The 115,343-nt window shown below is 36.8% G+C and carries 108 protein-coding genes, 1 tRNA gene and 1 riboswitch (2 of these 110 cut by a window edge); of the genes, 54 read left to right on the top strand and 55 right to left on the bottom strand.

Translation table 11 applies throughout. From position 1 onward, the window contains the following. A protein-coding gene (locus tag J0871_RS03275) for a S9 family peptidase (protein ID WP_208223393.1) crosses the window boundary here: on the bottom strand, nucleotides 1–735 show its 5' portion. 1,659 nt of this gene lie to the left of the window's left edge; the window shows 735 of its 2,394 coding nt (coding positions 1–735); its start codon is at nucleotides 733–735; its stop codon lies off the left edge, out of view. 142 nt (nucleotides 736–877) lie between these two features. On the opposite strand from J0871_RS03275, the gene J0871_RS03270 reads away from it, so the two are divergent. Then, a complete protein-coding gene (locus J0871_RS03270) occupies nucleotides 878–2,428 on the top strand; it encodes a M20/M25/M40 family metallo-hydrolase (protein ID WP_208223392.1) in 1,551 nt (516 codons plus the stop codon). Between the two features lie 227 nt (nucleotides 2,429–2,655). Here J0871_RS03270 and J0871_RS03265 read toward each other — a convergent pair whose 3' ends face one another. The 4 genes from J0871_RS03265 to J0871_RS03250 are packed head-to-tail and all read right to left on the bottom strand — an operon-like array spanning nucleotide 2,656 to nucleotide 5,160. After that, entirely contained in the window at nucleotides 2,656–3,030 is a 375-nt protein-coding gene (locus J0871_RS03265) for a hypothetical protein (protein WP_208223390.1), read from the bottom strand. A 43-nt stretch (nucleotides 3,031–3,073) separates the two neighbouring features. Then, nucleotides 3,074–4,063, bottom strand: a complete 990-nt coding sequence (locus J0871_RS03260) for a DUF1028 domain-containing protein (RefSeq protein WP_208223388.1) — start codon at nucleotides 4,061–4,063, stop codon at nucleotides 3,074–3,076. A gap of 50 nt (nucleotides 4,064–4,113) precedes the next feature. Further along, complete coding sequence (locus J0871_RS03255; protein ID WP_208223386.1) at nucleotides 4,114–4,809, bottom strand: DUF2490 domain-containing protein; 696 nt, start codon at nucleotides 4,807–4,809, stop codon at nucleotides 4,114–4,116. A gap of 51 nt (nucleotides 4,810–4,860) precedes the next feature. Next, complete coding sequence (locus J0871_RS03250; RefSeq protein ID WP_208223385.1) at nucleotides 4,861–5,160, bottom strand: hypothetical protein; 300 nt, start codon at nucleotides 5,158–5,160, stop codon at nucleotides 4,861–4,863. A gap of 120 nt (nucleotides 5,161–5,280) precedes the next feature. Here J0871_RS03250 and J0871_RS03245 point away from each other — a divergent pair. The 11 genes from J0871_RS03245 (at nucleotide 5,281) to J0871_RS03195 (ending at nucleotide 16,050) form a co-directional block, all read left to right on the top strand. Then, nucleotides 5,281–5,352: transfer RNA gene (locus J0871_RS03245), tRNA-Arg, on the top strand. A gap of 1 nt (nucleotide 5,353) precedes the next feature. Then, a riboswitch (TPP riboswitch) is annotated at nucleotides 5,354–5,556 on the top strand. A 55-nt stretch (nucleotides 5,557–5,611) separates the two neighbouring features. Then, nucleotides 5,612–6,217: a nicotinamide riboside transporter PnuC gene (gene pnuC, locus J0871_RS03240; RefSeq protein WP_208223383.1), complete on the top strand. Its 606-nt coding sequence runs from the start codon at nucleotides 5,612–5,614 to the stop codon at nucleotides 6,215–6,217. Beyond that, nucleotides 6,186–7,199: an acyl-CoA dehydrogenase gene (locus tag J0871_RS03235; protein WP_208223381.1), complete on the top strand. Its 1,014-nt coding sequence runs from the start codon at nucleotides 6,186–6,188 to the stop codon at nucleotides 7,197–7,199. Before pnuC ends, J0871_RS03235 begins: the two co-directional genes overlap by 32 nt. Before the next feature lie 108 nt (nucleotides 7,200–7,307). Continuing rightward, a complete protein-coding gene (locus tag J0871_RS03230) occupies nucleotides 7,308–7,970 on the top strand; it encodes a hypothetical protein (RefSeq protein ID WP_208223379.1) in 663 nt (220 codons plus the stop codon). 64 nt (nucleotides 7,971–8,034) lie between these two features. Beyond that, nucleotides 8,035–9,057, top strand: a complete 1,023-nt coding sequence (locus tag J0871_RS03225; protein ID WP_208223377.1) for a hypothetical protein — start codon at nucleotides 8,035–8,037, stop codon at nucleotides 9,055–9,057. A gap of 40 nt (nucleotides 9,058–9,097) precedes the next feature. Beyond that, nucleotides 9,098–10,189 carry a Gfo/Idh/MocA family oxidoreductase gene (locus J0871_RS03220; RefSeq protein WP_208223375.1) on the top strand — a complete coding sequence of 364 codons (1,092 nt, stop codon included), beginning with the start codon at nucleotides 9,098–9,100 and terminating at the stop codon, nucleotides 10,187–10,189. 269 nt (nucleotides 10,190–10,458) lie between these two features. After that, on the top strand, nucleotides 10,459–10,719 hold the full coding sequence (locus J0871_RS03215) for a hypothetical protein (protein WP_208223373.1): 261 nt from the start codon (nucleotides 10,459–10,461) through the stop codon (nucleotides 10,717–10,719). A gap of 93 nt (nucleotides 10,720–10,812) precedes the next feature. Further along, nucleotides 10,813–12,954: a glycoside hydrolase family 97 protein gene (locus tag J0871_RS03210; RefSeq protein ID WP_208223371.1), complete on the top strand. Its 2,142-nt coding sequence runs from the start codon at nucleotides 10,813–10,815 to the stop codon at nucleotides 12,952–12,954. Between the two features lie 232 nt (nucleotides 12,955–13,186). Continuing rightward, a complete protein-coding gene (locus J0871_RS03205; RefSeq protein WP_208223368.1) occupies nucleotides 13,187–14,065 on the top strand; it encodes a GIY-YIG nuclease family protein in 879 nt (292 codons plus the stop codon). A gap of 89 nt (nucleotides 14,066–14,154) precedes the next feature. After that, complete coding sequence (locus J0871_RS03200) at nucleotides 14,155–15,456, top strand: TIGR00366 family protein (protein WP_346014327.1); 1,302 nt, start codon at nucleotides 14,155–14,157, stop codon at nucleotides 15,454–15,456. Nucleotides 15,457–15,579: 123 nt separating this feature from the next. Then, nucleotides 15,580–16,050 carry a hemerythrin domain-containing protein gene (locus tag J0871_RS03195; protein ID WP_208223366.1) on the top strand — a complete coding sequence of 157 codons (471 nt, stop codon included), beginning with the start codon at nucleotides 15,580–15,582 and terminating at the stop codon, nucleotides 16,048–16,050. A 20-nt stretch (nucleotides 16,051–16,070) separates the two neighbouring features. Here the strand turns inward: J0871_RS03195 and J0871_RS17255 are convergent, their stop codons facing one another. The 4 genes from J0871_RS17255 to J0871_RS03180 all read right to left on the bottom strand — a co-directional run bounded on the left by J0871_RS17255 (nucleotide 16,071) and on the right by J0871_RS03180 (nucleotide 21,665). Continuing rightward, nucleotides 16,071–16,832 (bottom strand): hypothetical protein, encoded by a 762-nt coding sequence (locus J0871_RS17255; RefSeq protein ID WP_243870377.1) that lies wholly within the window; start codon nucleotides 16,830–16,832, stop codon nucleotides 16,071–16,073. After that, the gene (locus J0871_RS17250; RefSeq protein WP_243870376.1) at nucleotides 16,756–17,301 is read right to left on the bottom strand and encodes a hypothetical protein; all 546 of its coding nucleotides are present in this window, start codon (nucleotides 17,299–17,301) and stop codon (nucleotides 16,756–16,758) included. The genes J0871_RS17255 and J0871_RS17250 overlap by 77 nt, the downstream gene beginning before the upstream one ends. A gap of 201 nt (nucleotides 17,302–17,502) precedes the next feature. Continuing rightward, entirely contained in the window at nucleotides 17,503–21,126 is a 3,624-nt protein-coding gene (locus tag J0871_RS03185) for a metallophosphatase (protein ID WP_243870375.1), read from the bottom strand. A gap of 89 nt (nucleotides 21,127–21,215) precedes the next feature. Continuing rightward, on the bottom strand, nucleotides 21,216–21,665 hold the full coding sequence (locus J0871_RS03180) for a nucleoside deaminase (RefSeq protein ID WP_208223364.1): 450 nt from the start codon (nucleotides 21,663–21,665) through the stop codon (nucleotides 21,216–21,218). A gap of 97 nt (nucleotides 21,666–21,762) precedes the next feature. Here J0871_RS03180 and dxs point away from each other — a divergent pair, with 97 nt between their 5' ends. Together dxs and J0871_RS03170 are read left to right on the top strand one after the other, a co-directional pair. Continuing rightward, on the top strand, nucleotides 21,763–23,541 hold the full coding sequence (gene dxs / locus J0871_RS03175) for a 1-deoxy-D-xylulose-5-phosphate synthase (protein WP_208223362.1): 1,779 nt from the start codon (nucleotides 21,763–21,765) through the stop codon (nucleotides 23,539–23,541). 31 nt (nucleotides 23,542–23,572) lie between these two features. Further along, the gene (locus tag J0871_RS03170; protein WP_208223360.1) at nucleotides 23,573–24,595 is read left to right on the top strand and encodes a DUF3078 domain-containing protein; all 1,023 of its coding nucleotides are present in this window, start codon (nucleotides 23,573–23,575) and stop codon (nucleotides 24,593–24,595) included. Between the two features lie 29 nt (nucleotides 24,596–24,624). On the opposite strand, the gene J0871_RS03165 is transcribed toward J0871_RS03170, so the two are convergent. The 7 genes from J0871_RS03165 to J0871_RS03135 all read right to left on the bottom strand — a co-directional run bounded on the left by J0871_RS03165 (nucleotide 24,625) and on the right by J0871_RS03135 (nucleotide 30,983). Beyond that, the gene (locus tag J0871_RS03165; protein ID WP_208223919.1) at nucleotides 24,625–25,971 is read right to left on the bottom strand and encodes a deoxyguanosinetriphosphate triphosphohydrolase; all 1,347 of its coding nucleotides are present in this window, start codon (nucleotides 25,969–25,971) and stop codon (nucleotides 24,625–24,627) included. A gap of 222 nt (nucleotides 25,972–26,193) precedes the next feature. After that, nucleotides 26,194–27,126, bottom strand: coding sequence for a ribonucleotide-diphosphate reductase subunit beta (locus J0871_RS03160; RefSeq protein ID WP_208223358.1), 933 nt, complete (start codon nucleotides 27,124–27,126; stop codon nucleotides 26,194–26,196). Between the two features lie 249 nt (nucleotides 27,127–27,375). Then, complete coding sequence (locus J0871_RS03155) at nucleotides 27,376–28,113, bottom strand: hypothetical protein (protein WP_208223356.1); 738 nt, start codon at nucleotides 28,111–28,113, stop codon at nucleotides 27,376–27,378. Between the two features lie 3 nt (nucleotides 28,114–28,116). Beyond that, nucleotides 28,117–28,473: a hypothetical protein gene (locus J0871_RS03150; protein ID WP_208223354.1), complete on the bottom strand. Its 357-nt coding sequence runs from the start codon at nucleotides 28,471–28,473 to the stop codon at nucleotides 28,117–28,119. 11 nt (nucleotides 28,474–28,484) lie between these two features. Then, nucleotides 28,485–29,306: a DUF4412 domain-containing protein gene (locus J0871_RS03145; protein WP_208223352.1), complete on the bottom strand. Its 822-nt coding sequence runs from the start codon at nucleotides 29,304–29,306 to the stop codon at nucleotides 28,485–28,487. 302 nt (nucleotides 29,307–29,608) lie between these two features. Then, the gene (locus tag J0871_RS03140; RefSeq protein ID WP_075325235.1) at nucleotides 29,609–30,172 is read right to left on the bottom strand and encodes a DUF3109 family protein; all 564 of its coding nucleotides are present in this window, start codon (nucleotides 30,170–30,172) and stop codon (nucleotides 29,609–29,611) included. 154 nt (nucleotides 30,173–30,326) lie between these two features. Then, a complete protein-coding gene (locus J0871_RS03135) occupies nucleotides 30,327–30,983 on the bottom strand; it encodes a hypothetical protein (RefSeq protein WP_208223350.1) in 657 nt (218 codons plus the stop codon). Nucleotides 30,984–31,307: 324 nt separating this feature from the next. Here J0871_RS03135 and J0871_RS03130 point away from each other — a divergent pair, with 324 nt between their 5' ends. The 3 genes from J0871_RS03130 to J0871_RS03120 are packed head-to-tail and all read left to right on the top strand — an operon-like array spanning nucleotide 31,308 to nucleotide 32,690. Continuing rightward, nucleotides 31,308–31,889: a MarC family protein gene (locus tag J0871_RS03130; protein WP_075325233.1), complete on the top strand. Its 582-nt coding sequence runs from the start codon at nucleotides 31,308–31,310 to the stop codon at nucleotides 31,887–31,889. Then, the gene (locus tag J0871_RS03125) at nucleotides 31,886–32,083 is read left to right on the top strand and encodes a hypothetical protein (RefSeq protein ID WP_208223348.1); all 198 of its coding nucleotides are present in this window, start codon (nucleotides 31,886–31,888) and stop codon (nucleotides 32,081–32,083) included. The genes J0871_RS03130 and J0871_RS03125 overlap by 4 nt, the downstream gene beginning before the upstream one ends. A gap of 1 nt (nucleotide 32,084) precedes the next feature. Next, nucleotides 32,085–32,690, top strand: coding sequence for an FAD-dependent oxidoreductase (locus J0871_RS03120; protein WP_208223346.1), 606 nt, complete (start codon nucleotides 32,085–32,087; stop codon nucleotides 32,688–32,690). Here J0871_RS03120 and J0871_RS03115 read toward each other — a convergent pair. The 4 genes from J0871_RS03115 to J0871_RS03100 form a co-directional block, all read right to left on the bottom strand. Beyond that, nucleotides 32,685–32,987 carry a hypothetical protein gene (locus tag J0871_RS03115; protein WP_208223344.1) on the bottom strand — a complete coding sequence of 101 codons (303 nt, stop codon included), beginning with the start codon at nucleotides 32,985–32,987 and terminating at the stop codon, nucleotides 32,685–32,687. The two genes, J0871_RS03120 and J0871_RS03115, sit on opposite strands and share 6 nt — an antisense overlap. A gap of 12 nt (nucleotides 32,988–32,999) precedes the next feature. Continuing rightward, nucleotides 33,000–34,586, bottom strand: coding sequence for a S41 family peptidase (locus J0871_RS03110; protein WP_208223342.1), 1,587 nt, complete (start codon nucleotides 34,584–34,586; stop codon nucleotides 33,000–33,002). After that, nucleotides 34,583–35,014, bottom strand: coding sequence for a dCMP deaminase family protein (locus J0871_RS03105; protein WP_208223341.1), 432 nt, complete (start codon nucleotides 35,012–35,014; stop codon nucleotides 34,583–34,585). The genes J0871_RS03110 and J0871_RS03105 overlap by 4 nt, the downstream gene beginning before the upstream one ends. 64 nt (nucleotides 35,015–35,078) lie before the next feature. Beyond that, a complete protein-coding gene (locus tag J0871_RS03100; protein WP_075325227.1) occupies nucleotides 35,079–35,666 on the bottom strand; it encodes a HupE/UreJ family protein in 588 nt (195 codons plus the stop codon). A gap of 322 nt (nucleotides 35,667–35,988) precedes the next feature. Here J0871_RS03100 and J0871_RS03095 point away from each other — a divergent pair, with 322 nt between their 5' ends. Genes J0871_RS03095 through pncA form a run of 4 tightly spaced genes read left to right on the top strand, consistent with a single transcriptional unit; the run spans nucleotide 35,989 to nucleotide 39,162 of the window. Beyond that, the gene (locus J0871_RS03095; protein WP_208223340.1) at nucleotides 35,989–36,552 is read left to right on the top strand and encodes a PAS domain-containing protein; all 564 of its coding nucleotides are present in this window, start codon (nucleotides 35,989–35,991) and stop codon (nucleotides 36,550–36,552) included. Between the two features lie 52 nt (nucleotides 36,553–36,604). Further along, a complete protein-coding gene (locus tag J0871_RS03090) occupies nucleotides 36,605–37,132 on the top strand; it encodes a macro domain-containing protein (protein WP_208223339.1) in 528 nt (175 codons plus the stop codon). 12 nt (nucleotides 37,133–37,144) lie between these two features. Continuing rightward, on the top strand, nucleotides 37,145–38,548 hold the full coding sequence (locus J0871_RS03085; RefSeq protein ID WP_208223338.1) for a nicotinate phosphoribosyltransferase: 1,404 nt from the start codon (nucleotides 37,145–37,147) through the stop codon (nucleotides 38,546–38,548). A 2-nt stretch (nucleotides 38,549–38,550) separates the two neighbouring features. After that, nucleotides 38,551–39,162 (top strand): bifunctional nicotinamidase/pyrazinamidase, encoded by a 612-nt coding sequence (gene pncA / locus J0871_RS03080; protein ID WP_208223337.1) that lies wholly within the window; start codon nucleotides 38,551–38,553, stop codon nucleotides 39,160–39,162. Here pncA and J0871_RS03075 read toward each other — a convergent pair. Beyond that, a complete protein-coding gene (locus J0871_RS03075; RefSeq protein ID WP_075325223.1) occupies nucleotides 39,149–39,928 on the bottom strand; it encodes a glutamate dehydrogenase in 780 nt (259 codons plus the stop codon). The two genes, pncA and J0871_RS03075, sit on opposite strands and share 14 nt — an antisense overlap. A gap of 203 nt (nucleotides 39,929–40,131) precedes the next feature. Here J0871_RS03075 and gdhA point away from each other — a divergent pair, with 203 nt between their 5' ends. From gdhA to J0871_RS03045, 6 genes are all read left to right on the top strand, one after another. Then, on the top strand, nucleotides 40,132–41,475 hold the full coding sequence (gene gdhA / locus J0871_RS03070) for an NADP-specific glutamate dehydrogenase (RefSeq protein WP_075325222.1): 1,344 nt from the start codon (nucleotides 40,132–40,134) through the stop codon (nucleotides 41,473–41,475). Between the two features lie 83 nt (nucleotides 41,476–41,558). Then, on the top strand, nucleotides 41,559–42,278 hold the full coding sequence (gene recO, locus J0871_RS03065; RefSeq protein WP_208223336.1) for a DNA repair protein RecO: 720 nt from the start codon (nucleotides 41,559–41,561) through the stop codon (nucleotides 42,276–42,278). Next, the gene (locus J0871_RS03060; protein ID WP_208223335.1) at nucleotides 42,279–44,684 is read left to right on the top strand and encodes a TonB-dependent receptor; all 2,406 of its coding nucleotides are present in this window, start codon (nucleotides 42,279–42,281) and stop codon (nucleotides 44,682–44,684) included. Between the two features lie 145 nt (nucleotides 44,685–44,829). Beyond that, entirely contained in the window at nucleotides 44,830–48,231 is a 3,402-nt protein-coding gene (ileS, locus tag J0871_RS03055) for an isoleucine--tRNA ligase (RefSeq protein ID WP_208223334.1), read from the top strand. Between the two features lie 5 nt (nucleotides 48,232–48,236). Then, a complete protein-coding gene (locus J0871_RS03050; protein WP_075325218.1) occupies nucleotides 48,237–48,620 on the top strand; it encodes a TraR/DksA C4-type zinc finger protein in 384 nt (127 codons plus the stop codon). A gap of 170 nt (nucleotides 48,621–48,790) precedes the next feature. Continuing rightward, nucleotides 48,791–49,414, top strand: a complete 624-nt coding sequence (locus tag J0871_RS03045; RefSeq protein WP_208223333.1) for a lipoprotein signal peptidase — start codon at nucleotides 48,791–48,793, stop codon at nucleotides 49,412–49,414. Here the strand turns inward: J0871_RS03045 and J0871_RS03040 are convergent, their stop codons facing one another. The 6 genes from J0871_RS03040 to J0871_RS03015 are packed head-to-tail and all read right to left on the bottom strand — an operon-like array spanning nucleotide 49,415 to nucleotide 54,192. After that, nucleotides 49,415–49,837 carry a response regulator gene (locus J0871_RS03040; protein WP_208223331.1) on the bottom strand — a complete coding sequence of 141 codons (423 nt, stop codon included), beginning with the start codon at nucleotides 49,835–49,837 and terminating at the stop codon, nucleotides 49,415–49,417. It lies immediately after the preceding gene. 17 nt (nucleotides 49,838–49,854) lie between these two features. After that, entirely contained in the window at nucleotides 49,855–51,303 is a 1,449-nt protein-coding gene (locus tag J0871_RS03035; protein WP_208223329.1) for a PAS domain-containing sensor histidine kinase, read from the bottom strand. 48 nt (nucleotides 51,304–51,351) lie between these two features. Then, entirely contained in the window at nucleotides 51,352–51,921 is a 570-nt protein-coding gene (locus tag J0871_RS03030) for a 5-formyltetrahydrofolate cyclo-ligase (protein WP_208223327.1), read from the bottom strand. Continuing rightward, nucleotides 51,914–52,894: a succinylglutamate desuccinylase/aspartoacylase family protein gene (locus tag J0871_RS03025; RefSeq protein WP_208223325.1), complete on the bottom strand. Its 981-nt coding sequence runs from the start codon at nucleotides 52,892–52,894 to the stop codon at nucleotides 51,914–51,916. The genes J0871_RS03030 and J0871_RS03025 overlap by 8 nt, the downstream gene beginning before the upstream one ends. Before the next feature lie 3 nt (nucleotides 52,895–52,897). Next, nucleotides 52,898–53,770 carry a 30S ribosomal protein S6--L-glutamate ligase gene (rimK, locus tag J0871_RS03020; RefSeq protein ID WP_075325212.1) on the bottom strand — a complete coding sequence of 291 codons (873 nt, stop codon included), beginning with the start codon at nucleotides 53,768–53,770 and terminating at the stop codon, nucleotides 52,898–52,900. Then, complete coding sequence (locus tag J0871_RS03015) at nucleotides 53,767–54,192, bottom strand: RimK/LysX family protein (protein WP_208223918.1); 426 nt, start codon at nucleotides 54,190–54,192, stop codon at nucleotides 53,767–53,769. The genes rimK and J0871_RS03015 overlap by 4 nt, the downstream gene beginning before the upstream one ends. Before the next feature lie 178 nt (nucleotides 54,193–54,370). On the opposite strand from J0871_RS03015, the gene uvrC reads away from it, so the two are divergent. The 9 genes from uvrC to J0871_RS02970 all read left to right on the top strand — a co-directional run bounded on the left by uvrC (nucleotide 54,371) and on the right by J0871_RS02970 (nucleotide 68,976). Continuing rightward, nucleotides 54,371–56,167, top strand: a complete 1,797-nt coding sequence (uvrC, locus tag J0871_RS03010) for an excinuclease ABC subunit UvrC (RefSeq protein ID WP_208223323.1) — start codon at nucleotides 54,371–54,373, stop codon at nucleotides 56,165–56,167. 29 nt (nucleotides 56,168–56,196) lie between these two features. After that, nucleotides 56,197–58,425: a patatin-like phospholipase family protein gene (locus J0871_RS03005; RefSeq protein WP_075325209.1), complete on the top strand. Its 2,229-nt coding sequence runs from the start codon at nucleotides 56,197–56,199 to the stop codon at nucleotides 58,423–58,425. 220 nt (nucleotides 58,426–58,645) lie between these two features. After that, the gene (locus J0871_RS03000) at nucleotides 58,646–59,812 is read left to right on the top strand and encodes a homogentisate 1,2-dioxygenase (protein ID WP_208223321.1); all 1,167 of its coding nucleotides are present in this window, start codon (nucleotides 58,646–58,648) and stop codon (nucleotides 59,810–59,812) included. 39 nt (nucleotides 59,813–59,851) lie between these two features. Next, entirely contained in the window at nucleotides 59,852–60,994 is a 1,143-nt protein-coding gene (gene hppD, locus J0871_RS02995) for a 4-hydroxyphenylpyruvate dioxygenase (RefSeq protein WP_093304593.1), read from the top strand. 299 nt (nucleotides 60,995–61,293) lie between these two features. Continuing rightward, complete coding sequence (locus J0871_RS02990) at nucleotides 61,294–62,073, top strand: DUF3108 domain-containing protein (RefSeq protein WP_208223319.1); 780 nt, start codon at nucleotides 61,294–61,296, stop codon at nucleotides 62,071–62,073. Between the two features lie 3 nt (nucleotides 62,074–62,076). Further along, complete coding sequence (locus J0871_RS02985; RefSeq protein WP_208223317.1) at nucleotides 62,077–63,045, top strand: tryptophan 2,3-dioxygenase family protein; 969 nt, start codon at nucleotides 62,077–62,079, stop codon at nucleotides 63,043–63,045. A 4-nt stretch (nucleotides 63,046–63,049) separates the two neighbouring features. After that, complete coding sequence (locus J0871_RS02980) at nucleotides 63,050–64,294, top strand: peptidoglycan DD-metalloendopeptidase family protein (RefSeq protein ID WP_208223315.1); 1,245 nt, start codon at nucleotides 63,050–63,052, stop codon at nucleotides 64,292–64,294. Nucleotides 64,295–64,407: 113 nt separating this feature from the next. Beyond that, nucleotides 64,408–66,039: a glucose-6-phosphate isomerase gene (gene pgi, locus J0871_RS02975; protein WP_208223313.1), complete on the top strand. Its 1,632-nt coding sequence runs from the start codon at nucleotides 64,408–64,410 to the stop codon at nucleotides 66,037–66,039. A gap of 189 nt (nucleotides 66,040–66,228) precedes the next feature. Further along, nucleotides 66,229–68,976: a TonB-dependent receptor gene (locus tag J0871_RS02970; protein WP_208223311.1), complete on the top strand. Its 2,748-nt coding sequence runs from the start codon at nucleotides 66,229–66,231 to the stop codon at nucleotides 68,974–68,976. A gap of 72 nt (nucleotides 68,977–69,048) precedes the next feature. Here the strand turns inward: J0871_RS02970 and J0871_RS02965 are convergent, their stop codons facing one another. Together J0871_RS02965 and J0871_RS02960 are read right to left on the bottom strand one after the other, a co-directional pair. Beyond that, nucleotides 69,049–70,839, bottom strand: coding sequence for a VWA domain-containing protein (locus J0871_RS02965; protein WP_208223309.1), 1,791 nt, complete (start codon nucleotides 70,837–70,839; stop codon nucleotides 69,049–69,051). A 36-nt stretch (nucleotides 70,840–70,875) separates the two neighbouring features. Further along, a complete protein-coding gene (locus J0871_RS02960; protein ID WP_208223307.1) occupies nucleotides 70,876–71,592 on the bottom strand; it encodes an energy transducer TonB in 717 nt (238 codons plus the stop codon). A 207-nt stretch (nucleotides 71,593–71,799) separates the two neighbouring features. On the opposite strand from J0871_RS02960, the gene J0871_RS02955 reads away from it, so the two are divergent. Beyond that, complete coding sequence (locus tag J0871_RS02955) at nucleotides 71,800–72,237, top strand: hypothetical protein (protein WP_075325196.1); 438 nt, start codon at nucleotides 71,800–71,802, stop codon at nucleotides 72,235–72,237. 72 nt (nucleotides 72,238–72,309) lie between these two features. Here J0871_RS02955 and J0871_RS02950 read toward each other — a convergent pair whose 3' ends face one another. Then, on the bottom strand, nucleotides 72,310–73,398 hold the full coding sequence (locus J0871_RS02950; protein ID WP_208223305.1) for an endonuclease/exonuclease/phosphatase family protein: 1,089 nt from the start codon (nucleotides 73,396–73,398) through the stop codon (nucleotides 72,310–72,312). Nucleotides 73,399–73,497: 99 nt separating this feature from the next. Between J0871_RS02950 and J0871_RS02945 the strand changes: the two genes are divergently transcribed. From J0871_RS02945 to J0871_RS02935, 3 genes are read left to right on the top strand one after another with little or no spacing between them, the layout of a single operon-like run. After that, on the top strand, nucleotides 73,498–76,311 hold the full coding sequence (locus tag J0871_RS02945; RefSeq protein WP_208223303.1) for a TonB-dependent receptor: 2,814 nt from the start codon (nucleotides 73,498–73,500) through the stop codon (nucleotides 76,309–76,311). 10 nt (nucleotides 76,312–76,321) lie between these two features. Further along, nucleotides 76,322–77,701 carry a DUF5689 domain-containing protein gene (locus J0871_RS02940; protein ID WP_208223301.1) on the top strand — a complete coding sequence of 460 codons (1,380 nt, stop codon included), beginning with the start codon at nucleotides 76,322–76,324 and terminating at the stop codon, nucleotides 77,699–77,701. A gap of 30 nt (nucleotides 77,702–77,731) precedes the next feature. Then, nucleotides 77,732–78,139, top strand: coding sequence for a hypothetical protein (locus tag J0871_RS02935; RefSeq protein ID WP_208223299.1), 408 nt, complete (start codon nucleotides 77,732–77,734; stop codon nucleotides 78,137–78,139). A gap of 1 nt (nucleotide 78,140) precedes the next feature. Here the strand turns inward: J0871_RS02935 and J0871_RS02930 are convergent, their stop codons facing one another. The 13 genes from J0871_RS02930 to J0871_RS02870 form a co-directional block, all read right to left on the bottom strand. Continuing rightward, nucleotides 78,141–78,869, bottom strand: a complete 729-nt coding sequence (locus J0871_RS02930) for a hypothetical protein (protein WP_208223296.1) — start codon at nucleotides 78,867–78,869, stop codon at nucleotides 78,141–78,143. A 77-nt stretch (nucleotides 78,870–78,946) separates the two neighbouring features. Further along, nucleotides 78,947–80,167: a GTPase HflX gene (gene hflX / locus J0871_RS02925; protein WP_075325191.1), complete on the bottom strand. Its 1,221-nt coding sequence runs from the start codon at nucleotides 80,165–80,167 to the stop codon at nucleotides 78,947–78,949. Nucleotides 80,168–80,386: 219 nt separating this feature from the next. Then, entirely contained in the window at nucleotides 80,387–81,280 is an 894-nt protein-coding gene (locus J0871_RS02920; protein ID WP_208223294.1) for a DUF3078 domain-containing protein, read from the bottom strand. 100 nt (nucleotides 81,281–81,380) lie between these two features. After that, nucleotides 81,381–81,893 carry a DUF2480 family protein gene (locus J0871_RS02915; RefSeq protein WP_208223292.1) on the bottom strand — a complete coding sequence of 171 codons (513 nt, stop codon included), beginning with the start codon at nucleotides 81,891–81,893 and terminating at the stop codon, nucleotides 81,381–81,383. Nucleotides 81,894–81,974: 81 nt separating this feature from the next. After that, nucleotides 81,975–82,298, bottom strand: coding sequence for an iron-sulfur cluster assembly protein (locus tag J0871_RS02910; protein ID WP_075325188.1), 324 nt, complete (start codon nucleotides 82,296–82,298; stop codon nucleotides 81,975–81,977). A 1-nt stretch (nucleotide 82,299) separates the two neighbouring features. After that, nucleotides 82,300–82,677, bottom strand: coding sequence for a SufE family protein (locus J0871_RS02905; RefSeq protein WP_075327872.1), 378 nt, complete (start codon nucleotides 82,675–82,677; stop codon nucleotides 82,300–82,302). Nucleotides 82,678–82,720: 43 nt separating this feature from the next. Beyond that, nucleotides 82,721–83,149 carry an META domain-containing protein gene (locus J0871_RS02900; RefSeq protein ID WP_083634125.1) on the bottom strand — a complete coding sequence of 143 codons (429 nt, stop codon included), beginning with the start codon at nucleotides 83,147–83,149 and terminating at the stop codon, nucleotides 82,721–82,723. 9 nt (nucleotides 83,150–83,158) lie between these two features. Next, on the bottom strand, nucleotides 83,159–84,397 hold the full coding sequence (locus J0871_RS02895; RefSeq protein ID WP_208223290.1) for a cysteine desulfurase: 1,239 nt from the start codon (nucleotides 84,395–84,397) through the stop codon (nucleotides 83,159–83,161). 47 nt (nucleotides 84,398–84,444) lie between these two features. Next, nucleotides 84,445–85,761: a Fe-S cluster assembly protein SufD gene (gene sufD, locus J0871_RS02890; RefSeq protein WP_075325185.1), complete on the bottom strand. Its 1,317-nt coding sequence runs from the start codon at nucleotides 85,759–85,761 to the stop codon at nucleotides 84,445–84,447. 118 nt (nucleotides 85,762–85,879) lie between these two features. Further along, nucleotides 85,880–86,632, bottom strand: a complete 753-nt coding sequence (sufC, locus tag J0871_RS02885; RefSeq protein WP_075325184.1) for a Fe-S cluster assembly ATPase SufC — start codon at nucleotides 86,630–86,632, stop codon at nucleotides 85,880–85,882. A 42-nt stretch (nucleotides 86,633–86,674) separates the two neighbouring features. Continuing rightward, nucleotides 86,675–87,079 (bottom strand): hypothetical protein, encoded by a 405-nt coding sequence (locus J0871_RS02880; protein ID WP_208223288.1) that lies wholly within the window; start codon nucleotides 87,077–87,079, stop codon nucleotides 86,675–86,677. A 9-nt stretch (nucleotides 87,080–87,088) separates the two neighbouring features. Continuing rightward, nucleotides 87,089–88,534 carry a Fe-S cluster assembly protein SufB gene (gene sufB / locus J0871_RS02875; protein ID WP_208223286.1) on the bottom strand — a complete coding sequence of 482 codons (1,446 nt, stop codon included), beginning with the start codon at nucleotides 88,532–88,534 and terminating at the stop codon, nucleotides 87,089–87,091. Nucleotides 88,535–88,622: 88 nt separating this feature from the next. Continuing rightward, on the bottom strand, nucleotides 88,623–88,952 hold the full coding sequence (locus J0871_RS02870) for an iron-sulfur cluster assembly accessory protein (protein ID WP_075325182.1): 330 nt from the start codon (nucleotides 88,950–88,952) through the stop codon (nucleotides 88,623–88,625). 275 nt (nucleotides 88,953–89,227) lie between these two features. On the opposite strand from J0871_RS02870, the gene thiL reads away from it, so the two are divergent. Further along, the gene (gene thiL / locus J0871_RS02865) at nucleotides 89,228–90,301 is read left to right on the top strand and encodes a thiamine-phosphate kinase (protein ID WP_208223284.1); all 1,074 of its coding nucleotides are present in this window, start codon (nucleotides 89,228–89,230) and stop codon (nucleotides 90,299–90,301) included. A gap of 31 nt (nucleotides 90,302–90,332) precedes the next feature. On the opposite strand, the gene J0871_RS02860 is transcribed toward thiL, so the two are convergent. The 5 genes from J0871_RS02860 to J0871_RS02840 form a co-directional block, all read right to left on the bottom strand. Further along, nucleotides 90,333–90,584: a DUF1660 family phage protein gene (locus J0871_RS02860; protein WP_208223283.1), complete on the bottom strand. Its 252-nt coding sequence runs from the start codon at nucleotides 90,582–90,584 to the stop codon at nucleotides 90,333–90,335. A gap of 124 nt (nucleotides 90,585–90,708) precedes the next feature. Then, complete coding sequence (locus tag J0871_RS02855) at nucleotides 90,709–91,425, bottom strand: alpha/beta fold hydrolase (protein WP_243870374.1); 717 nt, start codon at nucleotides 91,423–91,425, stop codon at nucleotides 90,709–90,711. A 177-nt stretch (nucleotides 91,426–91,602) separates the two neighbouring features. Next, nucleotides 91,603–92,895, bottom strand: a complete 1,293-nt coding sequence (locus tag J0871_RS02850; RefSeq protein ID WP_208223281.1) for an aminopeptidase P family protein — start codon at nucleotides 92,893–92,895, stop codon at nucleotides 91,603–91,605. A gap of 200 nt (nucleotides 92,896–93,095) precedes the next feature. After that, a complete protein-coding gene (locus tag J0871_RS02845) occupies nucleotides 93,096–93,386 on the bottom strand; it encodes a chaperone modulator CbpM (protein ID WP_208223279.1) in 291 nt (96 codons plus the stop codon). Next, nucleotides 93,383–94,312: a J domain-containing protein gene (locus J0871_RS02840; RefSeq protein ID WP_208223277.1), complete on the bottom strand. Its 930-nt coding sequence runs from the start codon at nucleotides 94,310–94,312 to the stop codon at nucleotides 93,383–93,385. Before J0871_RS02840 ends, J0871_RS02845 begins: the two co-directional genes overlap by 4 nt. A gap of 438 nt (nucleotides 94,313–94,750) precedes the next feature. Between J0871_RS02840 and asnB the strand changes: the two genes are divergently transcribed. From asnB to J0871_RS02800, 8 genes are all read left to right on the top strand, one after another. After that, entirely contained in the window at nucleotides 94,751–96,412 is a 1,662-nt protein-coding gene (gene asnB / locus J0871_RS02835; protein WP_208223275.1) for an asparagine synthase B, read from the top strand. 473 nt (nucleotides 96,413–96,885) lie between these two features. After that, nucleotides 96,886–97,548, top strand: coding sequence for a succinate dehydrogenase cytochrome b subunit (locus tag J0871_RS02830; RefSeq protein ID WP_075325175.1), 663 nt, complete (start codon nucleotides 96,886–96,888; stop codon nucleotides 97,546–97,548). A 12-nt stretch (nucleotides 97,549–97,560) separates the two neighbouring features. Next, complete coding sequence (locus tag J0871_RS02825; protein ID WP_208223272.1) at nucleotides 97,561–99,564, top strand: fumarate reductase/succinate dehydrogenase flavoprotein subunit; 2,004 nt, start codon at nucleotides 97,561–97,563, stop codon at nucleotides 99,562–99,564. Nucleotides 99,565–99,589: 25 nt separating this feature from the next. Then, the gene (locus J0871_RS02820; RefSeq protein ID WP_208223270.1) at nucleotides 99,590–99,967 is read left to right on the top strand and encodes a four helix bundle protein; all 378 of its coding nucleotides are present in this window, start codon (nucleotides 99,590–99,592) and stop codon (nucleotides 99,965–99,967) included. Between the two features lie 25 nt (nucleotides 99,968–99,992). Then, complete coding sequence (locus J0871_RS02815) at nucleotides 99,993–100,739, top strand: succinate dehydrogenase/fumarate reductase iron-sulfur subunit (protein WP_208223268.1); 747 nt, start codon at nucleotides 99,993–99,995, stop codon at nucleotides 100,737–100,739. Between the two features lie 82 nt (nucleotides 100,740–100,821). Further along, nucleotides 100,822–101,976 (top strand): methionine aminotransferase, encoded by a 1,155-nt coding sequence (locus J0871_RS02810; RefSeq protein ID WP_208223266.1) that lies wholly within the window; start codon nucleotides 100,822–100,824, stop codon nucleotides 101,974–101,976. 199 nt (nucleotides 101,977–102,175) lie between these two features. Further along, nucleotides 102,176–102,811, top strand: coding sequence for a ligase-associated DNA damage response endonuclease PdeM (gene pdeM, locus J0871_RS02805; RefSeq protein WP_208223264.1), 636 nt, complete (start codon nucleotides 102,176–102,178; stop codon nucleotides 102,809–102,811). A 2-nt stretch (nucleotides 102,812–102,813) separates the two neighbouring features. Further along, entirely contained in the window at nucleotides 102,814–103,605 is a 792-nt protein-coding gene (locus J0871_RS02800) for a tryptophan-rich sensory protein (RefSeq protein WP_208223261.1), read from the top strand. Between the two features lie 20 nt (nucleotides 103,606–103,625). Here J0871_RS02800 and J0871_RS02795 read toward each other — a convergent pair whose 3' ends face one another. Beyond that, nucleotides 103,626–104,984, bottom strand: a complete 1,359-nt coding sequence (locus J0871_RS02795; protein WP_208223259.1) for an NAD(P)/FAD-dependent oxidoreductase — start codon at nucleotides 104,982–104,984, stop codon at nucleotides 103,626–103,628. Nucleotides 104,985–105,100: 116 nt separating this feature from the next. On the opposite strand from J0871_RS02795, the gene J0871_RS02790 reads away from it, so the two are divergent. From J0871_RS02790 to J0871_RS02775, 4 genes are all read left to right on the top strand, one after another. Then, nucleotides 105,101–105,337 (top strand): hypothetical protein, encoded by a 237-nt coding sequence (locus J0871_RS02790; RefSeq protein WP_075325168.1) that lies wholly within the window; start codon nucleotides 105,101–105,103, stop codon nucleotides 105,335–105,337. Beyond that, a complete protein-coding gene (locus J0871_RS02785; protein WP_075325167.1) occupies nucleotides 105,334–105,624 on the top strand; it encodes a type II toxin-antitoxin system RelE/ParE family toxin in 291 nt (96 codons plus the stop codon). The genes J0871_RS02790 and J0871_RS02785 overlap by 4 nt, the downstream gene beginning before the upstream one ends. A gap of 66 nt (nucleotides 105,625–105,690) precedes the next feature. Continuing rightward, on the top strand, nucleotides 105,691–109,077 hold the full coding sequence (mfd, locus tag J0871_RS02780; protein WP_208223257.1) for a transcription-repair coupling factor: 3,387 nt from the start codon (nucleotides 105,691–105,693) through the stop codon (nucleotides 109,075–109,077). Between the two features lie 261 nt (nucleotides 109,078–109,338). Beyond that, nucleotides 109,339–109,878, top strand: coding sequence for an outer membrane beta-barrel protein (locus J0871_RS02775; protein ID WP_208223255.1), 540 nt, complete (start codon nucleotides 109,339–109,341; stop codon nucleotides 109,876–109,878). A gap of 96 nt (nucleotides 109,879–109,974) precedes the next feature. Here the strand turns inward: J0871_RS02775 and J0871_RS02770 are convergent, their stop codons facing one another. Together J0871_RS02770 and J0871_RS02765 are read right to left on the bottom strand one after the other, a co-directional pair. Beyond that, on the bottom strand, nucleotides 109,975–110,775 hold the full coding sequence (locus tag J0871_RS02770; RefSeq protein WP_208223253.1) for an NAD(P)H-binding protein: 801 nt from the start codon (nucleotides 110,773–110,775) through the stop codon (nucleotides 109,975–109,977). Between the two features lie 177 nt (nucleotides 110,776–110,952). Further along, nucleotides 110,953–113,268, bottom strand: coding sequence for a M28 family peptidase (locus tag J0871_RS02765; RefSeq protein WP_208223251.1), 2,316 nt, complete (start codon nucleotides 113,266–113,268; stop codon nucleotides 110,953–110,955). A gap of 136 nt (nucleotides 113,269–113,404) precedes the next feature. Here J0871_RS02765 and J0871_RS02760 point away from each other — a divergent pair, with 136 nt between their 5' ends. After that, nucleotides 113,405–113,872: a CBS domain-containing protein gene (locus tag J0871_RS02760; protein ID WP_075325162.1), complete on the top strand. Its 468-nt coding sequence runs from the start codon at nucleotides 113,405–113,407 to the stop codon at nucleotides 113,870–113,872. Between the two features lie 18 nt (nucleotides 113,873–113,890). Here J0871_RS02760 and J0871_RS02755 read toward each other — a convergent pair whose 3' ends face one another. From J0871_RS02755 to J0871_RS02740, 4 genes are all read right to left on the bottom strand, one after another. After that, nucleotides 113,891–114,316, bottom strand: coding sequence for a putative quinol monooxygenase (locus J0871_RS02755; RefSeq protein WP_243870373.1), 426 nt, complete (start codon nucleotides 114,314–114,316; stop codon nucleotides 113,891–113,893). A gap of 54 nt (nucleotides 114,317–114,370) precedes the next feature. Continuing rightward, nucleotides 114,371–114,718 (bottom strand): hypothetical protein, encoded by a 348-nt coding sequence (locus J0871_RS02750; RefSeq protein ID WP_075325161.1) that lies wholly within the window; start codon nucleotides 114,716–114,718, stop codon nucleotides 114,371–114,373. Nucleotides 114,719–114,840: 122 nt separating this feature from the next. Then, the gene (locus J0871_RS02745; protein ID WP_208223248.1) at nucleotides 114,841–115,221 is read right to left on the bottom strand and encodes a DUF4174 domain-containing protein; all 381 of its coding nucleotides are present in this window, start codon (nucleotides 115,219–115,221) and stop codon (nucleotides 114,841–114,843) included. Nucleotides 115,222–115,288: 67 nt separating this feature from the next. Continuing rightward, a protein-coding gene (locus tag J0871_RS02740) for a DEAD/DEAH box helicase (RefSeq protein WP_208223247.1) crosses the window boundary here: on the bottom strand, nucleotides 115,289–115,343 show its 3' end. The gene runs 563 nt beyond the window's last position; only the last 55 of its 618 coding nucleotides appear in the window; the start codon falls outside the window, past its right edge; it ends in the stop codon at nucleotides 115,289–115,291.

Raw genomic sequence — 115,343 nt, 5'->3', positions numbered from 1 at the left:
AGAAACCTGTAAATTACTTAAATCGCGATCCTCCAGGTAAAAAGTATAATCTTCTTTTTCAGCAGTTGCCTCTTGATAAGCTTCCCTGCTTTCTTTTTTGGTTTTACGTTGATTTACAACTTCCAGGAGTTCCAGGTTTTCGTCTTTTACCCACGCATCTTTTTCTGAAGTTTTATCTTCTTTTTCTTCTTTGGCCTTACCTTCAGCAATATTGGTTAGTTGTTTTATGCTGCCTGCTTTCCTATCGTAAATAAAAGCATTGTCGCCGGCGTTGAAGGTGATTTTATTTTCGTCTGCTAAAAATTCAGCATTGTTAATAGCTTCTGAAAGATCTAATAATTGAGTGGACTTGCCAGATTTAACATCGTAAATAACCAGGTTGCCATCTTTGCTGAAAATCTTTTTGCTTCGGTCTTTATTGAAATCGCCGTAGGAGGTAATTATTCCTCGTTCTTCTTCTAAACTTACTTTGCTGATTTTTGAAGTATTGTTCAGTTCAATTTTATAAAGCGAATCTTCAGCATTTTTTTCAGGATTATAATCAAAATAAATGGTTTCGCTATCGGCACTCCATTTTACATTAGAAGGGAAAGTACCCATCCAATTAGGATCTTGCATAATTTTTTCTACAGAAAGTTCACTTGTTTGGGAAATTCCGGAAAAACTTAAACCTAAAAATATTAAAAAGAGAAACTGAAATTTAAAATTGAAGGGGTTTTGTAGCGTTTTTTTCATTGATTTAAGGAGTTGTGGGTTTATTTTTTAAAAACACTGCCAATATAGTTAAATAGATAATATCTGTAAAGAATCTGTAGGAAATGCCCCCCCGGATTTAATTAATATATTTACGCTTAAAATTTAAATTTAATAATTCAGGATGAAGAAAAATTTCCGCACACTTTTTAGTTTATTCCTTGTAGCCGGGGCATTGCAGGTACAGGCACAGGAAGAGATGGTTAACAAAATTGTAACCGAGGCCAATGAAAATTCAAAATTAGAAGAACTTGCCCACGAGCTTGTGGATGTGGTAGGACCACGTTTAGTAGGAACACCACAAATGAAAAATGCTCACGACTGGGCAGTAAAGAAATATGATAGCTGGGGAATTTCAGCTGAAAACGAAGAATATGGTACCTGGCGTGGCTGGGAGCGTGGCATTACCCATATTGACCTTGTAGAGCCAAGATTAAGAACGCTGCAAGGTAGGCAACTTGCCTGGAGCCCTTCAACCGGAAAAAAAGGGGTAACCGCTGAGGTTGTGCTATTGCCAAAAGCTTCAGATTCTACTGCATTTGCCAATATGCTTTCTTCGGTTAAGGGAAAATTTGTGATGATCTCGGTTAATGAACCTACCGGTAGACCTCCATACAACTGGGAAGAATGGGCTACTGAAAAGTCCTGGAAAATGATGCAGGGAAGTATAAAAGAAGCCGATTCTATTTGGAGGGACCGAATTAGCAAAACCGGGTATGGTTACAGAGAATTACCTAAAGCACTGGAAAACGCAGGGGCTGCCGGAATTATAACTTCTAACTGGTCTCACGGGTTTGGTGCAAATAAAGTATTTGGAGCTTATACCAATAAAATTCCAACTTTGGACCTTAACCTGGAAGATTACGGCTTGCTTTATCGTTTAGCTGAAAATGATAATACTCCCAAAATAAAAGTGGTTGCTCAGTCTAAAGATCTTGGTGAAGTACCTACGTTTAATACTATTGCAAGAATCGAAGGCAGCGAAAAACCTGAAGAATATGTTGTTCTTTCAGCACATTTTGATTCCTGGGACGGTGGAACCGGTGCTACAGATAACGGTACGGGAACTATTGTAATGATGGAAACAATGAGAATTCTTAAAAAACTTTATCCAAATCCTAAGCGAACAATTATTGCAGGACATTGGGGAAGTGAAGAACAAGGACTTAATGGTTCTCGAGCTTTTGTAAAAGATAATCCGGAGATTGTGGCTAATGTACAAGCCTTATTCAACCAAGATAATGGAACCGGAAGGGTTAAGAATATTAGCGGACAGGGTTTTCTACACGCTTACGATTATATAGGAAGATGGCTGGAGCCGGTTCCGCAGGAAATTAAGGGAGAAATTGAAACTTCTTTCCCGGGAACTCCATCAAGTGGAGGAACAGATCACGCTTCTTTTGTAGCAGCCGGTGCACCAGCATTTATGCTTAATTCTTTAAATTGGTCTTACTGGGATTATACCTGGCATACCAACTTAGATACTTATGATAAAATTGTTTTTGATGATGTGAGAAGCAACGTGATCTTAACCGCGATTATGACCTATATGGCGAGTGAAGATCCAGAAACTACTTCCAGGGAAAAAGCAGTATTGCCAATAAGCAGAAGATCGGGTGAACAAATGACCTGGCCTGAGCCAAGAGATGGAGAGCGAAAAGGGGGATTGGATTAAGGTCTAACTAATAAAAAGCTTGTTTGATTTTTTCTCTTTTCGTCAAGCTGAACTTGTTTCAGTTTCTAACTTGTTTCAGGATCTTAGATCCTGAAACAAGTTCAGGATGATGAATTTAAAAACGTCATTACGAAAGACGAAGCAATCTGTAGAATAATAACAGATCCCTGCACTCCGTTCGTAATGACGTTTTATTTTTTTATTTCAGTATTTATAAAACCTCAAAATTAACTTTGAAGATCCGCTCCTACAGGAATTGAGCAATCGTGATAAGGCTCACCGTGTGGAGGGTTTTTAGAAGGTTTTGAATCCTTCAACCTAATTGGTGAAGTAGTCATTTCAGAACCTGAACCTGCATTGGTGTTGTTACTTGCTCCGCTTAAAGAAGCACCAACGGGCATATCACAGCGGTGCCCGGGTTCACCATGAGGAGGGTTTACATCTGGGGTTTCTGCATTTCCAGATGTGTTTCCACTCATTTGGGTATTTGGAGCAGTTTGGGTTTCTTCAGCAGTTTTTTCTTCTGAGTCTTTACAAGAAGTAAATGCGGTAAGTGATACAACCGCAAGTCCAAGCATAACTTTATTAAGAGTAATTTTCATAACAGCATTATTTTAAGTTATAAATATACTAAATCTGTGAAGATTACTTAGTAAGCATCTTCATTTCCTCTTTGCTAACGTTTATGAGGCCGGCTTTGGGCAAACGCTTCAGCATTATTCTCCAGTTTTCGTCTTCATCAAAAATTCTATCAAAAATTTGTTTCGCTTCTTGTAAACGATCGCTGTTAGCAAGAGCCACAGCTTTCCAGAAACGCATTTCCAGGTTGTTGGGAAACATACTTTCTGCGGTGCCGTATTCTTCTAAAGCTTTTTCTACATTTCCTTCTTCCATGGCAAGATCACCGCGGTTCATAAATTCGTAGGCTCTTGCGGTTTTAAGCAAACGTTCTAATTCTTCAATAGGATTGTCGTGATCGTCTACCCTAAGATCTATTTTTTTGTCTTTCCAAACTTCGTCAACCTTATCTGGCCCCACCACAATTAAGGCGGCCGATTGTTTTCCGCGTATGTCTCCGCCAGCATCCTGGGCGGCTTTTAAAACCGCAACAACTCTTTCAGCCAGAGGTAAGTTTGCATTTTCAACGAAAGCTTCTGCCATTGCGGGAACAACTTTATCATTCAGCATCATATTAGCCTGGACTGAAAAATTATCTCCATTAAGATGTTCGGCTTCAGCTACACATTTTTCCCCGGTATATGCAGCATTATCGCCAGATTTTCCTAAAATGGCAAGCTGTCTAAATTCGCGACCTTCATCATTATTTATAAGACTTTCTACGGCTTCTTCAGGAGTATAACCTTCATCTAAAAGTTTGAGTCCCTGGGGGCCAAATGCGGGATTTACAAAAGATTGAGTAGCAACCACTCCAACCCCAGATTTCCCCCAGGCTACCAATGGACCCACCGAAAACCAGTGACTTTGAACGCCCACGGCCATTTCCCCGGTTTTTGCATCGCGCGCCACAATAGAATACGTGTGCGCGAAAGCGTCTCCGCTAATTTCAGAAGTTTGAGCTTTGGTATTTAAGGTTGAAATAAATATTAAAGCGAAAAAAAGTAAAAATTGCTTCATAATTCAGGTTTCTGATTAGAAGCTAAGATAACGAAACTCTGCTGAATTACTTAAAAAGTATGATGCAGGCTAAGCTGAATTTGTCCTTTGCTAACCGTATTAGTAGTTTGTGTCATATACCCTCCCTGGAGTTTAAGATTGTCTTTTAGGGCATAACCCAGGGCAGAATAGAACCGGTTACGGTCAAATAATTCTACACTTCTACCATCACCAATTTCGCGTTCACCGTTAATGAAGATCTCGTTATATAAGGCAAGATAAACAGCATTCTTGTTGAGGTTTTTCTGATTTAAAGGCACATTTAAAAATATATTATAGCGATAACGCGTTCTAAAATCCTGATTTTCTACCCAACGCTGTTCGTATCTAAAACGGTGCGTGAGGTAAAATCTATTGCTCAATTTATGCGGAAGTAAAGCCTCCTGATAAATCCTGCTTTCACCCGAAGTTTCGTTACCCTCGCCAAACTCACCGGAGGTAATATTTCCATATCCCAGGGTGAATTTTATATCGGTATTTTTTGGGGAATAGGTGAGTCCGCCACGAATAAGCAATTGTTCTAAATCACCGCCCAGATCCCAGTTTCTATATTGAATATCTCCCTGAAGTCCCCATTCACTTTCCCCAAAATTTGTATTCCAAAAATACATATACCAGGCGCCGGTTTGATCTTCATCAACTTGGGCATTGACAGAAAAAGACATAAATAAACTAAAAAGAACTGCGGAAAGGAGTGATTTTTTCATTTTTGCTTTTTCCGCAAATATAACATTCCGTAAGAAAAAAATAAGGATTTGCTATTCTTTCACTTCGGTAACCAGAATATAATCCGGACCACCATCTACAGGGTAACCTTCAATTTTTGCTCCTGAAATAGTAACTTCTTTCCCAACATATTCGTCTAAACTTACTTTTTCACTTTTTAGCGCATATAACTCGTCTTCAGTATTTAAAGTATGAGTGCCATATTGGTAGGAAGTTATACCCTGGCTTTCTATAGTTCCTTTAAGCTGCATATGTTCTTCAGAATTTTGCCTGTCACAATTTGTACTTAAAAAAATGAGCCCTGTAACCATGCTTAAAATAATAGCTTTCATAAAGATTGGGTTTAAAATATAAGTTTGATTAAAATTAATAAAAGCAAAGTAACCAGCTGAAGTTTTAAATTATAATATGATGAATTTCTGAAAACATTATTATTTTTGTCCCGCTTACAAGGCCTCATAGTTCAACGGATAGAATAAGAGTTTCCTAAACTTTAGATCCAGGTTCGATTCCTGGTGAGGCTACTTTATTGAAATGGGGTGCTTGCTATAAAGCGGGCTGAGATGATACCCAGGAGTTTACTCGATAATCGAGATTAAAACATTTAAAATGTTTTTTCTTGAATAAGAGATATTTTCCAAAAATGCCTTTTGGGGCTTGCCCCGAGGTTATTTACTCCAAACCTGATCCGGATAATGCCGGCGTAGGGATTTTCTAAGCATAGGTTGCATTACTGCAATTTTTAGCTATTTCATCACCTCATTTCATTGATAATTTAGAACAATGATAGAGGATTTCTTTACACAACTTACCTGGCAACAAGCCCTGGGAACCACTTTTGGAGTGGTGCAGGTGTTACTGGCACGAAAAAACAATATTCATAATTACTTATTCGGGATTGTTTCCATTCTTATTAGTCTGTTTGTAATGTACCGGTCTAAACTTTATGCCGATATAATTCTAAACCTTTATTATCTCGTAATGAGTATTTATGGTTGGTTTTACTGGAGATACGGAAAGAAAGAAGAAGAAACCCCCATTTCTTATTCCAGTAAATCTGAACACTTAAAAGCCCTGGGAATTGTATTGACCTGTTTTGCAATAATGAGTTACTGGCTTCGCTTCCATACAGATTCTGATGTTCCATTTTGGGATGCCGCGGTAAGCGGCTTTACCTGGGCGGGAATGTGGCTTATGGCTAAAAGAAAAATGGAGAACTGGATTTTTCTTAATATCAGCAATAGCATTGCTATTCCTTTACTTATTTATAAAGAATTATACATATATGCCGGCTTAACTATTTTCCTGTTTATTGTAGGAACTTCGGGGTATTTTAAATGGCGAAAAATTATAAAAAATGAAAAAAGAAAAGAGGCAGCAAGCGCTTAGAGAGCTATGTTTGGGCGTAGATATATTTCCTGAAGAAGTTTTAACCTGGATTGCCGTAGAAAATCTCTGGAATATTTGGGTGCCTAAGAAATATGGCGGACTGGAATTTACGCTTACCGAAGGGCTTTTAAAACTGCAGGAACTGGCCCGAATTGACGGTAGTCTTGGTTGGACGGTGACTTTATGCAGTGGCGCTAATTATTTTATAGGAAACCTGGAACCTGAAACTGCAGCACAGATTTTTAAAACTTCAAAACCTACTATTTTAGGAGGTAGTGGTGGCGTTTTTGGAACAGCTGAAAAAATTGGTGATGATTATAAAATTTCCGGAACCTGGCGTTATGCTACAGGCGCAAATTATTTAACCCATTTTACACTTAATGCTGAAATTTATGAAAATGGTAAAGCCTTATTAAATGAGGATGGCTCGCCTAAAATACGTTCGTTTATTTTACCTAAAAATGATGTGAAAATTGTTGAAGATTGGCACACGATGGGTTTAAAAGCTTCGGTTACGCATTCTTTTGAAGTAAAAAACGTTTTTGTTTCTAAACGCTTTAGTTTTATTTATAATGAATTTCACCAGCCGCAGGATATTTTTAAAATTCCGTTTTCAGTATTTGCCGATTTAACGCTTTGGGTTAATTATGTGGGAATGGCCCAGCATTTCCTGGAAGAAGCACGCAGTTTTATTTCTAAAAGTATTCTGGAAAACTTAGAAAAATGTATTGCTGTTTCTCAAGATGAAATTTCAGCATATTCTAAAACTATTGAAGATGAGATTGTAGCTGGAAATAAAATTTTAAATTCCTATTCAAAAGAAATTCATTCTTCGGCTTCAAATTCAGTAAAAAATCTTTCAAAAAATATTATTGAAATCTATCCTTTTTTAGGGGTAAAAGCCAGTAGAAACGGCCATCCTTTAAACCAGGTTTTTTGCGATTATTTTACCGCAACCCAGCATCATATTTTTACAAAATAGCGCTTCTAAAAAGAAATAAGATTTAAAGTGAATTCATCTATTTAGTGGTGAAAAATGATTATCATGATCAATGCGGTAATTTATTTAAAAACCGACTAAATACTTAAGATGAAATATAAAATAAACATAGAGAAAGTTCAAACACTTGATGAAATTAAGGAATACTGGACGAAAGAAGATTATATAGAATTGCTAAAAAGATTTGATTATCCAGAGGCCGAAGAGTCTGATCCTGAAACTTTAAGGGAATTGTTATTTATGGCTATTTCCGATTTTGAACCCGGGGAAGCGGCAAAATTGGTTTTAGATTACAAGCTGGGCGAGGAATTATCTGAAGGCCAAATTGAGCAAATCTCCAATGATATGTTGATAGATACGGTTTGTGAAGAATATCCTGAAATGGAATTACAATCCAGGTTATTCCATGTTAATCAACTGCTTTTTAAAGCTTACAACGGGAAATTTCCCAGCTCAAGCGCTACAATTATTCATTGTTCCATTACTTCCCCAGACGCTTCTTCACAACTGGATAAAGCTACAATACTAAGATTATTGAATGATGGACTTTCAGACAGGAATATTGTGAAAAGATTGTTTGAAGAACAAATGAATGCAAATGCCGAATTTCCGGAAGCAGAAAATATTATCTGGGATTTAGAGGTTTCAGAAAACGAGCATTATAAAATCACAACTTCTGGAAATCTTATTAAAAAAGATGAGATAATTGCTTCAGATTGGGAGAAAGAAATAGAAGAAAATTCAGAAAAATAAACTGAATAAGATTACTGTAGAGGGATAGAAATTTTATCTATTTTTATCTCTCTAAAATCTAATTATGAAAAAAACTTTCCTGCAGTTTCTTGCGTTAATTTTACTGCTTGTTTCCTGTTCTACCGATAATAATAATCCTGAAAGTTCAGAAAATCCTGAGACAGAAATTGAGGACACATTCAATTATCTGGCCCTTCGTGCTAACGGGAATTTATATGAAATTGGAAATAAAACGGGAGAAGTTTCGGCAGTGGGTTCAATTTCAGCAATGCGGGGTAATCTAAATATGATTCCCAGTACGGTAACTGCTTCTGCAGAGAAGATCTTTATTTACGAACATCTTTTTGATCCCTTTCACGGTCGGGTTTTGGTGATGGATAAAGAAACCAGATCTGTAGAAGTTTTTGTGCTTGATTTTCCGGTAGAAATATTTGGGGAAAATGCCGGCTTAAATAGTTTAGATTGGGATGCCGCGCAAGCTAATCTGGTAGGAATTGTAAAAGATGAGATGGAGTATAATAACAATAATACCAGCCGCGTAGTGAGAATAGATCCTGAAACTATGGCCCTTAGTTATGAGGGGATTTCTTTTGGTCATAATATTACGCTTTCAACAAGCCTGCTCGGTAATAAATTGTATGCACTAAGCTCTACTACCGGGGATTTGGAACATGCTGAACTGCTGGAAATTGATTTGTTTACCAAAACGCTTGAGCCTCTTGAAATTTCTGACACCGAACTTTTTATGGGAAACCTCGCCAACAATGGAAAGGATAATTTTCTTTTTGGTTTAATGCCGGTTAGAGGTAGTTCTTTGATGGGTGAAATGAAAGCCTATAAATTGAATCTTACTAATAACGAATTTGAAGCACTGCCGGAGATAGGAAGGTTCTCTGGCCGTCACATTGCCCGAAAGAGCTTCTACAACAAAGAATTTAAAGAATTTGCTGAACTAATTTACAAGGCCAATAAAAATCAGCTACTTCAATATAATCACCAGGAAAATGAATTAAGTGCCCTGGAATTAATAGGAGCCGGGGATTTTGACACTTCTGTTATAATTATAGATTATGTGAAAGTTCAGTAAAAATTCTATTATTTTTCCCGAACAATTGTAATCGAATATTATGAAAAAAGCCTGTACATTATTTCTCTTCAGCCTTATTATTACTCAAAGTTTTTCCCAGGAAAAAATAAAGGTAGCGGTGGCGGGCTTAACTCATGGTCATGTAGATTGGATTTTTAACCGGGAGGGAAAAAACGATATAGAAATTGTTGGTATTTATGAAACCAATAATGAACTCATTAAAAAATATTCAGACCACTATAACCTGGATAAAAATCTCTTTTACACTGATTTTGAAAAAATGCTGGATAAGGTAAAACCTGATGCGGTTTCGTCATTTGGGGCTACCAACGAACATATTAAGGTTGTGAGGGCCTGTGCACCAAGAAAAATTCACGTAATGGTGGAAAAGCCACTTGCAACAACTGTCCAGGACGCTAAAGAAATTGAAAAGCTGGCTAAACAACATTCAATTCACGTACTTACTAATTATGAGACATCCTGGTATGCCAGTAATCAATATATAAAAGATTTAGTTGAAAAGGGCGAACTTGGTGATATTAGAAAAGTAATGGTTAATTCTGGCCACCAGGGGCCTAAGGAAATTGGTGTGAGTAAAGAATTCCTGGAAATACTTGTTGATCCCGAGAAAAATGGAGGCGGGGCTTTATTCGATTTTGGCTGCTATGGGGCTAATTTAATGACCTGGCTAATGAAAGGTGAAAACCCACTTTCAGTTACCGCCGTAACCAATCAAAATAAACCTGAAGTTTATAAAGAAGTAGAAGACGAAGCTACTATTATTCTTCAATATGAAGAAGCACAATGTGTAATTCAGGCTTCATGGGATTGGACTTTTTCCCGAAAGGATATGGAAGTCTATGGTACCCAAGCTTACGCAATAGCCAGCGATGCTACCACCGTTAAAACACGTGGTGTGGAAACTGAAAGAGAACAAACCATCGAGTTAGATCCACGACAGTCGCCATACAACGATCCATTTTCTTACCTGGCGGCCGTTGTAAATAAATACATAGAAATAAATGATTCTGGATTGTACAGTCTTCCGTTAAATGTTACCGTGGTAGAAATTTTAGAGAAGGCCAAAGAATCGGCAAGGACTGGAGAAACAATATATTTTCAAGAAGATTGATTTCTAAAATTTTTTGCATAAAAAAGGGGATTGACTTTCATTTCAGAATTGCCCCCTTATTACTCCAATTATACACTTCAAAATTAAATCAGATAAAGCCTAATCAGGTTAAATCAAGTTCAAGTAAACTAAGCTTGTATTAATCCCATAGATTTGTTTTTCGGCTTAACATTCATTTAAAAATCAGGGCATAAGCCTTAATTTTTAAATAACCTTTCCAAAAATGTTTACATCTAATTTTGCTTAAAATAAAAGTAAAAAATCAAGTTATGGATTTAAGCGAAAAGAACAATTTAGCAATGGAGACTTTAAAATTTCCGGTTAGGTACGATAGCAGGCAGCAAACAATTTGGGATGCCAGGGGAATGATGGTATGCGACATTCGCGGCTGGGGGAAAATTCAATTTATGAATAAATCTGAAGCACGCCAGGATGCAATAGGCGAATTAATTGCTAATTTGCTCAATAAATTTCACCGCAACGAAAATTCTAAAATAGACGAAGAACTTTTTAGGATGTTGGCTTCTTAGGTTTAAAAATTCAAAAGTTTTCAGAAGGCTTTAATTTCCCAAAACTCCTTAAAACCGTACTTTTGTAGATTCACACATATTAAAGTAAAATTTATGAAAAGTCGATTAATATTAGGCCTCTTTTGCCTGGTTGTTTTTGGTAGTTTGCAAGCCCAAAAACTGGAATCTCCTAACGGAAACCTGGAGATGAATTTCTCTCTTCAGGAAGATGGTACTCCGGTTTATAACCTGGAGTTTGAAGGACAAACTATTATTGAAAAAAGTAAGCTTGGCTTAGAGTTAAAAGAAGGGCAGCCTCTTACCGCTAATTTTAGTATAGAAAACACCGAAAAATCTACTTTTAACGAAACCTGGACACCGGTTTGGGGTGAAGAAAGTGAGATTGAAAATCATTATAATGAACTTGTAGTTCATTTAGATCAGGAAGAGTCAGAGCGCAAATTGGTTTTACGCTTTCGTTTATTTAACGACGGACTCGGGTTTAGATATGAATTTCCGCAGGACTCCAAGCTTGGGCATTTCGTGATCTCAAATGAAAAAACCGAATTCGCTATGACCGGAGATCACACCGCTTTTTGGATCGCCGGCGACTATGATACCCAGGAATACGATTATACCGAAAGTAAACTTTCAGAAATAAGAGGCTTGATGACAGAGGCGGTAACCGCCAATGTTTCTCAAAAATCATTCTCTCCCACAGGAGTGCAAACTTCTTTGATGCTTAAAACCGAAGACGGCCTGTATATAAATTTACATGAAGCCGCTTTACTGGATTATCCTGCAATGCACTTAAACCTGGACGATGAAACTATGGTTTTTGAATCCTGGTTAACACCAGATGTAAATGGAGATAAAGCCTATATGATCGCTCCTGGAAAAACGCCATGGAGAACTATAATTGTAAGTGACGAAGCCAAGGATATTCTTTCTTCAAGAATCACTTATAACCTAAATGAACCCAGTAAGATTGAAGATCCCTCCTGGATTAAGCCAATGAAATATATGGGCGTTTGGTGGGAAATGATCACGGGAATGAGCTCGTGGGATTATACCGATGAATTTGCTGCAGTAAAACTCGGTGAAACCGATTTTGAAGCCGCTGAACCGAATAGTACTCACGCTGCAACTACTGAAAATGTAAAATACTATATAGATTTTGCATCAGAACACGGTTTTGACGGCTTATTGGTTGAAGGCTGGAATGTAGGCTGGGAAGATTGGTTTGGAAATTCTAAAGATTATGTCTTCGATTTCGTAACACCATATCCAGATTTTGATGTAGATGAAATTAGGGAATACGCCAAAAGTAAAGACGTTGAAATGATTATGCACCACGAAACTTCGTCTTCGATTAGAAACTATGAAAGGCATTTAGATACGGCTTACCAGTTTATGAAAGCCAATAATTACAATGCGGTAAAAACCGGTTATGTAGGTGATATTCTTCCAAGGGGTGAAAATCATTATAGCCAGTGGATTGTTAATCACTATCAATATGCGCTTGAAAAAGCTGCGGAATATGAGATTATGATCAACGCGCACGAAGCTGTTAGACCAACCGGAATTGCCAGAACCTGGCCAAACCTTATCGCTAACGAATCGGCTCGTGGAACTGAATATCAGGCCTTCGGTGGAAATAAACCAAATCACGTTACCGTTTTACCTTTTACGCGTTTAATTGGCGGGCCAATGGATTACACTCCCGGAATTTTTGAAATGGATATCAGTAAACTGAATCCAGACAATAATTCTCATGTAAACAGCACGCTAGCCAACCAATTGGCTTTGTATGTAACAATGTATTCGCCATTGCAGATGGCGGCCGATTTACCTAAGCATTACGAGCAGTTTATGGATGCATTTCAGTTTATAAAAGATGTAGCGATAGATTGGGAAAAAAGCGTTTACCTGGAAGCCGAGCCTGGAGATTATATCACGATTGCCCGAAAAGAAAAAGATGGAAATAACTGGTTTGTAGGTAATGTAAACGGACTTACTCCAAGAACTTCAGAAATTGAATTCGATTTCCTTGAAAAAGGAAAAACCTATATCGCTACTGCATATGCCGATGCTGAAGATGCGCACTATAAAGATAATCCGCAGGCTTATGAGATTAAAAAATATCGAGTAAATAGTAAGTCTGAGCTTTCACAAAAATCTGCTCCCGGTGGTGGTTATGCCATAAGCATAATGGAAGCCAGTAAAGATGAAGTAAAAGATTTGGAGAAACTGTAGGTCAAAAAATGTATAGTGTATAATGTAGATTGTATACTGCAAATGATTCAATAACAAGAAACCCTCGTCAATTTGGCGGGGGTTTTCTTTTGGGAGCTAATCAAAAGCTTTTCAATTAGAAACTGCATTTCATAAGAAATTAATAAATAATTTATAGTTTTAAGCAGTGTTAATAGATAATGCCCATCCAAACCCTACTTTGGGATGGGATTTTTTGGAATCCACATTTTATATGGGAAAGAAACTTACAATCTACATGATTGATGGGACAGAATACGGTCCTAGATTGGGCGAAATTGGGAATTGGGTAGGGAAAGCCTTATATGCTCAAAGAGCTTCACTCACGAAGATAATTAATCGCGAAGAATTCAATAATCCTGGAATTTATTGTCTAAAAGGTGATCCTTCTTCTGAGAGTTATGAAGAAAAAATTTATATAGGAGAAGCCGAAAATGTAGGGAATAGGATCAAGCAACATTTAGTTGATTCTAAAAAGGATTTTAAAGAGATAATTTTCTTCACCAGTAAAGATGAACTTCTTACTAAAACACAAATAAAATATCTGGAATCTCGATTGATTGTAATGGCTATCAAAGCTAAAACAGCAGAGATCGAAAATGGTAATTCACCTTCATTACCAAGGCTTCATGAAGCAGATATTTCTGATATGGAATATTTTCTTGAACAAATAAAACTTATACTTCCAGTAATGGGATTTCGTTTTCTAATCTCTTCTACTGCCGAAGATCGATCGGAATCAATTGAGAAATCGGATAAATTAATTAAAGATTCGTTTTTTATAAAATCCAGAAATTTTAATGCAGAAATGTATGAAGATAATCAAGGCTATATTGTAAAGAAAGGCTCCCAGGCAAAAAAAAATCTATCCAATTCAATAACCGAAACTTATAGAAAATTAAGAGAGAAACTTATAGATAAAGGTTTGCTTGTATTGAACGGAGATTTTTATATTTTTTCAGAAGACACAGTTTTTAATAGTACCAGTGCAGCTTCTAACATTATTTTAGGAAGACAATCAAACGGACTTGTAGAATGGGTCAATAAAAATGGGGTTACTTATAAAGACGTGGAGGAATTAATGAATAATTAATTCAACTAACATAACTAAACTCTGTAATTTGAACCTTAGCAATTTCATAGAAAACACTTTTAAAAAACTTATACCAGCACCCTTTAGCGGTGCTACTTACGTTAATCACACTTTTTGTCGCGTTCTTCTTTACGGGAGAAACCAATACTAATTCTGCAATTCAAATCCTCGATTTTTGGCAAACCGGGATGTGGGATCCCGCGCTTATTGTCTTTATGGTGCAAATGATGCTCATTTTAGTTTTGGGACACATCTTAGTATTAAGCAAACCTGTTTCCTGGCTAACAAGTCAGTTAACTAAAATAGTGACCGGAAACGCGAGCGCAGTAATTATCGTTTCGGTTTCAACAATGTTAGTCGCATTTTTTAACTGGGGACTGGGATTGATCTTTGGAGCAATAATGGCGAGAAAAGTTGCCGAAGCAGCTTCCAATAGAGGCTTCAAAATTAATTATCCTTTGATTGGGGCCGCCGGTTATGTTGGTTTAATGGTTTGGCACGGCGGGATGAGCGGAAGTGCGCCATTAAAAGCTGCGGAAGAAGGTCATTTAGCCAGTCTTTTTCCGGGAGCAAATGCAGAATTTCTTTCGTTATTACCGAATAATCTTCCTACTTCTATAACAATTTTTTCCACCTGGAATTTATTGATTTTCGGAACTTTATTAGTGTTAATTCCGCTTACACTGTATTTACTTTCCAGGATCAGTGGAACGAAAACGGTGAAAATTGAAGCTGATACAAAAACAAATCATATCGCAAAGATTACCGGTGCCGAAAAACTGGATCATTCAAAATCGTTAAGATTGATTTTTGGATTTCTTCTTCTTGCAGCTTTTTTCGCAAGTTATTCTGAAGAACTTTCCGCAGGAAACCTTACGCCTAATATGCTGAATTTTCTAATGCTTTGCTTGTGTATTTTGTTACACGAGTCTTTTGCTTCATTTTTAAAAGCTTTAGAAGAAGCCATTGGGGGAGCGGCGGCTATTTTAATCCAATTTCCGTTGTATTTTGGGATAATGGGCATAATGCGGGAAACGGGTTTGGTGAGCGATATTTCGGGGTTTTTTGTAAATATCGCAACCGATGTTAGTTTGCCGGTTTATAGCTTCTTTAGTGCAGGTTTGGAAAATATTTTTGTTCCCAGTGGCGGCGGCCAATGGGCGGTACAGGGCCCAATAATTTTAGAAAGTGCTTTAAAACTTGGAGTGCCACTTAACAAAGCAGTGATGGCTTTGGCCTATGGAGACCAGATAACGAATATGCTGCAGCCATTCTGGGCGTTACCATTACTTGCCATTACCAAGCTAAAAGCCCGGGAAATCCTTCCCTATACGCTGGGAATGATGTTGGTGGGGAGTCTTGTTTATATAATCGGATTGTTATTGGTTTGATTATTAGAATTGCAATAAAATACTTTTTGGAGATAATAATCGGCAAAAAGAGGAATTAATCTCGATTATCGAGTAAAACAGATTTAGATTTCTTATTTTATATAGGAATCAACAATTCTAATTATGGTACCGCCAAAGACTAATCCGATAAAAAGACATAAGGCTATTCAACCTTTGAGTAGAGAACATCACCAGGGGCTTTTGCTCTGCTGGAAAATTAGAAAAGGTTTTGAAACCGGCGTGGAACCGCAGCGCATAAAAAAATATACCGATTGGTTTTGGGAAAACCAGTTACGGCAACATTTTCAGATTGAAGAAAAATATGTTTTTCCGGTTTTAGGTGCTAAAGATGTACTGGTGAAACAAGCGCTGGAAGAACACGAGCATCTGGAATCATTATTCTGCCAAAATACTGATATCTCCCTTGCCTTAGAAATGATTAAAAACGACCTGGAAGGCCATATTAGGTTTGAGGAACGGGTGCTTTTTAATAAAATCCAGGAAGAAGCTTCAGCAGAAGAACTTCAGGAAATTCAACAACACCACGACAAAGAAATTACCTGCGGCGTGTGGGAAGATGAATTCTGGAAATAATTTCATCTAAATCACCAAAATTAAGCAGCTTTTTGCAAATGCTGCCTACCAGTCACTTCTTGTTTTAACCTAAAAACGGTGTCTTTTTCGTAAGCCAGAAAATAGTAGATCACAAAGAACAGGAAATACATAATCATTGATTTTTGCCTAAGAATTATACCAAGATTAGACATTACAAATGTCATTGCAAAAGACGTGGTGAAAAATAAGATCAGGCTTAGTTTTACATGGCCCGGTGCCGTTTTTAAAAAGCCGAAAAAACTCTTTTTAAACAATTTCCCGAACAATAATAAATAGATTAAATTCTCTATAGATACTATAACTCCAAGAATTCCGGGAGCATCAAAAAATAGTGGTCTAAACCAAAAAGTAAAGAATTTCTCTAGAAGTGAATAATCTGTCATTGGGACACCCGAAGTGGCATTATCCAGGCTATTGGAACGGTTTTCGGTAAAAGAAAGAAAATCGGCAATTAGGTTTTGAGAATTCCCAAGGTTTACCACACCCAAAATTTGTTTATGAAAAAGCAAGAGAATACCAGTTATAGCACCCACAAAAATTGCTTTTTGTTTTAAACTAATCTGATTTTTATTGATAAATATACTCAGCAGTCCTGCTCCTGCCAATAGTAAAAACATATGCGGCCTTATGGCAAAAACCAGCAAGGAGCCCAAACTTAAGCTATAAATTCTGTTTAGTGGTTTTCTAAGGGCATAAGCAAATAACATTAAGCCCAGAAAAATAGGTGCTCCTTTGCCCAAAGATGCTGTCCAGAAGTGCATATTTGGAAGGAAAAGAATTAAAACCAAAAAAATCTATTTTCTTAAAGATCTTAATATTTATAGCTATGTTTTCCTTAAAGAATAGGTAAGCATACACAAAGCCCATAAAACCAACCCAGCTAAAAAGTAACATCATCATTTCGTAGCTAAAGCCGAAGAAATTTATAAATGGATAAGATAGAAAATCTATAAAAGAGGTGCCTGTTTCTAAAAATCCGTTCCAGGTTTTACCTTCTTTTCCCGGCACACTGAAATAGCGCTTTGAATCTGAAGGATTAAAAAACGCATAGGTGTAATAGATACCGGCAAAGAATAGATGATAATAGAACAATTTATTCATCAGGTTTGCTGAGAAAAAATCGTGTTTTTCACTAATCTTTTTAAAAATATACTGGTTCACCAGGTGCAAAAACGGAATAAGCATTACCGCCTGCAATAGGTTATGAATTAGGTTTATATCTGGGGACATTTTTAAATCTATTTATCCCTATTAAACCAATTTTCTTACCTAAAATTTATAATTAGGATAGCCTTAAGTTTTAAGCTAATAATTAACTGAATTTAAGTCTTTTGTGGTAAAATGTTTTCAAGTTAACAATACTTTTAAATTTGAATACTGTGAACTTCTACAGTAATGTTTCCACAGGTGTGTGGATTTCAACACGGGAATTTAGAATTTAAATCCAAAAGTAAAGGTTAATCTTCCGCCATCGTCACCGTAATAATAGCCTGTGTTCGCTGTAAAAGCATTAAAGCCATTAATCCAGATTGAGCCGCCATAGTTGTTTCGCCATTTATCTGAAGTTGAATCTTCTGCCCATACCCGGCCGTAATCAAAGCCGGCACTTACTCCAATTTGCAGGGGAATAAAATTAGTTTTGAAGCGGCTTATTCCAACCCTAAGATCGGTAGAGTGGTAGAAAGATTGTTTCCCGTTGAAACGTTCCCAACGATAGGCCCTCAGATTTTCATTTCCACCAAGGATAGCACCATCATAATATTCATAATTATCACCAAAGATGGCTTTACCACCAACTTTGGTAGCTAAAACTGCAATTCCGCTTTCGTGCAACGGATAATCTATAGCCAGCCACGGACTTACATAAGCAAATTCGTTATTGTGACCGTCAATATTGGTTTTATAACCTGTGGTGATATCAGCTTCAAATCCGCGGGATGGATATGCAGGATTATCCCGGTTTTCATAATGATAATTTAATTCCCCACCTGCATAAAGTTGTTGGTCAAAAATATCATTTTCTTCAGAAAAGGCATCTGCTATAAATCGTTCTTCATCATAAGATACTTCCTTAGATTGGATCATTGGCTTTATATAAAAGCTTCCACCTGAATTTCCACGCCAAATTAGGGAAGGTGCAATTTCCCATTGCTCAATACGAACCCGGTTGTAATCTCTTCCAAAGGTATCACGTTGATTTTCGGAATTTATACCTTCTCCAAAATAATTTACAGCAAAATTAGGACTGGTATAGCGAGCTGAAATTCCCAGGTTCCAGTTATAGAATATATGTGCAAATTCTCCCTGATATCCTACTTCAAAACCGTTAGTGGCAAAATAATAAGCAGCATCAAAAGTATGTTGTGTATTAAAAGGATTATTGGTGAGCCCGTAAGTGGTGTAAGTATCTTTAATGCCTAAAGAAAGCCCTTCGTCGCCATTATAATCTACTTGCGGCATAATTTTATTCTCACTTCTTTTTCGTTTATCGGGGTTAAAAGTGTTTATCTCGTAATCGTCTACCAACCATTTTCTGGAAGCAGAATTGATGATCGTGTTTTCTTTGCTTTTATGATCGAATAATTTAATTTTTTTGGTATTCTGAAAATTGTAAATATCGTTTTCTTCCCCACCAACTACTTTAATTTCTACAAGATTATTCCCTTTTCCTAAAGTTTTAAAGGTATCGTCGCCATCAAATCCATAGATCCAAATTTCATCGGTAATTTCTGAATTATAAGTGTTTCTAAAGACTTCTTTTCCGTCTTCATTAATCATTATAATCTCGGTAAGACCATTGTCTTTTCTTTCAATGCTAAAAGTATCATCTTCTTCGGTTCCTGTGAGAATTTGAAACTCCTGCAAATAATTATAATAGCGTTTGGCGATATCATCTAAATTATCTCTTCTCGCTTTTAGGCTTCTTTTAATGTTTTCAATAGTTTCATCCTGAGCTTCTTCTGGTAAAGCTTTAAAAGCAGTCTCAATTTCATTATCGCTAAGTCGGGATTGAATAAACTCTACCTGTTTTTTCCAGTCTTCCCAGGTTAAGGTTTTTAATAAACGCTGGTCTAAAGGGTAACCCGATAAATTAAACCATTTTACATTATCTACATTGGCATCATAAGTTTCCATTTTTCTAACCAGTGGCAATCCTAATTTTACCAGATCTGGAATAAAGCCATCATAATTTGGAAAGGCAAAATCGCGGTCACGGGGTATAGGTTTGTAGAGTTTTGTGCTATCTTCCTGGGTGTGTAATGCCCATCGCCATTGATCGAAGTGCCTGTCCCAGTCGCCAATTAACATATCTACCAGCCTGTTTTTTATAAACTCTTTCTCATCTGTCCTGATGTTTTTAGATTTTCTCATTTCCTCAAGAAGATCACGAGTACTTATAATATCTTCGGGCGAACCAAATCTTTCAAATTCTTTATTTTCATCTCCTACGTGGGCTTCAAACATGTAAAGTTCATCGCCATATTCATCATTATTAAGTCCTAAGGCTTTTTGTTTAGGAATATAGAAGATTTCCGGTTTTCCTGCATAAATATCCAGTAAATCATTAATGTGTTTCAAAGAGTAACGGGCGTAAGGGTGTGCACTGGTAAAAAGATCCATCGCATAGCGTTGGGCCACGGTATTTTCAATATAATCTTTAATATAATGGTCTTTAATAGTGGTGGCCTGTAAAAACCTGGTAGCGCTTTTTCTTAATGCACGAATAGTAAATTCATTTTTATCATCGGCAATAAACCTAAGGGAGCGGGATTGCATACCACCGCCTTCTTTTAAAGGTTGCAGGTTCCCTTCCAGGGTGTCCAGGAACAGCACGGGGGCTTTTATTTTTTTACTATACACTTCTCTATAAAAATCACCAATTAGGCTTTTATAAAGGCCAGATTTATCGGTTTCTTCTTCGGTATATATAGAAGCGCTTACGGTGTCACCAATTTGTTCTTTGGTTTTAAAATCAATCTCGCTCCAGTTTGGTTCGTCGCTTTTAAGCGTTTTGCTAAAAATGGGCTGGTCTGAATTTTCAATGTTGAAAAATTCAATAAGCGTTTCATTATTTTTATAAGCTTTTATTTTAGCATAACCGCTTTTGTTGCTTCCAAAATGCTCATTTTCTTTTCTAATACTAAGTTTTTGGGGTTTTCCCGTGCTTCCGCTTATTATTTGCGGAATGCCGTCATCTTCTAAATACTGAAGATTTCTGTCCAGGCCTGAAAGAAAAATTACATTATCAAACTGGCTGGCAAGGGTCTCCAGGCGGCCTCTTAAATAACTTTGTTCTTTGCTTTGGTAATCCTGTGCTGAAAAACCTCCAATTTTTTCAAAGAAAGATCTTTTTGAATTACTCATTACCGGATGCTGTAGAGACACCAAAATGGTCTTACCATGGGCATCTTTTATATCATCCTTAAATTCAGCAAAAAAGCGTTCTCTTGTTTTTATATCGCATTTAGAGTTCATATTGGGATGGTCGTCCCAATCTTCTAAATACCACTGGGTATCTACGGTAATAAGAATTAGATCATCGGTAATATCTTCCTGTTCAATTGGGCAACCATCATCTGGCCAAACTTCTATGTTAGATTGGTTATCCTGAAGAAAAGACTCCAGATCATCTATTCTATTTTGTCCACCTTTGGTCCATTCGTTACGGCCTGGAGTAAATATCACTTTACCGTTAAATTCCTGAACCGCATCTAATAGGTTATTTTTTAAAAAATCCTGTTGATTCTCGCGTTCCCCTTCTTTTTCATATCCTTTCTGTGGAAGAAAATTTCCAGGAATTAATAAGGAAGCATTATCATCATTTTTTGAAGCCTCTACAATAGTATTTAAAATTCTAAGACCTTCACCTGTAAGATCATTTCCAATATTACCGGCAACATAAAAGGTGTGTTCCAGGGTTTTAGACTCCTCAGCACCTGGAGAAACCTGTGCGGTAGCCGAGATAACAGAAGCTATAAATAAAAAGACGAATTTATAAATGGTATTAATATTCCCCATAGATGCGTTAACAATTTTAATTTGATCAAGCTTCAAATTTTTGGAAAAAAAGCCACTTAACAATAGCTTTTAACGCATTATAACACTTGTCTTTAGCAAGTCTTTAACTTTGGTTAAGCAAGGAATTAATTCAAATTTCGTTTCTCAATAAAAAAACGCTTTAATAATGCGGAAGCTTCATCTGCAAGAATACCAGATTTTACCTGGGTTTTTGGATGTAGCTTTACCCCGGTTTTTCGGTAGCCACGTTGCTCATCTTTCGCAGCGAAAATAAGTTTTGAAATTTGGCTCCAATATAAAGCACCAGCACACATTTGGCAGGGTTCCAGGCTTACGTACATAGTGCAATCTTTTAAATATTTTCCGCCCAAAAAACTTGCAGCAGCGGTTATTGCCTGCATTTCGGCATGCGCGGTAACATCGTTGAGGGTTTCGGTTAAATTATGTCCGCGAGCTATAATTTGGTTATTTATTACAACTACAACCCCAACAGGAATTTCGCCCCTTTCAAAAGCTTTTTGGGCTTCTTCCAGGGCTTTTTTCATAAAATATTCATCGTTAAAAGGCTGCAACATGTAAATAATCTTTTCTGCGGAAAGATAAAAATTATAAAATTAGCTTATGATGAAATCCTTGTAAGAAATAACTTTTCATAGCTTAACTTTGCGTACTATGAATCTTAATATTTTAGAAGATATAAACTCCCCTGAAGACCTGCGGAAGCTCCCGGCTGAAAAGTTACAGGAAGTTTCAGCAGCGCTCAGGAAATTTATAATAGATATAGTTGCAACTAAAGAAGGCCACCTTGGTGCCAGCCTTGGCGTGGTAGAATTGACGATAGCTCTGCATTATGTGTTTAATACTCCTAAAGATTTATTGGTTTGGGATGTTGGTCACCAGGCTTACGGCCATAAAATTTTAACGGGTAGACGTGAGAATTTTCATACTAACAGAAGATTAAACGGTATTAGCGGATTCCCTAAAAGGGAAGAAAGCGAATATGATACTTTTGGGGTTGGGCATTCTTCTACCGCGATCTCTGCGGCCCTCGGAATGGCGATTGCTTCAAATTTAAAGGGAGAATTCAGTAAACATCATATTGCTGTGGTGGGAGATGCTTCTATTGCCAGCGGGATGGCTTTTGAAGGTTTAAATCATGCGGGAGTAACAAAAGCAAATTTACTGGTGGTGCTCAACGATAACGCTATTGGAATAGACCCCAGCGTTGGAGCTTTAAAACAATACTTAACAAAAGCGCGGGTAGGTTACAAACCTAAACAAAGTAATATTATTGAAGCGCTTAATTTTAAATATTTTGGGCCGGTAGATGGCCACGATATTGCTGGATTGCTTGAAGTTTTTAAACAAATGAAACAAATTGAAGGTCCCAAATTCCTTCACGTAATTACTACTAAGGGTAAAGGTTTAAAAAAGGCTGAAGAAGACCAGGTAAAATATCACGCACCCGGGAAATTTAGACCAGATACCGGGGAGCTTTTGCCATACGATACGGCAGGGCTTCCTTTAAAATACCAGGATGTTTTTGGTCTCACCTTGGTAGAATTAGCAAAAAAGAACGATAAAATTATAGGAATTACTCCTGCCATGCCTACAGGAAGTTCTTTAAAATTCATGATGCAGGCTTTTCCAGAAAGGGCCTTTGATGTTGGCATAGCTGAACAACACGCAGTAACACTCTCTGCAGGGATGGCTACCCAGGGTTTTAAAGTTTTTTGCGCTATTTACTCTACTTTTTTACAGCGCGCCTACGACCAGGTTATTCACGATGTGGCCATTCAGAAACTGCCGGTAGTTTTTTGCCTGGATAGGGCAGGACTGGTTGGGGAGGATGGGGCAACACATCACGGCGTTTTTGATATCGCTTATCTAAGATGTATTCCAAATATTATAATTGCCGCGCCCAGCGATGAAACAGAGCTTAGAAACCTGCTTTACACCGCCCAGCTAGATTTAAAACTTCCAATGGCCATAAGATACCCAAGAGGTAGGGGCGTTAAAACAAACTGGGAAACTCCTTTTGAGGAAATAACAATTGGAAAAGCCAAGAGCCTGAAAGAAGGTGATAAAATTGCGGTTTTAAGTATTGGAAATATGGCACAGAATGCAGCCAAAGCCATAGAAAGTATTAAAACAGAAAAAATTGGGCATTTTGATATGCGCTTTGTAAAACCGCTAGATGAAGAATTATTGCACGTTCTTTTTAGGAAATACGAAGCCTTTATTACTATTGAAGATGGAACTGTGGTAGGCGGCTTTGGTAGTGCGATTTTAGAATTTGCAGCAAAACACGATTATAAAGCTAAAATTAGGAATTTAGGTTTGCCAGATAATTTTATTGAGCAAGGAAATATAGACGAATTACAAGAAATTGCGAAAATTAGCGTTGAATATATTAGGGAAGAAGTAGTGTCTCTTCTTCAAAATCTTTAATTTTGCCATTCCGAAAAATCTAAATTAACTAATGAAAACCAAAGTCTTATGTCTTGTAGCTTGCTTCGTTTACTTAACCACCACCGCCAACAATTCAATTTCAGATTATTATTTTGACATTTATAACGATACTATAAAACCTTCAGATTCTATTAAAGTGGTACAGGATACCACCGAAGTAGATTCTGTAATAGTAACGTTTTGGACAGAAAAGAATGAAGTTGGGGTAAACTTAAGCGAGGTTGCTTTTATTAACTGGAATGCCGGTGGAAATAATTCCATTTCTGCTCTGGTTCACGGTAATTTAGAGCGCAATTATAAAAAAGATGATCTTAATTGGCGAAACCGGGCCACAGTGCGCTATGGTATAAACTCTCAAGAGGGCCAGAAACTTAGAAAAACAGAAGATGAGTTACGTTTAAATTCATCTTTTGGTTATAGAAAAGATTCGGTTTCCAATTGGTTCTATTCGGCAAAATTCAACTTTAATACTCAATTTACCAATGGATATAAATATCCTGATACCGATAGTCCTATTTCAAAATTTATGGCTCCCGGTTACTTGTTTTTGGGTATTGGTACAGAGTATTCAGATCCTGTAGAAGATCTTACGGTATATATTTCACCGGTAACGCAAAAATCTACTTTTGTTCTTGACCAAAGATTGGCTAACGAAGGGATGTTTGGTGTTACGGGGGCAGTTAGAGATACGCTGGGCAATATTGTTGAAAAAGGCGAAAATGTGAGAACTGAATTTGGTTTTCTGGTTACAAGTGATTTTTCTAAAGAAGTTTTTGAAAATGTTGAACTGGATAATCAATTAAGCCTGTATTCAGATTATCTCAATAAATTTGGGAATATTGATGTGGAGTGGCAGTTAAATGTGAATTTAAAAGTAAACGATTTTATAAAAGCCAATGTGGGTTCCCATTTACGCTACGATGACGATGTAAAATTTAAAGAAGATATTAATGGCGACGGGGAGCTTGAAACTACCGGGCCCAGGGTACAATTTAAGCAAATGCTGGGCGTGGGCCTTGTCTACGAATTTTAAAGATGCCGGCTGTCTAAGCCGGCATTTTCTTATAATTTAATTCCTTTATATTTCTCAAAAGAAGCAACGGTAAATCCATCAGTCAACGAAGCGGTATGTGAACAAATTTCCAATAAACGCCTATAAACCGAATTTTCATCCTGGAGATAAGCTAAATTTGGAACCGATTTTAAAACCAGTTTATTAAAATTAGAATTTTCTTCGGCCTTCTGCGGAAGTAAGGCTTCGGTATAAGTATCTAAAAGGTGGGAAAGCATTTTATATCCCGCAATTTCTTTACTTATTACCTCTTCACTCTGGTAGATTCTTTCAATACTAATTTTAATAATATCGTCTATTTGCGCTTCGTATTTACTCTTATCTAATAATCCCTGATGAAAATTTCCTGAAAGAATTGCATCTTCATTTTTTAAGAAGGTTTCTACCGCTTCAGTAATTAAGGTATTTATAGCCAGGGCTCTTAAGTAACTTAACCTATCTGCCGTATTTGTAAGACTGTTGTATTTGCCGGTATTTATATTGTCTTTTACTAGTTTTATAAGATATTCCAACGCATAATCTTCATCAATTAGACCAAGATTTATCCCGTCTTCAAAATCTATAATGGTATAGCAAATATCATCGGCTGCTTCCACCAGAAACGCGAGGGGATGGCGGTAGTAACTTATATCGCCGTCTTTTCCGGTTTTAATTAAGCCTAATTCGCTTGCAACCTCTTCAAAAATCTCTTTTTCTGTCTGGAAAAACCCAAATTTCTTGTCCGCTATATTTTGTGAGGGTTTATGCGGTAAAGATTCTTTAGGATATTTTATAAAAGCTCCCAAAGTAGCGTAAGAAAGTCGGAGACCACCAGAGATTCCCGGTTTATTTTGAGTAAGGATTTTAAAGCCGTTGGCGTTCCCTTCAAATTTTATAAGATCCTGGTATTCTTTTGGAGAAAGTTCATCTTTAAAACGTTTTCCATTACCGTGGCTAAAATATTCCCCAATAGCTTTTTCTCCTGAATGCCCAAAAGGGGGATTCCCAATATCGTGAGCCAGGGCAGCAGCGGCCACAATAGCACCAAAATCATTCATTTTGTAAGCATGGGTTTTTTCAAGTTGAGGATGTTTCTCCAGAATTTTTTGTCCTGCCAGTCTACCTAAAGATCGCCCCACTACAGAAACTTCTAAACTATGCGTAAGCCGGGTATGTACAAAGTCGGTTTTGGAAAGCGGAATTACCTGGGTTTTATCCTGCAAACTTCTAAAAGCCGAAGAAAAAATAATTCGGTCGTAATCTACCTCAAAACCAAGTCGGGTTTCGTTTTGCTCTTTACGTAAGCGTTTATTGGTATCTCCAAAGCGTTTTAAGGAAAGAAGTTGCTCCCAGTTCATCATAATTTAATGCTATAAAAAATTGAATTTGTAATGTAGGTTCAAAAATAGAAAAAGCTTAGGAATATTGGACGCATGAGCGTGGTTCTACTGAAAAGACTTACCAGAATAATTTAAATTCGGCATTAAAATCTAGAATTGAAGAAAAAATAAACCGGGGGGCGGTAGTTTAAAAAAACTGAAACAGCGTCATATTGGGGAGCATGGCGCCAGTTCCAGTTTTTACAAATCAGTTTTTTTACTGATTTTATTAAACTCTTTATCTGTTTTGTTAATTTGGGAGTAATCTTGTGCTCTCTTATTTACTAGATTTTCTTTAGCAATTTTTTCCTCTTTTAAGTTTTTATTCAGCATTAAATCGGTAAACAATCTTTTGCTTTCGTACTCAAGATATTCGGTTAAAGATTTAATTTTTAGGTCAATTAAATCTAAAGGAAGAAAGTCAGCAATAAACTCTTTTTCTATAGCCACTGCTTCACCAATAATTTGCTGTATTTTTTTGTCTGAAATTTCTTCTAAAAGGTGATCTCTAAAAAGTTGAACTGCAAAATCCCTGTGTAAGGCTTTATCGCGGTAAATAAGCTCATAGGTATAGCAAAGCCCCGGTATTAAACCGCAATTTTTTATCCAGAAAATAGTAGCAAAACTACTATAGGAAAAAATACTTTTTGCAGTAGCTAGAGCTACTAATTTTTCGGCAAAAGAGCTGCTATTAGACCATTTTTTTATCCATTCTTCCCTGGCTGATGTAGCAGGTATTTTTTGAATGTCTTTAAAAACATCTTCTTGTTGAGTTGTATTAAAAAAGGAATTTAAACACATACTATAGGCTTCGGTATGTGTATTTTCCATAACCAGTTGTAAATCCAGAAAGGATCTAGCCTCAGGAAGATTAATCTTATTGCTAATTTTTTTGGTTAAACTGCTTAGGTTTCTTTCGGCAGAAAGAATTAAACCAAGAACTTTATTAAGAAACAGGCGTTTCTCTCCATTTAATTCTTCCCAGGATAATAAATCTTTTTGAATATCTATTTGTCCCGCAGTCCAAAAATTAGCTTCAATAGCTTTATAGGCATCCCAAATATCGTTGTGTTTCACAGGAAATATTACAAATCTGTCTTTGTTATCCCGTAGCAAGGGCTCCTGTTTACTCATTTAAGTGGGGGTGTTACCGTTTATTTATTGGATTGGCAACAAATATTAGAAAAAATTCTCATTCTGCTAATATGCTTTGTTTAATATTTTTATAAAGTTTTCAACACAAAAAACTAATAATTAGTAGTTTGTATAGCCTGATATGGCTAATATCGTAAGAAATATGATTTATATATGTTGAAAAGTATGAAATAAAACAAACGTTAAAACCCCCATATAGATTACTATTGGGGGCGTAAATTTACAATCTTACTTTTCTGAAGAAAAATACCAGTTAATTTCTGAAGGGGTATTTTCAATTTGTTGTATCTCTGTAGTTTTAGGATAAATTTTTCCTGAAGAATCTTCAAAAACTTCAGTAATATGGTATTCAATAAGATTCCATCCTTTTTTTAGCTCTAAAGAATAATTTTCTGAAGCTTTAAAACTTTCATTTTGCGCCTGGGTGAATGTCGTATTAATGCAGGTGCCTTTTACAGTAGCCGGTTCGTCAAGATATGTCCATTCTAAGTACTTCCCGGTACCGCTATTTTCTTCACCGTAAGTAAAGAAATAATCGGCAATAGCTTTTTTGGAGGCGGGCATAAGTAAACCCAAAATTTCTTTCTTTGCTTTAAACACCACAAGCTGTTTTGGTAAACTACTTAAGTTGGTTTCTCCATTATTATATGATAAACCACCAGATAGGCATGAGAAAGTTCCGGAAACGGTTTTTAAAGATGCCTGCCAACCTTCTGGAGATTTTTCCTGTTCTTTCTCCATTTGTGTTTTCATTTTCTGAAGAAAATTTGGTTGCAATTCAATCGTTAGATTTCCATTTTTGTCTATAACACCAAATTCCTGGACGCTACCTGAAATAAAATCCAGCACTCCAATTTTGGCACTACCATATTCCCAGTTTTCTACCTTAGTTTCAATTAGATTTTGAGAAAGCGCATTAAAACTAAACAGAAAACAGACTATTAAGTTTATAATTAAAGTTTTCATTTTTTAAATATTAGCAAACCATTTCTCAAACTGATGCCCAAGTATTGGTACCGGTTTTGTTTTATGATTAATAGCATTTATAAGCCCCATTATCCATAAATACAACAGGAATATTGAACCGAGAAAACTAAGAATCCATCCCAATATTGGGATCATTCCAATAATAAAAAGCCCTAAACTAAGTATTACCAATCCCAGGGATTGTTTAATGTGGAATGCTGCAAATTCGTCTTTTTTATCGTTATTTAAAACAAAGGCTACCACCAGCCCAATAATGGTTAAATAGGCAATAATAGCTATGGTTTTAGGGTCAAAAGTACTTTTCGCTTCGTTGGATTGGTGTGTGTTTGAATTCTCCATAATCTTATATATTATTTAGATGCGCCCAGGGCAGCATAATTTTCTTTATTTATTGAAAAAGATTTTTTCTCAAGGCCGGTACAACGCATAGTGGTATTATGATCGCTATTATTTTTGTCTATCATTATCATTTCCATCATTAAAGCATCGCCATCTTCCAGCCAGTCTGCATTCCATCTTTTTGGAATATTGCTTTTTTCGTCACTATACATGTTGGCAAAACTAATAGGAGCTTCCCGGGTGAGGTAAAAAGTAAACTTGTGTTCTTCTGTTTCGGTTTCATAGCCCTGGCATTCATACCCCAGAATATTTTTTGTGCCAATTTTCTTTAATTCTGAATTTTCGTAAGGATTAGTTTCTTCTTCAGTATTGTTAAGGTTTATTTTACTGGCGGTAATAAAGTTAGTGTCATCTGAAGAGAGGTACATAACGGTAAGTTTCCTATCCATATCCAGCACCATAAACATACCTTCGGCTTGCGGCACCCGCATTCCAAAATAGGGTGCATCTTCTTTAAGAAGATAGGTCATATCTACATTGCCATCTTTAGTTTCCATATTTAACTGGTACTCCCAGTTAAAATCGTAAGATTGCGGAACTTCACTAACATCTACCCGGTTAGCACCCATTGGGATAGGGCTATTTTTAAGATCGGTTTCCCACATTTTGTTGAGAGACTTGTTAGCTTCATTTGCAGCTTTATTAGAAATATTTTCAGTAACTGCATGTTCAACTTTTTTTTCTACTTTTTCTTTTAATTTCTTTAAAAATTGGGCCTCTGTAGTAGAAACACATAATAAAAGAGAGCACCCTAATAGAATAAGTTTTTTCATAATATAAATTTTAGGTTATCAATAAATTGTAACTAAACTACCTTGAACCAGGCCCAAGGCATTCATTAAAACCATTGTTTAATTTTCGAGGCAGGCCTCGGAGCATTTAAATCTCGATTATCGAGTAAATGCTTAGGGTTAGGGGCGAAAATTTAAAAATGTAGGGGAATAACTAAATACCGGTTTAGAGGGTGAGCACCGGATAAATTAGGGGTGAAATTCAAAAATTGAATATACGAAATCTTTTAGAATATTTAAAATAATATCCTGCCAATCAAATGGATAAGAAGTAATTCCAGTATTTAAAGGTCTTTAGCAGCTGCTTCCAGTTGATTGTACCAATCTTCGCCAAATTTTCTAATAAGTGCGTCTTTGGTGAATTTATAAACCGGTACCTGAAGTTCGGCACCCAAACTGCAGGCATCATCACAAATTTGCCATTTATGATAATTTACCGCAGAAAATTCTGAGTATTCCTGGATCCTAATTGGGTATAAGTGGCAGGAAATAGGTTTTTTAAAATCAATATCCCCCTGGTTGTAGGCTTCTTCAATTCCGCAGAGTGCAATACCGTTATCATCAAAAGTAACGTAGGCACAATCGGCACCATCTATTAACGGAGTTTCAATTTCGTCAAGATCGGTGGTGATATAGGTACCTTGTTTTTCTATGGCATCTATCCCTTTTTGTCTCAAATAAGGTTTTACTTTAGGATAAATTTCGTCTAGAATTTGGCGTTCTTCTGGTGTTACCGGTGCCCCGGCATCGCCGTCTACACAGCAAGCACCTTTGCAGGCTGAAAGGTTACACACAAAATCTTTGGTTAAGATCTCTTCTGAAACTATGGTTTTTCCTATTTGAAACATAGCCGCAAATATAAATTTAACTTGTTTGATTTAGAAAGTTTTACCTAAAATTTCTATTATGATTTTTTCAACCTGAAATTTTTCAGCGATAATTTCAAAAAATAGATAGTCAAAATTAAAAAATTCGGTTTTATGAATGAAAAAGCCAAAATTTTTAAAAGGCAAAACCTATCCCTATGTTCGCTATGAGCCCAGAAAATAGTAAATTATAGGGTTTCACTTCAGAATCAAATTCAAAATTTATAGTTTCCCTGCTGCCATCGTTATACACCTTTGTGGCTTCTACATGGTCTGGTAAAGAGGAGAAAGAGTAACCTACTTCGGGTCTAAAATAGAATAAACCACCTAGTTTTGCACCCAACTTAATATTCATTGAACCGTGAGAAGCATCTAAAATATCCCTGGAATCTTCATAGTGAACAGTTCCTTTAATATTAATATTGCCATAGCTTAAGCCTCCATATAAACCTCTGCCGGGTTTAAAAAAATAATAATTTAATCCGCCTTCTATGTAGGTGTAATTAAGTTCGTCGTTATTAGATGCGTCCACTTGCTCTTCTCCAACGAGCCAATCAGACTTTATATTAGAATAATCTACACTAACCGCTAATTTTTCATTAAGAAGTGGCGTGACATATTCAAGGTTTCCACCAATAATAGTGGGAAAGCCAATTTTGGCGCCAATTCTTATTGGTCTAAGCTTTTTTTCTTTTGCTGAATTTTCATTTAAAGAAATAGCTTCCTGTGCGTGGAGATTTGCAAAACCGAACATAACTACACATACAATTAGAATATTTAAACTTCTTTTCATCTTTAAAATTCGTGGATTTAAAAATTTCACATAAAATACCTAAAAGAATATCTTCTTATTTCTTAAAAAAAAAAGTACTTGAATTAAGAAAATGGGGTGTGGGGAAGGGTAAAAATATTTTAATTTGAATATGCTTCAAATACCTGATTATGGGTATTTTTTGGCAAATATTATCGAAAATATTTAGCCCTTTAAGTTGAAATTAATCTAGGTTGAAATCACTATAAAAGTGTGCCTCAATTTTAATAAAAATTTTACCTGTTAATTCCTTGATGCTGTGTTTTTAAAAATTAATTTTGCGCAAAATTTTTCAAAAAGTGAGTTATGTGGAAATTACTCGATGCAAAACAAATTTTTACCGCCGGAATGATTCTTTTTGCGGTAATTGATATTATTGGAAGTATCCCTATTATTATAGACCTGAGAAGAAAAGTAGGCCATATTCAAAGTGAAAAAGCTTCGGTGGTCGCAGGTATTATTATGATTGTCTTCTTGTTTGTTGGAAAGGAGATTTTGAATTTAATTGGGATAGATGTAAACTCATTTGCCGTGGCAGGAGCGTTTATCTTGTTCTTCCTGGCTCTGGAAATGATTTTAGGAATTACACTTTATAAAGACGATGAACCCGAAACCGCTTCTGTAGTTCCGCTTGCGTTTCCCTTAATTGCTGGTGCAGGTACACTTACTACCCTGGTTTCGCTGCAAGCAGAATATGAAACGGTAAATATCATTGTAGCTATACTTATCAATATTATCTTTGTATACGTGGTACTAAAATCGTCTACCAAAATGGAGAAAGTTTTAGGTAGCCAGGGAATTAGTGTAATTAGAAAAGTATTCGGCGTAATTTTGCTGGCTATTGCCGTAAAATTATTCGCCACAAACATTCAGAGTTTATTTTCATGAAGTTATTTATTTATACCGTAATTTTTTTAGCTGTAGTCATAATTGGTTACAGCGCAACTGTTTTAAATTTTGATGATCTTTTAAAAGGCGATAGCGCAACCGCTGTACTGGTTATTGTTGGAAGCCTTTGCGTAATTATTCTTATGGGGATTTTATTAACCTCCAGAAGTATTGCGAAAAAGCATAATTTTTAATATGAAATTTGATGTTCTTATTATTGGCGGTGGCGCAGCAGGAATGTCTTGCGCACTTATCTTAGGATCTGCACTGCAAAATAATATTATTACCAATAAAAAGGTAGCCTTGCTTACACACCAAAAAGCTTCGCATTTAAATTCGGCGCTCTTAAATAATGTTTTGGGGGTTGTGCCGGGAACTTCAGGACAACAAATTCTAACAGAAGGAATTCTACATTTGGAAGAACAATATCCTGAAATTGAACAATTAGCGAAAGAAAAAGTAAAAGAGATTATTCATATAACTGAAGGTTTCAGTGTAATTACCAACAAAAATACATACGAAGCCGAAAATGTAGTGCTTGCAACAGGTTACACCAGTCCTTTTAGAATTAAAGGTTTGGAAGAGGAAGTTATTCCGCATAAAAAAGCTAAAGCTTCTAAAGATCGTATTCAGTTAAAAAATGAAGATCATTTAGTAAAACCGGGATTGTATGTAGCCGGTAGTCTAGCTGGTTGGCGCAGTCAATTTTCTATAGCCTGTGGTAGTGGTGCAAGTGTAGCTACAGATATTTTAAGTGTATGGAAAGGAGAGCATACTAAAGTACACGATAAGCTTTTATAGCATAAAATAGCCGGTAACCATTAAAGGAATAGAAAGTAGCATTAGAATTAAGCAGGTACGATGCAATCTTCTATAAAAAAGGGCAAGCCTTAATTTCTCTTTGAATTCTTTATCCTGAGTTTTTTTAATCTGATTTTTAATAGAAGTAACCGAAACGTTTGCAGAAGTAACCAGAATATCTTTTTGTAAAAAGAGAAGTGCGCTATTATCTAAAAGCCGGAAACTCACCGCAATTATGAAGAAAAATAGCGGGGAAACGGTTAAAAAAATTATAAAGTTTTCATGATTCGCACTCACGCATGCAAGCTATTAATTTTTTTGCGATAATTCAAGAATTTTCTCAATGGCAGGATCATTTTCGTTAATTAGTTTTTCAAAAGCCGTGGTGCCGTAGAGCTGTTGGGCAATTACCGCTTTTAGATACTGCTTTAATAAAGTGGTATGGTTATTTACATTAAGCCTAATATTTCCATTCCCAACAAATCTTACAAAATCCTGCACCATTTCGTTAGAGATTGTAACTTTTTCATCAAACTCTTCCCGCTTTACATTATTGTAAAAAGTACGGTTTTCTTCGAGGACATTAAATATAAACCGGCTCATATACCCGCCGTGTAAAAGAAGCTTTATATTGTTTCTTTCATTATCACTGTCTTGCGGAATAAACACATCGGGAATTATCCCTCCACCGCCATAAACCACTTTTCCTTTAGGTGTTTCATACCTAAGTGAATCATCTACATTTATGCTGTCGGCGCTATTGAGCTCCCCATTTTTATAGCGTCGCATATAATCTTTAAAATAACTCTCATTACCGTTATCATATGGCTTTTGTATAGAACGGCCCGTTGGGGTGTAATATCGTGCAATGGTTAATCTTACCGCGCTGCCATCGCCCAAATCCATTTCACGTTGCACAAGGCCTTTACCGTAAGACCTGCGACCTACAATGGTACCACGGTCGTTATCCTGTAGTGCGCCGGCCACAACTTCACTTGCCGAAGCTGAATTTTCATTAATAAGAACAAAAAGATCTCCATTCTCTAAAAGACCTTTTCTTCGGGAAAAAGTTTCTTCAACCGAGCCGCTTTTATTTTTGGTGTAAAGAATTAATTTATCGTCTTCCAGGAATTCATCTACAATCTTAATCGCTTCTGAAAGATAACCGCCAGGATTGTCTCTAAGGTCTAGGGCTATTTGATTAGCGCCTTCTTTCTTGAGCTTTTTCAAGGCGTTTTGAAATTCTTTATAGGTAGTTTCAGAAAATCTGTTCACTTTAATATAACCTAAATCTGGCGATAACATATAAGCAGCATCTACACTTTTTAAAGGTACGCGACCACGTTTCACTTTAAAGGTGAGTAAATCTTTGATTCCTTTTCTTTTAACTTTAAGTGTTACGCGAGAATCTTCTTCCCCTTTTAGGTGTTTTGTAAGCGAATCGTTAGTAATATCTTTATTAAAAAGGGGAGTGCCATCGGCATATAAAATACGGTCGCCACCGCGAATTCCTATTTTTTCACTGGGCCCGCCTTCCAGGGCCTGTATTACCACTACGGTATCGTTAACATTATAAAAACTAACTCCAATGCCTACAAAGTCGCCCTGCATATTTTCTATTACGCCGGCATATTCCTCTTTTGGAATATACACCGAATGCGGATCAAGATTTTCCAGGATTCTATTTACCGTAATATCTACAATACTATCAGTATTTACATCGTCTACATACTCATAGTCTATGTAGTCTATAAGTCGGTTGAGTTTTTGTTTTTTAGGGTTTGAAGAAAAAAGGGCATCAGAAGAAGAAAAATCCAGTTTTCCGCCCAGCAAAACGCCGGCGGCGCAAGCTGTAGCAAGAAGAATAGGAATTAATATTTTTTGCCTGGTATTCAACCTTCTAAATCGTTAATTTGTTCAAGGGTGACTCCTGCTTTTTCAAGAAAATCCAGTCCGGAATTATCTTTATAATCTATATGATAAACCAACCTGGTAATTCCTGCCTGGTGAATTAATTTACTGCATTCTTTACAGGGAGACATTGTGATATAAAGTGTTGCCCCATTACAGGATTGCGTAGATCCTGCAACTTTTAAAATAGCATTGGCTTCAGCGTGAAGCACGTACCATTTTGTGTAACCTTCGTCATCTTCACAATAATTTTCAAATCCTGTTGGAGTGCCGTTGTAACCATCAGAAATTATCATTCTATCTTTTACAATAACTGCGCCAACCTGCTTTCTTTTACAATGCGATAATTTACTCCATTCGCGGGCAATTCTCAAATATGCCTTATCGTACTTTAATTGTTTTTTCTTATCCATATTAGCGCTATAATCCGGCTTTTTTAGACGAAATATTTCGCCTTATTTTTAATTCACTAATTTATTAAATAGCCTGAAAATTTTCCTGGAGAATTGGTAAAATAATACCAATTACTATGGCTGAAGTTACTAAGATCCAGTCCCTTTTGGAAACCGAGAAGATATTTTGGGCAATAAAACCAAGAATTATTACAGCAATAACTACAATAACCTGCGCAGCTTCTATACCAAGTGCGAATTCTAAAAGTGGTAGAAATTTGCTTTCGGTATTTGAAGCTACCATTTTAAAATATGAAGAAAATCCAAGTCCATGAATTAAGCCGAAGAAAACCGTTGTAAAATATAACGGATTATGATTTTTATTACGTTCTTTTTTACTTGCTGTGATAATATTGTAGAGAGCTGTGAGAATAATTGTAATAGGAATTAACAATTCTACCCAGGCTGAATCTACTTTTACAATTTCGTAAACCGAAAGAAATAAAGCTAAAGTGTGGCCAATGGTAAATAGGGTTACCAGCCATAGAATTCGTTTCCAGCTGCTAAAGGTATAAGCGGCAACAAGTACAATAAGAAATAAAATATGGTCGTAAGCCTGCCAGTCAAGAACGTGTTCCAGACCTAATCTAAAGTACAGCCAGAATTGGGACATATCAAAAATATTAGAAAAACCCGAAAGTACAACTTATTCAGAATATTGCAAAAGCTTTTGCGGCTCTTAGTTTTAAGCCCAAATGCGTTATAAAATGGCATTACATGAGCCGTTTTTTGAGATGATTTTTTTAGAAAATTATCACTTCCTGTTTTTTTTATGAAATAAGGAAAATAGACGTTTGTTAATTGTTGAGGTATTTCTTCTAAAAACTCAACATTAACGTTGATTTAAAGAGTGTTGAATAAGATTTTAGGTAGTTTTGTTTGTTAAATAGATTGCGAAATAAAACCTGAATTTGTTCACAGCTAAAAAAAAGACTATGAAGAAGAATCTAATGAATATGCAGTGTCTTGATATTTATCTTTCCTCTTTAAGCCAGGAAGAATATGAAGAAATTGAAGACGAAATTACTGTTTCTGATATTAAGGTGATGCCTCTTCGCAGCTGGGATATTTATAACGAGCATTTTGCAGAACAACTATTGAATTTAAAACAGGAAAAAGCAATTAAGTCGTTTAAAAAATTAGCCAAAAAATTTGACTGGAAAAACAACTGGAAAGAAGTATTTCAAAACAAATCTTTTGATGCTTTGGTTTTAACAAATCAGGAAGCCAAAATCCAGTGGGTGAGTGAAGGTTTTACCGATATGACTGGTTATAGCAGCAAATTTGCGATAAATAAAACACCCCATTTTTTACAGGGAAAAGAAACCGATAGGGCTGTTTTAAACCGAATTAAACACAAATTATCACGAGATGAACCTTTTACTGAAGTTTTGGTAAACTATAAAAAAGATAAAACTCCTTATAAGTGCGAGATTAGCGTTATTCCCTTGATAAATGACAGAATCACTCATTATTTAGCCCTGGAGCGGCAGGCCTAAACCTTTCGTCTTTTATTAAATTTTTGTAATTTCTGAATAAGAAATCAGAGTTATGAAAAAAACCATCCAGAATATTGAAATTGAAGTTTTTCAAGGAGATATAGCTAATCTACCCAATGTGGAAGCTGTGGTAAATGCTGCCAATGCACAACTCACCACAGGAGGCGGCGTGGCAGGGGCAATTCATCGTGCTGCCGGCCCAAAACTTTATGAAGAATGCAAACCACTTGCACCTATCGCTCCCGGTGAAGCAGTAATTACCGGCGCTTATAATTTACCCAATAAGTATGTAATTCATTGTTTAGGGCCGGTTTACGGTAAAGATAAATCTGAAAATAAGCTGCTGGAAAACTGCTATAAAAATGTTTTAAAACGAGCAGAAGAGAAGAAAGTAAAGTCTGTTGCTTTTCCTGCAATTTCTACCGGCGCTTTTGGTTACCCTATAAAAGAAGCAACAAAGATCAGTTTTAATACAATTTTAGCCGAAATCCCTAAACTTAAACACTTGCAAAAGCTTAAATTTGTGCTATTCAGTGAAGCAGATCTCGAAATTTACGAAACTATGCTTGCTGAAATGTAAACCAACCAAGCTATGCTAGATTTCTCCGCTACTTATACCGATCAGTATCAACTGGCGATGTCACAGGTGTATTTTAAAAAGGGCCAAAAAGACCATACCGCAATTTTTGATTATTATTTCAGAAAACTTCCTTATAACGGTGGGTACGCGATTTTTGCCGGACTTCAGGATTTACTGAAGATCATTGAAAATTTAAAATTCAACGATAAAGACCTGGAGTACCTTAAAAAACAGGATTTTGATGATGATTTTCTGCAATATCTCAAAGATTTTAAATTCCACGGTAATATTTATTCAGTTCAGGAAGGGGACGTGGTTTTTCCCACACGGCCTATTTTGCAGGTAGAAGCCAATATTATTGAAGCGCAAATTATTGAAACCATCCTACTTAATTTACTCAATTTTCAAACTTTAATAGCTACTAAAGCCAGCCGAATTAAACTGGTTTCAGGAGAAAGAACTTTACTGGATTTTGGTTTAAGAAGAGCGCAGGGACCCGGGGGTTATTATGCCACTCGTGCCGCAATTATTGGCGGTTTTAACGGGACCAGTAATGTAATTGCAGGAAGAGATTTTAATATTCCGGTTTCGGGAACCATGGCGCATTCTTTTATTCAGAGTTATGATGATGAAATCACCGCATTTAGGGATTTTGCTGAGGGTAGACCAAAAGACTGTGTTCTGCTGGTAGATACTTACGATACGCTTAAAAGTGGTGTGCCTAACGCGATTACAGTCGCCAAGGAAATGGAAGATCGCGGCGAAAAATTGATGGCTATTAGGCTTGATAGTGGAGATTTAGCTTATCTCTCCAAACAAAGCAGAAAAATGCTGGACGAGGCCGGACTCGATTACGTGAAAATTGCAGCTTCCAATCAATTAGAAGAAAATGTGATAAAAAGTTTGCTGGAACAGGGCGCCAGGATAGATGTTTTTGGTGTGGGAACCAATCTTGTTATTGGAAGTCCAGATGCCGCTTTAGACGGAGTTTACAAACTGGCTTATTCCAACGGAAAACCAAGAATCAAAATTTCAGAAAGTATTGTAAAGGTTACGCTTCCGCATAAAAAACAGGTATATCGTTTAAGAGATACTGAAGGCAACTGCGTGGGTGGAGATTTGGTCACTCTTTTTGAAGAAGAAAATATTAAAAATATGATTCATCCTTTTGAGCCTTATAAACAAATGAAAGTTGATGGTTTAGAAAAAGAAGCATTGTTGAAACCGGTTATGGAAAACGGGAAGAATAAACTGGAAAAGAAATCGCTTCAGGAAATTGCAGAATATAGTAAAAACCGTCTGGCAGAACTTTCTATAGAGTATAAGCGTTTTAATAATCCGCATATATATAAAGTGGGAATTAGTGAAGCATTAAAAGCCGAACGTGATAAATTAATAGCATCTTTTAAAAATTAGTTATGAAAACTTTGATTATTATAGATCCTCAAAACGATTTTATGCCAGGTGGCTCCCTTGCTGTACCGAATGGTGATGAAATTATCCCGGTGATCAATAAAATTCAGGAAAATTTTGATTTGATAATTGCTTCCCAGGATTGGCATCCAAACGGCCACGCCAGTTTTGCCAGTAGCCACAAAGGAAAAAAAGAGTTTGAAACTATTGATCTTAACGGAATAGAACAGGTAATGTGGCCAGAGCATTGTGTGCAAAATACCGATGGCGCCGAATTTCATAAGGATTTAAAAACTTCAAAAATTGAAGCTATTTTTAGAAAAGGCACCAATCCAGAAATAGACAGCTACAGCGCTTTTTACGATAATCAGCATTTAAAATCCACTGGACTTTCGGGGTATTTAAAAGAAAAAAATGCAGAAGACCTTTATTTCTGCGGACTTGCTGCTGAAATTTGTGTGCATTTTACCGCTAAAGATGCAATTAAAGAAGGTTTTAAAGCGACCATAATAGAGGATGCTACACGCGCGTTAAACGTGGAAAATTTTGAAAAAGCTAAAGTAGAATTAAAAGAATTGGGTGGTAGAATTATTTCTTCAAATGCTATTGAAAGTTGATATAATAAACATAGCCAACATTTACCCAAAAAATATAATCGTTGAATTTATTTTGAGGCGCGTCAATATTTAATCCGTCAAGCCAGTCGCTTCCATAATATTGTCCGCGGGCTTCAATTAAAAGATCGTGCCTAAATCCAAGGCGGTAGCGTAAACCAAGTCCGCCAATTATAGAATAAGTGCTGCCACGGTCAAAATCCATTCCGCCAATAAAAGTTGGGAAAACATTTTTAGGATTTTGCAAAGAACCTAAATCTGAATAGGCATCAGCTTTATAAGAAACAAAATGGCCGCCCAGGCTTATATAAGGAGAAAACATATAACCCGAATGTGTAAAATCACGAATTCGAAAAGGGTGATATTCCAAATGAATTCCCCCTTCAATAATTTCACTTTCCCCGTGCATAGCGCGTAATAATTGTCCACCAAGCGTTGGTTTGCTGGCTACGGGGCCATAATGTTCTAATTTAGAGTAAAAATAATCCAGTTCATTTCTTATTCTAAAATGATTGGTGAAAAAAGAAGCCGCCTGTGAGTAGTGACAGTCGGTTTTATAGGCAAAGTTCATATAATGGGATATCCCAATGCCGTAGCCCGCATTATTAAGGTTGTTTCTAACATTCCACCGTTCCCCGTAATCGGTAAAAAATGAAGCTGGACCGGCCTTAACACCAATTTCGTGTGCAATACCAAACTGGGCATAACTCTTTCCCTGAAAGAATAATGTAAAAACTAAAAGAGCTATAAATATCTTGCAATTATGCATAGTACCGGCTTGGGGGGATGCAACAAATATATAAAAACTACTTTAACAAAAAATTAGATAAAATATTCGCTCTATAAAACGCTGAAAGTAAGACGTTAATTTTATATGAAAAGATAAAAATTTGAGGTCGTTTTTTATAGAACTCATATATTTGCAGTACAAAACACAGCTTTTTTTATAAACTATTTGAAGTATCACATAATATGGAACAAAATATTCAGGATTTCCTCGATAAAGTATCAAAAAGGAATCAAAATGAACCCGAATTCATGCAGGCCGTGCACGAAGTTGCTGAGACTATTATTCCCTTTATAGAAGAGAATAAAAAGTACCAGAATATGCAACTTTTAGAGCGTATGGTAGAGCCGGAACGTGTAATTATGTTTAGAGTTTCCTGGTTAGATGATGAAGGTAATATTCAGGTGAATCGTGGGTTTAGAATTCAAATGAATTCGGCCATTGGGCCTTACAAAGGTGGTTTGCGTTTTCACCCTTCCGTAAACCTTAGTATTCTTAAATTTCTTGCTTTTGAGCAGGTGTTTAAAAACAGCCTTACCACTTTACCAATGGGTGGTGGAAAAGGAGGATCTGATTTTGATCCCAAAGGAAAATCAGATAATGAAGTAATGAGTTTTTGCCAGAGTTTTATGACAGAACTTTATCGCCATATAGGTGCAAATACCGATGTTCCTGCGGGAGATATAGGCGTTGGCGCTCGTGAAGTTGGTTATATGTTTGGCCAGTATAAAAGATTACAAAACGAATTTACCGGCATTTTAACCGGGAAAGGACTCTCTTACGGTGGGTCTCTTATTCGTCCTGAAGCTACCGGTTACGGGAATGTATATTTTGCACAAAATATGCTTAAAACACGCAATGAATCTCTTGAAGGTAAAACGGTAGTGGTTTCAGGATCTGGAAATGTGGCGCAATATGCTGCAGAAAAAGCCCTGGAATTTAAAGCGAAGATTTTAACAATGAGTGATTCTGGAGGTTATATTTATGATGAAGCCGGAATTGATTCAGAAAAGCTTCAGTTTATCATGGATCTTAAAAATGTTAGACGTGGTAGAATAAGTGAATATGTAGATCAATATCCTTCAGCTAAATATTATGAAGGAGAAACCCCATGGAGTGTAAAATGTGATGTAGCGCTTCCTTGTGCTACGCAAAACGAACTCCAAAAAGCAGATGCCGAGAAGTTAATTGAAAATGGATGTATGTGCGTGGGAGAAGGTGCGAATATGCCGTGTACCCCAGATGCTGTAGAGGTGTTTAAAGAAGCAAGAATCTTATTCTCGCCTGGGAAAGCTTCTAATGCTGGTGGTGTTGCAACTTCTGGTTTAGAAATGAGCCAAAATTCTATGCGATATAACTGGACTTCGCAAGAAGTAGATCAAAAATTACACGCGATTATGAACGATATTCACGATCGATGTGTTGAGTTTGGAAAGGAAGAAGATGGTTATATAGATTACGTGAAAGGAGCAAATATTGCCGGTTTCGTGAAAGTTGCCGATGCCATGCTTGCGCAGGGAGTAGTTTAATTACTTTCTAAATAGAATAAAATTAAGGTCGCTTTTTGGGCGGCCTTTTTTAATTATCTTCGGAAAGAAATAATTGTTGAAGAATGCTTGTTACTACTCCGGCCATTGTAATTAGTGCTTTAAAATACGGCGAGGCCGATTTGATTGTGAAAGCTTATACTTATAGTGATGGCTTAAAAACCTATATGCTTAAGGGAGTGCTTAAATCTAAAAAGGGAAAGTTCAAAGCTTCCCAGTTTCAGTTGCTTACCCAGTTAGAAATTGTTGCAAACCACCGCAACCAGGGAAAAATGGAATACCTTAAAGATGCAAAGGTATTGCACACTTATACCAGCCTTCACACAAACATGGTAAAAGGCGCGATGCTTATGTTCCTGGCTGAAGTTTTAAAAAACGCTATTAGAGAAGAAGAAACCAATCCGCAGTTATTTAATTATCTGGAAAATTCACTAATGTGGTTAGATTTGCACGATAAAATCGCCAATTTTCATCTTTTATTTTTACTAAATTTAACGCGCTATTTGGGGTTTTATCCCGATTCGGCATCTAAAGAGCTTCCTTATTTTAATCTTTTAGATGGCGTTTTTGAAATGAGCAGTATTAATAATTATTGTATAGAAGGCCAAAATATCGCTATTTTACGCCAGTTGTTAGGCATAAATTTTGATGCTCTCAACGAAGTAAAGTTGAATCAGCAAAGTCGGTCTAATTTTTTAAATATGCTGCTTTTGTATTACGAGTTGCATATTGAAGGTTTTAAAAAACCAAAATCACTCGCCGTACTTAACGAAATCTTTAGCTAAATGCGAAGTCTAACAGGAGTAATACTCCTTTTTTTTATGGTTAATAGTATCTACGCCCAGCAGATACAGGTTTTGGATGCAGAAAGCCATGAGCCACTTGCCAGCGTGGCTATTTACAATGCGAATAAATCTAAAAGTGAGCTTACCAATTTTGATGGGGAAGCCGATATTGCAGTATTTGACGAAGAAGAAATTATACATTTTTCTCACGTAAACTATTCCAATAAAAGTTTAAAGAAATCCCAGATTATCCAAAACCAGAATACAGTTTATCTAAATGGGAATGATAACGAGTTGGAGCAGGTGGTGCTTTCAGTGGCAAAATTTGAAATGAATAAAGATGAAATTCCGCAGAAAATAGTCAGTTTTTCAGCTAAAGATATTATTATGGCGAGTCCGCAAACTTCAGCCGATCTTTTAGAAAGCAGCGGGCAGGTTTTTGTTCAAAAAAGCCAGTTAGGGGGCGGAAGCCCTATGATTCGTGGTTTTTCAACAAACAGATTGTTAATTACGGTAGATGGCGTGAGAATGAATACTGCGATTTTTAGAAGCGGAAATCTTCAAAATATCATCTCAATAGATCCCTTGGCGGTTGAAAATACTGAGGTAATTCTTGGTCCGGGATCGGTGGTTTATGGAAGTGATGCTGTAGGCGGGGTGATGAATTTCTATACTTTAAAGCCTAAATTTTCATTTACTAATGAAACTTCGGTTTCCGGGAGCGCTTATTCCCGTTACGCTTCTGCCAATAATGAAAAAACTGTACACGCCGATGTTAATATAGGCCTGGAGAACTGGGCATTTTTAAGCAGTGTTAGCTTTTCAGATTTCGATGATTTGAGAATGGGATCTCACGGACCTGATGAATATTTGCGAAACGAATATGCAGTGCGAAAAAATGGTGAAGATGTAGTGGTTGCAAATGATGATCCTCGAGTGCAAAAGCCAACCGGATATCAACAAATTAATTTACTGCAGAAAGTAAAGTTTATGCCACATAAAGATTGGGACCTAAATTTAGGACTTATCTATTCTACCACATCAGATTTTCCAAGATTTGACAGGCTTTACCGAAAGCGCGATGGTGATTTGCGTACAGCAGAATGGTATTATGGCCCTCAGGAATGGTTTATGGGGAATTTTAAGATCAATAAAAAAGGAAACGGAGCATTCTATGATAAAGCCCAGATGACAACTGCTTATCAATTTTTTGAAGAGAGCCGTCATAACCGGGATTTTGGTGAAGATTGGTTATACAACACCAAAGAAAATGTAGATGCTTATTCGGTTAATTTCGATTTTGAAAAGACCTTTGAAGAGAGCCGGTTGTTTTATGGAGCCGAATATGTTTTTAATAAAGTGAATTCTACGGGATTTGCAGAAAATATTTTAACGGAAGAAGAAAACATCACCGCTTCACGATATCCAGATGGTTCTACCTGGCAATCCATTGCGGCTTATACCACCTATCAATGGAAGATTCAGGAAGATCTTTCTTTTCAATCTGGACTTCGGTATAATCATATTTTGGTGGACGCTGAATTTGATGAGAATTTATATGATTTTCCATTTATTGAGGCCAAAATTAATACCGGAGCTTTAACCGGAAGTGCGGGAATTAACTGGCAACAAAACAGGTTTATCGGGTGGCGATTGAATCTTTCTACAGCTTTTAGAGCCCCCAATATAGATGATGTGGGCAAAATTTTCGATTCTGAACCCGGAGCAGTAGTAGTGCCAAATCCAGATTTAAAACCAGAATACGCTTACAGTAGTGAGCTTGGTTTTGACTGGAAGCCTGCCGAAAATATCAGTTTTATCGCGACCGCATTTTATACGTATTTAAATGATGCTATGGTGCGCAGGGATTTCAACTTAAATGGGGAAACCGAAATAGATTACCAGGGAGAGCCAAGCCGTGTGCAGGGGATTCAAAATACCGCGATAGCGCATGTTTATGGTTTTGAGAGTGGGATAGAAATTGATTTATCTGTCGCGCTAAGATTCAGTTCCCAAATAAGTATTACTGAAGGAAAAGAAGAACAGGAAGATGGTTCTACCGCGGCATTACGCCACGCAGCTCCTGTATTTGGGAATACACATTTAATATGGCACAAAAAAAGACTGAAGTTCGATCTTTTTGCTGAATATAATGGGCAATTCGACTATGAAGATCTAGCTCCTTCAGAACAGGGCAAAGCCTATTTATACGCCATAGACGATAATGGAAATCCATATTCACCTTCCTGGTATAGCCTAAATTTAACAGGACAATACGAGTTTAGTAAAAACTTGCTGGCAACCGCTTCCTTAGAAAATATCACCGACCAGCGTTACCGAACTTATTCTTCGGGAATCGCCGCTGCAGGTAGAAATTTAATTTTAGCGCTGCGGTATACTTTTTAATCCTTTTTCTTAATTCTCAAGGCTTTTAAAAATCTTTCTGGGTTTATTTAATATCAATTTCTTTTGGGTTAGCTTTTTCCGTTTTTCTATCGCACTCTTTTCTTAAATTTGATTATTTTCGCGACTCATTGGAAATTTTGAAAAAATGAGCAATAAGTTCCCTGAATATAAAGGACTTGACTTACCAAAAGTAGCTGAGGAAATCTTAAGTTACTGGAAGGAGAACGATATTTTTGAAAAAAGCGTTTCTACACGGGAAGGCAAAGAACCGTTTGTGTTTTTTGAAGGGCCACCTTCTGCGAACGGACTTCCGGGAATTCACCACGTAATGGCGCGAGCTATTAAGGATATTTTTTGTCGCTATAAAACCCAAAAAGGATACCAGGTAAAACGTAAAGCCGGTTGGGATACGCATGGTCTTCCGGTAGAACTTGGCGTTGAAAAAGAGCTTGGGATTACCAAAGAAGATATTGGGACCAAAATTTCCGTAGAAAAGTATAATGAAGCCTGTAAAAATGCGGTAATGCGTTACACCGATGTGTGGAACGACCTAACCGAAAAAATAGGCTATTGGGTAGATATGGAAGATCCATACGTTACCTATAAGTCAAAATATATGGAAACAGTTTGGTGGCTGCTTTCCGAAATTTATAAAAAAGACCTAATCTATAAGGGTTACACTATCCAGCCATATTCGCCAAAAGCAGGGACGGGACTAAGCTCTCACGAACTTAATCAACCTGGAACTTACCAGGATGTGACCGATACCACTGTTACGGCAATGTTTAAAATCACTGATGCTTCAGCAGCTTCGGTTGAAAAGGATCTGGAAGGCGCATTTTTAATCGCCTGGACCACGACTCCGTGGACTTTGCCTTCTAATACTGCATTAACAGTAGGGCCAAAAATCGAATATGTTTCAGTAAAAACTTATAATCAGTATACTTTTGAGCCAATCACTATCCTGGTTGCGAAGGCGCTGGCTAAGGCTCAATTCGATAAAAAGTTTACCGAAGTTGAAACCGAAGAGGAACTTAAAGCTTATACTGAAGGCGATAAAAAGATCCCATTTTTAATCGGGGAAACTTTCACAGGAAAAGATCTTGTTGGGATAAAATTTGAGCAATTGTTGCCTTATGCATTACCTGCAGAAAATCCTGAAAATGCTTTTCGCGTAATTGCCGGAGATTTTGTGACTACAGAAGATGGTACCGGAATTGTGCATACTTCGCCAACTTTTGGTGCAGACGATGCGTTGGTAGCGAAACAGGCTACACCTCAAGTTCCGCCATTATTGGTGAAAGATGAAAATGGAAACCTTGTTCCGTTGGTAGATCTTCAGGGGAAATTTAGACCAGAAATGGGCGAATTTGCCGGGAAGTATGTGAAGAACGAATATTATGACGAAGGGCAGGCGCCAGAGAAATCTGTAGACGTTGAACTTGCTATAAAACTAAAAGAAGAAAATCGTGCTTTTAAAGTAGAAAAATATGTTCACAGCTATCCAAATTGCTGGAGAACCGATAAACCTATTTTATATTATCCGTTGGATTCCTGGTTCATAAAAGTAACCGAATTCAAGGAGCGCATGCACGAATTGAATAAAGGCATTAACTGGAAACCAAAATCTACCGGTGAAGGCCGTTTTGGAAACTGGCTGGCCAATGCGAACGACTGGAATTTATCCAGAAGTCGTTATTGGGGAATTCCGTTGCCAATTTGGAGAACCGAAGAAGGGAAAGAGGAAAAGCTTATTGGTTCTATTGCAGAATTGAAAGAAGAAATGTCGAAGTCGGTTAAAGCCGGCTTTATGGATAAAGATATTTTTGAAGGTTTTGAACCCGGAAATATGAGTGAAGAAAACTACGACCTGGTAGATCTTCACAAGAACGTGGTAGATGAAATTACCCTGGTTTCAGATTCCGGTAAACCTATGAAACGCGAAGCAGATCTTATAGATGTTTGGTTCGATTCTGGTTCTATGCCTTACGCACAATGGCATTATCCTTTTGAAAATAAAGAAAAAGTTGAAGAAGGAGAACGCCAGGCCGATTTCATAGCCGAAGGCGTTGACCAAACCAGAGGCTGGTTTTATACCCTGCACGCTATAGCTACGATGATCTTTGATGATGTAGCTTATAAAAACGTAGTTTCTAACGGACTTGTTTTAGATAAAAACGGACAAAAAATGTCCAAACGTCTTGGGAACGCGGTAGACCCTTTTGAGACTTTGGCAGCTTTCGGCCCAGATGCCACGCGTTGGTATATGATCTCTAACGCCAATCCATGGGATAATTTAAAATTTGATATTGAAGGAATCGCTGAGGTTCGCCGTAAATTTTTCGGTACCCTTTACAACACGTATTCTTTCTTCACTTTATATGCGAATATTGATAATTTCACCTATAAAGAAGAGGATGTGCCTTTAGCAGAAAGACCCGAGATAGATCGTTGGATACTTTCAGAATTACATACTTTAATCGAGAAAGTAGATAAATTCTATGCAGATTATGAACCTACCAGGGCAACCCGTGCAATTTCAGAATTTGTTCAGGAAAACCTTAGTAACTGGTTTGTGCGTTTAAGTAGAAGAAGATTCTGGAAAGGCGATTACCAGCAAGATAAAATTTCAGCATATCAAACACTTTATACCTGTTTAGTTGAAGTAGCCAAACTGGGTGCACCGGTGGCGCCGTTCTTTATGGATAGGCTTTACAAAGACTTAAACAAGAGTACACAAAAAGAAAACTTTGAATCGGTACATTTGGCTGAATTTTCAAAGTATGATGATAAGTTTGTTGATAAATCTTTAGAGCGAAAAATGGAGAAGGCTCAAACCATTTCTTCATTGGTTTTATCGCTTAGAAAGAAGGAAATGATAAAAGTAAGACAACCGCTGCAAAGAGTAATGATTCCGGTGCTTGACGAGCAGCAACGTGAAGAAATTCAGGCGGTTGAAGACTTGATAAAGTCTGAAGTAAATGTAAAAGAACTTCAGCTTATAGATGATGCTTCAGGATTGCTTGTAAAGCAAATAAAACCAAATTTTAAGGTTCTTGGCCCAAGATTTGGAAAGGATATGAAGCTGGTAGTCAATGAGATAAATAAATTAACTCCTGAAGATATTTCAAAGATAGAGCGAGAAGGCAATATTGCGATAAATCTTAACGGAGAAATGGTTAAATTAGCTTCTGAAGAAGTAGAAATTATTTCCCAGGATATTGAAGGCTGGCTAGTGGCAAGTAGTGGTAATATTACCGTAGCTTTAGACGTTAGTATCTCTGAAGAATTAAAAAAGGAAGGAATTGCCAGGGAATTGGTAAACAGGATACAGAATATGAGAAAAGATTCTGGTTTTGAAGTTACCGATACTATTGATGTGACCCTACAAAAGGACGGTATTGTCGAGGATGCCGTTAACCAAAATATAACCTATATTAAAAATGAAACATTAACTGCAAGTCTCGAATTTGCAGAGGTGGTAACTGAAGGAGCCGAGGTGGCTTTTGACGATATTACTACCAAAATGTTTATTAAAAAACATTAGAAATTATGGCAACTGAAGTAAAAGAACGGTATAGCGATGCCGAATTAGCTGAGTTTAAGGCCCTGATTAAAGGCAAAATCGCGAAGGCACAGGAGCAATTGGAAATTTACGAAAATGCTTATAAAAATGATGGAAACAACGGTACAGATGATACTGCTCCTACATTTAAAGCTTTTGAAGAAGGAAGCGAAACTATGAGTAAGGAAGCCAATTCTCAATTAGCTATTAGGCAGGAAAAATTTATCCGCGACCTAAAAAATGCTTTAACAAGAATTGAAAACAAAACCTACGGAATATGCCGTGTAACCGGAAAATTAATCGCTAAAGAGCGTTTAAAATTGGTGCCCCACGCTACTTTAAGTATTGAGGCTAAAAACATGCAGAAATAAATATTTTCTGTTACTCAAATCATATTTATAGCGCCCCTTTGCTTGTGCCTGGGGGCGCTTTTATTTTAAGATTATAAAATTTAAAAAATGCTTCCCAGAAGCTGATTTTTAGCCGGGTAAAAACTAAATAATATTAGTATTTTAGCGGCGTTTTAAATTCCACCGAGTTCATGTCCTTAAAAAAAGCGGGTATTATTATCGTTTTGGTTCTTTTAATAGACCAAATTTCAAAATTTTATATCAAAACAAATTTTTCGCTTGGCGAGGAAGTACCGGTTTTTGATTGGTTCAGAATTTTATTTGTAGAAAATGAAGGAATGGCCTGGGGAACCAAGATCCCGGGAGAATACGGAAAATTATTCCTTACGCTTTTTAGGTTGGTGGCCATTGTGGGTATTGGTTACTGGTTGTGGGATTCTGTTAGAAAAAATGGTTCACGAATCTTAATCACCGCAATAGCCTTAATCTTCGCAGGAGCTTTTGGAAATATTATAGACTCTGTTTTCTACGGAATCGTTTTTAACGGCAGTTATGGACAGGTAGCCGAATTTATGCCGGCAGAAGGTGGCTACGGTACCTTATTTCACGGTAAGGTAGTAGATATGCTTTACTTCCCATTATGGCAGGGCAATTTACCCGAATGGATACCTTTCTGGGGCGGAAATTATTTCACATTCTTTGAACCGGTCTTCAATGTAGCCGATACCGCAATTAGCGCGGGCGTAATTTTACTGCTGCTTTTTAATAAACGAGCTTTTCCAAAAGAAGAGGAAGAGGCTAAAGCAAGTAACTAACTAAGCGGCTGCGCTTCCGTTTCTATCAAAAATCTTTTCGAATTTCTTTAATTCTATTGGCTTAATTAGATAATCGGTCACCAAATTAATAGATTTTGCGCGTTCCAAATCTCGCGGATCTATTGAAGAACTTACCACGTAAAGTGTGATCTTTTTCTCAAAGTTATTCTTAATTTTAATAAATTCATTTAGAAACTCCCAGCCATCCATAACAGGCATATTGATATCCAGGAAAATAATATCGGGAAGTCTATCTTCGGTAGCGTTTTCAAGAATCAACTTAAAATGATCTAAAGCTTCCATACCGTTTTTAAAAATGAGAAGATTGTTAGAAAGTTTTTTAATTTCAATAATCTTCTTAACCAGGTTAACGTATATCTTATCATCGTCAATAATACACGCCAATTCTACTTTTTGCCCCATGAGAATTAGTTTAATTTTTAAAATTTAATTTTAAATGTAGTGCCTACATCTACAGTGCTGGTTACCGAAATTGTACCCCCAAGTGTTTCCACTTGATTTTTTGTAATAAAAAGGCCAATACCACGGGAATCCAGGTTCTCATGAAAGGTTTTATACATCCCAAACATCTTGTCACCATATTGATCCAGGTCAATGCCCAAACCATTATCACTAACCTCCAAAAAAGGAGTTTCATTCTTCAAATAGGTTTGAATATAAATTACCGGTTTTCTACCCGGATGTTTATATTTAATGGCATTTGTAATTAAATTTAGTAAAATACTTTCAAGATATTCAGGTATATAGCTAATTTCTTTTAGGGCGTGAAATTCAGCTACGATTTTTGCATTTTCCCGATTAATTAATGAAGAAGTTGAAGCCATTACCCCACTTAGGGCTTTTTCGAAAGAAACAATTCGGCGTTCTTTTCCTAAAACCGTTTGTTTATTTACAATTTCATTTAACTCATTTATTGCTAAATCCAGATTTTCAGAAATATCGGCTACATTGGGAATTAATTCAATTTTATCTTTATCGGTTTTGGCGTCTTTTAGTAATTCAACAATAAGACACAGGTTACTGCTATGAGAGCGTAAATGGTGGGAGACAACATGTGCGAAATTGAATAAACGGGAATTTTGGGTAGCAACAAGGTCTAGAGAATTCTGTAAATTCAATTCGTTTATTTTCTGGTCATTTATATCCTGAAAAACACCCCGAATTCCAATTATATCCTGGTCTTCGTTATAAACGGGTTTTCCGGTGGCGCGAACCCAGAAATCTTTGTTATAGAGATTCCGCATTTTTAATTCAACCTTAAACGGAATACCATATTTCTCACATTTATCAAATGCTGAAGTTACTTCCTGATGTTCCTCGGGCGCATAAAATCGTAAATGTTCATCGTAGGGTGGTTGATAATCCAGGGGGCATCCAATTATCTTTTTTGTCACATTATCCCAATAAATATTCTTGTTCTGGGTGTCTATGTACCAACCCCCGGTATTGGTCATTTGCGCGGTTTCGCGATAATAAAAGAAGTTTTCTTCAATAGTATATTGGTCGCGTTTATTTTGATGAATATTTACAAAGAGAAGTACTGCGGTTTCCTTATTATTTTCTTTATTCTTTAAGTTTCGGCATTCGAACCAGCGATATTTACCATTATTAAGTTTCAGTTTAAGCTCTATGCTAAAAGCTTCATTTTCTTCGGTAAGTTTATCAAAATAAAGTCTGAAATCGTAGCGATAATCCTGGTGCAGAATTTCCTTTAAAAAATATTCAAAATGAGATTCAGAAAAAATGGGATTCCCCACGAGCGTATCAAAATGTTCGGACCAGCTCACCTCTTTATTTAGAAGATTGATCTTCCAGTAGGCGATATCAAAATCTTCAAGAATGCTGTTTAATTGAAGGTCGTTTAGCATTAAAGGGGCGAAAGTTTTGTTAAAAATAACAGAATACTTCCTAATTCCCTAATTTTTAAAGCTATATATTTTATTGGGCGTAACGCAATAATCCAGTGGAATATCACTGCTAAAAACTTCTTTAAATGCCGGCTCTGCTTCGAAGAATGAAAGCCCTACCTTAATTACTTCAGGCTTACATTCACTTAAAAAGTTATCGTAAAAACCTTTGCCGTAGCCTATACGGTGGCCGTTTTTGTCAAATGCGAGAAGCGCTACAAAAACCACATCTATTTGGGCTGGAGCGATGGGAATACCACCTTCAGGTTCTGGAATATTCCAGCGGTTCTTTTTTATAACGCTGCTATCGGTAAGTAAAAAATGTTCCAGTTTATGTTTTTTGATATTGGTTTTAGAAAGCACTACGTTCTTATCTTTACCTTGCAGAATATGTAAGATATTTTCTGTATCGATTTCTTTCTGTTCAGCAATGCTTAGAAAGAGATGGTAAAATTCTTTTTCCCAAACCGGTAATTGGAGTAACTGATTGGCGATTTCCAGGCTAAGTGCTTCTATTTTTTCTTCGGAAAGCTCTAAGCGTAATGCTTTGTATTTTTTTCGTAATTCGGCTTTATTCATCTTTTGGTGGTGCTGAAATATGAAAAATAGCATCTCCCTGGTAAACAATGGGAGATTCGTTAATATTAATTACATAACCGGTATTTACGGCCTTGATTTTATGTCTGAATTTCCCATAAGGATCGGTAATAGTACCAATATATTCCCCTTTTTCTACGTGTTTACCACAAGGAATTTTTATGTGAAGCAAACCGCTATATTTAGCGCGCATCCAGTTGGTATTTTCAATCACTACGGTTTCGGTAATCGCATCTGGATATTCAAATTTTGGGTTTAACATTTCCAGGAAACTCAAAATTCGCATAGCGCCTTCTACGCCGTGTTTGGCGATATCTTTGTTACTGTCCTGAGATTTTCCGCCTTCAAAAAGTAACACCGGAATTCCTTTTTTTGCACAGGTCTCCCGATAAGATTTTGTGATGGTTTTAGAGTGAATGGTAAATGGAGCGCTAAAAATTCTAGCGTATTTAAGACTTTGTTCATCGCCTCGCTTCACCCTTATTTGTGGGGCATTAAACCTGCTGGCGCCACCGGTATGAAAGTCTAAACAGAAATTTGCAAGTGGTAATATTTTCTTTACAAACTGAAATGCAAATCTACTGGCGAGAGATCCGTGTTTGGTTCCGGGAAACATCCTGTTGAGATCACGGCCATCGGGAAATTCCCGGCGTAAGTTCAGAAATCCAAAAATATTCACCACGGGAATACAAATAACGGTTCCTTTTTGAGGCCTATTGATTCCTTTGGAGATAATTTGCCGAACAATTTCTACCCCGTTAATTTCATCGCCGTGAATTCCTGCAGTTATTAAAACAACGGGACCAGGCTTTTTAGAACGTTCAATTATTACCGGTACCTCCACCGAGGTAGTAGTGTAAAGTTTGGCCATATTAAAATTAATAGTGGCGCTTTTTCCCGGCTTTACTTTTTCACCCAGAATTTCCAGAACATTGTCACTGGTTATTTTTGCCATAGGCTAAACGTTCCTTTCAATATATCTTATTATGGATTTCGCAATATCTTTACCGGTAGCTTTTTCAATACCTTCTAAGCCCGGAGAAGAATTTACCTCAAGAATTAGTGGCCCGCGGGCACTTTGTAGCATATCTACACCGGCAACCCCAAGCCCCATTGCTTTAGTGGCTTTTACCGCTGCAATTTCTTCTTCGTCGGTAAGTTCAACAACTTCTGCGCTGCCTCCGCGGTGAAGATTAGATCTAAATTCTCCTTCTTTTCCCTGTCTTTTCATGGCGCCAACTACGTGACCGTCTACCACAAAAGCCCTAATGTCTCCACCTTTAGCTTCTTCAATAAACTCCTGAACAATTACACGGGCCTGTAAACCATTAAAAGCTTCAATTACAGATTCTGCAGCATTATTTGTTTCAGCTAAAACAACACCAACTCCCTGGGTTCCTTCTAATAACTTTATTACCAAAGGTGTTCCGCCAACTTGTTTTATAACTCCAGATACATCTCTGGAATAGTTAGTAAAAACCGTTTTAGGCAGTCCAATTTTTGCACGAGAAAGTACCTGTAAACTTCTTAATTTATCACGACTTCTTACTAAAGATTCAGATTCTGTAGTGGTAAACGCGCCCATCATCTCAAACTGTCTTACCACCGCGGTACCATAAAATGTTACCGAAGCTCCAATTCTTGGAATTACTGCATCTACACCTTCTATATAGCCACCTTTGTAGTAAATATTAGGTTTACGCTTCTCAATAACAATGTCACACTTTAGAGGATCTATAACTTCTACTTCGTGCTTGCGTTTTGTAGCAGCTTCTACAAGACGTTTTGTAGAATATAAATGGCTATTACGCGAAAGAATTTTTATTTTCATTTTTGTTTAAAATTGTAAGAAACGTCAGTTAATTCGGTGTCCACGATAAATTTTTTGGTAAGGAATTTTCGGCCAATTAGCACCGGAAACCTCATTTCCTGTCGGGAGGACAAAGAAAGGGAAATTTTATAGACCTTATTAAAAATTTTAATAGTGGATATTACCTGATATCTTTTTTGAATAATTCCGTTACTGCTGCGCACAAAAACGATATCATAATCTGTAAAAGTAAATTTTTTTCCGTTGTACAAACGATGTTCTTCATCCAGAAAAGTGCATTCTAAAACTCCATCTTTTTCAACAATATTTTCACAGTGTATAGATGAAGTATAAGCACCGGTATCAATTTTAATAGCTATATCATTTAAATGCAGTGCAGGGAAATCTGCTTTATCAAAACGCCCAATTACTGTTTTCTCCATACCGCAAGGTAGTAAAATACCCATCTAATTTTTTTATAGAAATTATAAAATTTAATGAACGTCAAGCCCATAGCTAAGCTGAACATCGGAATTTTGACCTTCAAATTAATATAAATTTAACATTTACTCGCGCTATCAATTTTTACTGCTACGCATAATAAATTCTACCTTTGGGGAAATGGAAACGCCAGCTTTAGAAGTACAATTACAAACCCTCCCCAATAGTCCCGGGGTGTACCAGTATTACGATAAAAACGGGAAAATTTTATATGTAGGGAAAGCAAAAAACCTTAAAAAAAGGGTGACTTCCTATTTTACCAAACGCCACGACAGTCATAGAATTGGTGTGATGGTAAAAAAGATAAAGGAGATAAAGCACATTGTTGTAGAATCTGAAACCGATGCTTTACTTTTAGAGAACAATCTTATAAAAAAGCATCAGCCACGGTTTAACGTGATGCTTAAAGACGACAAAACCTATCCCTGGATTTGTATTAAAAATGAACGTTTTCCAAGAGTTTTTCCTACCCGAAAACTTATAAAAGACGGTAGCGAATATTATGGTCCTTTTACAAGTTTTAAAACGGTAAATACGCTGCTTGATCTAATAAAAGGGCTATACAAGCTTAGAACCTGTAATTATGATCTTTCAGAAGAAAAAATAAGGAATGGGAAATATAAAGTTTGCCTGGAATATCATTTAGGAAACTGTAAAGGCCCTTGTGAAGCAAAACAGGCTGAAGCAGAATACAACAGTAATATTGAAGCGATTCGGCAAATTGTAAAAGGCAATTTTAAAGATTCTTTACAGCAATTTAGAGAGCAGATGAAGTTGCACGCTGAGAAAATGGAGTTTGAAGATGCACAACGAATAAAAAATAAGATTGATGTACTGGAAAATTACCAGTCTAAATCTACAGTGGTTAATCCGAAAATTACCAATGTAGATGTGTTTTCTATAGTTTCAGATGAAGGCTATGGATATGTAAATTTTCTCCAGCTTTCCCACGGCGCAATTATCAGGTCGCATACCATAGAAATGAAGAAAAAGCTGGATGAAACCGATGAAGAATTATTAGAATTAGCAATTACCGAAATTCGGCAGCGCTTCAGCTCAAACTCTAAAGAAATTTATGTGCCTTTTAAGGTTGATGCCGGGGAAGAAGTGAAGGTAACTATTCCCAAACTGGGCGATAAAAAGAAGATTGTAGATTTATCGCTTAGAAATGCCAAATATTACCGCCAGGAACGTTTTAAGCAAATGAAAATTGTAGATCCAGACCGGCACGTGAAGCGTATAATGGCGCAAATGAAAGAAGATCTTCGGTTAAATGTAGAACCAAGACATATAGAGTGTTTTGATAATTCTAATATCCAGGGAACAAATCCCGTAGCTGCTTGTGTGGTTTTTAAAAACGGCAAACCCAGCAAAAAAGATTATCGTAAATTTAATATCAAAACCGTGGAAGGGCCAGATGATTTCGCTTCTATGGAAGAGGTGGTTTTTAGGCGTTACAAACGTTTGCTTAATGAGGGTGAAGAGTTGCCGCAACTTATAATTGTAGATGGGGGAAAAGGCCAGCTTTCTTCAGGAGTAAAAGCATTGGAAGCTTTGGATTTACGAGGAAAAATAGCCATTATAGGAATTGCAAAACGCCTGGAAGAGATTTTTTATCCGGGAGATACCATTCCTCTTTATTTAGATAAAAAATCTGAAACTTTAAAAATTATTCAGCAGCTTAGGAATGAGGCGCATAGGTTTGGAATTACTTTTCATCGTAACAAAAGGAGTAAAACTGCGTTAAATACAGAGTTGGAAGAGATTACCGGCATTGGAGAAAAAACCGTGGTAGAATTATTAAAACAATTTAGATCGGTAAAACGAATAAAAGAAGCTTCAGAAAAAGAACTCGCCGAGGTTATTGGAGTTTCTAAAGCGGGAATAATTTTCAATCATTATCAAGAGAAAAAATAAAACAGCATTTTGCGCAATATAAATTACAAATGAAAAAACTACTGCTTTTACTTTTTCTGTTTGTAATGCTTCCGGGAATTTCCCAGGAGCAGGAAGATTTAAAAGTTGGGCTGGTTTTAAGTGGTGGTGGTGCAAAAGGCCTTGCCCACATTGGTGCGCTAAAAGTAATTGAAGAAGCCGGAATTAGAATAGATTATATTGGGGGCAGCAGTATGGGCGCAATTATTGGCGGTTTGTATGCTTCAGGTTATACGGCACACGAGTTAGATTCAATTTTTCACGAGACTAATTTTAATATTTTAATTCAGGATAATATTCCGCGTAGCGCAAAATCTTTTTATGAAAAGGAAGATGCCGAAAAATATGCTATTAGCCTGCCTTTTGATGATTTTAAAATAGGTTTCCCCGCAGGACTTTCCAGGGGACAAAATATCTATAATTTAATGTCCCAGCTTACCATGCATTTGGGAAATGTAGATGATTTTGAAGAATTACCTATTCCGTTTTTTTGTGTTGCTGCCGATGTGGAAACCGGGGAAGAAGTGATATTAGACGAAGGTTCTTTTGCGCAGGCGGTTTCTGCCAGTGGCGCAATCCCTTCTATTTTTAGTCCTGTAAGTTTAAATGGACGGTTGCTAACCGATGGTGGGGTTGCCAATAATTATCCCGTAGAAGAACTTAGAAAAAGGGGTGCTGAAGTGATTATTGGCGTAGATGTGCAGGATAGCCTGGTAAATAAAGACGATTTGCGCAATGTTTTTGATATTCTTGCTCAAATAAGCAATTTCCGGACAATTAGTGATATGAAGGAAAAAATTCCTAAAACCGATATTTATATCAAACCAGATATTAGTCCATTTTCAGTATTGTCTTTTGAGAAAGGAGAGGCAATTATAGATTCGGGAAGGGTGGCTTCGCTAAAAAGAAAAGATGATCTGGAAAAGCTGGCTGCACGCCAAAGCACGGGTCCGCGCAATATTGTAATTCCAGAGATGGATACTTTGCAAATAAGTACGCTTACTTTAGAAGGTAATAATAACTATCCGCGGTCTTATATTCTGGGAAAATTAAGATTGAATTACTTTACAGATTTCACCTTTAAAGAACTCAACGAAGGGATAAATAACCTATCTGCTACCGGGAATTTTAACCGAATAAATTACAGGTTAATTCCTAATAACGACGACCAACTTTACACTTTAAGCCTGCAAATAGAAGAAAGTAAAAATAAGAGCCTGCTAAGATTGGGAGTTCATTATGACGAACTTTACCAAATTGGTGCCCTTATTAATTTTACCCATAAAAGTTTGTTATTTACTAACGATGTAACTTCTTTGGATGTAGTGGTGGGAGATCAATTTAGGTATAATTTTGACTATTATATAGACAAAGGTTTTTACTGGAGTATTGGTGTTAAATCGCGATATAATAATTTTGATTATCCGGTTTCTTTTGATTTTGCCAGTGAAAATGCCGAATTGCAGGATATTGGGGTAAACAGGATAGATATAGATTACCGCGATTTTACCAACCAATTTTATGCGGAAACTTTATTTAAGCAGGTTTTTTCCTTCGGACTGGGAGCCGAACATAAATTTTTAAAAATTGCTTCTGAAACTTTAAATAATCCAAATCCTGAAATAAGCGATACCCGCCTTTTTGAAAATAGCCATTATTACAGTGCTTTTGGATATTTAAAATACGATTCTTACGATAACAAATACTTCCCTTCGCGCGGCGTTTATTTTGATGGGAATTTTCATCTTTACTTGTTTTCTTCAGATTTTAATAATGATTTTTCTGAATTTTCTATCGCAAAAGGAACTTTAGGTTATGCTTTTTCTCCCATCAATAGATTCTCTACCCGAATTGTAACTGAAGCGGGATTTAAAATAGGAAACGACGGTGTAAACACGCTGGATTTCTTTTTGGGAGGATATGGAAATAACCTAATCAATAATTTTGTTCCGTTTTACGGATACGATTTTATTAGTCTTTCGGGAGATAGTTATATAAAAGGACTCGTGGAATTTGATTATGAAATTTTCAGAAAAAATCACGTGATTGCAAGTGCAAATATTGCCAATGTGGGCAATAAATTATATTCTTCTGGAGATTGGTTTACCATGCCAGATTTTACCGGCTATGCACTTGGTTATGGTATAGATACTTTTATAGGTCCTTTAGAGGTGAAATACACCTATTCTCCCGAAATTAAATCCAGCCAATGGTTTTTTAGCCTTGGTTTCTGGTTTTAGGATATTAAGAAAAAATTCTATTTTTCAAATAATCGCCTACATTTTCTGATACTAATTTAACTTCTAAAGTTTGCTTTTTTGCTACAGGTTTTTAGAGATGTTTTAAGAATGTTTCCTTAAAAATTCCCGATATTTGTTTTAAAGTAAAATAACACTGAAAAAAATAACAAATTCTCAATATTCTTTTAGAAATTGGGGGTTGAATTAAAAATATCAGATTATGCCTTTTTATCATAAACTCGGTAAAATTCCTCATAAACGCCACACGGTTTTTAAAAAACCAGATGGCAGCCTTTATTACGAACAGCTTTTTGGAACTATTGGTTTTGACGGGATGTCTTCTAATCTCTATCACGAACACCGGCCAACGCAGGTAAAAGAGGTTAAAGGAAGTTATAGTGTAAAACCAAAAATAGCTTCAGAAAACAATTTAAAATCTTATCGTTTTAAAGGTTTCCAGGTAAAACCAAATCCCGATTATCTTGAAAGTCGAAAAGTGGTTTTAACCAATAGTGATGTAGATATCACCCTGGCTTCTCCACAAGGTTCTACAGATGATTATTTTTATAAGAATTCAGATTCAGATGAATTGCTTTTTATTCATAAAGGAAGTGGGAGGTTAAGAACACATCTTGGAAATCTTGATTTTAAGTACGGCGATTATTTATTAATTCCGCGAGGAACTATTTATAAAATTGATTTTGACGACGAGGATAATCGCTTATTTATTGTAGAATCAAGAAGGCCAATTTATACACCTAAACGCTATAGAAACTGGTTTGGGCAATTACTGGAGCATTCTCCATTTTGCGAGCGGGATCTAAGACAACCGCACGAATTAGAAACCAATGACGAAAAAGGAGATTTTTTAATTAAAATTAAAAAGCAGGGCGAAATATTCGATATGGTTTACGCTACGCATCCATTTGATGTAGTAGGTTATGATGGCTATAACTATCCGTATGCTTTTTCAATTCACGATTTTGAGCCTATAACGGGAAGAATTCACCAACCACCACCGGTGCATCAAACTTTTGAGACCGATGCTTTTGTGGTGTGCAGTTTCTGTCCGCGTAAATACGATTATCATCCAGAAAGTATTCCGGCGCCATATAGTCACAGTAATATAGATAGTGATGAGGTATTGTATTACGTAGATGGTGATTTTATGAGTAGAAACGATATTGAAGCCGGACATATTTCGTTGCACCCGGCGGGAATTCCGCACGGGCCGCACCCGGGAGCCGTAGAACGAAGCATTGGCCAGGTAGAAACCGAGGAATTAGCGGTTATGGTAGATACTTTCAAGCCATTAATGCTTACCGAAGATGCAATGGAAATTGCCGATGAAACCTACCATAAATCCTGGTTGGATGAAAATCATTAAGATTTATAATTAAAAATATTAGCAATAAAAAATATAAAAATGAGTACTGATAATACATCACTTAAATTAGAAAAGGTAATGCAGGATGCTGAAGATTTTCTTCCTATCCTGGGAACCGATTTTGTTGAACTTTACGTAGGTAACGCCAAGCAGGCAGCTTATTACTACCAACATGCCTGGGGTTTCCAGCCTGTGGCTTATTCTGGTTTGGAAACAGGTAGAAAAGACAGTGTTTCTTATGTGCTTCAACAGGGAAAAATTAGAATTGTACTTACTTCCCCGCTTCAGCCGGAAGGTGATATTAATGCCCACATTAATAAGCACGGAGATGGTGTGAAAATGGTGGCACTTTGGGTAGACGATGCCAGGAAAAGTTATGAAGAAACCACGAAAAGAGGTGCTAAATCTTATGTGGCACCTTATGAAATGGAAGACGAACACGGGAAAGCTGTGATTTCAGGAATTCATACTTACGGGGAAACCATTCACTTGTTCGTAGAACGAAAAGATTACGAAGGTCCATTTCTTCCCGGTTATAAAACCTATGCTACTAAAGTGCAGGCAGAAGATACAGGCCTAAAATACATAGACCATATGGTGGGAAATGTAGGCTGGAACGAGATGAACAAATGGGTAGATTTCTATGCTAAAGTAATGGGCTTCGCACAAATGGTGTCTTTTGATGATAAAGATATTTCTACAGATTATACGGCTTTAATGAGTAAGGTAATGAGTAATGGGAATGGTAGGATTAAATTCCCAATTAACGAACCTGCAGAAGGAAAGAAAAAATCGCAGATAGAAGAATATATAGATTTTTATAATGGTGCAGGAGTGCAGCATATTGCGCTGGCTACAGATAATATTATTGAAACCGTAACTCAACTTAGGGATCGCGGGGTAGAATTCCTGTATGTTCCCGAAACTTATTATGACACTTTATTAGATAGAGTAGGGAAAATAGATGAAGATCTAGAACCATTAAAAGAACTTGGGGTATTGGTAGATCGTGACGATGAAGGTTACCTTTTGCAGATATTTACCAAACCGGTTTTAGACCGTCCAACAATGTTTTTCGAGATAATTCAACGAAAAGGCGCCCAATCTTTTGGAAAAGGGAACTTTAAAGCACTTTTTGAAGCTATTGAAAGAGAACAGGATTTGCGAGGAACCTTGCAATAAATTTTAAAATAACTTAATTAACTAAAGTTTATAGTTAAAAAATTGAATTACTGAAAAATTTTGTGTTAATCTCAATTTTATGGTTGCTATAACTCTATTAAATGCAGACTTTTGCGCTCGCATTTTTGGAGTGGTTACCAATAATGTATTTAATTTTTCATAATTTAAGTTTTAGTTGGTTAATAAGACAAAAACCCCGTCATTAATTTGATGGGGTTTTTTGTTTTAATACATTTGGAATAGAAATTGTAAATATCCATAGCCCAAGCACTCTGTAAATCAGTATTTAAAAATTTGGTATGAAAAAAAGTATATTTACAATATTCCTTCTACTTTTAACCGGCTTCGCAGTTCAGGCTCAATCTCAAAAGGCATTTGGCGCGGGCGAATGGTTTAAATTCCGCATACACTATGGCCCTTTTAATGCAAGTTTTGCCACTTTAGAGGTAGATGAAACCAATATAAAAGGCAAACCCGTTTATCATATTGAAGGGAAAGGGAAATCTACCGGATTACTACACTGGTTTTTTAAGGTAGATGATAATTATCAAACTTATATAGATAAACAAGACGGGAAACCTTATAAATTTATTAGAAAAATAGATGAAGGGGGTTATACCAAAGACCTGGAAATAGACTTTGACCATAGCGATAATAAAGCATACGTTTTTAATAAAAAACACAACGAAAATCATACCTATACGACCAAGCCGAATGTTCACGATATGTTATCGGCATTTTATTATATTCGCAACAATATTAAGAACGACGAACTTCGCCCTGGAGATGAAATGCGCCTCAATCTTTTTATAGATGATGAGAACATGGATTTTAAACTAAAATTTTTAGGCCGGGAGGTTATAAAAACCAAGTTTGGTAAGGTTGCTACTTTAAAATTCAGGCCGTATGTTATGGCCGGCAGGGTTTTTAAAGAAAAAGAAAGTCTTACTTTTTGGGTTAGTGACGATGCTAATAAACTGCCTATTAAAATTGAAGCAAATCTTGCAGTTGGATCTTTAGATGCCGATTTAGATGAATATAAAGGCCTAAAGCATCCGTTTAAAATAATTATGGAATAATACATGGAAATAAAGCCGGAAATTGCAGAACGTATTTTTGCATTAGAGGAAAAGTTTAAAAATTCAGGTCAGGATTTGGCTTCCTATTTAGATGGACTTTTATATGATAGGTACCTTACGTATTGGGATTATTTAAGTATAGACACTTTATTGAGTCTGCAAAAAACCTTAACTCATTTTCCAGACGAAAAAATCTTTATTTCTTACCATCAAATTACCGAACTTTATTTTAAACTCATTATCCATGAGCAGAAGCAAATAATTGAGGCTGAAGCTCCTGATGCTAACTTTTTAATTGAAAAATACAATCGTTTAAATCGTTATTTCAGGATTCTAACCGATTCTTTTGATGTGATGATTAAAGGAATGGAGAGAGAGCAGTTTCTTAAATTCAGAATGTCTTTGTTACCTGCCAGCGGATTTCAATCTGCACAGTTTAGAATGATAGAGCTCTATTCTACTCCTTTAGAGAATTTAGTTTCATTTAAGATAAGAGAACAATTTTCTAAAGAAAGTAGTTTAGAAGATTTGTACGAAAATATTTACTGGAAAAAAGGTGGTATCGATTTAAAAACGGGGGAGAAAACCTTAACCTTAAAACAGTTTGAGAAACGCTATACGGCGCGTTTTCTTAGAATAGCTTCAGAATATAAAGGAAGAACCCTTTACCATAAATATCAACAACTTCCAGATTCGGTTAAAAATAATAAGGGATTAAAAGAAGCATTACGTAATTTTGACGCCAATGTAAATATAAATTGGCCCCTTATGCATATGGGTGCTGCTTACAGATATTTAAATAAGGATAAAGAAACTATTGCTGCTACGGGAGGCACAAATTGGAAAGAATTTTTGCCGTCGGGATTCCAGAGAGTTAGTTTTTTTCCTTATTTATGGAGTGAAGAAGAATTAGAAGATTGGGGCAAAGAATGGGTAAACCATATGTTTAACACACAGAAAGAAAATTGCTAAAAAATTGAAGAAAATAAGTTTCCTACTGGTATTGATGTTGGCTTTCACAGCCTGTGAAGATGACGCAAAAGAAACCGCCCTTAATGAAGAAAAGGTAGAAAAGAAAGTGCCTAAACCTGTTGAGAAAGAATTCGGTTTTATCCTGGATAATTTTGAAGTTGTAAATGGCACTGTGGAGTCTGGAGATAGTTTTGGCTATATTCTAGATCAACACGGGGTAGATCGCGGCAGGATTTACCAAATTTCAGAAAAAGTAAAAGACACCTTTAATTCCGCTAGAATAACCGCCGGAAAAAAATATAAAATTCTTAAAGCCAAAGATTCTGCTAATACCCCACAATTTTTCATTTATCAACATGACAGGGTTAATTATACGGTGCTGGGAATTGGTGATAGCATTAGTGTAGAGCGAAAAAAGAAGCCGGTAAGTGTGAAGAGAAGAGAAGTGTCTGGAGTAATTACGTCTTCCCTTTCAGAAGCCGTTCAGGCGCAGGGTTTAAGCAATCTATTGGTTTATGAACTTTCAGATATTTACCAGTGGAGTATAGACTTTTTTAAACTTCAGAAAGGTGATCAGTTTAAAATGATTTATTCTGAAAAATATATTGATGATACCATTTTTGTGGGGATTGAAAATGTTGAAGCCGCAGTTTTTAAACACGGCGATAAACCTTTTTATGCTTTTGAATACGAAACCGATTCATTAACCGGGCAACCCAGTTTTTATGATGAAGAAGCAAAGGCACTGCAAAGTTTCTTTTTAAAAGCACCATTAAATTATAGCCGAATTTCTTCCAGGTATACCAAAAGAAGATTTCACCCGGTTCAAAAACGATGGAAAGCGCACCTGGGAACAGATTATGCTGCGGCCCATGGAACGCCAATTGTAAGCACTGCAGATGGAACGGTAATCGCTTCCAGTTATACTTCCGGAAACGGGAATTATGTAAAAGTGAGGCATAATGATAAATATACCACGCAGTATTTGCATATGAGTAAACGAAATGTGCGTAGTGGCCAAAGAGTAAAACAAGGCGATGTTATTGGTTATGTGGGGAGTACCGGTCTTGCTACAGGTCCGCATGTGTGCTATCGCTTCTGGGTTCACGGGAAACAGGTAGATCCTTATCGCCAAAATTTACCCACTGCAAAACATATAGAGCCCGAGCATAAGGAAAAGTATTTTGCCGCCATAGAAGATTTAAAAACTTCGTTGGATAAAATTCCTTATAAAGAATATAAAAAATAGGTTCCAATAGGGAGCACCCTTAATATTAAAGTGAAAGATTGATTCAATCTTAAATCACTCATTTCAAATAAAATTAAAAGTTTTAGGCCAAGGCCAGGAAAAGAAAAATTTAAATGAAAAATATAAATCCAACCCAAACAACAGCCTGGAAAAAATTAGAAAAGCATTTTAACGAAGTGCAACAATTGCAGTTAAAAGAGCTGTTTGAAAAAGATCCTGAAAGGGCTTCTGCATTTACCATTGCCTGGGAGGATTTTTACCTGGATTACAGCAAAAACCGAATAACTAAAGAAACTCGTGATTTACTTCTTGAACTGGCTGAAGAATGTGATCTTCAATCGGCAATAAACTCTTATTTTAACGGAGATGCGATTAACAAAACCGAAAATCGCGCAGTCTTACACACGGCATTAAGAGCTCCTGCGGGGGCTGAAATTACCCTGGATGGTGAAAACGTAGTGCCTGAAGTGCAGGAAGTAAAAGAAAAGATCAGGAAATTTTCTGAAAAAATTATTAGCGGAGAGAAAAAAGGTTTTACCGGGAAAGCATTTACCGATGTTGTAAATATTGGAATTGGAGGTTCAGACCTTGGTCCGGTGATGATCACAGAATCGCTACAATATTATCAAAACCATCTTAAAGTTCATTATGTTTCTAATGTAGATGGTGATCACGTAAACGAAATCTTAAAAAATTTAAATCCTGAAACTACTTTATTTTTGGTAGTTTCAAAAACCTTTACTACCCAGGAAACCCTTTCTAATGCTACCACAATTAGAAATTGGTTTAGAAAAACTGCGCCGCAGGAAGCAGTTGCAGAACATTTTGCGGCAGTTTCCAGCAATTTAAAAAATGTTGAAGAATTTGGTATCGCTATAGAAAATGTCTTTCCTATGTGGGACTGGGTTGGCGGTCGTTTTTCTTTATGGAGTGCGGTTGGACTTTCTATAAGCCTGGCAGTAGGTTATAACAACTTTGAAGCTTTATTGAATGGTGCTCATAAGATGGACCAACATTTTAAAACTTCAGATTTTAAAGAAAATATTCCTGTACAATTGGCTTTGCTAAGCATTTGGTACAACAATTTTTATAAAGCAGAAAGTGAAGCGGTAATTCCTTATACGCAATATTTACACAGGCTTCCCGCGTATTTGCAGCAGGCAATTATGGAGAGTAATGGAAAAAGTGTAGATAGAAACGGTAAAAAAGTTGACTACCAAACGGGCACTCTAATTTGGGGTGAGCCAGGAACCAACTCCCAGCATGCTTTCTTTCAATTAATTCACCAGGGCACTAAACTGATTCCTGCAGATTTTATAGGATTTAAAAAATCCCTGCACCAAAATGAAGATCACCATAATAAATTGATGGCGAATTTCTTTGCGCAAACCGAGGCCTTGCTTCAGGGAAAATCTAAAGCCGAAGTAAAACAGGAACTCGAAGCCCAGGGATTATCCAAAGATGCGGTAGAAAAGTTATTACCATTTAAAGAATTTGATGGGAATAAACCAACCAACACATTGCTTATAGATAAACTTACTCCTGAAAGTTTAGGAAAACTTATCGCGATGTACGAGCATAAGATCTTTGTGCAGGGTGTAATTTGGAATATTTTTAGCTATGACCAGTGGGGTGTGGAATTAGGAAAGCAACTTGCAAGTAAAATTCTTGCGGAAATCGAAAATAAAACCCCCAGTACTCACGATTCTTCTACAAAAAGTTTGTTAAAATTCTTTTTAGAATAAAAATCACACTTTTGTTAACACTTAGTTGAAATCTATAGTTTTCAAAGAATCAATTAGTTGAAAATTTGTTTTAGTTTTGCGCCGAACAAGATGTTAAAGTTAAATTTCTTAACATTTCCGTAAACTGCGGGTTGTAGGATTTAGCTTCATTTGCATCGAAATTTAAACTCAAAACAAACAAATTCAAAAATGAGGAAATTACTCGCATTAGCGTTGTTTCTAACATCAGCTACAATTTTTGCTCAGGGAACTCTTACCGGAACGGTGATTGATTCTGAAATGGACGGCCCCCTTCCGGGTGCAACCGTTATGGTAGTTGGTACTAACAATGGTACTACTACAGACTTTGATGGAAATTTTTCTTTAGATGTAAAAGCTGCCTCGGGGAGAATAAGCGTAACCTTTATTGGTTATGAAAGACAAACCATTAACTTTAATATAACTGGTGGTGCTACACAAGATTTAGGTACAATTACTTTAGGTCCAGATGCCGATGCATTGGCCGAGGTGGTAATTACCGGTATTGCCGATTTAGCTAAAGATCGTGAAACTCCTGTTGCTGTTTCTACTATTAGAGCTGCCGAAATTCAGGAGAAATTAGGTTCGCAGGAATTTCCTGAAATTTTGAACAACACGCCTTCTATCTACGCCACCAAACAAGGTGGTGGATTTGGAGATGCCCGTATTAATATTAGAGGGTTTGATACTAATAACTCTGCGGTAATGATTAACGGTGTGCCAATTAACGATATGGAAAATGGTTCGGTTTATTGGAGTAACTGGGCTGGTTTAAGCGATGTAGCTTCGGCTATTCAGGTTCAAAGAGGATTAGGTTCTTCTAAATTAGCGGTATCTTCTGTAGGTGGAACCATCAACGTGGTAACAAGAGCCGCAGATAGATCTGAAGGTGGATTTGTAACAGCTATGACGGGTAATGATTCTTACTTAAAAACTGTTGCTTCTTATAATACGGGTCTAATGGAAAGTGGTTTTTCAACAACTGTATTATTAAGTCAAACTCAAGGAGATGGCTATGTTGACGGAACCGAATTTCAGGGGTACAACTATTATTTAGGTTTTGGATACAGACCTAATGATACGCATGATTTTCAGTTTACAGTAACTGGTGCACCACAATGGCACAATCAACGTAGCAGAAGTAGCTCGATTGATGTTTATCAACAATATAGTGATGATGAAGATCCAAATATAAAATATAATGAAAACTGGGGTTATAGAAATGGAGAAGAGTTTTCTTTTACCAGAAACTTCTACCACAAGCCAATTATGTCTTTAAACTGGGATTTCGATATTAATTCTGCCACTAAACTTTCTACTTCAGCTTACGCTTCTTTTGGACGTGGAGGTGGAACCGGAGAAATTGGTACTATAAATGGAAGAAGACAATTTGCGCTTCCAAGAACCGATAACGGTTTGATAAGAGTAGACGATATTTTTGCTTACAATAGAGGGCAGGCCGTTCCAGACTTTGGAAATGACGCTAACCCAGAAGGACAGAGAACACTTACCGATGGTATTTATCTTAATCAGGGTAATGGAGATAGGTCTTCGGCTAATGGAATTACAAGAAGAGCTTCTATAAACTCTCACAACTGGTTTGGTGTGTTATCTAACCTAAGTAACCAGTTAACAGATGAGCTTACTTTGGATGTAGGTGTTGATTTAAGAACTTACAAAGGTATTCACTATAGAAGAGTTAATAATTTAATGGGAGGTGACGCTTATTTACAAACCGATAATGTTAATAACGACCCTAATCCTGTACAACGTCAAACGTACGATGCAGATCCTAACTTCTGGGTATTCTCTGATATTGATTCAGAAGAAAAAATAGATTATTATAACGATGGTTTAGTAAGATGGGCTGGTACTTTTGGACAGTTAGAATATAATAACGACGTAATTTCAGCATTCGTTCAGGGATCTATCTCTAACCAGGGCTTTAAAAGAGTTGAGTATTTTGGAGAACTTGAAGGTAGCCAGGAAACCGATTGGGAAAATATAATTGGTGGAAATATTAAAGGTGGTTTAAACTGGAATATTGACGAAAGACATAACATCTATGCAAACGCAGGTTACTATTCTAAACAACCTCTTTTTGATGCAGTGTTCATTAACTTCGGAAATAATTTGAACCCAGATCTTCAAAACGAACAGGTAATTGGTACCGAAATTGGATACGGTTTTAGATCTAGTTTCTTTAGTGCCAACGTGAACCTTTACAGAACTTCATGGGCAGATAGATTTGAAAGTACAGGAGCTGTATTTAATGCAGAAACTCCGCAAGAAGTTAGAGGTACTGCAAACCTTTATGGAATTACCCAGGTGCATACTGGTTTTGAATTAGATTTTACCGGTAGAATTTCAGATAAATTAAGATACAATGGGATGATGTCTATTGGTAACTGGGAATATCAGGATGATGTTGAAACAGCATATTTTGATAATGATCAAAGCCCTATCTTAGATGAAAACGGAAATCCACAAACTGCAACTTTAGCTTTAGATGGTGTAAAAGTTGGAGATGCTGCACAATTTACTGCCAGTCTTGGAGCAGATTATACCATTATTGAAGGTTTAAGAGTAGATGCGAATTATAGGTATGTAGATAATCTTTATGCTGACTTTGATGCTACTGATGCTTTAGGTGAGGAGAATTTTGAAGCTTTAAAATTACCTTCGTTTGGATTGGTTGATGCAGGTGCTTCGTTTAGATTGCCAATTGGGCAAAATAACAATAACCTGAACTTTAGAGTTAATGTAAATAACGTATTTGATACAATGTACATTTCTGAAGCTGATACCAACCTTTTAGCTGGTGCTGGTGATGAAACGTACCAGGGAATTAATGTTAATAACAGGGTATATTTTGGATTCGGAAGAACCTGGAATGCCGGAGTTACTTTTAACTTCTAAATAAAAGAGATTAATTTTCAATAAAAAACCACCCCAAATTGGGGTGGTTTTGTTTTAAAGGTGACCTGTTTATTAATTTACTTCACTTTTTACAAGTCTTATAAATTCCGCTCTGTAACCTTCCTTGTCCTCTCTACGACCTTTTTCGGCAAGATCTAATATCAATCCAGTATTATGATTTTTTACAAATTCTGAATCGGTTAATTTCATTCCATAAAGTGCTACAGCAGCAGCAAACTTAAAATCGGCGCTGGCTTCTTCAAAATCCTTTTCAGTATCTGCTACCGTCTTGGTAATGAGCTTGCTTTTTGCACCCTCTGGATCCTTATACCTAAATTTTACCGTAAATAACTCACCGCTATTATTTTTTAATTCGGTGTTAGTATACTTCAGTGAGTCTATTTCTTTTAAATACTCACTTTCAACTCCTACAGGAATTAGCTCATAAAGAGCTGTAACGGTGTGGCCACTTCCAAGTTCCCCGGCATCCTTTTCATCATCATTAAAATCTTCTGCAATCAGTAATCGATTTTCATAACCAATTAATCGGTAAGCCTGGATTTTTTCGGGATTGAATTCTACCTGGATTTTTACATCTTTGGCAATGGTGTGAAGTGTTCCTCCAAACTCAGTTCCCAGAACTCGTCTGGATTCTTGCATGCTATCTATATAAGCGTGGTTGCCATTCCCGGCCTGGGCAAGGCTTTCCAGTTTTGAGTCCTTGTAATTTCCCATTCCAAAGCCTAATACGGTTAGAAATACTCCGCTTTCCCTTTTTTCTTCAATTAATTCTTTCATTGCGCTATCACTGCTAGCGCCAATATTAAAATCGCCATCTGTAGCAAGAATAACCCTGTTGTTTCCGCCTTCAATAAAGTTCTCTTTTGCAATTTTATAAGCTAGTTGTATGCCTTCACCTCCGGCGGTGGAGCCCCCTGCATTTAGGTTATTAATCGCTTCCAGGATCTTTATTTTTTCACTGCCGGGTGTGGATTCTAAAACAACCCCTGCAGCGCCCGCGTAAACTACTATGGCTACCCGATCTTCTTCCCGTAACTGGTTCACCAGAATTTTAAAAGAAGATTTTAGTAAGGGTACTTTGTTAGGGGAATTCATAGAACCTGAAACATCTAATAGGAATGTAAGATTGGATGCCGGGATATCTTCAGTAGGAATGTTTTTACCCTGTAAGGCTATTTTCGCGATTTTTGTTTGTTGGTTCCAGGGAGATTTTGCTACCTCTGTATGTATGGCAAAGGGATGTTCATCTTTAGGCCCGGCATAATTGTAGTTGAAATAATTTATCATTTCCTCTATTTTAACGGCGCCTTTAGGGATCTCCTGCCCATTGTTGACCATCCTCCTAATATTGCTGTAAGAAGCACGGTCTACATCTATAGAAAAGGTAGAAAGTGGTGCGGTCTTGACACTTTTAAAAATATTCTCGTTTCTTTCTTTATAAGCTTCTGTGTTAGTTCTATTGTTATAACCATAGCCAGTCTGTAAACTTGAAGTTCCTCGAATTCTTATCGTTTCTGAATCCGCTATTGCTACTGCTACTACTTCTTCGTTCAAAGAAACATTGTAAGGCTCTAAAGAGACATTAATCACCTTTTTATCTTTAACCTTAACCTCTTTGGTTTTATAACCAATAAAGCTGAAGGTAAGAAGATCTCCTTTTTTAGCTTTAATGCTGTATTTTCCGTCGAAATCGGTTTGTGTCCCGGAATTTGTGCTCTTATTAAGAATGTTAACGCCGGGAAGTGGTGTTGAATTTTCATTACTTACCGTTCCGGTTATTGTCTGTGCCGAAATCGAGTTGCAGAGAAATAGGCTTAAAATAAATAGTAAATTATACTTCATGAATTGAATTTTATAGGTGTTGTAGAAAGTTGATTTTTATTCCTGAACTTGGAAAATTATGGGTAAGGCATAATTTACATTAACAGGCTTTCCGCGTTGTTTGCCGGGTTGCATTTTTGGTAGGGCTTCAATTAGCTTTTTGGCTTCTTCTTCCAGTTTTGGATGTGGCGCTCGTGCCTGTATATTTACGATATCTCCTTCAGTATTTATTTGAAAAAGAATATTGATACGATTTACTCCTGAAAGATCTAATTCACGACCCAGATCCTTATTGAAATTCTTATTTACATAAGTGGTTATTTTTTCACTCATGCAGTTCTTTCTCGCGGTATTATCTTCTAATGCTTCACAACCCGGAAATATTGGTACATCTTCAATTAATGTAAAAGGAACAGTTTCTACTTCTTCATCGGGTTTATGATCAATTATTTCCTCTGGTTCTACAATGTCGTCAAGCTTTGCTTCGGTAGACTCAATTTCGTCTTCTTTGGCTTCGGGATCATCTTTAATGATCTCTATTTCATCTGGAATTACCGGAGGTTTTGGTGGCGGAGTGTTTGCTAACTCGGTAATGGGGATAACTTCTTCTTCAAGATCCTCTAAATAGACCTGCTCTTTTGTAAATTCCTCCTTGTCGTAGGTTTTCCATTCTATTAATAATAAGCTGGCCAACAAGGCTACAATAAGTCCGAATGATAAAAACAAGTTTGATTTTTTCCGAAGATCGGCTTTGGCATTTTTCTTAGGTTTCATAAGATATTAGATTAATAGTTAGTAAATAAATGATAAGAAACTCAATAGAATGGCTGGTATTTTAGATAACTATCAATTAAAATGCCAAAAAACTAAAAATTATGATTTTAATTCATATTGAAAAACTGGATATTCAATTCTAAACTTAGAAGTACAATGCCGCTACAATTTTATAGAAAATCCTATCTTTACTAAAAATTTACTCTTATGTATCCAACTGTACAATTCATTCATTCTTATTGGGCTTATTTAGTATTAATAGTTTTATTTGTAGCCTCTATAAATGCAATTATTGGTTATGCTTCTAATAAAGAATATGGAGCCACTAATTTTAGGATTGCACTTTTCACACTTATCACTTCACATATTCAGCTTTTAATAGGAATAGTTTTATACTTTGTATCTCCCTATTTTTCAGTACTTCTGGAAGAAGGAATGGGTACGGTAATGCCAGATCCTACTTTGAGACTTTATATTCTGGAACATCCGTTAATGATGATTATTGCGGTAACTTTAATTACCATTGGATACTCAAAACACAAGAGTAAACTTACTTCAAAGCCTAAGTTTAAAATCCTTGCTATATTTTATACCTTAGGATTATTGGTAATGTTGTCCCGTATTCCCTGGAACGCCTGGTTTTAAAACTGTATAATTAAATTATTTCTAAGGTTTTACTTTTATCCAATCATCGAGATTTAAATGCTACGAGGTAATTTATTTATTGTCTCGGTTTGGATTTGAAGAGACTTCTTTAAGCAGGTAAATATAAACCGGAAAATGGTCACTGTAACCGCCCTGGTAACCACTATATCCATAACTACGGAAGGGATATCCCTTGTATTGTCCGTTTTCGGTAATTAGGTATTTCTTATTAAAGATACCTGCTTTATAAAACTGAAATTTGGAATAATCTCTCCCGGTTAAACCGCCAGAAACAAGAATTTGATCAAATAAATTCCAGCCATCCCGGTAAGCAAGGGTACCCATTCCTTTCTTCAGCATTTTTTCCATAGGGTTATATAATTGATGAGGATTTACTTCATCTTGAGTAGCTACAGTTTTTAATACTTCCTTGAAACTTTTATTGGTGGGATCATCGTTAAAATCGCCCATGCTTATAATCTTAGCCAAAGGCTCTTTTTTAAATATAGAATCAAGGATAATTTTATTTAGAGCAGCTGCCTTTTCTCTTTTATAGCTACTCGCTGCTTCGCCACCACTTCTGGAAGGCCAGTGGTTGACAATAAAATGCAGTTTTTCTCCATCAATTTTCCCGCTTACTACCAATTGATCTCGGGTGTAAACGCGTTTATCTGGTTCTTTGCTGTTATAAATCAATAACTCGTGAGAAACCGAATTTTCTAATCTAAAAATTTCTTTTCTATATAATAAGGCTACATCAATCCCCCGCCGATCTGGAGAATCGTAATGCACAATATTGTAATTGTAGTGCTTCAGTTGGGGCTCATTGATTAGGTCTTCTAAAACTCCTCGATTTTCAACTTCACATAAGCCTATAATTCCCGGAGGTTGTTTTGTTGTGTCATAACCTATTTCAGCCATAACTCCCGCCAGTTTTTGGAGTTTGTCGCGGTATTTTTCCTGGGTCCATACATCATCTCCTTCAGGCGTACGATCGTCATCAAAAGTGAACGGATTATTTTCTGTGTCAAAAAGATTCTCAACATTATAAAAAGCAATACTTAATATTTTATATTCAGTTTTTGGCTGTGAGAAAACACTTTCAGCAGAAATCAGAAATAAAAGATAAACGCTAAATAAGGGAAAAATACGGGTAATCATAGTCTTACAAATTCTTTAAAATATTCACATAAAGTGCTGATTATTTGATTTTTGTGTCTAATTTATCTAAACTTATAATAAATATGGAAATAAAACCCGATGAAATTCTTCTTTTTTCTTCTCATTCTGGGACTGGGACTCTCAGTGTCATTTGCCCAGGAAATTTCCCTGAGAGGAAAATTGGTAGATGCACAAACCTATAAAGAATTATCCCGCGCCAAAGTGCTTATTGAAGGAAGTGTTTTCGAAACAATTTCAGATGAACAAGGGGAATTTATTTTTCTTTCTGAAGAAATTCCTCTTGGAGAACAGGTTTTAAAGATTATACTTCAGGACTATAAAGAGCTACGGCTGCCGATAATAATTGAAGCTGAAGCCATCAAAAATCTTGGTTTAATTCTAATGCCACCTATTCTAGCAGATTATGCGAATCAAATAAGCACCATTAGCCTTTCTGATGCCGAGCTGGATGAAGATGAAGCACATATTGATAATCTTTCGGGGCTTTTGCAGGCTTCACGGGATGTCTTTCTTAATGCAGCTGCTTTTGATTTTAGCCAAACATTCTTTAGACCTCGCGGGCTTGATAGTGAACACGGCAAAGTTCTAATAAACGGGATAGAAATGAATAAAGCCTATACCGGCCGGCCGCAGTGGAGCAATTGGGGCGGACTTAATGATGTGCAGCGCAATCAGGTTTTTTCTATGGGTTTAAGTCCGTCTCCTGTGAGTTTTGGAGGTTTAGCCGGCACTACCAACATCGTAATGCGCGCTTCAAAATATGCTAAAGGAGGCAAAGCATCTATAGCCGCCGCCAACCGAAGTTATAACGGCCGATTAATGGCTACCTATGGTTCTGGAGAATTAAAGAATGGTTGGGCTTATGCAATTTCAGCTTCCCGAAGGTTTGCGAAAGAGGCCTTTATTGATGGCACTTTATATGATGCTAATGCTTTTTTTCTTTCGGTTGAAAAAACTTTTAATAAAGAGCATAGCCTAAATTTTACGGGATTTTATACGCCTAATATCCGCGGAAAATCATCTCCAAATACGGCGGAAGTCTTTGAGTTAAAAGGAAGAAAATACAATGCCTATTGGGGTTACCAGGATGGGAAAATGAGAAATTCCAGAGTAAGGGAGATAAAAGAACCAATCTTGATGCTAAATCATTTTTGGGAATTTTCAGCAGAAATAAGCATTAATAATAATTTCGCTTTTCAATTTGGCAAAACCGGGAATTCCAGGATTGATTTTGGAGGAACCCGAATGGCCGAAATTAATGGGCAAAATAGTTATGTAGGTGGCGGCACAAATCCAGACCCAACCTACTATCAAAAACTACCCAGCTATTATTTACGTTTTTCAGATAATCCAAATTATGAAGCTGCTTACCTGGCGCAGCAGGATTTTAAAGACAACGGGCAATTAAATTGGGAGCAGTTGTATAATGCAAATAATGCCGCCGGCTATACTGTTTATGCCTTGGCGGAAGACAGAAATGATGATATTAAATTAGATTTTAATTCTATTATTTCTGCTAAAATTAATGACAATATAGATCTGGATGGAAAGCTGGCATTTTCCTATTTGAACTCCCATAATTTTGCTTCTATTAAAGATATGCTGGGCGGCAATACTTTTCTGGATGTCGATTTTTTTGCCGAAGGTGATGAGCAAACTTCCCTTGAAGATAGAGCTCAAAGTGATCTCCAAAATCCAAACCGAAGTGTTTCAGAAAATAAACCTTATAAATATAATTTCAGGTTATATGCGAATTCTGCCAAAGCTTTTGCTCAAATGAATTTCGATTACGACAGGCTGGATTTCTATGTAGGAATTACTGCTTCCCAAACCGCTTATCAAAGAGAAGGATTATTTCAAAATGGCAATTTTCCCGATAATTCCCTGGGTAAAAGCGAGCAATTAAACTTTACCGATTTTGGAGGGAAACTTGGAGCAAATTATAAACTTACAGCAAAGCATTTATTCGGCTTTAATGCAGCCTGGTATACCAAACCGCCCAACCTTCGCAATTCGTTTTCTAATTCGCGTCAAAATAATGATGTGGTAGTGAGTCTTGCAAGTGAGCAAATTCAAAATATAGATATAAGCTACAGGTATAGGTCCAGCACAATCAAAGCCAGGCTTTCTGCTTACTACACGCAAATTAAAGATGCAACTGAAATTTCCTTTTATTATGCCGATGGACTTTCAGGATTGGGTAGAAATAGCACTACGGCATTTGTGCAAGAGGTTTTAAGCGGAATTGATAAACAACATTTAGGTTTGGAAATGGGAGTTGAGGCCCAATTAACTTCAGCCATAAAATTAAAAGCGGCGGCGGCATTGGGACAATTTGTTTATAGCAATAGTCCTGAACTCTATTTAACTTCAGACGATTTTAATGAGATAGTAGATTATGGAACTTCTTATTTAAAAAATTATAGGATAGCCGGTGGCCCGCAAAGAGCGGCTCAAATTGGGTTTGAATATCGAGATCCCGATTATTGGTGGTTTGGAACTACAATAAATTTTTTCTTCCAGGCTTTTCTGGATGTAAGTCCGTTAACTAGAACTGCGAATTTCCTGAATGATAGCGATGGTTTACCTATACTTAATTACGATGCAAGTATTGCAGCAAACCTTTTAAAACAAGAACAATTTAAAGATTATATGCTTGTAAATGCCATAGGTGGCAAATCCTGGTTGGTAAAAGGAAAGTTTATCGGCTTCTTTGTGAGTCTCAATAATATTTTTGATAAACTCTATAAAACCGGTGGTTTTGAACAATCCCGAAATGCCAATTACCGCACTTTAAAACAAGACCGGGAGAGGGAAAACCCCATTTTTGGACCCAAATACTGGTATGGCACCGGTGCTTCCTATTTTGCTATGATTTATGTTAGATTTTAAAATTATAGGTATGAAAAATTTCAATTTAATTATAACTGTTTTATTCTCTTTTTTAGCTATTTCTTGCGTGAAAACTGACGATTTTGAGCTGCCGGAATCCAAAACTAAAGAGATAAATATTGAAGGAAATATTACCGGAATTTCTGCTGTAAAAAGCAATTTTAATCCCGAAACCGAAGAAATCTATGTTTTTTCTGAAACCAATACGGTAATGGAAGCTTATGTAGTTTCCAGTGATGAGGGTGGCAATTTTTATAAAGAACTGGTGTTGCAGGATAAACCTGAAAACCCAACTGCAGGCATTTTATTTCTGGTAGATGATAATTCGCTTTTTGAAACCTATAATTTTGGTCGAAAAATATATGTAAAGTTAGACGGTCTCGCTTTATGGTCTAACAATGGCGTGCATCAATTAGGAGTTCAAAATAGGGGAGACGTGGTGGCAATCCCATCTTCCAGGATAGAAGATCATATTATTAGAACTATGGAAACTGCGGAAATTATTCCACTACAACTTGAAATTTCAGAATTTAATGAAAGAGACGAAAATTTATTTATTGAAGTTAAAAATGTCCAGTTCAATCTAAACCTACTCAGGGAGCAACATCATTATACTTTTGCAGGAGAAGTAACCGATGAGTATGATGGTGAAAGGCAGCTGGAAAGTTGCCGTACCGGTGCAAGCACGATGCTTAGTACAAGCACTTTTTCTGGATTTAAATCTTTGTATTTGCCTGAAAATTCCGGAAGTGTAAAGGGGATTCTAACCCGAAATTTTTATGATGATTATTTTGTAATCGCAGTGAATTCACCCGATGATTTTAATTTTGATGGAGATCGGTGCGACCCGGAATTTCTAAAATGCGAGGGTAATAACATAACGGGTGGTACCCTTATTTTCGAAGAAAATTTCACTAATGTAGCAAGTCTTTCTGCATTAGAAAATAAAGGCTGGACCAACATAAATATAAATGGCGACAAAGCATTTGAACCGGGAACATTTGATGGGAATAGGTATATTCGGGTTTCAGCATATAATACTGAAGAAACTTCTATGGAAGCCTGGCTGGTGAGTCCGCCAATAGATTTGAATGAAGTTTCAGAAGCTCAATTGGCTTTTGAAATTATGTCTTCTTATGATAATGCCACCATTCTAAGCGTTTTGATTACAGAGGAATTTACCGGAAATGTTTTAACCACTAACTGGACTCCGCTGGATGCGATAATTCCTATTGGTCCTACTAATCAATACGGAAAAAGATTTGTAAAAAGCGAAATAGATATTTCCTGCTTAAAGGGAGATATCCATTTCGCGTTTAGATATTTAGGTGGTGCCCCAGATAAAAGCACAACTTATGATATTGATAACATACGAATAAGCGGGAATTGAGTAAATTGGGAGATTATTTAAACTCGGCGCATGAAGCAAAAATTACTCTTTTTATTCTTGATAATTACATCTTTAAGTTCTGCTCAACATTCCCAGGATTTTGCCGGAAATTGGTTCTGGAAATCTCCAGACGGGCAGAATACCATGGAATTAGAACTGGAGTATGAAAGCCAGGGAAGTATTAAAGGTAATCATTGCGTGATCTTCTCACAGGGTGAAAATACCGATTGTAAAAGAAAAAATGGAAATTCGTTTACAATCAATCTGGTTAAAATCGCTGAAGGTGTTTACGACGGGACTATAAAAAGTGCCGTAAGTTATACTTCAGGAAAAATACGTTTGCAATATATAGACAGTGAAAAAGCTATTCGTTTTTATCTAAAAGAAGTGCCTCCCGGAGAATTCTATATGCCCAAGGAGGCTTTTTTAGTTAGATAATTTATTTTTGATAAGCTTCGCTGTAAGGCGACCAGATTTCATAAATAGGATCTCCTTTAGAGCTTTTCCCTTTATGATGCCATTTCCCATCTTTTACTTCATATTGAAACTCTAAACTTGCGCCTACACGGCTGGTATCTCGTGAAAAGAATTCAATATTTTCAGTATATGTGCCGTTTTCTGCAGTGTAAGTTCCTCCGCCCGTTCCATTAAATTCTTTGGTAGCCGAATTAAAGGCGATCCATTGAAATCTTCCACCGCTTAAAATTTTTACCGTGCGCCTGTCACCTGGGGTCATTGTATTCATTTCCCCGTTTCTTTCACGGCCGGTAATTACCCAGTTTCCCGTTAATGCATCTGATTTATCTGAAACACGTTCCCATATTTTAGTAGTATTTCCGTCAGAAATTTCCATCTTGTTTTCGCCTTCCCAGGAAATATTATATTCCCGTTCAGTCCCAATGTTTTCGGCATCGTAGGTGTCAAAATCCCTAATTTCGCTAAGGGTTTCATCTTCCAGGCTAAGTTCTCCTCCTGCAGCGCCTAAAAATTCATTATTACTTAAATTTTTAGAACCCAAGGCAAAATAACCGTCTTGAACTATTTTAATCACTTCACGATCGCTTACCGTTTCACCGTTTTTTTGTATTAGTTTCCAGGCGCCATCAAGCTCCTGAGCTCCCATTATTCCGGAGAAAAAAAATAGTGGTAATAAGATTAGTTTTTTCATTGTAGTAAATTATTGGTCTACCCTAATTTACTGAAAATACCAATAAAAAGCCCCCAAATTTTCGGGGCTGTATTCTTTTATTTTTCTTCTCCGTATTTATCGTATTCAGGATATAGGAAGTTGTTGTAAGGAAAACGGGTGATATGAATTTTACGAACCGCTTCATAAACTTTTCTGCGGAAATCTTCCATATTCTCTTTATTCAAAGCAGATATGAACAGAACGTTATCTCCCATTTTATTCATCCAGGTTTGTTTCCATTCTTTCAAAGTATAATGCGCTTTTGTCCTTTCGGTCATTAAATCATCATCTTCAATTTCTTCAGCTTCATATTGATCAATTTTATTAAAAACCATAATCGTTGGTTTGTCATTACTCTTAATCTCACTCATAATCTGGTTAACAGATTCTATGTGGTCTTCAAAATTTGGATGAGAAATATCTACAACGTGCAATAGTAAATCGGCTTCTCTAACTTCATCTAAGGTAGATTTAAAAGACTCTACTAGTTGTGTAGGTAACTTCCTTATAAATCCTACCGTATCGGTTAAAAGGAAGGGTAAATTTCGAATTACCACTTTTCTTACCGTAGTATCCAAAGTTGCGAAAAGTTTATTTTCGGCAAAAACCTCACTTTTACTAATGGTATTCATTAAAGTAGATTTTCCAACATTGGTGTAACCTACCAATGCAACCCTAACCAACTGTCCGCGGTTACCGCGCTGCACCTCCATTTGTTTGTCTATGGTTTCAAGTTTTTTCTTTAAAAGGGAAATCTTATCTCTAACAATCCTACGGTCAGTTTCAATTTCTGTTTCCCCTGGCCCACGCATTCCAATACCACCACGCTGGCGTTCAAGGTGAGTCCACATTCCCGCAAGTCTCGGTAATAAATATTCATATTGGGCAAGTTCTACCTGCGTTCTCGCATAACTGGTTTGTGCGCGTTGAGCAAAAATATCGAGGATAAGTGTAGTTCTATCTAAAACTTTACATTTCAGGATTTTCTCAATATTTTTCTGTTGAGCAGGAGAAAGTTCATCATCAAAAATAGCGGTACCTACGTCATTTTCATCTACGAACTGTTTAAGCTCGTTCATCTTCCCTGTCCCTATAAAAGTTTTTGGATTGGGTTTATCCATATTTTGGCTAAAACGCTTTATCACTTCCCCGCCTGCGGTATAGGTAAGGAATTCTAATTCGTCCAGGTATTCTTCTAATTTATCATGCCCCTGCTCTTTGGTTACAATACCAATTAGAACAGCTTTCTCGTGGGTTAGGTCGGTTTTTTCAATCATAAATACAAAGTTACACAATAGATTGCTACTGCGATTTTTGCGGAAATTATTTCAACATATATTTAACTAAAATGTGCTTATAAACAACAAACCCGCCGGAAAAGGCAGGTTGTATTTTTAATTTTTTGTTTTGTCTTCACGTTCAACTCGTTTCAGTATTTAAATAATCAAAATAGCTACGGAAACAAGTTCAGCATAAATTATGGGTTTGTTTATTGGCTAAAATCCATAATTAAATCCTAAACCAAAAACTTCTCTAATTTGAAAACCTTTTACTGCATTGTCGTCGTAAATAGCCTGGAAAATAAGGTTTGTAGAAAGATAATCGTTAATCTTCATTTTCATGTTCATCGTATAATCGATATCTACGTTTTGAGGATCTTCTAAATAGTTGGAGTAGAGGTTAATTAAATTCTCCATAGTTACATTTTCAATTATATCGAATTGCGCGTAACCAGACACGGAGGCACCAAGTTCAAAACGCATGGCTTTCCCTGCATCTACGCCAAAATAATCACCATCTACATACTCTGGGCCTGAAGTAAAATCTTTATCTACAAAAACCATTCTTCCAGTAGCCGGGGCAAGATTTATATAGAAATTTTCACTTTTTTTCCACATCATACCGGGACCAAATTGAAGGTAAGCGGGAGATAGAAAATTGGTATATTCTCTTCGGGTTGTTTGGCCGCTTTCAGCGTCTTCTCCGAATTTATAGCCCTTTGTAATTTGCGTTCTAAAATTAAGAAAAAGTGAGTAATACCAGTTTGATTCCTGTACCTGCTTTCCCGCAATCGAGTTAAATTCTAAGCGGTCACTTGTTTTCCTGGCAAATTCGTCACTTCGCTGCTTAGTCATTCCATAATCAAGAAGTAATTTATTATCCCAGGTAAAATCGTCTTTTAATAAATTAAAATCGTAATCAAAAAGAAGGTTTCCTGCAATATTGGACGTTCCACCGCCGGTCCACTCTTCATTAAAGGCTGACTGATTAAAAAGAATGGCTATGTTTCCTTCTTTTGTCCATCCTTGTTTTTGTTCTTCCTCTTCTTCCTGAGCCGTTAAATTAAAAATCCCGCCACAAAGGGCGAGAGCAAATAATAATTTTTTCATTTGTTTATAATTTAAGATCCCTATCTGGATGTTTACCACTATTTTGTGTTTATTTCCTGCGTTTTGCTAATTGAAGCAGTATACATCCAGAGGGTTCAACTTAATTTTTTGGTTTTTTATACAAAGGTACCGATGAGCAAGCCTCACCATACATTAAACTTTTAACTACCGGTTGCAGTTTTTCTATTAAAAGTAAATAGGCATTTTTTGGAACCGGTTTGTGAGAGCAGCCTTTAACGATCACAGGTTTATCTGTAAGATCACTAACATCCATTTTATTAATAGCTTCGGTATAAAGTACGGTTTCTAAAGTTTCCAGGTCACCGGTGATTACTTTTTTTGCATATGGCTGTAAATAAGTAGCCAGTAACATAAATGCCCAGGCAGGGATTATTGCATCGCTGGAGCAGGTAAGGGCTATAAATTTATCCTGGTATTGAGTCCAGTCGTGGTTTTTGGCCTGTTCTCTAAATTCTCCTTCCCGCAGCACGAAACCTTCCAGAAGCCAGTCTTTTACATCAAACAATACGCGTTCCCCTTCAGGATAATAATCCTCCAGGTTAAAGGTAATAAGTTTACTATTGGCTATTCGGTTTACTATTTCTTCGGCCATAAAATGGGTTAAGGGTTAGTGGTTAAAAGCTAATAAATATTTAAAGAAAGTTTTTATTCCCCTTTGGGGGCTAGGGGACTTTTATAAAAGCCCTAATTCCAGTTTTGCTTCTTCGCTAATAAGGTCCTGGTTCCACGGCGGATCGAAAGTAATTTCTACTTCGGCATCTTTTACCGTATCTATAGAAGCTACCCTCTCCTTCACTTCCTGTGGCAAACTCTCTGCTACAGGGCAGTTTGGTGTGGTTAAGGTCATTAATATTTTCACTTCGTGATCGGTGTTTACCATTACGTCGTAAATAAGGCCTAATTCGTAAATATCTACCGGGATCTCTGGATCATAAATAGTTTTTAAAACCTTTACGATCTTTTCTCCTAATTCCTGTGTGTCTATTTCCTGTTCCATTTTAATTAAGTTGTGTTTGGTATGCTACAGCATACATTTTAAGTTGTTTGATCATACTCACCAAACCATTGGCGCGAGTAGGAGACAAGTGCTCTTTAAGACCAATTTCATCAATAAATTTCGTGTCGGCTTCAATAATAGCTGAAGGGTGATGATTGGAAAATGCCCTAATTAAAATGGCTACAATTCCCTTGGTAATAATGGCATCACTATCGGCCGTAAAAACCAATTTCTCATCTTCAAGTTCAGCGTGAACCCACACTTTACTTTGACAACCTTTAATAAGATTTTCGTCTATTTTATATTTTTCGTCTATAAGCGGAAGTGCTTTTCCAAGCTCTATCATATACTCATAACGCTGCATCCAGTCCTCGAACATTGCAAATTCGTCTACAATTTCTTGCTGTATTTCCTGTATCGTTTTACTCACTATCTTCTGTTTTTTGCAGGTTTAAAAGCTCCTGATTTTCTTTAGATAAAAATATTAAATCTTTATCGCTAATTCTAACATTTCTAATTTCGGGAATTACTTCATTCATAATCTCTTCATATTCCATTTGCCCTTCGCAGTACATTTTGGTTCCCAACGGCGGATTGAATTTCACGATAGAATCCTGAATTTTATAGGTGGCTACAAAATTGTTGCAACCGGTTTTTCCCGATAACCTTTTTTCTGTACCATTAAAATTTAAAATGAAACCTTCTGCAGAAATATCTTCTCCATCCATTTCTACTAAATTATAATCGCCACTTAGTGAATTCAGGTCTGCTGGATCTTCTGAAATTTTTTCTTCTGAATTTCCGCAGGAAATCATTAAAAATGCGCTGAATATAAATAAGATCTTTTTCATTTAATATATTTAGGAAAGCATTGATTTTGCTTTTATAACTGCATCAATAAACCGGTCTATTTCTTCTTTGGTATTATAAAACGAAAAAGAAGCCCGAACAGTACCTGGAATTTTATAAAAATCCATAATAGGCTGTGCGCAATGGTGGCCGGTCCTTACCGCGACCCCCATTTTATCTACGAGCGTCCCAATATCATACGGATGAAGCCCTTCAATATTAAACGAAATAACTGCGGTCTTTTCTCTTGAAGTCCCGTAGAGTTTCATCCCTTCAATTTCCTGAAGTTTTAAAGTAGCATAATCCAACAATTCTTCCTCGTAACGGGAAATTGCTTCAAAACCAATACTATTCATATAATCTATAGCTGCGCCAAAAGCAATGCCACCACAGATATTAGGCGTACCCGCTTCAAATTTATGAGGAAGACCGGCATAAGTTGTTTTTTCAAAGCTTACCGTAGCAATCATTTCGCCACCACCCTGGTAGGGGGGGAGTTTATTCAGCCATTCTTCTTTGCCATATAAAACGCCAACACCTGTTGGGCCACACATTTTATGTGCAGAAACCACATAGAAATCCACATCTAATGCCTGTACATCTGCCTTAATATGCGGGGCAGCTTGCGCGCCATCTATTAAAACGGCTGCGCCTTTCTCGTGGGCTCTATCTATAATCTTTTTAATAGGATTTATGGTTCCCAAAGCGTTTGAAACGTGGTTTAGGAAAACCATTTTTGTTTTTTCTGAAAGCAATTCTTCAAAAGATTCGTAAATAAGTTCTCCCTGTTCGTTCATAGGAATAACTTTCAGTTTTGCACCAGTTTTTTCGCAAAGCATTTGCCAGGGCACAATATTGGAATGATGCTCTAATGCTGAAACCAGGATTTCATCGCCTTCTTTTAGAATAGATGCAAAACCGCTGGCAACAAGATTAATCCCATGGGTGGTGCCTGATGTAAAAATGATCTCATGAGATTTTTCAGCATTAAAATGTTGCTGAATTTTTTTTCTGGCACCTTCATATTTGTCGGTTGCTTCCTGAGACAGACTGTGCACACCGCGGTGAATGTTAGCATTGTAATTAGAATAATAATCTACAATAGCATCCATTACCTGTTTCGGCGTTTGCGAAGTTGCGGCGTTGTCAAAATAAACCAGGGGGTAACCATTAACTTCCCTATTTAAGATAGGGAAGTCTTTTCTAATTTCGTCAACGTTAAATGCTATATTATTAGTAGCAATGCTCATTTTTATATTTATTTGAGGATTCTATTAAAGCTACTTTTAATAGCGATTTACAAGTTGAATCCTAATTCTACGCCCAATTTAAGGGCTATAAGTTTATTGATTCTCTTCTTAATCTCTGGGATTTTTACACTTTCCAATACATTATTGGCAAATGCGTACATTAAAAGTCCGCTGGCTTCTTTTCTTGGAATACCACGAGATTGAAGATAGAATAAAGCTTCTTCGTCTAACTGTCCAATAGTACAACCGTGGCTACATTTTACATCGTCTGCAAAAATTTCCAGCTGAGGTTTTGAGTTTATGGTTGCTTTATCGTTTAATAAAACATTGTTGTTAGACTGGTAGGCATTTGTTTTTTGCGCTTCCTTTTCAACCACTACTTTCCCGTTGAAAACACCAACCGATTTTTCATCAAAAATACCTTTGTAATCCTGGTGCGATTCACAATTTGGTTCTATGTGATGTACCAAAGTATTGTGATCTACGTGTTGTTTTCCTTCAATGATGGTAACACCTTTCATAGTAGAATCTATGCGTTCTCCTCTTTGGTAAAAATTAAGGTTGTTACGCGTTAATTTTCCGCCAAGTGAAAAAGTATGTACAGAGCAGAAGCTTTCCGATTTCTGTTCTATGTAGGTATTATCAATTAAAGACGCCGAAAGTTTATCGTTCTGAATCTTATAATAATCTACTATAGCGCGTTTATCAGCAAAAATTTCGGTAACCGAATTAGTAAGCACCGGTTGATCTGTTAAACTTTGGTGACGCTCAATAATCTGGCAATGGGAATTTTCGTCTACCACAATTAAATTACGAGGCTGCACTAATAAAGAAGATTCGTTTCCAGTAGAGAAATTAATGATCTGAATTGGTTTATCGGCCATCGTATTCTTATGAATATGAATAAAAGCCCCTTCTTTGGTAAAAGCAGTATTCAACGAGTTTAGTCCATTTTTTGGAGCAATTTTGTTGAAATAATTATCAATTACCGGCTTGTAAAGATCTTTATTTAAAGCCGAAGACATTAAGCAAACATCAATCTTATCATGCGTGGTGCTAGATAAGTGTGATGAGTAAATACCATCTATAAACACTAAATCGTAAGTATCTATCTCGTGTATAAAATACTTTTTAATGTCTTTATATTCAAGCGTATTTTCCTGTTTTGGAAAAAGACTATAATCTTCCTTTAAAATTGATTTAAGGGAAGTGTATTTATAATCTTCCTGCTTTCGGTTTGGGAAACCTATAGTTTCAAAATCCTTAATCGCCTGATTTCTTATTTTATGAAGATCATCGTTAGATCCCGTGTACTCTTCTTCAAAAGCCAGGAAAGATGATACTAATTTCTCTTTTAATTCCATGATAATGTATTTTGTCTTTCCCGCAGCTTGTGCTGAATTTATTTCAGTATAGGCGGGAAACTTGACCAGTCTTCAAAAAGACTAAAATAGCTTTTCTTACTTTTTTCGAAATAAGTTATTAAACCGCTTTTTCGGCTTTAACCCATTCGTAACCTCTTTCTTCCAGCTCTAGCGCAAGTTCTTTACCGCCAGATTTCACTATTTTACCGTCTATCATTACGTGAACTACATCTGGTACAATATAGTTAAGCAAACGTTGGTAGTGAGTAATTAGCAAAACTGCGTTGTCTTTGCTTCTTAATTTGTTTACCCCGTCGGCAACAATTTTAAGGGCATCAATATCCAAACCTGAATCGGTTTCATCAAGAATAGCCAATTTTGGTTCTAACATTGCCATTTGGAAGATTTCATTTCTTTTCTTTTCTCCACCTGAAAACCCATCGTTTAAAGATCTTGATAAAAATTTACGGTCAATTTCCAAACTTTCAGATTTCTCTCTAATCTTTTTCAGCATTTCATTTGCCGGCATATCTTCCAGTCCATTAGCTTTTCTATGGGCGTTGATGGCGGTTTTCATAAAATTGGTAACTGAAACTCCTGGGATCTCCACCGGATATTGAAAAGAAAGAAATATACCTTTATGAGCTCTTTCTTCAGGATCCATTTCTGAAATTTCTGTGTTTTCAAAAATAATTTCTCCCTGGGTTTGTTCAAACTCCTCTTTTCCCGCAATTACCGAAGAAAGTGTACTTTTTCCTGAACCATTAGGTCCCATAATAGCGTGAACTTCTCCGGGATTAATATCAAGATTAATTCCTTTTAAGATTTCTTTATCTTCTATACTTGCGTGTAAATTCTTTATTTGTAGCATAAATTATCTGTATGCATCCCGAATAAATTTGGGATTGGTTTATTATTCTTCTTCCTGTTCTTCTAAAGCCTTCTCAGACTCCAGAATTTCTATAATTTCTCTTATTTCTATATTCTCATCCCAGCCTTCCTGTCTTGGGTTGGGCACAATTTTTCCTTTAACCTTTACTGGAACCATATCAAATTCTTCCTTCTGAAATGGTTGTATCTGCTCGGCGAGTACTTTAGACATCGAGTCTATAGTTACGCCATAAACAAAATCGCTTCCTCTTAAAATTGCTGCATCGCCGGCATAAATAAATTCACCGGTTAGCGTTTGAATACTATCGGGAACTTTTTCTGCTTCAGGTTGGTTCATTAGATCCTGGCGGCCTTCGTCCTGGCAGGAAAAAGCCGTAAAAGCAAGGCTAAGAATTAGCAAAAACTTCTTCATTTCTTCAATCTTCATTTGCCCAAATTATCCTACAGATCCTTCCAGAGAAATTTCTAATAGTTTTTGTGCTTCCACTGCAAACTCCATAGGTAGTTTGTTCAATACCTCTTTACTAAAGCCGTTTACAATAAGAGCAATAGCTTTCTCGGTATCAATACCACGTTGGTTACAGTAGAAGATTTGGTCTTCTCCAATTTTACTTGTGGTGGCTTCGTGTTCTACCTGCCCGCTTTTGTTTTTAACTTCAATATATGGGAAGGTATGCGCGCCACATTTATTTCCCATTAAAAGGGAATCACATTGTGAAAAGTTACGGGCATTTTCAGCTCTGCCGTTTATTTGCACAAGTCCGCGATAAGAGTTTTGCGACTCTCCTGCCGAAATACCTTTAGAAATAATGGTACTCCTGGTGTTTTTTCCAAGGTGAACCATCTTTGTCCCGGTATCTGCCTGTTGGTGATTATTAGTAACTGCAATAGAATAAAATTCCCCAATAGAATTATCTCCTTTTAAAATACAGGATGGATATTTCCAGGTTACTGCAGATCCCGTTTCAACTTGCGTCCAGGAAATCTTAGCTCCTTTTTCACAAAGTCCACGTTTGGTTACGAAGTTATAAACTCCTCCTTTTCCTTCTTTACTTCCCGGGAACCAGTTCTGTACGGTACTGTACTTAATTTCGGCATCATCTAAGGCTATAAGTTCTACAACCGCCGCGTGTAATTGATTTTCATCACGGGTAGGTGCAGTACAACCTTCAAGATAACTAACATAACTTCCCGGTTCTGCAACTACAAGCGTACGCTCAAATTGCCCGGTACCAGCCTGGTTAATTCTAAAATACGTTGAAAGTTCCATTGGGCATCTTACGCCTTTTGGAATGTAGCAAAATGAACCATCACTAAATACTGCAGAATTTAATGCTGCGTAAAAATTATCGGTAGTAGGTACTACTGAGCCTATGTATTTCTTAACAAGCTCAGGATGTTCCCTGATTGCTTCTGAAATTGAACAAAAAATAATTCCTTTTTCAGCTAGCGTCTTTTTAAATGTTGTGGTTACAGAAACAGAATCCATAACTACATCTACAGCAACACCGGCAAGTTTTTTCTGTTCGTCTACAGAAATTCCAAGCTTTTTAAAAGTATCCAACAATTCTGGATCTACTTCGTCTAAACTCTCGTATTTAGGTTTTTTATTAGGAGCCGAATAGTAAGAAATATTCTGAAAATTCGGCTTTTCGTAATGCACGTTAGCCCATTCAGGTTCTTTCATGGTTTTCCAATGGCGATATGCTTTTAGTCGCCATTCAGTCATCCATTCCGGTTCTTCTTTCTTTTTGGAGATCGCTCTAACAATATCTTCATTTAATCCCACAGGAAATGTATCCGATTCAATGTCGGTATAAAACCCGTACTCATATTCTTTCGTTTCGAGCTCTTTTTTTAAATCATCTTCAGTATATGCCATCTCTTATTTATTCAAAATTATTTAAGGTTCAAAAGTTTAAAAATTTGAGGTTTAATTCTTGTTTTTAAATTCTGTTCCTTTTAATTAATTACAGAGAAAAACTTTCTCCGCATCCACAGGTTCTTTGGGCGTTAGGATTATTAAATACAAATCCCTTGCCGTTTAATCCGCCAGAAAATTCTAAAACAGTTCCGGCCAGGTATAATACGCTGCGTTTATCTACTACTATTTTTATATCGTTGTCTTCAAAAAGTTTGTCATCTTCGGCCTTAGATTTGTCAAAATTTAACTCGTAAGACAAACCAGAGCAGCCTCCGCTTTTTACACCTACCCGAACAAAGTCTTTCATATTGTCAAAACCCTCTTCACTCATAAGTGTGGCAATCTTTTTTTTAGCGCTTTCGCTTACTTTTATCATAGCTTAAAAAGATTAATTCTAAATTGGGTACAAATATACTATAAAACAAGCGGTTTACCATAGCGCTGGTATATGTTTTAAGAATACATTGATAAGTCCTGCCAATTCTAATTTATAAAAGATTATTAAATTATAAATAACTGAAAACTAAACCCTTTAGTATTAATTCCGCCTTATTTTAAAATACGCAAACTGGTGTTTTTTTTAATCTAAGCTCATCTTTATAAGGGCAGTTGAATAATATTCAGTTATTTTGCAAATTAAAATAATTAGTTATGTTTCAGGATAGTCAGGATATGCGTACAAACCTTTCAGAATTAGGTGAATTTGGATTAATAGATCACCTTACCAAAGGTTTTGAACCCAAACTTTCTTCAACTGTAAAAGCCATTGGCGACGATGCTGCAGTATTAAATTTTGAAAATAAACACACCGTAGTAACTACAGATCTTTTGGTAGAAGGTGTTCATTTTGATCTGGCTTATATGCCTCTTAAACATTTGGGGTATAAGGCGGTAATGGTAAATGCTTCAGATGTTTATGCAATGAATGCTAAAGCCACCCAAATCACTGTTTCTATAGCAGCTTCAAACAGGTTTCCGGTAGAAGCGCTGGAAGAATTATACTCCGGTATTGAACTTGCTGCGAAATTATATAATATTGATGTGGTAGGTGGTGATACTACTTCTTCAACTTCAGGCTTATTAATTAGTATCACCGCACTCGGTATTGCTGACAAAGAAGATATTGTATACCGTAGCGGTGCTAAACCAAATGATTTGCTTGTGGTAACCGGTGATCTTGGTGCGGCTTATATGGGCTTGCAAATTTTAGAGCGTGAAAAGGAGGTTTTTAAAGCCAATCCGAACGCCCAGCCAGATCTGGATCCTTATACTTATTTAATTGAAAGACAATTGAAGCCGGAAGCAAGGAAAGATATTGCGCCTTTGTTGAAGGAACTTGGTGTAAAACCAACTTCTATGATAGATATTAGCGACGGACTCTCCTCTGAAATCATCCATTTATGTAAAAATTCTCAGGTTGGTGCAAATTTATATGAAGAGAAAATTCCGCTAGACCCGGCAGTGATTTCGGTTTGTGAGGAGTTTGATATAGATAGTACTACTATTGCTTTAAGTGGTGGCGAAGATTACGAATTACTTTTCACTATTTCCCAGGAAGATTATGATAAAATAAAAGCAAATCCTAACTTAACCGTAATAGGCCATATGGCAGAGGAAAAAGAAGGAATGCATTTAATAACGCGTGCAAACCAGAAGTTGCCACTAATTGCAAGAGGCTGGAATTCTATGGAAGATAAAAATGAAAAGTCTGATAAAAAGGAATAAACTTTCGGAAATTTAATTCCGAAAATTAAGCTTAAGAAGCGTGGGCGTAATGCTTACGCTTTCTTTTTTGGTGAATTTTGGAAATATAATCGTTGGTTTCTTTAAATTTTGGGGTTAAGCGAGCTAAAAAACCATTCGCGGTATCGGTCATTTCCATGCCGCATTTCTCGCACTTATATTCGTGAACGTGATCTGTAACATTTTTAGACACGCGTAATTTATGCCCGAAAATGCTGCAAAGAACTTTTCCGAATGAAAATCTTGTAGGGTGTTTTTCTCTCATAAAAGCTTGATTTTCTTATTTCTGAAAGTCTAAAGTATAAAAAAAGTTAAACTTTCGACAAAAAGTTAAAATTAATCGACGAATTGCAAAATTTTAAAAAGTTCATTTTTATCTTCCAAAAAGGCTAAATGCCCACCGGAAGACTTTCAAACTCACTTTCACAACGTTTAGCTATAGCTTTTATTGTGTTAAAATCCATAACAGGATCATTTTTTCCTGCAATCACAATTTTTTGTCCTTTAAAATTTGCAAAAAGCCCGGTGTGATCTGTACGAATTTTCATTCCTTTAATTGCAGCGTAGATTCCTTCAGTAGAAAACTTAAGGGCGCGATTTTTTAATTCTTCAATTTGAGATTTGAATAACTTATTATTTTCTGGCGTCAATAAATTTGAGATAGCCATACTTACAAAAGCCCTTTTGTTTTTTAGAACCAAAGCAGCCGCGCGGTCGCGATTTGCTTTTCGTTCTTCAGAATCTGCCTGCGGAGTAGAATTTACCAGCACCAGACTGTTGCACATTGTAGGAAAAATATTTTGGAATTCCAAACTTACATAACCACCCATAGAATGACCTGCGAAAGAAACCTGTTGAATATCAAGCTCATCTAAAACCGCTTTTACAGTTTTGGCCATCTTAGCCATAGTATGAACTTCTGCGAAATTTCCGGATTCTCCGTGGCCTGGAAGGTCTATGCAAATAACCTGTCGCTTTGCTGAAAGTTCTGCAACAAAATCCTGCCATATTTCTTTAGACTCTAAAAAGCCGTGCAAGAGAACTAGAGGATTTCCTGTTCCCTGTGAGGTAAAAGAAATAGGTGTGTTCTTGTAGGTTGTTTTCATTAGTGCTTAAAATATAAAAAGCCACGAATTTTCAAATAGATTCGTGGCTTTGGTTTGAAATCGTCATCCTGAACTGGTTTCAGGATCTAATATAATTCTAGTTAGTCTCATGTTAGAAGCTGAAATAAATTCAGCTTGACGGTAAAATATACTGATCTGATTGTAAGAATTATTCTATTAAGAATTCATAATATCTTCAATTTCCTCAATTTCTATTGGAATGTTGCGCATTAGGTTGAAAGGCTCGTCTTCCGGCTGAATTACCACATCGTCTTCCAAACGAATTCCGAAGCCTTCATCGGGTAAATAAATTCCCGGTTCTACGGTGAAAACCTGGTTAGGCTTCATAGGTTCGGTTAAAATCCCGTAATCGTGGGTGTCTAATCCAATATTATGCGCGGTCCCGTGCATAAAATATTTTTTATAAGCCGGCCATTTTGGATCTTCATTTTGCACATCGGCTTTGTCAAGCAAACCTAGATCTAGTAATTCTGAAGTCATTAATTTACCAACTTCCTTGTGGTATTCTGCCCAGATAGTTCCTGGAACTAACCATTTTGTGGCTTCCTTTTTAACCTTGTTTACAGCGTTGTAAATCTTTTTCTGGCGATCTGAAAATTTTCCTGAAACGGGAATAGTTCTGGTCATATCACTAGAATAATTAGCATATTCTGCACCGGTATCTATAAGGATTAAATCTCCTTCTTTACATTGCTGGTTGTTTTCGGTGTAATGAAGCACGTTAGCGTTATTTCCGCTGGCAATAATTGGCGTATAAGCGAATCCGCGGCTACGATTTCTAATCATTTCGTGCCAGTATTCAGCTTCAATTTCGTGTTCCCAAACTCCGGGTTTTGTGAATTTTAAAGCCCTACGGAAAGCTTTTTCAGTAATATCGCAAGCTTTTTGCATTAGATCCAGCTCAATAGGGTCTTTTACTGAACGCAGACGCTGCAAAATAGGATTGCTTTTCGCTACCTGGTGCGCAGGATATTTCTCTTTACACCATTTTATAAATCTTTCGTCGCGAGTTTCGGTTTGTACATTCGCACGATAATGCTCGTTGGTATTGAAATATACTGTCTCGCATTGAGACATTACTTCAAAGAAAATCTTTTCAAAATCCTGAAGCCAGTACACAGTTTCAACACCGCTAACTTCCAGAGCTTTTTCCTTATCTAATTTTGCGCCTTCCCAAACTGCGATATGCGGATTGGTTTCTGTAAGGAATAAAATCTCACGATGTTCCGGTTTTGGAGCGTCCGGGAAAAGTACCAAAATTGCTTCTTCCTGGTCTACACCGCTTAAATAAAATAAATCCCTGTTTTGTTGAAAAGGCATGGTGCTATCTGCACCAATTGGGTAAATATCGTTAGCATTAAAAACCGCTAGGCTGTTAGGCTTCATTCCAGCCGTAAAGCTTTTTCGGTTTTTTATAAATAATTTACTGTCTATTTGATCGTATCTCATTTGTTTATATTTTAAACCTCACAGGTTTCCAAAACCTGTGAGGTCTGTTCGTTTGTAAAGTCTTCCTGCAAAGTTATCATTATCTCCCAGAGGAAAAAACCTCCAGGCAAGCCTATAAGTTATTATCTGGAAACTATAATTTGATTTCGAGAGAAGTCTTGGCGTATTTAATCTCGATTATCGAGTAAAAAGTTCCTGCCTTACTCATATAAACCCAAACGGTTTTTAAGTTCTAAATTTTTCCTTTGTAATTTTCTTACCTGGTCTAATAGATGCTGAATAGCTTCAAGCCCTTCCAAATTTATATCGAGGTCGTAATGCAAACGCCATAGCCTCTCAAATTCTGAAATCTCATCGCAATGCACATACTCTGTTTCTTCTACGGTAATAATTTCAATTAAACCGCTTTCGTAAAGCGAACTAACAAAAGTGCGTTTCACTTTATACCTTGCGCAAATCTCATCAGTTGGTATTAAATCTTCTAAATTCATGAGCGTAATTTTTGAAGTTCTTGAAACAGTTCTTTTTCTCTCGCGCTTAAGTTTGTTGGCATTTTCACATCATAAGTGATAATTAAATCCCCAAACTGATTTTCCTTTTTATACTTCGGAAATCCTTTGCCTTTCAATTTCACTTTGGTTCCGGGTTGGGTTTCAGGCTTTACTTTTAACTTAACCTTTCCTCCAAAAGTGTCTACGGTGAGTTCTCCGCCAAGTAAAGCGGTATATAAATCCAGGTTTACAGTGCTGAATAAATTCTCTTTTTCTCTTTTGAATTTAGTATTATTTACAATATTAAAAGTGATATAAAGATCGCCTTTAGGGCCACCCTGAACGCCCGGCCCGCCGTGACCTTTAATTTTAATGGTCTGCCCATTCTCAACTCCCGCGGGTATTGTAAGTCGGATGTTCTTGCCATTTACCGTTAGCGTTTGTTTGTGACTGGTATACACATCGCTTAGGTTTAGCTGAAGCTCCGCATTAAAATCCTGGCCTTTAAAATGACGGCCGCGACCGGAACCGTGAGCTCTTGCGCCACTGCCAAACATTTCCTCAAAAAAGTCGGAAAAAGTATCATCATCAAAATTTCCTGAATAGGAATAGCCACCCTGGCCGCCACCAAATCCGCCGCCCGAATAAGCCCTGCCACCAGAGGCTTGCTGTTGCTTTTTAGCTTCTTCGTAAGCATCGGCGTGTTGCCAGTCTTTACCGTATTGGTCGTATTTTTTTCGTTTTTCGGGATCACTCAAAACCTCGTTGGCTTCATTTATTTGCTGAAACCTGAGCTGAGCTTCCTTATTATTAGGGTTGAGATCTGGGTGATATTTCCGGGCCAGCTTCCGGTAGGCTTTTTTAATATCAGCCTGGCTGGCAGATTTATCTAATTCCAGCAGTTTGTAGTAGTCTATAAAATCCATGAAAACTTATGAATTAATGTTGAAATTCTATCTCCTGAAATTACTAAAAAGCTGGCTTACTTCCCATTAAGTTTTTGCAAAATCGGGGAAATAAGGAGAAATTCAACAAAAAGGTGATTTTCGCAATTTTCAGTTTTGGTAACTATATTTTTAATGCTTCCTGAGAATTTTACTCGATAAGCGAGATTAAATGCTCCGTCCCGAAGTATCGGGATGCCTTGAAATCAAATTATATTTTCAATAATAATGCTTCGTGAGCTTGCTTCGAAGTAGTTTACTGCTGAAATTAAATCGTAATTTTTATTAAAAATAATTTTTTATATGAAGTTAATATAAAATTTTTAGTTTTCATATGTAATCAAATACACTCTATTAGCTTTTTTTATGAAATATTTATTCAATATTTGTTTCAATATTAATACTTAAAACTTTAAAGCTGTGTGTGGAATTGTTTGTGCATTCGATTTAAAAGAGAAGTCTGAAGACTTAAGACCTCAAATATTAGAAATGGCTAAATGTTTAAGACATCGTGGCCCAGACTGGAGTGGAATTTATAGTGATGAAAAAGCGATTTTGGCGCATGAACGTCTGGCTATTGTAGATCCTATTTCTGGTGGACAACCATTATTGTCTGACGATAAACAGCTGGTGCTTGCTGCAAATGGCGAGATCTATAATCATAAAGAATTAAGAAGTCAGTTTCCAAATTATAACTTCCAAACAAAATCTGATTGTGAGGTTATCCTTGCGCTTTATAAAGAAAAAGGAGATAGCTTTTTAGATGAATTAAATGGGATTTTTGGTTTTGCTATTTATGATGCCGAAAATGATGAGTATTTTATTGCTCGCGATCATATGGGAATTATTCCTTTATATATAGGCTGGGATCAAAACGGAACCTTTTATGTAGCTTCAGAACTTAAAGCTCTGGAAGGTAAATGTACTAAGATTGAATTATTTCCTCCCGGGCATTATTTATCCAGTAAAAAGGAAGGTTTTCAAAAATGGTATGAGCGTGACTGGATGGAATATGATGCCGTAAAGGATAATGAAACCAGTATCGAAGATTTAAAGGAAGCTCTTGAAAAAGCGGTACACCGGCAGTTGATGAGTGATGTACCTTATGGGGTTTTACTTTCAGGCGGCTTAGATTCTTCAATTACTTCTGCAGTTGCCAAATTGTATTCAGAAAAAAGAATAGAGAGTGACGATAAAGACGCGGCCTGGTGGCCAAGATTGCACTCTTTTGCCATTGGTTTAGAAGGTTCGCCAGATCTTGCGGCTGCACAAAAAGTGGCCGATCATTTAGACACGGTGCATCACGAAATAAAATTCACTATACAAGAGGGCTTAGATGCGATTAAAGATGTGATTTATCATTTAGAAACTTATGATGTAACCACAATTAGGGCATCTACTCCTATGTATTTAATGGCTAGAACTATCAAATCTTTGGGGATCAAAATGGTGCTTTCTGGTGAAGGTGCAGATGAAATATTTGGTGGATATCTTTACTTTCACAAAGCTCCAAGTGCAAAAGATTTTCACGAGGAGACTGTTCGAAAATTAGATAAATTACATCAATATGATTGTTTACGGGCTAATAAATCTCTTAGCGCCTGGGGTATAGAGGGTCGTGTTCCATTTTTGGATAAAGAATTTATGGACGTAGCGATGAGAATAAACCCGAAAGATAAAATGATTACCGGCGAACGTATTGAAAAATGGGTGCTAAGAAAGGCATTTGAAGATTATTTGCCAGAAAGCGTAGCCTGGAGACAAAAAGAACAATTTTCTGATGGAGTTGGTTATAGTTGGATAGATACTCTAAAAGAATTGGTTAATGCAGAGGTGAGTGATGAGCAGCTTAAAAATGCACATTTCAAATTTCCAATTCAACCACCATCTAGCAAAGAAGAATATTATTACCGATCTATTTTTACCGAACATTTCCCAAGTGATGCGGCAGCACTGTCAGTTCCTTCTGTACCTTCTGTAGCTTGTAGTACACCAACTGCTTTAGAATGGGATGAGTCTTTTAAAAATATGAACGATCCATCGGGTAGGGCAGTAGCCAATGTTCACTCAGATAGTTATTAAAAGATTGGTAAATCCAATTGAAACTTAGGTTTTATTGGCACAGTTAAATAATGTAATACCTCGAAGTTTGCCTCGAGATAGTTTACTAAAAAGCTACCTGAATCCAGGTAGCTTTTTTTATTGGCACGCCAAAGAGTGTAATGTCCCGAAGTAGTTTACGAAGTTTTTACCCGGTAGTTCAGATTTAAACATTACCGATCTTCGTTGGGTAATTTAATCTTAACATAGTTTGTGAATTCTGGAAGCGGCATCTCTTTGAATTCTACCAAAAAACCGCATTTACTTTATGAGACATATTGGTTAGCTAAAGGTTTTAGCTCTTGGGAATATAGGAAATGCAAATAATGATATTCAACAAAATTATTGCTTACTTATATTTATTCTAAATAGCCCTATAAACAGGCTTGAAAGTTTGTCAGTAAGTGATTTGGAGTGTATTTTTGCTGTTAAATTTCTATAAAATTATCAAACCAATGGGTGGATTTCTAAATTCAACCATAGCAAGAAAATTTGCTATGGCCTTATCGGGACTATTTCTGGTCTTATTTTTAGCTCAGCATTTCAGCATCAATTTTATTTCAGTATTCAGTAAAGACGTCTTTAATGAAGTTTCTCATTTTATGGGAACCAACTTTTTTGTCCAGGCTTTATTGCAACCGGTTCTAATTTTTGGAGTGATTTTTCACTTTGTAATGGGTTTTATACTGGAGGCGAAAAACCGTGGAGCAAGAGACATAAAGTATGTGAAGTTTGCCGGAAATGAAAATTCAAGCTGGGTTTCAAGAAATATGATTTACTCCGGACTTGTAGTTTTAGCTTTTTTAGGGCTTCACTTTTACGATTTCTGGTTTCCGGAAATGATTCATAAATATATAGAATCGCATCCCGAAGACGCTGCTCGTTATTATGACGAGTTAGTGGCGAAATTCCAAAGCCCGGTTAGAACAATATTATACGTGGTTTCATTTGTATTTTTGGCCCTTCACCTTTATCACGGCTTTTCTTCTTCTTTCCAATCTGTTGGATGGAGAAATAAGTATGCCAAAGGACTTAGAGGATTTACCAAAGCTTATGCGATCATCATACCGCTAGGATTTATTTTTATAGCCCTTTTTCACTATATTAATAACCTTTAATACGTAAGATTTATGTCAGTTTTAGATTCAAAAATACCTAAAGGGCCTCTAGCAGAAAAGTGGACCAATCATAAAAATGATATTAACCTGGTAAACCCGGCCAATAAGCGAAATATAGATGTTATCGTTATTGGAACAGGTCTTGCGGGAGGAGCTGCAGCTGCAACTCTTGCCGAATTAGGTTATAATGTAAAAACATTTTGTTACCAGGATTCTCCAAGACGTGCTCACTCTATCGCCGCCCAGGGAGGTATTAACGCCTCCAAGAATTACCAGGGAGATGGCGATTCAGATTACCGCCTATTTTACGATACTGTAAAAGGTGGGGATTATCGTTCTCGTGAAGGGAATGTTTATCGTCTTGCTGAGGTTTCCGGAAACATTATAGATCAATGTGTGGCACAGGGAGTTCCTTTTGCCCGAGAATATGGTGGTTATCTGGATAACCGCTCTTTTGGTGGGGTGCTAGTTTCCCGTACTTTCTATGCGAAAGGACAAACAGGCCAACAGTTGTTGCTGGGAGCATATTCAGCAATGAACCGCCAGATTAACCGTGGAAAGATCAAGCCTTACAACCGTCACGAAATGATGGATTTGGTATTGGTAGACGGTAAAGCTCGTGGAATTATCGCCAGAAATATGGTTACCGGTGAGATTGAACGCCACTCGGCTCACGCCGTGGTATTGGCTTCCGGTGGTTATGGGAATGTTTTCTTCCTTTCTACAAACGCGATGGGAAGTAACGTGATGGCAGCCTGGAGAGCTCACCGTAGAGGTGCTTATTTCGCTAATCCTTGCTATACACAAATTCACCCAACCTGTATTCCGGTTACCGGAGATCACCAGTCTAAATTGACTTTAATGTCTGAATCTCTTCGGAATGATGGACGAATCTGGGTGCCTAAGAAGGAGGAAGATGCAAAGGCCATAAGAGAAGGTAAGAAAAAACCAACTGAACTTTCAGAGGAAGAAAGAGATTATTATTTAGAGCGTCGTTATCCTGCTTTTGGTAACCTTGTGCCTCGAGATGTGGCGTCAAGAGCAGCTAAAGAGCGTTGCGATGCCGGTTATGGAGTAAATAAAACAGGACAGGCAGTTTATCTTGATTTCTCTAGTGCTATTGAGCGTTACGGGAAAGAAAAAGCCTTTACCTCTGGAAATAAAAATGCTTCAAAAGAAGAAATAACAAAATTAGGGAAAGAAGTTGTGGCTTCTAAATACGGAAACCTCTTCGATATGTACAACAAGATCGTAGACCAGAATCCGTATGAAACCCCAATGATGATATATCCTGCGGTTCACTATACAATGGGTGGACTTTGGGTAGACTATAACCTGCAAACTACCATTCCTGGTTGTTATGCTGCCGGAGAAGCAAACTTCTCAGATCACGGAGCTAACAGGCTTGGGGCTTCTGCTTTAATGCAAGGGTTGGCAGATGGTTATTTTGTATTGCCTTACACTATTGGAGATTATTTATCAAAAGACATTCGTACCGGAGCAATTCCTACAGATTCAGCAGAATTTGAAGAAACCGAGAAAGCCGTGAAAGAGCGAATTGAGAAGTTGATGAATGCCGGTGGAAAGAAATCTGTTGATTCCTATCACAAGGAATTAGGACTGATTATGTGGAACAAGTGTGGAATGGCACGTAATGCAGAAGGATTAAAAGAGGCGATTGAAGAAATTGCAGCTTTAAGAGAAGATTTCTGGAAAAACGTAAAAGTTCCCGGAAGTGCAACTTCTAAGAACGCCGAGCTTGAAAAAGCTGGCCGTGTAGCAGATTTCCTTGAACTTGGAGAGTTATTCGCTAAAGATGCACTACATAGAGAAGAATCTTGTGGAGGGCATTTTAGAGAAGAATACCAAACCGAGGAAGGTGAAGCTTTAAGAGACGATGAGAACTTTAAGTATGTTGCTGCCTGGGAATATAAAGGGAAACCTGCAGATGCCGTTCTTCACAAAGAAGACCTGGTATTTGAAAATATAGAATTGAAAACAAGAAGTTACAAGTAAGTTCATAGTGAATGGGTAATTGTTAATGGAAAAGATAAAATCATTCGAAGATTTAGTCTGCTGGCAAAAAGGTAGGGCTATTCGAATGGAGATTTCTAAACTTATTACACAATTTCCTGCTGAAGAAAAATTTGAATTGGTTTCTCAAATGAGAAGAGCTTCCCGCTCAGTGACACATAATTTAGCTGAAGGTTACGGAAGATTTCATTTTAAGGAAAATATCCAATTCTGTAGAATTTCGAGAGGCTCACTTTATGAAATAAAAGATCAATTAATTACTGCATTAGATGAGCAGTATATTGACGAAAAAACATTTGAAAATTTAAAGAAAAAAGTTGAAGAAGGAATAGTTATTTTGAATGGCTATATTAATTATCTGAAAAAAGCAGGTAAATCCTATTAACTTTTAACACTTAACTTTTAACGATATGAAGTTAACACTTAAAATATGGCGTCAGGAAAATGCCACTGCTAAAGGAAAAATGGTAGATTATCCTGTAGATGGGATAGACGGAGATATGTCTTTTCTTGAAATGCTGGATATACTTAACGAGCAGTTGGTAGAAAAAGGAGAAGATACCATTCAGTTTGATCACGATTGCCGTGAGGGAATTTGTGGTTCTTGTTCTTTGCAAATTAACGGAGAGCCACACGGGCCAGATAAGTTAATCGCCACCTGCCAGTTGCATATGCGCTCTTTTAAAGATGGTGATACCATTTATATAGAGCCATTTAGAGCAAAAGCTTTTCCGGTAATAAAAGACCTTATTGTAGATCGTACTGCTTTTGACAGGATTCAACAAGCCTGGGGATATGTTTCGGTAAATACTTCGGGGAATACTGTAGACGCCAATACTATTCCCGTAGAAAAAGAAAAGGCCGATGAAGCTTTTAACGCAGCAACCTGTATTGGTTGTGGAGCTTGTGTAGCAGCTTGTAAGAATGCGAGTGCTATGTTGTTTACTTCAGCAAAAGTTTCTCAATATGCTTTACTTCCGCAAGGTCGTGTAGAAGCTACCGAGCGTGTTCAGGCAATGGTTAGACAAATGGACGAAGAAGGATTTGGAAACTGTAGTAATACGGGAGCCTGCGAAATAGAATGTCCTAAAGGAATTTCTTTAGAGAATATCGCGCGTATGAACCGTGAATATCTTGCAGCTAGCGTAAAAGGATAAAACTTCCTTAAATACAAATAAATCGATCCCAAATTCTTTTTGAATTTGGGATTTTTTATGCAATTTAATTAAAAATAGCGCAATGCCAGATTTTCAAAATCTTCCTTCAAAACTTCCAGCCGGGAAAACCAGTATATTTTCAGTAATGAGCGGACTCGCAAGAAAGCATAAAGCGATAGATCTCTCTCAGGGTTTTCCGAATTTTGAAACCGATAATCATTTAAAAGAGCTGGTTTGTAAAGCGATGAAAGATGGCTACAACCAGTATCCGCCAATGAACGGCATTCCCGAATTGAGGGAGCAAATAGTTAGCAAAATAGAAAATCTTTACGGGAAGAAATACGATGAAACTTCTGAAATCATCTTCACCGCTGGAGCTACCCAGGCATTGTATTGTGCTATAAGCGCATTTGTTCATCCTGGAGATGAAGTAATTGTCTTTAAACCGGCTTACGATTCTTACGAACCCGATATTAAACTGGCCGGTGGGAAACCTGTTTTAATTGAATTAAAAGGTAAAGATTTTAAAATCGACTGGCAGGAAGTGGAAGCAAAAATCACTTCAAAAACCAGGATGATCGTAATTAACACACCGCATAATCCAACAGGAACTGTTCTTTCAAAAAACGATATGCAGCAACTTGAAAAATTGCTAAAAGATACCAATATTATCCTGTTAAGCGACGAGGTATACGAGCATCTTATTTATGATGAGGAAGAGCATGAAAGTGCCTCAAAGTTCCCTGGTTTAGCTGAAAGAGCTATTGTTTGTGCTTCCTTCGGAAAAACTTTTCATAACACGGGTTGGAAAATGGGTTATTGCGTTGCTCCTGAAGTTTTAATGAAAGAGATCATCAAGTTTCACCAGGCTACGGTGTTTTGTGTAAATCACCCCATGCAAAGAGCTTTTGCTGAATATTTAAAAAATCCAGATCACTATTTGAGCCTGGGAAATTTCTATCAGGAAAAGCGAGATAAATTCCTTGAGCTGATGCAGGGCTCAAAATTTAAAGGAACTCCCTCAAAAGGAACCTATTTCCAGGTGATGGATTATTCAGAAATTACCGATGAACACGATGTGGATTTTGCGAAAAGATTAATTACTGAGCACGGATTGGCGAGCATTCCGGTTTCCGTATTTCATAAAGACGGAAAGGATCACAAACAATTGCGTTTCTGTTTTGCCAAAACCGATGAAACCCTGGAAAAGGCAGCTGAGATTTTACATAAATTATAATATTACGTCATCCTGAATTTGTTTCAGGATCTAATACTTACTGAAAGAATATTTATCTTTTAAAAAGCGATTCTCAAAAAGAACGTCATTACGATCCCGATATTTATCGGGAGAAGTAATCTCAAGATTCAGTACCATAACTTACAGATTGCTTCGTTCCTCGCAATGACGGAGTCTTCTGAGTTGTTCAAATAAACCAATGACCATAAACCTCCAAAATCAAACCTTCGAACTTCACCCCAGCGGTGCCGCTTTTTGGAAAGAAGAGGGAATCCTCTTAATTAGCGATGTGCATTTAGGAAAGATCTCTCATTTCAGGAAATTTGGAAGTGCAGTGCCTCATAAAGCTATTAATGCAAATTTTTTGAGACTAAGCGAAGTTGTTGGGAAATTTCAGCCTAAAACCGTCTGTTTTCTAGGTGATCTTTTTCATAGCGATCTTAATAGTGAGTGGAAGTTATTCGAAAACTGGCTCAGTTTTGTAGAAGCTGAAGTAGTTTTAATAGCAGGAAATCACGATATTATTTCCCCTCTAAAATATGAAAAACTGGGCGTGAAAATTCATTCAGAATGGCAGCTTAATGGTTTTTTACTTACCCATCATCCGGAAAACAGGGCAGGTTTCTTTAACCTTTGCGGGCATATTCATCCGGGCTACCGATTAAATGGAAAAGGAAAACAAAGCCTGAAGTTGCCTTGTTTTTTCCGAAGAAAAGATCAATTGATCTTTCCTGCTTTTGGAGAATTCACCGGGAATTTTATGATGAAGCTAAATGATGAGGAAAAAGCATACGCGATTACCCAAAATGAAGTAATTTTAATAGAAAACAGCTAAAAATGGAAAAACGTCTTGCAGTACTCAATTTTATCTCGGTAATTTTAATTATTGCGGTTAGTTATATTTCCCAAACAGGAATTATCAACGGGAATACTATGGGTAGTCTTAGCGCCGAGTATTATAATCTTTTTACTCCTGCAGGTTATGCCTTTGCCATTTGGGGAATAATCTTTCTTTCGCTTTTGGCCATTTCTGGTTACCAACTTTTTCAGGCATTTTCTGCGAAAAATGATCTGGAGTTTTTAAGGAATTCCGGTTATTGGTTTTTAACAGCAAACCTGGCCAATGCTGCCTGGGTAGTTTTTTGGCTGTATGAGTTTACGGGAGTTTCAGTATTGCTTATGTTTCTAATTCTATTCTCTCTTATAAAAATAATCCTGAACACTAATATGGAACGTTGGGATGCGCCACTTAAAATCTTGGCATTTAGCTGGTGGCCTATTTGCCTTTATTCAGGATGGATTGCCGTTGCCAGTATCGCCAATGTTTCGGCTTATCTTTCTAAAATAGGCTGGACGGCGCCGTTTTTTGGGGAAGAAATTTGGACGGTTATTATTATTGCAGTGGCTGTTTTTATAAATATCGCTATCATCTGGCGCAGAAATATGCGGGAATTTGCCGCAGTCGGTGTTTGGGCGCTAATCGCTATTTATTTTAGACATTTTGGCGAAATCCCAATTATCGCTTATTCAGCTTTAATAGGTGCAATTGCCATTTTTTCGAATATTATTTATCACGGCTGGTTGAATAAGGAGACAAACCCGATGTATAAATTAATTAATCGCGATTAACTCGGGGCGGGGGAGGCTGTTTAAACCATTCCCTTAATATCACTTGCCCAGCTAGGATAAGTGAAAATCATTTTCTTTAAAGTTTCACAGTCAAGCTTGCCACACATCGCCATTACAAACATATTGATGATTTCTGAAGCTTTCGGGCCAACCAAATGAGCCCCAATCACGAGTCCGGTTTTTTTATCCACTAAGGTCTTATAAGCATATATTTTCTCATTGATGTGCTTAGCATTAAACCAGTCGGGCACTAATTTATGTTCCAGTTCATAATCGTATCCCTGTTCCTTAGCTTCTTTTTCTGAAAGTCCTACGGAAGCTAGTTTTGGTAAGGTATAAACCACGGTAGGTTGCGGCGGATAATCTGCTTTTTTAGGCTCTTTTTTGTTTAATAAGTTTGCTGAAACCACTTTAGATTCCTGTGAAGAAAGCGGGGTTAAAGGTAATCCCGAACTGTCTGAAACATCACCACAGGCATACACGTTTTTATTGGTTGAATTTTGAAGAAATTCGTTAACCGTAATTCCCTTTTTTGAAAAGGCAACGTTTCCTTTTTCCAGATCCAGATCTTCTATAGATGGAACACGACCTGCAGTATTAAAAACCATTTCAGCTTTTGCTGAAATCTCTTTCCCATCCTGAATTCCTTTTACCCTAAAGTTCTTTTGCAGCTTTTCAATTTCCTTCACTTCTGCATTAAAAATAAAATCGATTCCCAGATCTTCTTCCGAAACCTGCTGGATGTAGTCCACCATATCTTCATCAAAGTTGGAAAGCGGACCTGGCATAAAATCCATCATGGTGACTTTTACACCAAAACGGGCTGCGATATGCGCGAATTCCATCCCAATATATCCGGCGCCGATAAAAATCATTGTTTCGGGTAATTCTTTTAGATCGAGAAAATCTTCACTTAAAAGAGCGTATTCTTCGCCAGGAATTCTCAACGGCATAGGTTTTTGTCCGGTTGCGATAACGATCTTATCTGCGGTTATCGTTTTGCCTTCCACAGAAAGCGTGTTTTTATCTAAAAATTTCGGAGATTGGTGATACATTTTTATGTCCAGGGCTGCCAGATCTTTTTCGGTAGCAGCAGGAATGGCATCTAAGAATGTTTCTTTAAAAGTCATTAGATCACTCCAATTTACTTCCGGCATTTTCGTAATTCCTTTACCTTGCATTTTAGTGGCGCGATCTATAATTTCGGTAAAACCTACCAGAACTTTTTTAGGATCACAGCCACGATTTGGGCAGGTGCCGCCATACTCCCTGTTATCGGTTATCGCTACTTTCCATCCTGCTTTAGCGCAATCTTTAGCAACACCCTTTCCGGCGGTCCCGGTTCCTATCACAAATACATCAAAATGCTCAAATCCCATAATTATAAATTCTTACAGCAAATTAGGCATCTGCAGGCATTTTTGCTGTTATGAAAATGGTAAAAGTGGAGTAGAGATAAAATTTGTAATTTTATAAGACCAATAATATTCTGATTATGGAAACAATAGCGTTAAAGAAAACGGTCCTTAAATATGTTGAAGAAGCAGATGCACGTCTATTAGAAATGATGCTTTCTCTCGCCGAAAGTTATGAAAATAACGACTCTTCAGTTCTCTCCGAATCAGATTACCATGAAATGGATAACCGCAGGTTGAATCATTTAAAAGAGAAAAGCGAATCATATTCCTGGGAAGAAGTGCAGCAAAGAGCTAAAAATGCTTTGAAGAAATGACTTTTAAGCTTATAATTAAAGAGGAAGCTCAATTAGAAGTAATTGAAGCTTTTCTTTATTATGAGAGAAAACAAAGTGGGTTGGGTGATTTATTTTTAGATCATCTTAACTCGTATTTTAAGTGGATTAAAAACTATCCTTTTCATTTTTCGGAGAAAAGAAAACCATTTAGGGAAGCTGTAGTCAAACGCTTCCCCTATGTTATTATCTACGAAGTCCAGGAGAGTGAGGTGATTGTTTATTCCGTATTTAATTCCTGGCAAGATCCCGAAAAGAAAAAAGTATAAATCAACTAACGTTAAAAAAATGTTGAGAGGTTGCGGGACAAAATTTCTGCAATTATCTTTGCGCCAATGAGTAAAACTATTATCGCCCAAAGCTTTGCACAATCCTCGCAACAGCAGGAATTGAGGGATTCCCTTGTCTCTTCTGAAAAAAATCGGACTAAAATTCAACTTAAAGGACTTGTTGGTTCTGCTTTTTCTTTTGTTGTAGCCAATGCGTTTAAAGAAGCAGAAAAACCCTTTTTGCTGATCTTTAACGATAAGGAAGAAGCGGCTTATTATTTAAACGATCTCGAGCAGCTGGTAGGAGAAAAAAATGTGCTTTTTTATCCCGGCAGTTACCGCCGTCCATATCAAATTGAGGAAACAGATAATGCAAATGTATTATTACGAGCCGAAGTTTTAAACCGAATTAATTCGCGTAAAAAACCAGCGATAATTGTTACCTATCCTGATGCTTTATTTGAAAAAGTAGTTACCCGAAAAGAACTGGATAGAAGCACGCTGAAAATTTCTGTAGAAGATGAACTTTCTATAGATTTTGTAAACGAGGTTTTATTCGAATATAAATTCAAAAGGGTTGATTTTGTAACCGAACCGGGCGAGTTCTCAGTACGTGGGGGGATTATAGATGTTTTTTCCTTTAGTAACGACGAGCCTTACCGTATCGAGTTTTTTGGAGATGAAGTAGACAGCATCAGAAGTTTTGATGTAGAAACCCAGCTTTCTACAGATAAGGTGAAGAAAATTTCGGTGATGCCGAATGTGGAAAATAAACACCTTGATGAAATACGGGATAGTTTTCTAAAATATATTTCAGAAAAAACCGTGGTGTTTGTTAAAAACCTCGATTTACTCACTGCGCAAGCCGATAAACTTTTTAGCAAGGCAGAAGAAGCCTTTAATAAACTTTCTGAAGATGTAAAACATAGTGAACCCAAAGAGCTGTTTTGTGATGGGCAGTTAATTAAAAGTCAGCTAGAGCTTTTTTCAGTTGTTGAATTGAGTAACCAGGCTTATTTAGAAGCTCAGAAAAGTATAGAATTTCAAACAAAACCCCAGCCTTCTTTCAATAAGCAATTCGATTTACTGATTGACAACTTAATTGAAAATCAGGAAAACGGATATACAAATTATATTTTCTGCGTTAGCGAACAGCAAGCCAAACGCTTCCACGATATCTTCGATGACCAGGAACGTATCGTAAAATACCAAACAATTACTTTGGCTTTATTCCAGGGCTTTATAGATGAGGCCGGAAAAAACATTTGCTATACCGATCACCAGATCTTTGAGCGTTATCATAAGTTTCATCTTAAGAACGGTTACGCTAAAAAACAGGCCATCACGCTTAAGGAACTCGGCAATCTTGAAGTGGGTGATTATGTAACCCATATTGACCACGGAATTGGAAAATTTGGCGGACTTCAGAAAATTGATGTAGAAGGTAAAAAGCAGGAAGCCATCAAGCTTTTCTACGGCGAGCGCGATATTTTATATGTGAGCATACATTCGCTGCATAAAATTTCAAAATATAACGGGAAGGATGGCAAAGAGCCCAAGATCTTTAAATTGGGAAGTAATGCCTGGAAGAAATTAAAGCAGAAAACTAAAGCGCGTGTTAAGCATATTGCCTATAATTTAATTGAACTTTACGCAAAGCGAAGATTACAGAAAGGCTTTGCCTTTGGTCCAGATTCTTACTTACAACACGAGCTGGAAGCCTCTTTTATGTACGAAGATACTCCAGATCAAAGTACCGCTACCCAGGCGGTAAAAGAAGATATGGAAAACGAGCGCCCTATGGATCGTTTGGTATGTGGTGATGTTGGTTTTGGAAAAACAGAGGTTGCTATTCGGGCAGCTTTTAAAGCGGTAGATAACGGCAAGCAGGTCGCTATTCTAGTGCCAACCACTATTTTGGCATTTCAACATCACGAAACTTTCACTGAACGTTTAAAAGATTTCCCGGTAACTGTAGATTACTTAAATAGGTTTAGAACCGCTAAAGAACGCCGTGAAACTTTAGCCGATCTGGAAAATGGAAAAGTAGATATCGTGATTGGCACGCATCAATTGGTAAATAAAGCGGTGAAATTCAAAGATCTTGGATTATTAATTGTAGATGAAGAGCAAAAATTTGGAGTTTCGGTAAAAGATAAGCTTAAGACTATAAAAGAGAATGTAGATACACTTACGCTTACGGCAACGCCAATTCCGAGAACACTTCAGTTTAGTTTAATGGCCGCGCGAGATTTATCTACCATCACCACACCGCCGCCAAATAGATATCCTATTGAAACAAACGTAATTCGTTTTTCCGAAGAAACTATTCGGGATGCGGTTTCTTATGAAATTCAGCGTGGCGGGCAGGTCTTCTTTATTCATAACCGGATTGAAAATATTAAAGAAGTCGCGGGAATGATTCAGCGTGTGGTGCCAGATGCTAAAATTGGTGTAGGCCACGGGCAGATGGAAGGTAAGAAATTGGAAAAACTGATGCTCAGTTTTATAAATGGTGAATTTGATGTCTTGGTTTCTACTACAATCGTGGAAAGCGGACTTGATGTGACCAATGCCAATACGATTTTCATCAATAATGCGAACAATTTTGGGGTTTCAGATCTTCACCAAATGCGAGGTAGAGTAGGCCGAAGCAACAAGAAAGCTTTTTGTTACTTTATTACGCCGCCGTATTCGGTAATGACCGAAGATGCGCGTAAACGAATTAGCGCTTTAGAGCAATTTTCTGAATTGGGAAGTGGGATAAATATCGCGATGAAAGATTTGGAAATTCGTGGAGCCGGAGATTTACTGGGTGGTGAGCAAAGCGGATTTATTAATGAAATTGGCTTTGATACTTATCAAAAGATCCTGAATGAAGCCATTGAGGAACTAAAAGAGAATGAATTCCAGGAGCTTTATAACGAATCTGAAAATATAGAAGAGAAAACCTTTGTAAAAGATGCGCAGATCGATACCGATTTTGAAATTCTTTTCCCCGATGATTATATCAATAACATAACTGAAAGACTGAATTTATATACGCAGTTAAATAAAATTACTTCGGAAGAAGAATTGCAAAAGTTTGAAGCCGAGCTTGTAGATCGTTTTGGAGAATTACCTACACAGGCGGTAGATTTACTGAATAGTGTTCGTATAAAATGGATAGCGGCAAGTATAGGCCTGGAAAAGATCATTTTGAAGCAAGGAAAACTAATAGGTTATTTTATTTCCGATCAACAATCCAGGTTTTACCAAACCAATACGTTTACCAAGGTGCTGCAATATGTGCAAACGCATAAGCATAAATGCATCATGAAAGAGAAGAAAACCAGGAATGGCTTGCGTTTGCTCTTAACTTTTGAAAAGATCAATTCGATAGAAAGCGCTTTAAAGGTATTGAAGCCCCTGGATTTTAGGGTGAAGGAAGAAGAGGTACAAAAGACTGTTTAAATGTTACCCTCCTTTTTAAGGAGGGGTGGCCGATAGGCCGGGGTGGTTGAACCCTTCCGTCATTCCCTCGGAATGTCACCTTCCTTTAAAAAGCGAAGGAGCTTTTACGTCATTCTGAACTCGTTTCAGAATCTAAGCTGTTAAATAGTTTTCTTCAATAATTTCGAAAAAATTCAATTTAAGGTCTAAATATTATGGTTTTTCCAATGTTTTAGCAAATAAAAACTATGTTTGTAGTTATAACATAAACTATCTAACAAAATGATTAAAAATTTATTTTTAGCTTTCTTCCTTTTTTTAGGATTGAATTCCTTTGCTCAAAATGTAGATTTCGGGATACAGGCTGGATATACCAATGTTGAAGTAGAAGCTAATGCCGAGGGTGGTACCCAGGTTTCTGAAGACGGATCCGGTTTTTATGTAGGATTTTTAGCCGATTTTCAATTCACCGAAAATTGGCACCTTCAACCTTCCGTAAATTATTCTAATGTAGAAGAAACCGATTTCTTATCTATTCCTGTTCTTGTGCAGTATGATATAGAAAATTCAGACTTTTACTTACAAGCGGGTCCTCAGGCAACTATTGTTTTGGAAGATGTTCCCACCACCAACGAATTCGGTTTAGATGCGGCATTTGGTGTAGGGTATCATATCACCAAGGATTTCTTTATTGAAGCACGCTACGGTATTGAACTAACCAATAGATATAGTGACGAATCTATAGAGTTTGCTGAACAATACGATACAGATGTTAAAAGTGGAGTAAATACTTTGATGGTAGGAGTAGGTTATAAGTTCTAACAACTCCTCAAGTTTGCTAAAATTATAGACCTCACAGGTTTTTGAAATCTGTGAGGTTTTTTATTTACGCCATCATGAGCTTGATTCCGAGGGTTTCTAGATTTCCTTTTCAAATTGATAATCTAAAATCTCTTTTAAATTAATCGAACTTATTTTCTTGCCTTTTGAAACCCCATTTTGGTCAAAACCGGGAACATTTAAGTTTTTTGCTTTTGCGGTTTTGGTGTAGTAATCTTCTTTGGTTGGATGATCAGGATAGGCAGCATTAAATGTCTTTCCCCAGGCTTCTTTCTTGATAATCTGGTTAAGAATTTCAATACAAAATTCCTGCTGAATAAGATTTACCGGCGCTTTTGGGTCTTTAATTCCGGTTTTGTTAGCAAGGTAATTTACCGGATGTCTCCCCGGACCAATTAATCCACCAAACCTAATAACTGTGGTTTGAAAATGTTCATTCTTCAATAGCATTTTTTCTGAAGAAATAAGTTGTTTAGCGGCTTCTGAAGTGCCGTTAGCTTCATTTTCTTCGGTATATTCGGGGAAGTTTTCTTCGTCTTTGTAAACGGAAGTAGAACTTACAAAAATCACTTTTTCTACCGGAGATTTTTCTATATAATCTATAATCCTGCCTATTTTACCAACGAAATCGGCTTCGGGATCGCCGCGTAATCCTGGCGGGATATCTATAATTAGTAATTCAGAATGCGCCAGGAAAGAAGTAAGATCGCCCTGAACGCCTTCTGTAAAAATTTTAATCTGATAAGGCGTAATGCCGGCCTCACGCAATGGTTGCATTTTTTCCTGGCTGGTTACCGAGCCTTTTACTACGTGCTCTTGTTTCAGCTTTTTTGCGAGTGGCAATCCCAGCCAGCCGGTTCCTAATATAGATATGTTCATAAAGCCCCTCCCGGCCTCCCCAAAGGGGAGGTGTTTTTTAAGTTTTAAATAAAATATTTGTGTATTCGTCAAGCTGAACTTGTTTCAGCTTCTAATATGAGAGCATTTCTTATCAAGTTAGATAATGAAATAAATTCAGGATGACGAGTAATAACCTCAAAGCTACAAAAGCAAAGCCTACTCGGGACTTATGGTTTTCTTAAAAATTACAGCATCGTTTAGCACAAAAGGTCTCGGAATCATAGCTTTTGGTCTTGGCTTTACATTTAAATCTTGATTTTCAAGCAAATCATAACTGGACTCGTAAAGCGTAAATTCCGGTTTTTTATCCTTTTTGAAACTGAATTCCAATCTTAATGTGTCACGGCTCGAAGCGTGATAGGTAAGTAATCTATCATGCCAGCGGCGAGTATGTATATGGAATTTGTTCTGGCCAAGGTAAACGCTATCGGCAGTTTTATTATTGACTTTAAAAGTTTCAAAATCGGTGCTTCGATCGGCAAAAAGTTCTATTCGATTTATATTCCGGTTAGGAGCTATTTTTAGTAAATAGGAATTAGAAGTAGCTGTAGAATCGGTTTTTTCCCAGATAATCGAAGGTCGTTTTAGATCTATTTCAGGCGCATTTGTTTTCCAGGTGAAGTGTGAGCCATATTTGCTGCTAAGCGTATTGCCTTCTAGGAGAGCAATGAGTGGTTCTTCGCCAAAATATTTTTTGGTCCATTCATCGGGCATTTTATCGTAAGAATACCAATTGGTAGTATTTTTATCGGCATCAAAAAGATAAACAAGTGAATTCGGTTTAGGGTGTTCTTCGGTGAAATCGGCTTTAAAATGGGCGGTAATTAGAAGAATATTGAAAATTAGAAAGAAGAATACCGCAATTTTTTTATTGCTTTTAAAATAAGCAAAAACAGGTAACAGCAGTTGAAATAATAAAACGGTCAGTAAAGCTGAGACAAACAATATTTTCAGACCTAAGGCTACCGGAAACATCTTTATAAACGGCAACAAAATAAAGAGTGCCGGAAGGCTTAAGAACGCCATTAATAAGGAATTTAGCGATTCCTGGCGCATCATAATAAATAGCTGTAATAAGCCGAAAAATCCTGGTATGATAAAATAGGCGGCGCCTTTTAAAAAGAAGGCGAGCAATGCGCAAAGCAATAACCAAAAGAACAGTGGAACAACAAATAGATTAGCCTTGTTTTCTATATGTCTAAATCGGAAGTAGGTGAAAAACGAAATGAGTAAGCTTAATGAAACAAAAGCAGCGATATAATAATAGCCGTTATAGGTAAAACCCTGTTCCATTTCTGAATATTCAGGGTAGCTGTAAAGTAGAAATTTCCAAAGTAGAAAAACCAATAAGCCAGAAAAGGCCAGGCTCACTATAAAAGGAATAATACTCTTTAAAATTTCTTTTAGCTGAAAACGGTCCTTAGAAAATCCGTAGCCCAGAATGACAAAAAACAGAATAAATGCGAGAATAAGCATTGGGAAGATCCAGGAAAACGGATAACTAATTATTTCCCCGCCCGGAATATTGAAAAACAATACTTCTTCTTCCGCATTTACTTTGCCTAAATCTGCATCTTTAAAATAATCGAGTAGGGGCATTAAATAACTGCCCTGATGTGCTAAGGTTTCTTTATCTAAGTTTTCGGGGGTGTCAGTCGCGGTGTGATAATCAAAATGATTGTCTATAAACGCAAAATTATAACCCGGGATATTTCCCTGTTCCTTTAAAACCGTAAGATCGGTGTCGTTAGGCAACATTTTATACACGCTATAAACCAGTGAATTTGTCACGGGAAATTCTGGATTTGCTTTTTTAAAGGAATTAATAAGCCCTGCGTTTCCAGAATTTGTTTCCAAAAACATAAAAGAATCGCCGTCGCTGCCGCGGGCTTCAAAATTAAGGGCGAGTTTGGCATCTTTAGCCCAGGGATGATCTTTTATAAAAAGTTCGGCGCCGTTTAATCCGAGTTCTTCAGCATCGGTAAACAGTATGATAATATCATTTTGGTGTTTCTTATTTTTAGCTAAAAATGTGCGAATTCCTTCTAAAATTGTTCCCACGCCGCTGCCGGCATCACTTGCACCGGGAGAAGAATGCGGATTACTGTCGTAATGCGTCATAATCACCACAGCTTCACCTTTTCCGTTGCCTTCCAAACGCGCTAAAATATTTTGAGGACGCACTAGCGTACCGCTTTTGGTAAGCGTATAATCCTCGTGAGTTTGTGGCTGTAAGCCCATTTCCTGTAACTGGCTTACAATATAATTTCTTACGCGGCTATGGGCTTCAGTTCCCACATAATGAGGTTTCTGCGCAATTGCTTCCACGTGTTTAAAGGCGCGTTGGGTAGAAAAAGTAGTTTCAGGCGCATCTTCAGCTTCAATATTTTTTGGTTGGCTGCTGTAAAAGCTAAACCAAATTGCAATGGCAATAAAAATGAAAGAGAAAAAGCGAGGTATATTCTTCAGCATAATTCAGAAAAAAACAAAAGGTTTACAGGATTTAAAGATACTTAAGATTTTAAGGAATAGTAATACAGGAAAGCAGGCTTTCAGAATAATTAAATTTTACCTATATTTAAGTTATTAGTAATCAAAAATTTAAGTTATGGGTATTAAAAGTTTTCAGGGAAAAAGGGCGGAACCGGAGAAGCCGAAGAGCGCACCCATGTTGGTTAGAGATTATATGAGTACCTCACTGGTTACTTTTAAAGAGCACGAGAATATTTTAGATGTTGCCGAAAAACTGACCAAACATAAAATATCTGGTGGGTGTGTGGTAGATGACAATAATAAATTAGTAGGACTTATTTCTGAAGGGGATTGTATGAAACAAATTTCAGACAGCCAGTATTACAATATGCCCTTAGAAGATACTACCATTGGTAAGCGAATGACCTGTAATGTGGAAACCATAGACGGAAATATGAATGTGATGGATGCCGCAAAACTCTTTATTGAAAAACGGTTTAGGCGTTTTCCAATTGTAGAACACGGCAAACTTATTGGGCAAATTAGCCAAAGTGATGTGCTTAGGGCAGCGGTACGTTTAAAAAGTAATAATTGGGGAGATTAGGACACTTGCTTAAATTAATTATTCAAGCTTTTTAAAAATCTTTGACATGGATTCCCCGTCGATTGCTTCCATATCTATAAGCTTTAAGGATTCAACCATATTAAGTGTTGAAGATTTATATTCTTTGAAATGTGGTGTTTCCAGATGAGCTTTATAGGCTTCATTATCTGCATATATTTCTAATATTCTTATTTCGGTAGGGTCTTCCATTTTAAACATGGGGTAAATAGAAATAACGCCTGGCTCTAACCTAACAGAAGCTTCGGCTTCATATTTTAAAATTTTTATATACTCTTCCAGATACTGCTCTTCTATTTTAATTTCAGAAATCCTAATAAGCATTTCATCTGTTTGCGGAGTATTTTTCATCTTATTTTGAGAACCACAGGAGTAGGTTAAAAAAATTAAAGATAGAATCGTAAATACCGATTTTATAAATTTCATTTAATATTAATTTTGAAACCCCTATGGGGAAATGCACGATGTTTTAGTGTGCGGTTAACTGCGTTTAACCAGAGCGTAAATTCCATTTTCTAAAGGAAGATATCCCTGGTCGTACACAAAATAATAGACCTTACCGGTTTTGGTTGTATAGATGCTGGTAAAATATTCAAAATTGAAACCACGGGCCAGTAATTTATTTTTACTAATCGTGGTTTTTTCGTTTGGGTTGAATTCTTCTAAAATTCGGTAATTTTTGCGAAGCAGGTTATTGACGTTTCTAACCAGGTTTTTTCTGTCTTTGTTGAGGTTGTTGTGATGTGCATTGCGACAATAATCGCTGCAGAATTTCTTATCTACGCGACCCACAATTTTTTCGCCACATTCCAAACAGGATTTTTGCATACTAAGCGATAATCGAGGATTAAATATTTCAAGGCTTTACTCGAAATTAAATTTTGTTTTCACAATAAATATAAATAAAAAGCTTAAAAAATACTGAAATTTAGGTTTTTGTAGAGTTATACTTACTTGTTTTTCCGTATTTCCGCTTGGCGTATCGGCATACTATCTATAGTATTAAAAAGTTTTTCTGCGGAAAGTACTTCGGTTTGTTTCAGTTTTTCGCCGCCATCCAATCCGATTAGAATAACCCGAAAATCGCTTTTAAGGGCTTTATATGTACTATAAAGATCAGAAGAAATTTTCCAGTTTTCTCCTTCAAATCCGGTCGTATATTTTTCAGGTAAAATTTGGTAGATTACCAGTTTTCGCTCGTTTAAGGCTTGTTGGTGTTTTTGCAGTTCGATAAGTTGTTGCTGGAATTTTTCGTTTTCCCCATCAGCTACAATCAAAATTAGTCGGTCTTTCCATTGGTGTTTGGAAAGGTCTTGTGTGTTGAAATTCATAGCAAAAGAGAAAATTAAGATAAAACAACTTATAGATTTTAGCATATTCTAAAATACGAAAAATCTACTATATCTTTAGTCTAAGCATTTCGGCACGCGCCATAAAAGAATCTTTTAGGCGT

The sequence above is a fragment of the Salegentibacter sp. BDJ18 genome (assembly GCF_017579965.1).
Classification (GTDB): domain Bacteria; phylum Bacteroidota; class Bacteroidia; order Flavobacteriales; family Flavobacteriaceae; genus Salegentibacter.
Note: the sequence above shows the minus strand (reverse complement) of the source record. Positions and strands in the feature narration are given on the sequence as shown.

What these genes read in the sequence shown, in the direction of transcription:
- J0871_RS02985 (WP_208223317.1), top strand. Translation starts at nt 62,077, where the DNA reads ATGGAAATAAAGCCGGAAATTGCAGAACGTATTTTTGCATTAGAGGAA.
- J0871_RS03125 (WP_208223348.1), top strand. Translation starts at nt 31,886, where the DNA reads ATGAAGTTATTTATTTATACCGTAATTTTTTTAGCTGTAGTCATAATT.
- J0871_RS02825 (WP_208223272.1), top strand. Translation starts at nt 97,561, where the DNA reads ATGTCAGTTTTAGATTCAAAAATACCTAAAGGGCCTCTAGCAGAAAAG.
- J0871_RS03005 (WP_075325209.1), top strand. Translation starts at nt 56,197, where the DNA reads ATGAAAAAACTACTGCTTTTACTTTTTCTGTTTGTAATGCTTCCGGGA.
- J0871_RS17255 (WP_243870377.1), bottom strand. Translation starts at nt 16,832, where the DNA reads ATGCACTTCTGGACAGCATCTTTGGGCAAAGGAGCACCTATTTTTCTG.
- J0871_RS03170 (WP_208223360.1), top strand. Translation starts at nt 23,573, where the DNA reads ATGAAAACCAAAGTCTTATGTCTTGTAGCTTGCTTCGTTTACTTAACC.
- J0871_RS02855 (WP_243870374.1), bottom strand. Translation starts at nt 91,425, where the DNA reads ATGAAAACAACCTACAAGAACACACCTATTTCTTTTACCTCACAGGGA.
- J0871_RS03220 (WP_208223375.1), top strand. Translation starts at nt 9,098, where the DNA reads ATGAAAAAAGCCTGTACATTATTTCTCTTCAGCCTTATTATTACTCAA.
- sufC (WP_075325184.1), bottom strand. Translation starts at nt 86,632, where the DNA reads ATGCTACAAATAAAGAATTTACACGCAAGTATAGAAGATAAAGAAATC.
- sufB (WP_208223286.1), bottom strand. Translation starts at nt 88,534, where the DNA reads ATGGCATATACTGAAGATGATTTAAAAAAAGAGCTCGAAACGAAAGAA.
- J0871_RS03230 (WP_208223379.1), top strand. Translation starts at nt 7,308, where the DNA reads ATGAAATATAAAATAAACATAGAGAAAGTTCAAACACTTGATGAAATT.
- J0871_RS03165 (WP_208223919.1), bottom strand. Translation starts at nt 25,971, where the DNA reads ATGAACTGGGAGCAACTTCTTTCCTTAAAACGCTTTGGAGATACCAAT.
- pncA (WP_208223337.1), top strand. Translation starts at nt 38,551, where the DNA reads ATGAAAACTTTGATTATTATAGATCCTCAAAACGATTTTATGCCAGGT.
- thiL (WP_208223284.1), top strand. Translation starts at nt 89,228, where the DNA reads ATGTTTCAGGATAGTCAGGATATGCGTACAAACCTTTCAGAATTAGGT.
- J0871_RS03195 (WP_208223366.1), top strand. Translation starts at nt 15,580, where the DNA reads ATGGTACCGCCAAAGACTAATCCGATAAAAAGACATAAGGCTATTCAA.
- J0871_RS03180 (WP_208223364.1), bottom strand. Translation starts at nt 21,665, where the DNA reads ATGTTGCAGCCTTTTAACGATGAATATTTTATGAAAAAAGCCCTGGAA.
- J0871_RS17250 (WP_243870376.1), bottom strand. Translation starts at nt 17,301, where the DNA reads ATGTCCCCAGATATAAACCTAATTCATAACCTATTGCAGGCGGTAATG.
- J0871_RS02860 (WP_208223283.1), bottom strand. Translation starts at nt 90,584, where the DNA reads ATGAGAGAAAAACACCCTACAAGATTTTCATTCGGAAAAGTTCTTTGC.
- J0871_RS03250 (WP_208223385.1), bottom strand. Translation starts at nt 5,160, where the DNA reads ATGAAAGCTATTATTTTAAGCATGGTTACAGGGCTCATTTTTTTAAGT.
- J0871_RS03045 (WP_208223333.1), top strand. Translation starts at nt 48,791, where the DNA reads ATGTCCTTAAAAAAAGCGGGTATTATTATCGTTTTGGTTCTTTTAATA.
- J0871_RS02775 (WP_208223255.1), top strand. Translation starts at nt 109,339, where the DNA reads ATGATTAAAAATTTATTTTTAGCTTTCTTCCTTTTTTTAGGATTGAAT.
- J0871_RS03145 (WP_208223352.1), bottom strand. Translation starts at nt 29,306, where the DNA reads ATGAAAAAACTTATTCTATTAGGGTGCTCTCTTTTATTATGTGTTTCT.
- J0871_RS03270 (WP_208223392.1), top strand. Translation starts at nt 878, where the DNA reads ATGAAGAAAAATTTCCGCACACTTTTTAGTTTATTCCTTGTAGCCGGG.
- J0871_RS03075 (WP_075325223.1), bottom strand. Translation starts at nt 39,928, where the DNA reads ATGCATAATTGCAAGATATTTATAGCTCTTTTAGTTTTTACATTATTC.
- J0871_RS02760 (WP_075325162.1), top strand. Translation starts at nt 113,405, where the DNA reads ATGGGTATTAAAAGTTTTCAGGGAAAAAGGGCGGAACCGGAGAAGCCG.
- J0871_RS02880 (WP_208223288.1), bottom strand. Translation starts at nt 87,079, where the DNA reads ATGAAGATTGAAGAAATGAAGAAGTTTTTGCTAATTCTTAGCCTTGCT.
- uvrC (WP_208223323.1), top strand. Translation starts at nt 54,371, where the DNA reads ATGGAAACGCCAGCTTTAGAAGTACAATTACAAACCCTCCCCAATAGT.
- J0871_RS02795 (WP_208223259.1), bottom strand. Translation starts at nt 104,984, where the DNA reads ATGGGATTTGAGCATTTTGATGTATTTGTGATAGGAACCGGGACCGCC.
- pgi (WP_208223313.1), top strand. Translation starts at nt 64,408, where the DNA reads ATGAAAAATATAAATCCAACCCAAACAACAGCCTGGAAAAAATTAGAA.
- J0871_RS03215 (WP_208223373.1), top strand. Translation starts at nt 10,459, where the DNA reads ATGGATTTAAGCGAAAAGAACAATTTAGCAATGGAGACTTTAAAATTT.
- J0871_RS02965 (WP_208223309.1), bottom strand. Translation starts at nt 70,839, where the DNA reads ATGAAGTATAATTTACTATTTATTTTAAGCCTATTTCTCTGCAACTCG.
- J0871_RS02840 (WP_208223277.1), bottom strand. Translation starts at nt 94,312, where the DNA reads ATGGATTTTATAGACTACTACAAACTGCTGGAATTAGATAAATCTGCC.
- J0871_RS02920 (WP_208223294.1), bottom strand. Translation starts at nt 81,280, where the DNA reads ATGAAAAAATTATTATTTGCTCTCGCCCTTTGTGGCGGGATTTTTAAT.
- J0871_RS02790 (WP_075325168.1), top strand. Translation starts at nt 105,101, where the DNA reads ATGGAAACAATAGCGTTAAAGAAAACGGTCCTTAAATATGTTGAAGAA.
- J0871_RS02950 (WP_208223305.1), bottom strand. Translation starts at nt 73,398, where the DNA reads ATGATTACCCGTATTTTTCCCTTATTTAGCGTTTATCTTTTATTTCTG.
- J0871_RS03260 (WP_208223388.1), bottom strand. Translation starts at nt 4,063, where the DNA reads ATGAAGCAATTTTTACTTTTTTTCGCTTTAATATTTATTTCAACCTTA.
- J0871_RS02970 (WP_208223311.1), top strand. Translation starts at nt 66,229, where the DNA reads ATGAGGAAATTACTCGCATTAGCGTTGTTTCTAACATCAGCTACAATT.
- J0871_RS02945 (WP_208223303.1), top strand. Translation starts at nt 73,498, where the DNA reads ATGAAATTCTTCTTTTTTCTTCTCATTCTGGGACTGGGACTCTCAGTG.
- J0871_RS02910 (WP_075325188.1), bottom strand. Translation starts at nt 82,298, where the DNA reads ATGGAACAGGAAATAGACACACAGGAATTAGGAGAAAAGATCGTAAAG.
- J0871_RS03050 (WP_075325218.1), top strand. Translation starts at nt 48,237, where the DNA reads ATGGCAACTGAAGTAAAAGAACGGTATAGCGATGCCGAATTAGCTGAG.
- J0871_RS02960 (WP_208223307.1), bottom strand. Translation starts at nt 71,592, where the DNA reads ATGAAACCTAAGAAAAATGCCAAAGCCGATCTTCGGAAAAAATCAAAC.
- ileS (WP_208223334.1), top strand. Translation starts at nt 44,830, where the DNA reads ATGAGCAATAAGTTCCCTGAATATAAAGGACTTGACTTACCAAAAGTA.
- J0871_RS02940 (WP_208223301.1), top strand. Translation starts at nt 76,322, where the DNA reads ATGAAAAATTTCAATTTAATTATAACTGTTTTATTCTCTTTTTTAGCT.
- J0871_RS02990 (WP_208223319.1), top strand. Translation starts at nt 61,294, where the DNA reads ATGAAAAAAAGTATATTTACAATATTCCTTCTACTTTTAACCGGCTTC.
- J0871_RS02870 (WP_075325182.1), bottom strand. Translation starts at nt 88,952, where the DNA reads ATGATAAAAGTAAGCGAAAGCGCTAAAAAAAAGATTGCCACACTTATG.
- J0871_RS02785 (WP_075325167.1), top strand. Translation starts at nt 105,334, where the DNA reads ATGACTTTTAAGCTTATAATTAAAGAGGAAGCTCAATTAGAAGTAATT.
- J0871_RS02810 (WP_208223266.1), top strand. Translation starts at nt 100,822, where the DNA reads ATGCCAGATTTTCAAAATCTTCCTTCAAAACTTCCAGCCGGGAAAACC.
- sufD (WP_075325185.1), bottom strand. Translation starts at nt 85,761, where the DNA reads ATGGAATTAAAAGAGAAATTAGTATCATCTTTCCTGGCTTTTGAAGAA.
- J0871_RS03150 (WP_208223354.1), bottom strand. Translation starts at nt 28,473, where the DNA reads ATGGAGAATTCAAACACACACCAATCCAACGAAGCGAAAAGTACTTTT.
- J0871_RS03025 (WP_208223325.1), bottom strand. Translation starts at nt 52,894, where the DNA reads ATGGCAAAAATAACCAGTGACAATGTTCTGGAAATTCTGGGTGAAAAA.
- pnuC (WP_208223383.1), top strand. Translation starts at nt 5,612, where the DNA reads ATGATAGAGGATTTCTTTACACAACTTACCTGGCAACAAGCCCTGGGA.
- J0871_RS02765 (WP_208223251.1), bottom strand. Translation starts at nt 113,268, where the DNA reads ATGCTGAAGAATATACCTCGCTTTTTCTCTTTCATTTTTATTGCCATT.
- J0871_RS03105 (WP_208223341.1), bottom strand. Translation starts at nt 35,014, where the DNA reads ATGGATAAGAAAAAACAATTAAAGTACGATAAGGCATATTTGAGAATT.
- J0871_RS02820 (WP_208223270.1), top strand. Translation starts at nt 99,590, where the DNA reads ATGGAAAAGATAAAATCATTCGAAGATTTAGTCTGCTGGCAAAAAGGT.
- J0871_RS02895 (WP_208223290.1), bottom strand. Translation starts at nt 84,397, where the DNA reads ATGAGCATTGCTACTAATAATATAGCATTTAACGTTGACGAAATTAGA.
- recO (WP_208223336.1), top strand. Translation starts at nt 41,559, where the DNA reads ATGCTTGTTACTACTCCGGCCATTGTAATTAGTGCTTTAAAATACGGC.
- J0871_RS03140 (WP_075325235.1), bottom strand. Translation starts at nt 30,172, where the DNA reads ATGTTTCAAATAGGAAAAACCATAGTTTCAGAAGAGATCTTAACCAAA.
- J0871_RS03255 (WP_208223386.1), bottom strand. Translation starts at nt 4,809, where the DNA reads ATGAAAAAATCACTCCTTTCCGCAGTTCTTTTTAGTTTATTTATGTCT.
- J0871_RS03090 (WP_208223339.1), top strand. Translation starts at nt 36,605, where the DNA reads ATGAAAAAAACCATCCAGAATATTGAAATTGAAGTTTTTCAAGGAGAT.
- J0871_RS03035 (WP_208223329.1), bottom strand. Translation starts at nt 51,303, where the DNA reads ATGCTAAACGACCTTCAATTAAACAGCATTCTTGAAGATTTTGATATC.
- J0871_RS03095 (WP_208223340.1), top strand. Translation starts at nt 35,989, where the DNA reads ATGAAGAAGAATCTAATGAATATGCAGTGTCTTGATATTTATCTTTCC.
- J0871_RS02905 (WP_075327872.1), bottom strand. Translation starts at nt 82,677, where the DNA reads ATGTTCGAGGACTGGATGCAGCGTTATGAGTATATGATAGAGCTTGGA.
- J0871_RS02955 (WP_075325196.1), top strand. Translation starts at nt 71,800, where the DNA reads ATGTATCCAACTGTACAATTCATTCATTCTTATTGGGCTTATTTAGTA.
- J0871_RS03205 (WP_208223368.1), top strand. Translation starts at nt 13,187, where the DNA reads ATGGGAAAGAAACTTACAATCTACATGATTGATGGGACAGAATACGGT.
- J0871_RS03210 (WP_208223371.1), top strand. Translation starts at nt 10,813, where the DNA reads ATGAAAAGTCGATTAATATTAGGCCTCTTTTGCCTGGTTGTTTTTGGT.
- J0871_RS03130 (WP_075325233.1), top strand. Translation starts at nt 31,308, where the DNA reads ATGTGGAAATTACTCGATGCAAAACAAATTTTTACCGCCGGAATGATT.
- J0871_RS03085 (WP_208223338.1), top strand. Translation starts at nt 37,145, where the DNA reads ATGCTAGATTTCTCCGCTACTTATACCGATCAGTATCAACTGGCGATG.
- J0871_RS02845 (WP_208223279.1), bottom strand. Translation starts at nt 93,386, where the DNA reads ATGAATTTAGAAGATTTAATACCAACTGATGAGATTTGCGCAAGGTAT.
- J0871_RS03155 (WP_208223356.1), bottom strand. Translation starts at nt 28,113, where the DNA reads ATGAAAACTTTAATTATAAACTTAATAGTCTGTTTTCTGTTTAGTTTT.
- J0871_RS02935 (WP_208223299.1), top strand. Translation starts at nt 77,732, where the DNA reads ATGAAGCAAAAATTACTCTTTTTATTCTTGATAATTACATCTTTAAGT.
- J0871_RS03225 (WP_208223377.1), top strand. Translation starts at nt 8,035, where the DNA reads ATGAAAAAAACTTTCCTGCAGTTTCTTGCGTTAATTTTACTGCTTGTT.
- J0871_RS02900 (WP_083634125.1), bottom strand. Translation starts at nt 83,149, where the DNA reads ATGAAAAAGATCTTATTTATATTCAGCGCATTTTTAATGATTTCCTGC.
- J0871_RS03100 (WP_075325227.1), bottom strand. Translation starts at nt 35,666, where the DNA reads ATGTCCCAATTCTGGCTGTACTTTAGATTAGGTCTGGAACACGTTCTT.
- J0871_RS02930 (WP_208223296.1), bottom strand. Translation starts at nt 78,869, where the DNA reads ATGAAAAAACTAATCTTATTACCACTATTTTTTTTCTCCGGAATAATG.
- J0871_RS03135 (WP_208223350.1), bottom strand. Translation starts at nt 30,983, where the DNA reads ATGAAAAGAAGTTTAAATATTCTAATTGTATGTGTAGTTATGTTCGGT.
- J0871_RS02915 (WP_208223292.1), bottom strand. Translation starts at nt 81,893, where the DNA reads ATGGCCGAAGAAATAGTAAACCGAATAGCCAATAGTAAACTTATTACC.
- J0871_RS03030 (WP_208223327.1), bottom strand. Translation starts at nt 51,921, where the DNA reads ATGAATAAAGCCGAATTACGAAAAAAATACAAAGCATTACGCTTAGAG.
- rimK (WP_075325212.1), bottom strand. Translation starts at nt 53,770, where the DNA reads ATGAAAATAAAAATTCTTTCGCGTAATAGCCATTTATATTCTACAAAA.
- J0871_RS03060 (WP_208223335.1), top strand. Translation starts at nt 42,279, where the DNA reads ATGCGAAGTCTAACAGGAGTAATACTCCTTTTTTTTATGGTTAATAGT.
- J0871_RS02770 (WP_208223253.1), bottom strand. Translation starts at nt 110,775, where the DNA reads ATGAACATATCTATATTAGGAACCGGCTGGCTGGGATTGCCACTCGCA.
- hflX (WP_075325191.1), bottom strand. Translation starts at nt 80,167, where the DNA reads ATGATTGAAAAAACCGACCTAACCCACGAGAAAGCTGTTCTAATTGGT.
- J0871_RS03015 (WP_208223918.1), bottom strand. Translation starts at nt 54,192, where the DNA reads ATGGAGAAAACAGTAATTGGGCGTTTTGATAAAGCAGATTTCCCTGCA.
- J0871_RS02755 (WP_243870373.1), bottom strand. Translation starts at nt 114,316, where the DNA reads ATGAAATTTATAAAATCGGTATTTACGATTCTATCTTTAATTTTTTTA.
- J0871_RS02830 (WP_075325175.1), top strand. Translation starts at nt 96,886, where the DNA reads ATGGGTGGATTTCTAAATTCAACCATAGCAAGAAAATTTGCTATGGCC.
- J0871_RS03000 (WP_208223321.1), top strand. Translation starts at nt 58,646, where the DNA reads ATGCCTTTTTATCATAAACTCGGTAAAATTCCTCATAAACGCCACACG.
- J0871_RS03235 (WP_208223381.1), top strand. Translation starts at nt 6,186, where the DNA reads ATGAAAAAAGAAAAGAGGCAGCAAGCGCTTAGAGAGCTATGTTTGGGC.
- hppD (WP_093304593.1), top strand. Translation starts at nt 59,852, where the DNA reads ATGAGTACTGATAATACATCACTTAAATTAGAAAAGGTAATGCAGGAT.
- J0871_RS03040 (WP_208223331.1), bottom strand. Translation starts at nt 49,837, where the DNA reads ATGGGGCAAAAAGTAGAATTGGCGTGTATTATTGACGATGATAAGATA.
- J0871_RS03120 (WP_208223346.1), top strand. Translation starts at nt 32,085, where the DNA reads ATGAAATTTGATGTTCTTATTATTGGCGGTGGCGCAGCAGGAATGTCT.
- J0871_RS02800 (WP_208223261.1), top strand. Translation starts at nt 102,814, where the DNA reads ATGGAAAAACGTCTTGCAGTACTCAATTTTATCTCGGTAATTTTAATT.
- mfd (WP_208223257.1), top strand. Translation starts at nt 105,691, where the DNA reads ATGAGTAAAACTATTATCGCCCAAAGCTTTGCACAATCCTCGCAACAG.
- J0871_RS03265 (WP_208223390.1), bottom strand. Translation starts at nt 3,030, where the DNA reads ATGAAAATTACTCTTAATAAAGTTATGCTTGGACTTGCGGTTGTATCA.
- pdeM (WP_208223264.1), top strand. Translation starts at nt 102,176, where the DNA reads ATGACCATAAACCTCCAAAATCAAACCTTCGAACTTCACCCCAGCGGT.
- dxs (WP_208223362.1), top strand. Translation starts at nt 21,763, where the DNA reads ATGAATCTTAATATTTTAGAAGATATAAACTCCCCTGAAGACCTGCGG.
- J0871_RS02815 (WP_208223268.1), top strand. Translation starts at nt 99,993, where the DNA reads ATGAAGTTAACACTTAAAATATGGCGTCAGGAAAATGCCACTGCTAAA.
- J0871_RS02850 (WP_208223281.1), bottom strand. Translation starts at nt 92,895, where the DNA reads ATGAGATACGATCAAATAGACAGTAAATTATTTATAAAAAACCGAAAA.
- J0871_RS03160 (WP_208223358.1), bottom strand. Translation starts at nt 27,126, where the DNA reads ATGAGTAAACAGGAGCCCTTGCTACGGGATAACAAAGACAGATTTGTA.
- J0871_RS02745 (WP_208223248.1), bottom strand. Translation starts at nt 115,221, where the DNA reads ATGAATTTCAACACACAAGACCTTTCCAAACACCAATGGAAAGACCGA.
- gdhA (WP_075325222.1), top strand. Translation starts at nt 40,132, where the DNA reads ATGGAACAAAATATTCAGGATTTCCTCGATAAAGTATCAAAAAGGAAT.
- J0871_RS02750 (WP_075325161.1), bottom strand. Translation starts at nt 114,718, where the DNA reads ATGCAAAAATCCTGTTTGGAATGTGGCGAAAAAATTGTGGGTCGCGTA.